Genomic DNA, 115,343 nt, shown 5'->3' on the forward strand with positions numbered 1-115,343 from the left:
CCAACGCCTATACCGAATCTACCAACCGGCTAGCGAAGGACATGAATAGGATGGGACGAGGATACAGCTTTGAAGTAATGCGGGCCCGACTTATCTATGAGAAGCAAGCCCGTAAGCCGACAACGAAAGTGCGCGGCAGAAAGCCAAAGTCCTTCCTGCCAGAAAAAGTCATGTATCGCTTCAGCATGGCAGACGAGAACGTCAAGGCCATCGAGTACGGCCCACATATTCCAACCCTGTGCGACCTACTGGAAAAGGGCTGCTTTTCCTAACCGCTCAACAAAATCCTAGAGTCAGGCGGTGGGGGCTAAAACAAGGTTTCCACACCTGGTTCCGGATACCCAATTTGTATTGTTCTTGCGCCACCTTTTCGCCCTTACGGCGAGTCACTTTTGTCAGTCGACACAAAAGTAACCCAAAGGTCTATGCCCCTCCATTGGGCCTCGCTTTGCTCGGCTTCCCGCATTCCATCGTTGTTCCGTGGGCACGCCGCGATGGGCCGTCCTTGGCCCAACGCAACTCTCGCCGCATCCATGCGGCTCAACCCACTACGCAACGATTGCATTTGGCCGGCTGGAAAGGGGCGTTTGCGGTGTCTGGGCTTGATGTGAACGGTTGAGGATTTTTTGCGGGAATTCGGGTGTTGGTTTATGCATTCCATCGACGCAATGTCATGACGGATTACGCCGCATTGCGGCTAATCCATCCTCCGCGAACCGTGCGGCCTGGAGGTTGGAATCCGCATCGCGGCTTCCGACATGGCGGGTGGCCTGCTATGCGCGGTCTGCTGGTGATCGTTGCCGGGTTTTTGGGGTATCCGGTTATGCATTCCACCGATGCAATGCCGTGACGGATTACGCCGCGTGGCGGCTAATCCATCCTCCGTGATCTGTGCAGCTTTATGGAGGTTGGAATCCGCATCGCGGATTCCAACATGGCGGATGGCCTGCTGTGCGCGGTCTGCTTTGATCGTTGCCGGGTTTTTGGGTATCCGGTTATGCGTTCCACCCGACGTAATGCTGTGACGGATTACGCCGCGTTGCAGCTAATCCGTCCTCCGTGATCTGTGTGGCTTTGTGGAGGTTGGAATCCGCATCGCGGCTTCCGACATGGCGGGTGGCTTGCTGTGCGCGGTTTGCTTTTGATCGTTGGTGGGTTTTGGGGTGCTGGTTTATGCATTCCACCGATGCAATGTCATGACGGATTACGCCGCGTTGCGGCTAATCCATCCTCCGTGATCTGTGTGGCTTTATGGAGGTTGGAATCCGCAACGCGGCTTCCGACATGGCGGATGGCCTGCTGTGCGCGGTCTGCTTTTGATCGTGGGCGGGTTTTTTGGGGTATCCGGTTATGCATTCCATCGACGCAATGCCATGACGGATTACGCCGCATTGCGGCTAATCCATCCTCCGTGATCTGTGCAGCTTTATGGAGGTTGGAATCCGCATCGCGGCTTCCAACATGGCGGATGGCCTGCTGTGCGCGGTCTGCTTTGATCGTTGGCGGGTTTTTGGGGTATCCGGTTATGTGTTCCACCCGACGTAATGCTATGACGGATTACGCCGCGTGGCGGCTAATCCATCCTCCGCGATCGGTGTGGCTTTATGGAGGTTGGAATCCGCATTGCGGCTTCCGACATGGCGATAATGGGGTAAGGCCGGCGTTTGTTGTTGGGGCGACTACTCTGAACTGAGGGCGGTGCTAGCGTTGGTTGAATGAACGCGAGGCCGATAGCCGTAAAAAATTTAACCAAGACCCGGCAACCTGCCCATGCGGCAGATAAACCCAGCGGGGAGGTCGGAATTGGTTAAAATTTGTGCTATTCTCCGCGCCCGTTAAAATCCTTCACCCGGTCATTGTCATGCACGCAGCCAAGCCGTTATTCGATTATCCAAAATACTGGGCCGAGTGCTTCGGTCCAGCGCCTTTCTTGCCGATGAGCCGGGAAGAGATGGATCAGCTTGGCTGGGATTCGTGTGACATCATCATCGTGACCGGTGATGCGTATGTTGACCATCCGTCGTTCGGCATGGCCATTATCGGCCGTCTGCTGGAAGCGCAGGGTTTTCGTGTCGGCATCATTGCGCAGCCTGACTGGAAATCGAAAGACGACTTCATGAAGCTCGGCGAGCCCAACCTGTTCTTCGGGGTGGCTGCTGGCAACATGGACTCGATGATCAACCGCTACACCGCCGACAAGAAAATCCGCTCGGATGACGCCTATACGCCAGGCGGTTTGGCCGGGAAGCGTCCGGATCGGGCCAGCCTGGTGTATAGCCAGCGCTGTAAAGAAGCCTACAAGCATGTGCCGATCGTGCTGGGCGGTATCGAAGCCTCGCTGCGCCGTATTGCGCATTACGATTACTGGCAGGACAAGGTGCGTCATTCGATTCTGATCGATGCCTGTGCCGACATCCTGTTGTACGGCAACGCCGAGCGCGCCATCGTTGAAGTGGCCCAGCGTTTGGCCTTCGGTCATAAAATCGAAGACATCACCGATATTCGCGGCACCGCGTTCATTCGTCGTGACACGCCGAAAGAGTGGATGGAGATCGACTCCACACGTATTGATCGTCCCGGTAAGGTCGACAAGATCATCAACCCGTACGTGAACACTCAAGACACTCAGGCCTGCGCGATCGAGCAAGAAAAAGGCCCGGTTGAAGACCCGAACGAAGCCAAGGTCGTGCAACTGCTGCCGCACCCGCGTCTGGAGCGTGACAAGACGGTTATCCGCCTGCCATCGTTCGAGAAAGTCCGTTCCGATGCCGTGCTCTATGCGCACGCCAACCGCGTATTGCACCTTGAGACCAACCCAGGCAACGCCCGTGCGCTCGTGCAAAAGCACGGCGAGGTCGATGTGTGGTTCAACCCGCCACCAATCCCGATGACCACCGAAGAGATGGACTACGTGTTCGGCATGCCTTATGCGCGCATCCCGCACCCGGCGTATGGCAAGGAGAAAATCCCGGCCTACGACATGATCCGTTTCTCGGTGAATATCATGCGCGGCTGCTTCGGTGGCTGTACGTTCTGCTCGATTACCGAGCACGAAGGGCGGATTATCCAGAACCGTTCGCATGAGTCGATTCTCAACGAGATCGAAGAAATTCGCGACAAGGTTCCCGGCTTTACCGGCGTTATTTCCGACTTGGGTGGCCCGACCGCGAACATGTATCGCATCGCCTGCAAGAGCCCGGAAATTGAAGCCGCGTGCCGCAAGCCGTCCTGTGTATTCCCGGGGATTTGCGAGAACCTGAATACCGACCACTCGTCCTTGATTCAGCTTTATCGCTCGGCGCGTGATTTGCCGGGCGTGAAGAAGATTCTGATCGCCTCGGGCTTGCGCTACGACCTCGCGGTCGAGTCGCCGGAGTACGTTAAAGAGTTGGTGACCCATCATGTTGGCGGCTACCTGAAGATTGCCCCGGAACATACCGAGGAGGGCCCGCTCAACAAGATGATGAAGCCGGGCATTGGCAGCTATGACAAGTTCAAGCGCATGTTCGAGAAGTACTCGAAAGAGGCCGGTAAAGAGCAGTACCTGATTCCTTACTTCATCGCCGCTCACCCGGGCACCACCGATGAAGACATGATGAATCTGGCGCTGTGGCTGAAGAGTAACGACTTCCGTGCGGATCAGGTGCAGGCGTTCTATCCGTCGCCAATGGCCACCGCCACCGCGATGTACTACTCAGGCAAGAACCCGCTGCGCAAGGTGACGTACAAGAGTGACGGGGTGAACATCGTCAAGAGCGAAACCCAGCGCCGTCTGCACAAGGCATTCCTGCGTTATCACGACCCGCGTGGCTGGCCGATGTTGCGTGAAGCACTTGAGCGCATGGGCCGCAGCGACCTGATTGGTAACGGTAAGCACCAGCTGATTCCGGCGCACCAGCCTGCCACCGACAGCTACCAGAGCGCACGTCGCAAGAACTCGACGCCAGCCGGTAGCAAGAAGGTCGGCAAGGCCATGCTCACCCAGCACACCGGCTTGCCGCCGCGCGCCAGTGATGGCGGTAATCCGTGGGACAAGCGTGAGCAGGCCAAAGCAGCCGCATTCGCCAAGAATCAGGAAGCGGCGCGTGAGCGTGCCAATGCCAAGAAGGGCAAAGGCAAGAAGCCTTCCAAACCGGCCGCCGTGCCGCGCTAAATGATGCAGCGGGTGACGGCGCTGCCTGTGCAGCCCGCGCCCAGAGCTCCTGCCTTGGGCGCGGATGAGATGCCGCGCCAAGCCTGCATCTCATCCAGCCTGTTTACTCAGCCGTAGCGCTTTTGCGCCTCAATCGCCAGACCATTGCCAATACTGCCGAAGTTGTTGCCTTCGACATGACGGGCATTCGGCAGCATGGCGGCAACGCTTTGGCGCAGCGCCGGGATGCTGCTTGAACCGCCGGTGAAGAACACCGTATTGACCTGATCGACGCTGACATTGGCGCGGGTCATCAATTCGGTAACGCTGGCGCGAATCTTCTCCAGCAGCGAATCAATCGAGCTGTCGAACAACTCGCGAGTCAGTTCAGCGACCAGGCCCGGCTCGATGCGCTTGAGGTCGATTTCGCGCTTATCAGTTTCAGTCAGCTCGATTTTGCTGTCTTCCACCTGCATTGCCAGCCAGTGGCCAGCGCGCTGGTCAATCAGCTTGAACAGGCGGTCGATGCCAGTCGGGTCGACGATGTCGTAGCGCATGTTCTGCAACGCCAGCTGCGATTTCTGCGCGTACACCGCGTTAATGGTGTGCCAAGTTGCGAGATTGAGGTGCGAGCTGGTGGGCATCAGCGCCGAGCTTTTCATCCGGCTGCCATATCCGAACAGTGGCATCACCCCTTGCAGGCTGAGTTGCTTGTCGAAGTCAGTACCGCCGATGTGCACGCCGCCAGTGGCCAGAATATCGTCCTGGCGCTCTGCAACTGCGCGTCGCTCGGGTGATAGACGCACCAGTGAGAAGTCCGAAGTACCGCCGCCAATATCGACGATCAGTACCAGCTCTTCGCCGGTGATGGTGCTTTCGTAGTCGAAGGCCGCGGCAATCGGCTCGAACTGGAACGACACATCCTTGAAGCCGAGCTTGTGGGCAACGCTGACCAGAGTGTTTTGTGCTTCCATATCGGCGACCGGATCGTCATCGACAAAAAACACCGGGCGGCCCAGTACAACCTCTTCAAAGCTGCGCTCTGCCACGGCTTCGGCGCGGCTTTTCAGCTCGCCGATAAAGAAGCCCAGCAAGTCCTTGAAGGGCAGCGCACTGCCGAGAACGGTGGTTTCGCTTTTCAGTAGTTTCGAGCCCAGCAGGCTTTTCAGGGAGCGCATCAGGCGTCCCTCGTAACCTTCGAGGTATTCGTGCAAGGCCAGACGGCCGTATACCGGGCGGCGTTCTTCGAAGTTGAAGAAAATTACCGAGGGCAGGGTGATCTTGCCGTCTTCGAGCTCGATCAAGGCCTGCGTGTCGGGGCGTTGCCAGCCGACGGTGGAGTTTGAGGTACCAAAATCTATGCCGACGGCGCGGGCGGGAGTAGTAAATGACATGCGGCGCGCTGTTCCAAAAAAACGGCCGCGCATTCTAAGCGAGCTGGCCGCGCATTGCTGCCCCCACTGGTAAGTTTGTCGGGGATTTTATTCAGGGCTGGGTCACGCCAAGGGTTATGGCGGCGAGAATCGCATAACGGGACGTTTTGGCCAGCGTGACGATAAGTATGAAGCGCCACAACGGCTCGCGCATAACGCCGGCGATAAGGGTCAGCGGGTCACCGATTACCGGCATCCAACTGAGCAGCAGGCTCCAGTGGCCGTAGCGCTGATATTGCGTTTGCGCGCGCTGTAATTGCTGTGCGGAGACCGGAAACCAGCGGCGATCACTGAAACGCTCGACGGCGCGTCCCAGCAGCCAGTTCACCAGCGAGCCCAACACATTGCCGCAACTGGCGATGAAAACCAGCCACCAAGGGCTGTACTCGCCACTGAGCAGCAGCGCGACCAGCACTGCCTCTGATTGCAGAGGCAGTAGCGTGGCGGCGCCGAAGGCCGAGAGGAACAGGCCGAGGTAGACCGAGATTGTCAGCAAGGCGATAACGTCTGCTGACGCCCAGGCATAAGGGCGTCAGCCAGCCGGCAGGTCAGTCGTCTTGACCGGTGTTGTGCATGATCTCTTCGAGCTTGAGCCCGGTGAGGCCATGAATGGTTTTCCACAGGTAGTAGAAAATGGCCATCATCATGATCATCGACGGGATGGCGATCATCGGGTAGCTGAGCAAGGTCAGGCGGCCCAGCTCTTCGTTAAAGGCCTCGGAGCCACCAGGACTGGTAACAATCCACTTGGCCAACACGTAGTTCATTACCGAGGAGAAAAAGAACGTGCCGCTCAGCCAGTAAGTGGCTTTAAGCAGGCGTTGCTCGAATTGCTCGGTGTTGCCGCCTTGTTCGAGCCGTTCCTGGATCTTGTCGACATTGAGCACCGCCTTGTTGAACAGCATGGTGCGGATCAATGGGTAGCGGGTGCGGGTCGAGATAATCACGGCGATGCCGATAAGCCCCGGAACGGCAGCTTCCTTGATGGCCAGCCACTGGTTGTCGAGTTTCAGCAGGCCGATGCCGCCGGTAAGCAATACGCTTACCAGACCCAGCAGCGCGATAAAGTTGAACTTGCGGTATTTGATCAGCTCGAAAGCGCCCCAGCCCAGCGGGAATGCCAGTGCGAGGATCAGTGCGCCATCAGCGCCAAGACGCGTTTCGCCGCTGAGTTTCATCAGAATGAGCGAGGGAATAACAATGCTCACCAGCATATCGATCAGCGGGCGAGGCTTGTGCGTTTCTGTCGGCGTATGCGTTATGTCAGTCATGTCTATCAAATAGCAGAGTTGAGGTGCGATCATCGCCTGCTTGAGGCTTGACGGCTAGTCCGATTGTCGGTTGTAGCTTGAAGATTTTGTCAAAAATTACTGCCAGCTTAATTATCGGTAACCAAAAGGCGTAGATGGCGGGTGCGTTTCAGTGAGTTATGATCGTATATCCGCGCATCATGGTGGCACATTGTTAGTACCAAGAATTGGCGACAGGGGTAAGGCTGAGTGGGGCGTTTTGCAAAGAAACTGAGTTGTGCCGTGTTGTTGAGTTTGCTCGGGGTTCAAGCCTCGGCGGCTATGCGTTTCTACACTGAAGAGGCCGCGCCGTTGGCTTTTATGCAAGGCGGCGAAATGCGCGGCATGTCGGCGGAGCTGGTCAACGCGCTTATCGCCCGTACCGGCGAACCTTCAACTGTCGAAATAGTGCCCTGGACACGTGGCTATTATCTGGCTCAGCGTGAGCCGGACACGGCGCTGTTTTCCACCGTGCGCACACCCGAGCGCGAAGCCAGCTTCCAGTGGGTTGGGCCGATTCTGGTGGGCAGCAGCCGTTTCTACTCGCTTAAAAGTAACCCCATTGAGGTCAACAGCCTGCAAGATGCAGCGGCCAGCGGCCCCTTGGCTCTACCGAAAAAATGGTACAGCTACGAAAGTTTGCAACATATGGGGTTATCCAACCTCTATGGTGTCGACAGCGCGAAGATCATGGTCAGAATGCTCAAGCGCGGAAGGGTCAACCTGATTGCCACTCAGGACCTGACGCTGGAGCAGGAGCTTGCCACTGGCGGGCTGGTACCGGCTGACGTTCGTGCTCATATGAGCTTCATGAAGTCGGCTTACTATATCGCCTTTTCACCGGCGACCAGCCCGGCCAAGGTTGCCCTTTGGCAAAGCGCGCTTGACGACATGCGCGCAGATGGCAGCTACGAAAAGATTGTTCACAAGTGGCTGCCCCACGTAGACGTTAACACCAGCGCCGAGTGACAGACGGCCCCCGGCGGGCTGTCACCCGATCTTTGCAGCGTGCGTCTTACACCCAATATTCGCTTGGCCAGCCCGACTTTTGCGGCTGGCCTGATTAACTTTTTGGAGCCGTCATATGCCCATCATTCAACGCGCCTCGCATCACCAGTTGCGCAGTGCTTTCCAGCAGCTGCTTGCGTCCAGCGAGTGTTACCACACGGCGTCGGTGTTTGATCCGATGTCGGCGCGCATTGCTGCCGATCTGGGTTTTGAGGTGGGTATTCTGGGTGGCTCGGTCGCCTCGTTGCAGGTTTTGGCCGCTCCGGATTTTGCCCTGATTACCCTCAGCGAGTTTGTCGAGCAAGCCACACGCATTGGCCGGGTCAGCCGCCTGCCGGTGATTGCTGACGCCGACCACGGCTACGGCAACGCCCTGAACGTAATGCGCACAGTGGTTGAGCTTGAGCGCGCAGGCGTCGCGGCGCTGACCATTGAAGACACCCTGCTGCCAGCTCAGTTCGGGCGCAAATCAACCGACCTGATCAGCGTCGAAGAAGGCGTCGGCAAGATCCGCGCTGCGCTTGAAGCGCGGGTTGATCCGGACCTCGCCATCATCGCCCGAACGCATGCAGGCGTACTGGATATAGATGAAGTCATCCGCCGTACTCAGGCTTATCAGGCCGCTGGCGCCGACGGCATTTGCATCGTCGGCATTGAAGACTTCGAGCATCTGGAGCAGGTCTCGGCGGCGCTTTCCGTGCCGCTGATGCTGGTCACTTACGGCAACCCCAAGCTGCGCGATAACGCGCGTCTGGCCAGCCTGGGTGTGCGTATTGTGGTTAACGGCCACGCAGCCTACTTTGCGGCGATCAAGGCGACTTACGATTGCCTGCGTGAGCAGCGTGAAGCGCTGGGCAGTGACCTCAGTGCCTCGCAACTGGCGCACAAGTACACCATGCCCGAAGAGTATGTGGCATGGGCCGAAGAGTTCATGGACGTTAAAGAGTAGAGCGCCCCACGCCCGGCAGATCTTGAATTTTTTGCGCTGAGCGCGCATATCTATCCTGTGTTGGTAAACAACTCAGGAGTCGATCATGGCCGGTGGTTGGGCAAGTGATGGTGCGGTACAAGAGCAAATCGACAGCAGCATCGACGATGCGATTCAGCGTGCCCGCAGCCAGTTGCATACAGGGCAGAGCCTGACGCATTGCGAGCAGTGTGATGCGCCCATCCCGCAAGCGCGGCGCGAAGCTGTTCGCGGGGTGCGCTTGTGCATAACCTGTCAGGCCGAAGACGATAAAGCCAATGCCGCAGGTGCCGGTTATAACCGGCGCGCGAGTAAGGACAGCCAGTTACGCTGACGCATGACTGGCGCCGATTCGCTGCATGGATGAATCCAAACGCAGAATATCAGCCGGCTGACCAGCCTGCTCAACGCAAACAGGGCCCATGTCGGGCCCTGTTTGCGTTTACAACTGATACCGAGCTGAGCGGTCAGAACAGGAAGTAGCGCTGCGCCATTGGCAGCACTTCTGCCGGTTCACACCAGAGCAGTTGACCGTCCGCCTTGACCTGATAATTCTGCGCATCGACTTCGATGTTGGGCAGGTAATCGTTGTGGATAAGGTCGGTCTTCTTCACATCGCGGCAACCTTTGACCACGCCAATCTGCTTCTTCAAACCCAATTGCTCGGGCACACCGGCATCCTTGGCCGCCTGACTGATAAAGGTCAGGCTGGTGGCGTGGCGCGAGCCGCCGTAGCTGGCGAACATCGGACGATAGTGCACCGGCTGCGGTGTCGGGATCGACGCGTTGGCATCTCCCATCAGGCTGGCCGCAATGGCTCCGCCCTTGAGAATCAGGGTCGGTTTGACGCCGAAGAACGCCGGACGCCAGAGCACCAGATCGGCCCACTTACCGACTTCGATTGAGCCCACTTCATGGCTGATGCCATGGGTAATCGCCGGGTTGATGGTGTACTTGGCGATATAGCGTTTGATGCGAAAGTTATCGTTGCCTTCACCATCGCCCGGCAATGCACCGCGCTGTTGCTTCATCTTGTCGGCGGTTTGCCATGTACGGGTAATCACCTCGCCGACCCGGCCCATGGCCTGACTGTCGGAACTGATCATCGAGAAGGCGCCGAGGTCATGCAAAATGTCCTCGGCGGCGATGGTCTCGCGGCGAATACGGCTCTCGGCGAAAGCCACGTCTTCGGCAATGCTCGGATCGAGGTGGTGACAAACCATGAGCATGTCGAGGTGCTCATCAATGGTGTTCTTGGTGAACGGCCGGGTCGGGTTGGTCGAGCTTGGCAGCACGTTCGTAAAGCCGCATGCCTTGATGATGTCCGGCGCATGGCCGCCACCGGCACCTTCGGTGTGATAGGTGTGAATGGTGCGGCCCTTGAATGCGCCCAGCGTGGTTTCAACAAAACCCGACTCGTTGAGTGTGTCGGTGTGAATCGCCACCTGTACGTCGTACTCGTCGGCCACGCTCAGGCAGTTGTCGATGGCGGCTGGTGTCGTGCCCCAGTCTTCGTGCAACTTGAGGCCGATAGCGCCGGCTTTGACCTGTTCTATCAGCGGCTCCGGCAAACTGGCGTTGCCCTTGCCGGTAAAGCCAATATTCATCGCGAAAGAGTCGGCCGCTTGCAGCATGCGCGCCATGTGCCACGGGCCGGAAGTGCAAGTCGTGGCGTTGGTGCCGGTTGCAGGGCCAGTACCGCCACCGATCATGGTGGTCACGCCGCTCATCAGCGCTTCTTCGATCTGCTGCGGGCAAATGAAGTGGATATGCGAGTCGATCCCGCCAGCTGTGAGGATCATGCCTTCACCGGCGATAACTTCGGTGCCTGCGCCAACTGCGATGGTGACATCGGGCTGGATGTCGGCGTTGCCGCCTTTACCGATTGCCGCAATGCGCCCGTCCTTGAGGCCCACGTCGGCTTTGACGATGCCCCAGTGATCGATGATCAGCGCGTTGGTGATCAGCGTATCGACCACATCTTTGGCGCACAACTGGCCCTGGCCCATGCCGTCACGGATGACTTTGCCGCCGCCGAACTTGACCTCTTCGCCGTAGGTGGTGAAGTCCTTCTCGACCTCGACCCAAAGCTCGGTATCGGCCAGGCGAACCTTGTCGCCAACGGTTGGGCCGAACATGTCAGCGTAGGCTTGTCTGCTGATTTTCATGGTGTGCTAATCCTGTTTCAGGCTGCCTCGGCGTTACGTGCCCGAGGTCGAAATATCGATTTCACAAAGCGTTTGCAGCCACCCGTTACAGGTCGCCCATGATCCGTCCGGCAAAGCCGAACACGCGGCGATGGCCGGCCAGATCAACCAGCTCGACTTCACGCGACTGGCCCGGCTCGAAACGCACGGCGGTGCCGGCCGGAATATTCAGGCGCATGCCACGGCTTGCCGGGCGGTCGAAGGTCAGCGCATCGTTGGTTTCGAAAAAGTGAAAATGGGAGCCGACTTGAATCGGCCGGTCACCACTGTTTGCAACCGTCATGCTGAGGGTGCGGCGGCCGGCGTTGAGTTCGATCTCGCCGTCCTTGATTTGGTATTCACCGGGGATCATTGCGCTCACTCCAGAATCAATTGCAAAAAGGTCAGGTCCAGCCAGCGGTCGAACTTGCGCCCGACTTGCGGCATGACCCCGGTCACTTCAAAGCCGAGGCGCTTGTGCAGGCGGATCGAGGCGCGGTTTTCACTCTCGACCGCCGCCACCATCACATGCAGTTTGTCTGCGCGCGCGCGCTCAATAAGCGCTTCCATCAACTGGGCGCCGATACCAAGACCGCGCTGGTCGCCACAGACATACACCGAGTGCTCGACGGTATGGCGGAAGCCTTCAATGCTGCGCCATGTTCCGTAGGTGGCATAGCCGACCAGACGGCCATTGGCGTCATGGGCAACCAGAACCGGAAAACCTGCGCGCTGGCGATCATTGAGCCAGGCCAGACGATTGTCGAGGTCGACTTCTGTCTCGTTCCAGATCGCCGTGGTGTTGCGCACTGCATCGTTGTAAATCGCCAGAATATGCGGGGCGTCTGCCTCGCTGGCATCGTTGATCAATATCATCAAGGCACCTTTCAAACGATGGGTTGATGCACGGTGACAAGCTTAGTGCCATCCGGGAACGTGGCTTCGACCTGAATTTCCGGGATCATTTCGGGGATGCCTGGCATCACTTGATCACGGCTCAGCAGAGTGGTGCCGTAATGCATCAGATCAGCCACGGTCTGACCGTCGCGGGCACCTTCCAGCAGCGCGGCAGAAATATACGCCATCGCTTCCGGGTAATTGAGCTTCACCCCGCGAGCCAAACGGCGTTCGGCTACCAGCCCGGCAGTGAATATCAGTAATTTGTCTTTTTCGCGTGGACTTAAATCCATCTCGGCTTCTCCAGCTCGGATACTTCAAAATGCTGTGGGATAAACAATTCAGGTGTTCCAGATACGCGGCGGCACGGCTTCGCGGCCCAGCGCGGCAGGGCGCAGCAAGCGCCACAATTCAATCAGCCAGGCGCGTGCGTGCAAGGCTTCACTCGCCAGACAACGGGCCACCAGCAGGCCCGGCAACTGGCTGAGATCGCCACGCACCTGCCCGCTGGTAACGCCCAACTGCTCGCGGCACTGTTCGAGTAATTGCGGGTCAATATCGGCGCTGACTAGCAGCGTCGCAAACACCGGCTTACCGTCTAAACCAATAGGTGAGTCGAGCAGGCCATCATTACCGCAAATGCGTTGGCGCTCGTGCCAGATTAGTTCGCCATCACGGCGAATATCCAGCGCCGACTGGAAATGGCCCTGATCAAAACGCTCGCCACTGGCAGGGCGGCCGAGGGCGATGATGTCCCAGTAAAACAGCCGCGCATCACCTTCAAGCTCAATCGAGGTGCTCAGTTCGGCCTGCGCTGCCGAGTAGACGATGGTTTCCTGCGGCAGCCATTCCAGCGTCGCGCCCGCTTCAACGTGTAAATTCAGCTGCTGAAAGGCCGGGCCGGCAGCGCGATACCACTTGGCCGCACCGGGGCTGGTCAGTTGCGCCCAGGCGCCGGTGGCAACATTGGCGCTGATGTCCAGCCGGTCGCCACCGGCAATACCGCCTGGCGGGTGGACAATGATGTGCTGACACACCTCGGGGCCTTCCGCGTACAGATGCTTTTGCACGCGCAGCGGTCCTTTATGACGGCGCATGACCGGGCGTGTGGTGTCGCCATTTCGGGCGTAACCCAACTCCAGCTCGGCGTGCCAGCTGGGTGTGAACAGGGCAGGGGTAATCGGTGCGTTCATGCGTTGGTTCGTTTTGTCTGTGGCAGAGCGTAGGTGGCAAGTTGCGGCATTAACGCCGCGCTACACAGGTAACGCGGCGCAGCGCCGAATGCGGTTGTGCAACGCTTGATGGCATTGTGCACATTACCGGCTGGATCAGATTGCAACCAGCCCCCTGACGCCATCGGCTTCCATTTGCTCACCGCGGCCTTGCTGGATGATCTCGCCACGCGACATCACCAGATACTGATCGGCGAGTTCGGCGGCGAAGTCATAGAACTGCTCGACCAACAAGATCGCCATGTCGCCTCGTGCCGCGAGTTTCTTGATCACCACGCCGATTTCCTTGATCACCGAGGGCTGAATGCCTTCGGTAGGCTCATCCAGAATCAACAGCCGTGGTTGGCTGGCCAGTGCACGACCAATCGCCAACTGTTGCTGCTGGCCGCCGGACAAATCACCGCCACGGCGGTGTTTCATCTCTTGCAGCACCGGGAATAACTCGTAGATAAACGCGGGCACTTCTTTGGCCTGGCTGGCCGGAAAGCGCGACAGCCCCATCAACAGGTTTTCTTCAACCGTGAGCCTGCCAAATATTTCCCGCCCCTGCGGTACGTAGGCGATGCCGGCGTGCACGCGCTGGTGCGGCTTGAAGCCGGTAATGGTCTGGTCTTCCCATTTCACTGCGCCTTCTTTGGCGGGGATCAGGCCCATCAGGCACTTCAATAGCGTGGTTTTCCCCACGCCATTGCGCCCCAGCAGGCAGGTGACTTCGCCGACCCTGGCCTCGAAAGACAGGCCGCGCAGGATATGGCTTCCGCCGTAATATTGATGCAGTTGTTCAACGTGCAGCATATTGGTATTCCTTGTTGGTGCGCTGAGAGCGGGGCTGTCAGCGACCGAGATAAACTTCGATCACGCGTTCGTCGGCCTGCACTTCATTGAGTGAGCCTTCGGCCAGTACGCTGCCCTGATGGAGCACGGTAACGTGGTCGGCAATCGAGCCGACAAAGCCCATGTCGTGCTCGACCACCATCAGCGAATGCTTGCGTGCGAGAGACTTGAACAACTGCGCGGTGAACTCGGTTTCGGCGTCGGTCATGCCCGCTACCGGCTCGTCGAGCAGCAACAGTTGCGGGTCTTGCATGAGCAACATGCCGATCTCGAGAAACTGCTTCTGGCCGTGCGAGAGCAAACCGGCGGGGCGTTGCCGTGCGGTTTCCAGGCGAATGGTGGTCAGTACTTCGTCGATGCGATCGCGCTGCTCGCCGGTCATCTTGGCGCGCAAGCTGGCCCACACCGACTTGTTGGTCTTTTGCGCCAGCTCGAGGTTCTCGAACACGCTCAGGGCCTCGAATACGGTGGGCTTCTGAAACTTGCGGCCGATGCCTGACTGGGCGATTTGCACTTCGCTCATGTGCGTCAGGTCGAGGGTTTCACCGAAGTAGGCCATGCCGCTGTCGGGTCGGGTCTTGCCGGTAATCACGTCCATCATGGTGGTTTTGCCGGCACCGTTGGGGCCGATGATGCAACGCAATTCGCCGACACCGATGTACAGGTTGAGATCGGTCAGGGCTTTGAAACCATCGAAGCTGACGTTGATGCCTTCGAGCGTGAGAATGGTGCCGTGGCGAACATTCAGGCCTTTTTCGGCACGCAGGCCAGCACCGATTGCATCGCGAGCAGCGCCTGCCGGGTCAAAGGCCGGTTCCAGCATGGCTTCCGGGATTGGAACGGCTCTCATGATTTTTCACCTCGCTTGAGCAGGCCCACCACGCCTTTGGGCAGATACAGGGTGACCAGAATAAACAGTGCGCCCAGCGCAAACAGCCAGTACTCGGGGAACGCGACGGTGAACCAGCTCTTCATGCCGTTGACCATTCCAGCGCCGAGAATCGGCCCGATAAGCGTGCCGCGACCGCCGAGTGCGACCCAAACAGCAGCCTCGATCGAGTTGGTGGGCGACATTTCGCTGGGGTTGATGATGCCGACCTGCGGCACATACAGCGCACCGGCCAAACCGCAGAGCACAGCGGACAAGACCCAGATGAACAGCTTGTAGCCGCGCGGATCGTAGCCGCAGAACATCAGGCGGTTTTCCGCGTCACGCAGCGCTGTGAGTACCCGGCCGAACTTGCTGCGCGCCAGTTTCCAGCCCAGCAGCAAGCTGCCGACCAGTAGCGCTACAGTCGCCAGAAACAGTGCCGCACGCGTGGCGGGAGCGGTGATATCGAAACCGAGAATGCGCTTGAAATCGGTGAAGCCATTGTTGCCGCCAAAGCCGGTTTCGTTGCGAAAGAACAGCAACATGCCGGCAAACGTCAGCGCCTGAGTCATGATCGAGAAATACACGCCCTTGATCCGCGAGCGGAAGGCAAAGAAGCCAAACACCAGCGCGAGCAAACCGGGCGCCAATACCACCAGGCACATGGCCCAAAGGAAGTTGCTGGTGCCGTACCAATACCAGGGCAGCTCATTCCAGGCCAGAAAGCTCATGAACGCGGGCAGGCCATCGCCAGCTGTTTCGCGCATCAGGTACATGCCCATGGCATAGCCGCCGAGTGCAAAGAACAGGCCATGGCCGAGCGATAGCAGGCCGGCGTAACCCCAGACCAGATCCAGCGCCAACGCGACCACGGCGTAGCAGAGAATCTTGCCGACCAGCGTCAGGGTGTAAGCGCTCAGGTGCAGGCTGTTGTCTGCCGGCAGCATGTGCAGCAATGGCATGGCGATCAGTATCAGCAGAATCAGGCCGCCAAGCGCTATTGAAACGCGCGGGCCGAGTCTGGCGCTGGTGCGCGCCAGCACGGTTTGATTGAGAGGCATAGTCATTAGTCGATCACCCGTCCTTTGAGTGCAAACAAGCCTTGCGGGCGTTTCTGAATGAACAGAATGATCAGCGCCAGAATCAGGATCTTGCCGAGCACCGCTCCAATCTGCGGTTCGAGAATTTTGTTGGCGATGCCCAGCCCGAAGGCCGCCATTACGCTACCGGCCAACTGGCCGACGCCACCGAGTACGACCACCAGGAACGAGTCGATGATGTAGCTCTGGCCAAGGTCCGGGCCGACGTTGCCGATCTGGCTCAGGGCCACGCCGCCCAAGCCTGCGATGCCTGAACCGAGGCCAAAGGCGAGCATGTCGATACGCCCGGTCGGGACGCCGCAGCAGGCAGCCATGTTGCGGTTCTGGGTGACGGCGCGAACGTTGAGGCCCAGACGCGTTTTGTTCAGCAGCAGCCAGGTCAGCACGACCACGAACAGGGCGAAGGCGATGATGACGATGCGGTTGTATGGCAGCACCAGATTAGGCAGCAACTGGATGCCGCCGGAGAGCCAGTACGGGTTGGCGACTTCGACGTTTTGCGCGCCGAAGATCACCCGCACCAGTTGAATCAGCATCAGGCTGATGCCCCAGGTGGCCAGCAGTGTTTCCAGCGGGCGGCCATAGAGGTGGCGAATCACTGTGCGTTCCAGCGCCATGCCAATAGCGGCAGTTACGCAGAACGCGACGGGCAGGGCGATCAGTGGATACAGGGCTATCGCCTCGGGCGCATAGCGCTGGAACATGACCTGAACCATGTACGTCGAATAGGCGCCGAGCATCAGCATTTCGCCGTGCGCCATGTTGATCACGCCAAGCAGGCCAAAGGTAATTGCCAGGCCCAGCGCAGCAAGCAGCAGAATCGAGCCGAGGCTCATGCCGCTGAATGCCTGGCCGAGTAACTCGCCTATCAGCAGCCGGCGCTTAACCTGCGCCAGGCTGGTTTCAGCAGCGGTGCGCACGGCAGCGTCAGTTTCTACGCCTTCTTCGAGCAGTCGTTCGAGACGCACACGGGCCAGCGGCTGGCCGGTTTCACCGAGCAGGCGCACTGCGGCCAGCCGCACCGCCGGATCAGTGTCGACCAGTTGCAGGCTGGCCAGCGCGAGGGCCAGCGCTTCGTGAACATCATCGTCGCTTTCATTGCTCAGGCGTTCATTGAGCAGCGGTAACTGCGCAGGCTTGGCGCTTTTCTGCAGCAGCGTGGCACCTTGCAGACGCACCGCCGGATCGCTCGAAAGCAACTGGTGGCTGGCAACGGTGGTGGCAATCAGGCCGCGCAGGCGATTGTTCAGGCGCAACTTGCGCAGTTTGCCTACGGGAAGCGTTTCACCTTCAGCGCTCTGGTAACCGCTGTCGGTCTTGTAAAACGGGGTTTTGTTGCTGTCGGCTGCGACGCGACCTTCTTGCAGGGCATCGAGCAATGGCAAGCGAGCTGGATCGGGCTCGGCAGCCCAAGCCTGGAGCAATTTCGCTTGCTTTGAAGAATTGGCGGCGCTGAAATCTGCCGCGTCACCTGCATGGCTGGTGCTCCAGACGAGACACAGCAGCAGGGCGAATGAAAGCCGGTAGAGGGCAGTGATCATGATGGTGAGATTCCCTTTGAAAACTCCGGCAACTCTCTTGTCGGAGCTTTCCGGTGAGCTTGCAGCCGGATGTGGTCCGACGCTCAGCAACCAATAGCGATGCCAGCGAGACAGCCGTGTGGCTGCCCGGCTGGCAGTCCATGCGTTTAGTTGGACTTCACTGCGTAATCCGGCTTCTTGTCGTTACCCTCGATGTAAGGGCTCCAAGGCTGGGCGCGGATCGGGCTGTCGGTTTCCCAGACCACATCAAACTGACCGTCTTCCTGAATTTCACCGATCATGACCGGCTTGTGCAGGTGATGGTTGGTCTTGTCCATGGTCAGGGTGAAACCGGACGGCGCGCTGAAGGTCTGGCCGGCCATGGCTTCACGTACTTTGTCGACATCGGTGGTGCCGGCTTTGGTCACAGCTTGCGCCCACATGTTGATACCGACGTAGGTGGCTTCCATCGGGTCGTTGGTCACTGCTTTGTCAGCGCCAGGCAGATTCTTGGCCTTGGCGTAGGCTTTCCACTTGTTGACGAACTCGGTGTTGACCGGGTTTTCAACCGACTCGAAGTAGTTCCAGGCGGCCAACTGGCCAACCAGTGGCTTGGTATCGATGCCGCGCAATTCCTCTTCGCCCACCGAGAAGGCTACAACCGGAACGTCGGTGGCTTCGATGCCCTGATTCGCCAGCTCTTTGTAAAACGGTACGTTGGAATCGCCGTTCACGGTCGAGATCACTGCGGTTTTGCCGCCTGCCGAGAACTTCTTGATGTTGGCTACGATGGTTTGGTAATCGCTGTGACCAAACGGGGTGTAAACCTCTTCGATGTCTTTGTCGGCGACGCCTTTGCTGTGCAGGAATGCCCGCAGAATCTTGTTGGTGGTGCGCGGATAGACGTAGTCGGTGCCGAGCAGGAAGAAGCGCTTGGCTGCGCCGCCGTCTTCGCTCATCAGGTATTCAACCGCCGGGATGGCTTGCTGGTTAGGCGCCGCGCCGGTGTAGAACACGTTGGGCGACAGCTCTTCGCCTTCATACTGAACCGGGTAGAACAACAGGCCATTGAGTTCTTCGTAAACCGGCAGTACCGATTTACGCGATACCGACGTCCAGCAGCCGAAGGTTACGGCCACTTTGTCCTGGCTGAGCAACTGACGGCCTTTTTCGGCGAACAGTGGCCAGTTCGAAGCCGGGTCAACTACAACCGGTTCCAATTGCTTGCCGAGAACACCGCCTTTGGCGTTGATCTCGTCGATGGTCATCAGCGCCATGTCTTTCAATGAGGTTTCAGAGATAGCCATGGTGCCGGACAGCGAGTGGAGAATACCGACCTTGATGGTGTCGGCGGCATGCGCGCTGAATGGGAACAAACCGGTCAGCAGCAGGGCGCTGGCGGCTAGGGTCGATTTCAGGAGAGGACGGCGTTTCATTATTATGGCTCCATGCGCAACGGTTGGATTAGACCGGGTTGAAATACCGGGGCTTTAAAAGCCGGGGTCCAATAACCATTGGCAGCATCCGTGCCAATTAGCGCAAGTGCCTGTTTTTCTTGAGAATGTGGTCAGATTTTGGGCGTTAGCAAAACGCCCTGTGCGCTGTGCTGGTGCAGTGAGTTTGCTCTATCTGCACTTTGCGGGTGCGATGCCCTGTATCAGGGCACCAGGTAGTTTTTGATGCCCGTAAAGATGATTTGCGCTGCCAGAGCGCAGACGAACAGGCCCATCAGACGGCTGACAATTTGCAGCCCTTGCTCACCCAGCAAACGCTCGAACTGATTGGATAAATACAGCACCAAGCCAACGGTGAGGCAGGCGAGGGCGATGGCAAATACGGTGACCAGTTTGTCACTCCACAGCGGCTGGCCTGCACCCATCAGCAGCATTGCACCAATGGTGCCCGGGCCGACGGTGAGCGGAATCGTCAGTGGCACAATGGCCACATCCTGCTGCACGTTGTCTGGCTGCATGGCTGTTTTGCCCTGAGCCATGCCCAGCGCAGAGATGAACAAGACGCTGCCGGCACCGATGCGGAAGGCGTCGATGGTGATGCCGAACACGCTGAAAATGTATTTGCCGAACAGGTACAGCAATACGCTGGCGATGAATGCGCCGGTGGCAACTTTCCAGGCCAGCCGCTTGCGCTCTTTAAGCGTGTACCCCCGGCTCATGCCGATAAAACAGGACAGCACAAAGAATGGGCCGTAGAGCACCAACAGTTTCAAATACACACTGAACAACTCAGATGCCATGTCGCGACTCGTTTACGTCAATAGGTTTGATAGCAAGGCTAGCATCGCCAGCGCCAATGCTCACTGGCAGTCACAGATGATTGCGGGTTGAGCGTTAGCCGGCTTGCGGGTTAGTGATTCTCAGTGGGCTGGCGATGGTTGACCCAGTAGCCGACCAGCTCGCGCAGCTGCGATAACTCGACCGGTTTGGCCATGTGACCATCCATACCCGAGTGAAGTGCCCGCTCTTTGTGCTCGGTGAGAATATGTGCGGTCAGGGCCACCACCGGTGTGTGTGGATGATTACCGGCACGCTCCCATTCGCGCAGTTGTCGGGTTGCACTGAAACCGTCGAGCACCGGCATTTCGCAATCCATCAGCACCAGATCGTAGTGCTGTGCTTGCATGGCCTCAAGTGCTTCCAAACCATTGCTGGCGGTGTCGGGCTGGACGTTGAGCTTGCCCAACATGCCGCGGATGACTTTGGTGGAGATGCTGTTGTCTTCGGCGACCAGCACGCGAAAATCACTTGGCACCTCTTGCGGGCCCGGCGCTGTCGCTGCCGGTACCGCGCGGGCGACACCGCTCTGGCGTTGGGCGAGTTCATCCGCCAGCGTGGCTTTGAGGGTGTAACCGGCAACCGGCTTGGCGAGAATTCGCTTGATACCGGCATTGCGCGCAATCACCTTGCTCGGCGCGTTGCTGATACCCGTGAGCATGATCAACAGAATATCGTTGCTCAGGCTCGGGTCTTCCTTGATCCGCGTGGCCAGTTGCAGGCCGGTCATGCCTGGCATTTCCTGATCGAGCAGGACCACGTCGAAATATTCGCGCAGGTGCGATTTGGTGCGCAACAGCGCCAGCGCTTCTTTGGCCGACGGCACCGCACTGACATACATGCCCCAGGCACTGCATTGCTGCAGGAGCACTTTGCGGCAGGTGTTATTGTCATCCACCACCAGCAGGCGCACGCCCTGCAGCGTGTTGTCGAGGTCCGTGGCGGGCTGCTCGATGCGGTCCGGGTCGAGGGGCAGGGTCAGCCACAGGGTCGAGCCTTGCCCGCTGCTGCTCTGAATACCAAATTCGCCGTCCATCAGGCGTACCAACTGGCGCGCAATAATCAGCCCGAGGCGACCGCCGAGGCGGCTGGCTGTGAGGAAGTCGCGGCTGTGCAATTCGGCGTGCAGCAGTGCTTCACGCTCTTCTTCCTCAAGCGGGCGGCCACTGTCCTGTACAGCAATGCGCAAGCGCGGTTTGAGCAAGTTGTTATCCAGCGCTACCACGAGCAGGATTTCACCTTCCTCGGTCTGCTTGAAAGCGTTGTCGAGCAGGCTCGATACGGTCTGGCGTAAACGTGTCGGGTCACCGCTGACAATGCGTGGCACTTGCGGCTGGATGAAGCTGATCAGCTCAATCTGCTGCTGCTCGGCGCGTGCGCGGAAAATCGTCAGGCAGTCTTCGACCAGTGCGTTGATATCGAACTGCACGTCATCAAGTTCAATCTGGCCGGATTCGAGCTTGGAGATGTCGAGAATTTCGTTAATCAGGGTCAGCAGCTCGTTGCCTGAGCTGTGAATGGTCTGCACGTAATCGCGTTGTTTGGTCGAAAGTGGTGTGCCCAGCAGCAGCTCGGTCATGCCCAATACGCCGTTCATGGGCGTGCGGATTTCGTGGCTGATCTTGGCTAAAAAGTCGCCTTTGGCCTTGAGTTCGGCGGAGCTTGCTGCCAGTGCCCGGCTGATGCTGAATTGTTCCTGGGTTATCCGTCGCTCACGGGCGCTCAGGGCAATGCTGAGAATGAACGCGCAGATCACGCAGGCAATCAGCAAGATGTACGCCATCCAGTCCGGGCGAACCGCCCACACGCCATACAGCACCGGCAGGGCGAAAATCAGGCATAGGCAAAACAGCATCAACGCGATGCTGAACGGACGCGCCGGGGTATAGCCCTGATGCCAGAAGAACAGGCCAACTGCCAGAATGCTCAGCGAAGCGGCGCCGGTGAGCAGGTAGGTCAGTTGGTTGTAAGGCATTTGGGCGACAAAAAACAGCGCGCCGCAGAGCAGCAGCAAAACCAGCATCTCCCAGCGCAACAGTTTGCTTACCTTGGTCGCGGAGTGGGCAGGGCGAAAGAAGCTGATGGTGAAGCCGAGCATGCAGGCAATCGCCGCAATGATCGCGGCACTGGCGATATCCGCTTGCATCCCCTGAAACGGTCCGAGAATGGGCGTGGTAATCCCCAGCAAGCTGGTGCTCATGATGATCAGACAGAGCTGACAACCGGCCAGCCAGAGGCAACTGACGCTGCGCGAATAGGCATAGCGGATGATGTTGTATAGCCCCAGCATCAGCATGCAGCCTATTAGCAGGCCTATCAGCAATGGTTGCGAGAACTCGGTGGCGGCTTGCTCCGAACTCTTGAGACGGATGACCGGGCGCAGGGCATCTTCGGACTCGAGGCGCAGGTAGATATCCACTGCACTGTCCGAATGCGGTACGGGCAGCAGAAAGTCGATGCTCTGCAGCGGTCGTGTAGACAACGGCAGTTTGTTGCCCGTGCGCACATGCGACAGTAGCTCAGGGCCACTGAAGACATAAAAGTCGAGGTACGATAAGTAAGGCGAGAAAATCTTCAGCAGGCGCGTGTCGGACTTGGCCGGCAGTTGGTAATGCAGCCAGGAAACGTCAGCACCGCCCTTGATATAGAGCTTGTTGAGGTCGACCGGGTGAAACTGCGCGCTATATTGCGGGGTGCGGATTTCGTCGAGTGTCAGTGCTGCGCTGGGATCTTCGAGCATCGACCAGCCCACCGCCGAGGCAGCCTGCGGCAAAGCCGACAGAAAAAGGCTGATGAGTAGTCCGATGGCAATCCAGGGCCGACACACTATGGAATCCCTTCATACGGTCAATTGTACAATTATAGCTAAGCAAATTCGGCTCGGGACTGACTAAAACGGACAATGTCTATTCAGCTCAGCCCCGGCGCAAATCCAGCTTAGTTGTCGCCTTGCTCGCGGGCAATTGCACGGTAACCGATATCGTTGCGGTAGAAGCAGCCGTTCCAGTCAACCTTGCGGGCCAGCGCATAAGCGTTTTGCTGAGCATCCAGAACGGTGTCGCCCATCGCGGTTGCGCACAGTACGCGACCACCGGATGTCACAACCTTGCCGTCTTTGAGCGTGGTGCCGGCGTGAAAAACCTTGCCTGGCGCCTGGCTCGCGGCATCAAGGCCGTTGATTTCATCACCCTTGGCGTAATCCGCCGGATAACCGCCGGCTGCCATGACAACGCCCAGGCTCGGGCGCGGGTCCCATTGTGCTTCGACAATGTTCAGCGCTTGCGCTTGAGCCGCTTCGAGCAGCAACAGCAGGCTTGATTGCAGGCGGACCATGATCGGTTGAGTTTCCGGGTCACCGAAGCGGCAGTTGAACTCAATCACCTTGGGCTTGCCGGACTTGTCGATCATCAGGCCGGCATACAGGAAGCCGGTGTAGACATTGCCTTCTTCAGCCATACCGTTAACGGTCGGCCAGATCACCTCGTCCATCACGCGCTGGTGCACGGCGTCGGTCACAACCGGAGCCGGCGAGTAAGCGCCCATGCCGCCGGTATTCGGGCCAGTGTCCTTGTCGCCAACACGCTTGTGGTCCTGGCTGGTGGCCATCGGCAATACGTTCTTGCCGTCGACCATGACGATGAAGCTGGCTTCTTCGCCATCGAGAAATTCCTCGATAACCACGCGTGAACCGGCGTCACCGAAAGCGTTGCCCGCGAGCATGTCGCGCACGGCATCTTCAGCTTCAGTCAGAGTCATGGCGACGATAACGCCTTTGCCTGCCGCCAGGCCGTCGGCCTTGATGACGATAGGCGCGCCTTTTTCGCGCAGGTAGGCCAGTGCCGGCTCAACCTCGGTGAAGTTCTGGTAGTCCGCCGTCGGGATCTTGTGACGGGCCAGGAAATCCTTGGTGAAGGCTTTCGAACCTTCAAGCTGAGCAGCGCCCGCGGTCGGACCGAAGCAGTGCAGGCCGCGCTTGTTGAACAGGTCAACCACGCCCGCCACCAGCGGCGCTTCCGGGCCAACGATGGTCATCTGCACGTTCTTCTCGGCGAAGTCGGCCAGTTGCTCCAGCGCCAATACATCAATCGCCACGTTCTCGCACTTGGCTTCGGTCGCGGTACCGGCGTTGCCCGGCGCGACGAAAACTTTTTCTACGCGCGCGTCTTGCGCCACTTTCCAGGCCAGCGCGTGTTCACGACCGCCGCTGCCGATAATCAATACGTTCATGTCAGTCTCCTCAAGGAGGCGGGCCTTTGGCCCGAATGGCGGATAAACAAAGCGTTATCCACACTAAGAAACTTCAAGTTGGCTGCAGCTTTCGGTGGATGACAGAAGCGTCACCCACCCTGCGGAGCTTCAACCCTCACATTCAACATCATCAAGGTTGCGATCAAGCGAGTGGCTGCAAGGCGCGGGCTGTTTCGAGAAGCGCAGTTGCCGAGTGGCAATGAGCATTATCGAAACTGTCCGCAACGCCGCAGACGCTCACTTCAGCGCGACCGGCCTCAGTGACGGAAATGGCGCATGCCGGTAAAGACCATGGCAATGCCGGCTTCGTCAGCTGCAGCAATCACTTCGTTGTCGCGCATCGAGCCGCCTGGCTGGATGACCGCAGTAATCCCGGCCTTGGCTGCGTTGTCGATACCATCGCGGAACGGGAAGAACGCGTCGCTGGCCATCACGGCGCCCGGTACTGGCAAGCCAGCGTGCTCGGCTTTGATACCGGCAATGCGGGCGGAGTTGACGCGGCTCATCTGGCCGGCGCCAACACCTACGGTCTGACGGTTCTTGGCGTAGACAATGGCGTTGGACTTAACGAACTTGGCGACTTTCCAGGCGAAGATCAGGTCGTGAATTTCTTGCTCGCTCGGCGCACGCTGGGTGACGATTTTCAGGTCGTCGGCGGTGATCATGCCGATGTCGCGGCTCTGTACCAGCAAGCCGCCGTTAACGCGCTTGAAGTCCCAACCGGCAGCACGCTCGGCTGGCCATTCGCCGCACTCGAGCAGACGCACGTTGGCTTTGGCAGCCACTACTTCACGGGCTGCAGCGCTGATGCGCGGGGCGATGATGACTTCCACAAACTGGCGATCAACTATGGCTTGGGCTGTTTCGCCGTCCAGCTCACGGTTGAAGGCGATGATGCCGCCAAAGGCCGATTCGGTGTCGGTGGCGTAGGCCAGATCGTAGGCTTTGCGGATGCCGCCTTCGTCTTCCGGTACCACGGCAACGCCGCATGGGTTGGCGTGCTTGACGATAACGCAGGCCGGCTTGACGAAGCTTTTCACGCACTCAAGTGCCGCGTCGGTGTCGGCCACGTTGTTGTAAGACAGTTCTTTGCCCTGCAACTGCACGGCGCTGGCGATGCTGGCTTCGCCCTTCTTGGCTTCAACGTAGAACGCCGCTTTCTGGTGCGGGTTCTCGCCGTAACGCATTTCCTGGGTCTTGATGAACTGGCTGTTGAAGGTGCGCGGGAAGTCGCCGCGGGCTTCGGTGCTGAGGGTTTCAGCGGCCTGATCAATGGTGCCCAGGTAGTTGGCGATCATGCCGTCGTAGGCAGCGGTGTGCTCGAATGCCTTAAGGGCCAGGTCGAAGCGCTGGGCGTAGCTCAGGCCGCCGGCTTTGAGGTTTTCGACGACGCTGGCGTAGTCGCTGGTGTTGACCACAATCGCCACGTCTTTGTGGTTCTTGGCGGCGCTGCGAACCATGGTCGGGCCGCCGATATCGATGTTCTCGATGGCGTCTGCAAGGTCGCAGTTCGGCTTGGCGACGGTGGCTTCAAACGGATACAGGTTGACCGCAACCAGATCGATCGGCTTGATGCCGTGCTCGTCCATGACCGCGCCGTCGATTGCGCGACGGCCCAGAATGCCACCGTGAATCTTCGGATGCAGGGTCTTGACGCGGCCGTCCATCATTTCCGGGAAGCCGGTGTAATCAGCAACTTCAACTGCTGCGATGCCGTTGTCCTTGAGCAGCTTGTAGGTGCCGCCCGTGGAGAGGATTTCCACGTTGAGGGCAACAAGCTCGCGGGCAAATTCAAGAATGCCGGTCTTGTCGGAAACGCTGATCAAGGCGCGGCGTACTGGAAGGCGGGTGGTCTGGTCGGTCATTTCAGAGTCCATCAGAGCAGGGAAAAAACAAAAAGGCGACTGTTTAGGTCGCCCTTTTTGAGAAGAGGGGGTTACAACAAATCGTACTGCTTGAGCTTCTTGCGCAGCGTGCCACGGTTCAGGCCAAGCAGCTCGGAGGCTTTGGTCTGGTTACCTTTGACGTAGTTCATCACGGTCTCCAGCAACGGGGCTTCCACCTCGGTGAGTACCAGGTTGTAAACATCGGTGACATCGGCGCCCTCAAGGTGGGCGAAATAATTGTGCAGGGCTTTTTCGACACTGCCGCGCAGGGTTTGCCCTTCTTCGCTCGGCGTGTTGAGGTGCTGCTTCAAACTGGTGCTGTCACTCACGGGTGTAATTCCACTTCCTAAAGTCTCGGTCAACATCGTCATGCAGCCACCCCATCTCCATCGTTATAACGTTCGCGGAAAAATTCGCGAATGCTGGCGCACTGTGCGTCCGTACAATCCAGACGATTAAACTGGGCACGAAACTCCTTGGCCCGTGGCAAGGTTGCCATGTACCACCCGACATGCTTACGGGCAATACGCGCACCCATCACTTCACCGTAAAAGGCATGAAGTGCTGCCAGGTGCTCCAGCAAAATACTTTCAACTTCCATCAAGCTTGGCGCGGCGAGCTTTTCACCGGTGCGCAAGTAGTGCTCGATTTCACGGAAGATCCAAGGGCGACCTTGTGCCGCCCGGCCTATCAGTAATCCATCAACGCCTGTGGCTGCGAATACCTCGGCGGCCTTCTCTGGCGAAGTAATATCGCCATTGGCCAGCACCGGAATCGACACTGCTTGTTTGATCGCAGCGATCGTTTCGTATTCGGCATCGCCGGTGTACAAGTCCGCACGTGTGCGGCCATGTACGGCGAGTGCAACAATTCCGGATTGCTCCGCAATCTTTGCCACTGTTACGCCATTCTTGTTCTGTCTGTCCCAGCCAGTGCGAATCTTCAGGGTGACCGGTACATCGACCGCGTCCACTACCGCCTGCAATATCTCACTGACCAGTGCTTCATCTTTCAGTAACGCCGAGCCTGCGGCCTTGTTACAGACCTTCTTGGCCGGGCAGCCCATATTAATATCGATGATCTGGGCGCCCAATTCGACGTTGCGCTTAGCCGCTTCAGCCATCATCTGCGCATCGCCTCCGGCTATCTGCACGGAGCGCGGTTCGGGATCACCTTGGTGAATCAAGCGTAGGCTTGATTTGCGGGTATTCCACAACCGCACATCGCTCGTGACCATTTCGGATACCACCATACCGGCACCCATGCGCTGGCAGAGTTGGCGAAATGGCCTGTCGGTGACTCCGGCCATAGGCGCGAGGATCAGCCGGTTAGGCAATGTGTATGGGCCGATGCGTAGCGTCGACATAGGGCTTCCCTGCTCAAGAGACAAGCTGTTGAGACCAATAGGAGACTGCGAAAAAGGGTGGGAATCATACCCGCTCTGGATGACCGGATAAAGGCTGTTTTGAACAAAATCTGAACAGTGGTGTTCTTATTCCCGTGGGTTTGGTTGTGCCCGACGATTCTCTGTCGGGCACCAGGCAACTACTCCGGCGAGTGAAAACTCAGGCTGTAGTTGACGGCCTTGGTCCCCGGATCAAGGATGTCCAGAGCAATATGGATGGGGATTTGCGAAGGCATTTCAGTTTGCCCGGCAAGCTCTCCGGCCAGGTATTCACTGGGCTTGAAACGACGGCTGGCGAGTAATTTGCCGTTGATGTCGGCAAAGCGCATCTCCAGCAGGGGGAAGGGCTGGCTGAACGGCGCACGGTTGTAAATGATCGCATCGACCACCAACGCGCCGCTGAAATCCGGGTGGCTGCGCACCACCAGATTGCTGCTTTTGATCTGACTGATATCAACCTTGCTCGGCAGAGTGCAGCCGACGATCGGGCATGCCTGTTCAAACCAGGGACGATAACGGTCCTGTCTGGCCAGCTCCTCAAAGTGATAAGCCACATACTGGCCCGCCAGCGCGAGTGCGGCTATCAGTGCCAGCAACGTCCAGAGCACGCGCATGCCGCCGCCCTTTTTAACGGGCTCATAGTCGAGGCTGAGTGGCTCGTCATCCAACTCGACCAGGCGCTTGTCATCCAGTTGCGGGTTTAGCTTGCCGCCTTTATGGGTGGCGCTGAAACCTTGCAGCAGCTGGCCGTCATCGTTGTCGTCGTGGCGGCTGGCATTGATCCCGAAGTCTTCTTCTGGCTCCTCTTCGGGTTCCGCCTTGGTGTCGTATAACGCCTCGTCGGCGGTGAGTCTGGGCTCTTTACGCTCGATCAGGGTCAGTGGCTGAATCGGGCCTTGTGGGCGGCGCAGCTCTTTGTCGTCATCGCTCGCACGCGCCTGTTGCGCGGCACGCTCGCTTGCAGCCTGTTCGGCCTTGAGTAATTCCTCTGCCCAGCTTTCATCGGCTTTTTCGTATTCGCTGGGTTCTATCTCGGGGAGTAGCACCTGTGCGGCCGGTTGCTTGCTGGCGGCACTTTCCTCGCTTTGTTGTTGCTCCAGACGCGCCAGTTCCTGGTCCAGGTCCAGGTGATCGAGATCCAGGTCGAGGTCGTCATGAATCCACAGGGTGTCATCGCTTGGCCGCGTTACTGGCGCGCTCGGCTCAGCCGCAGGTTTGGGTTCAGGCTTCAGTGCAGGCGTCGGTTGCACCGGCTCGGGAGTGTAGAGGCCTTGTTCCTGAAGCTGCTGGGCGGCATTGAATACCTGCAGGCAAGAGCCGCAACGCACGGCGCCGCGCGCAGCACGAAGCTGAGGCGCGGTAACCTTGAAGCGGGTACTGCAGTGCGGGCACTGGGTGACGAAACTTTCGGTCATGCGACTGTCCGGTGAATCGAAGCAATTAGTCTAACGCAAGAAACCTGCGTCCTGCAGGTCTCCATAATTAGCGGTGAACGCCGCTGATGCGCACCCAGCCGTCGAGCGTCGCGGTTGGGTCCAGGTCAAAATTATCAGCGTATGCGGCGCGTACATCTTCAGCCTGTTCGGCAAGAATACCGGACAGCGCCAGACGGCCGCCGGGCTTGACCAGGCTGGTGATTTGCGGCGCCAGTGCAACCAGCGGACCGGCCAGAATGTTGGCGACTACAACGTCTGCCTGTACTTGTGGCAGATCTGCCGGCAAGTAAACCGGGAAGCGTTGCGGGTCGATGCCGTTGCGACCGGCGTTGTCGCGTGACGCTTCAAGCGCTTGCGGGTCGATGTCGGTGCCCACGGCGTTAGGGGCGCCAAGCAAGAGGGCGGCAATCGCCAGAATGCCCGAGCCGCAACCGAAGTCGAGTACCGAGCAGTTTTCCAGTGGCTGGCCGTCGAGCCATTGCAGGCACAGATCGGTCGTCGGGTGGGTGCCGGTGCCAAATGCCAGGCCCGGATCGAGTAACAGGTTGACGGCGTCCGGCTCGGGAGCGGCGTGCCAGCTCGGCACAATCCACAGGCGCTTGCCGAAGCGCATCGGCTGGAAGTTCTCCATCCAGCTACGTTCCCAGTCCTGATCTTCAATGCGCTCGATATGGTGCTCGGGTAATTCGGCGCCGGTGAGCAATTGCAGGTGAGGCATCAGCGCAGTTGCGTCGGTATCGGCTTCGAACAAGGCGAGCAGATGAGTGTGCGACCACAGCGGCGTGGTGTTCAGCTCCGGCTCGAAGATCGGCTGGTCTTCGGCGTCCATGAACGTCACCGAAACCGCGCCGATCTCAAGCAAGGCATCCTCATAGGTCTCGGCCTGTTCCGGAGTAATGGCGAGACGGACTTGTAACCAGGGCATGGGATACCTCGAAAGCGAAGGGCGGTTAGGCGTGAATAGCCGGCAAGCTTACTTGAGCGGCGTTGCGGCTGCCAGCGTTGGCCAGTTTGGCTGATGCCAGAAACAACAAGGGCCACCAAAATGGTAGCCCTTGTTGACGTGCAGGCACTGTATTAGTGCTTATCCATACCCAGTTTCTTTTCCAGATAATGGATATTGATACCACCTTTGCAGAAGCCCTTGTCACGGACCAGCATGCGGTGCAGCGGAACGTTGGTCTTGATGCCGTCAACCACGATCTCGTCCAGCGCGTTGCGCATGCGCGCCAGTGCTTCGTCGCGGGTTTCGCCGTAGGTGATCAGCTTGCCGATCAACGAATCGTAGTGCGGTGGCACGGTGTAGCCGCTGTACAGGTGCGAGTCGACGCGAACGCCGAAACCGCCTGGCGCGTGGAAAGTTTTCACTTTGCCCGGGCATGGCATGAAGTTGTCTGGATCTTCAGCGTTGATCCGGCATTCGAGGGCGTGCCCGCGGATAACCACATCTTCCTGTTTGATCGACAGCTTGTTGCCAGCGGCGATGCTGAGCATTTCCTTGACGATATCGACGCCGGTCACCATTTCAGTTACCGGGTGCTCTACCTGTACGCGGGTGTTCATCTCGATGAAATAGAAGCTGTCATTTTCATAGAGGAACTCGAACGTACCGGCACCGCGGTAGCCGATCTCGATGCAGGCATCGACGCAGCGCTTGAGAACTTCAGCGCGGGCCTTTTCGTTGAGGTACGGCGCTGGCGCTTCTTCCAGAACTTTCTGGTGGCGGCGTTGCAGCGAGCAGTCACGGTCACCGAGGTGAATCGCGTTGCCCTGGCCGTCCGACAGCACCTGAACTTCAACGTGGCGCGGGTTGCCGAGGAATTTTTCGAGGTAAACCATCGGGTTGCCGAACACTGAACCCGCTTCGCTGCGAGTCAGGCGGGCCGACTTGATCAGGTCTTCTTCGTCATAAACCACGCGCATGCCGCGACCACCGCCGCCGCCAGCGGCTTTGATGATCACCGGATAACCCACTTCGCGGGCAATCGCCAATGCGGTTTCTTCGTCTTCCGGCAATGGGCCGTCGGAGCCTGGCACCACTGGCACGCCAGCTTTGATCATGGCTTCCTTGGCAGAAACCTTGTCGCCCATCAGGCGGATGGTTTCGGCGCGCGGGCCGATGAAGGCGAAGCCTGAGTTTTCCACTTGTTCAGCAAAGTCGGCGTTTTCCGCAAGGAAACCGTAACCCGGGTGAATGGCGGTGGCGCCGGTTACTTCAGCTGCGCTGATGATCGCCGGAATGTTCAGGTAAGACTGGGTACCGGCGGCAGGGCCGATACATACGGATTCGTCCGCCAGGCCCAGGTGCATCAATTCGCGGTCTGCCGTGGAGTGCACGGCGACGGTCTTGATGCCCAGTTCCTTGCAGGCACGCAACACGCGAAGAGCGATTTCGCCGCGGTTGGCGATCAGAACTTTTTCCAACATCGCTGGCTCCCCGTTGATCAAACGATGGTGAACAGGGGCTGGTCGTATTCAACCGGCTGGCCGTTCTCTCCAAGAATGGATTCAATCACACCGCTGGTTTCAGCTTCGATGTGGTTCATCATTTTCATCGCTTCAACGATGCACAGAATGTCGCCTTTCTTCACGGTCTGGCCAACTTCAACGAAGTTGCCGGAAGTCGGCGAAGAGGCGCGGTAGAAGGTACCGACCATCGGCGAGCGAACAACGGTGCCGTTCAGCTTCGGTGCAGCGGGTGCTGCGTCGGCTGCAGGTGCGGCAGCAGCAGGAGCAGCAGCGGCAGGTGCTGGAGCCGGTGCAGGCGCTTGAGCGTACATCGGCTGAGCGTAAGCAGGTTGTTTGCTGCTGCGGCTGATGCGAACCGATTCTTCGCCTTCACGAATTTCCAGCTCGTCGATGCCAGACTCTTCCAGCAGCTCGATCAGTTTTTTGACTTTACGGATATCCATAGCTTTCAACTCCCAGTTGGGTCAGGGTCGTTCAAGTTCAAGTTGTTCAAGTGCCGCCTCCAGGGCCAGTCGGTAACCACTGGCGCCAAGGCCGCAGATCACACCTACCGCAACATCGGAAAAGTAGGAGTGATGGCGAAAAGGTTCACGTTTGTGCACGTTAGATAAATGCACTTCGATGAATGGGATGCTCACCGCCAGCAATGCGTCACGTATAGCGACGCTTGTATGTGTAAAAGCGGCGGGATTTATCAGGATAAAGTCGACACCTTCGCCCTTTGCGGCGTGAATACGCTCGATCAACTCGTATTCTGCATTGCTTTGCAGATACATCAGATGATGGCCGGCATCACGCGCGCGGCGCTCCAGATCGAGGTTGATCTGCTCAAGCGTGGTAGCGCCATAGACGCCAGGCTCGCGTGTGCCCAGCAAATTCAGGTTAGGTCCGTTGAGGACCAGAAGGGTGGCCATGAAAAATGTGGTCCTTGTTTTTATTGCGACGGTGCGACTATGCCGGAGTCAACGCGTGACTGTCCAGTTCTCTGCAATAGCCGACACGATGACGGCTATTTGCGGCAATTATATGACTATAAGCACTAAAATCGTTCCCGCGCCTGAGTCAGACGGGCGGCAAAGGTTTCAGCATCGATCTCGCCCACTACGCGCAAATCTCTGATTTCAGCGCCCTGTTTGTCGAAGAGCAGGATGGCCGGAGGGCCGAACAGTTTGTAGCTGTCGAGCAGTGCGCGCTGCGCCGGATTGCTGTCGGTCATATCGAAGCGCACCAGTTGGTAATCTTTCAGCTGAGCACCCACCGTTGGATCGGTCAGCACTTCGCGCTCGATTACTTTGCAACTGATGCACCAGTCGGCATACCAGTCGAGCATCAACGGCTGGCCGCTCTGCTTGGCGTTGGCCAGCGCGGCGGTCAATTCGGCGCCAGTGGTAATGGTCTGCCAGCCGCTGTGTTGGCTCGCTCCTGTTGCCGCGACGCCTTGTGCCTGCATTCTGCCTAATGGACGCATGGGGTCGGTCTGGCCTTGCAGGGCGCCGGTCCAGGCAGTGAATGCGTAAACCAGTAATGCCAAGCCGAGCAGTTGGGCAAACTTCTGGCGGCTGCTCTTGGGACCAAACTCAAGCGCGCCGAGAAACAGGGCGCAACCAGCGGCGAGTAAGCCCCACAGCGCCAGGGTCAGTGATTCCGGAAGAATCCGGTCAAGCAGCCACAGCGAAACGGCCAGCAGCATGACGCCGAACAGATTGCGCACAGCATTCATCCAGGCGCCGGTCTTGGGCAGCAAAGCGCCGCCACCTGCACCGATAAGCACCAGTGGTGCGCCCATGCCCAAACCGAGGGCGAACAACTGCAGGCCGCCGCCCAGCGCATCGCCGGTGCTGCTTATATACAGCAGCAGGCCGGTAAGCGGGGCGGTGACGCAGGGTGAGACGATCAGGCTGGAAAGCACGCCCAGCGTCGCCGCGCCGGCAATCGAGCCGCCCTGGGTCTGTGCTGCTTTGCGGTCGAGTCGCTCACTGATAAAACGCGGCAGGCGCAGTTCAAACAAGCCGAACATGGCCAGCGCAAACAGGCTGAAGAACAGTGCGAACGGGATCAATACCCAGGGCGATTGCAGCATGGCTTGCAGGTTGAGGCTGGCGCCGAACAGGCCCATCAGCGCGCCGAGTGCGGCGTAGCAAGCAGCCATCGGTAATACGTAGGCGAGCGACAAAACCAAACCGCGACGATTGCTCGGGCGACCGCGAAGCACTACGCCGGACAAAATCGGCAGCATTGGCAGCACGCACGGGGTAAAGGTCAGCCCCAGGCCTGCGAGGAAGAACAGCGCCAGATCGCTCCAGCTCCAGTTGGCTTCGCTGCTGCCGTTGCTTGCAGAAGCTGCACCGGCTGGCTTGCCCTGGCCGATATTCAGTTGCTCGGTTTCCGGCGGGTAGCAAAGGCCTTTGTCAGCGCAGCCTTGGTAGGTGACGTTGAGCGTAAATGGGCGGTTTTGCGGGTTATTTACCGGGATTTCGACATCGAGAGTGCCGTGGTAAACCTCGACCTCGCCAAAATACTCATCGGTTTTCTGCTCGCCTGCCGGCAGTTTGGCCTCGCCCAGGCCGATATCCGCGGGTTCACTGCTGAACTTGAAGCGGTGTTTGTAGAGGTAGTAGCCATCGGTGGCGACGAATTGCAGCTTGATCGAGTCGGCGCTGCTGCTGATCAGATTGAGCTGAAAGGCTTGGTGAACCGGCAGAAATTCGGCACTGTTATTCAGCGCGCCGCCAAGAAGGTTACCGCTGGGGCGATTATCCAGCAGGCCGGCATTGACCGGCAGAATGACGAGTAGCAAAAGCAAGCTGAGTATACGGCGCATTGGGGTCTCGAGATGCAGGAGTCCCCGCATGATAGCGGAGCATCTATGGCTGGAGCACAGTTAAGGCTGTAAGCGGTTTTTTCACAGCGATGAATGGACCGCCAGCAAACGCCAAAATACAGCCTTGGACGCGCTTGGCAAAGTGTCCACGCCCGCCCTGTATAAGCCCGGTCGAGCGCTTATGACCGCACGGCCTGGCCTTAGTTGCATCGCAAGGCCCGTGCTAGAGCCGGAACGCCTTCACTGCGGTGCTCAATTCGCCGCCGAGTTGCAGCAATTGCTCGCCTTGTTGGCGACCTTCGCCAATGCGTGACAGATTGTTGCCGCCCAGCTGATGGATGCGCTCGCTGTGGTCGCGAATCTCGCTAACCGCGTCACTCTGATGCGCGGTTGCCTCGGCAATGCGTCCGGCAATCGCGGCAATGGTGCTGATCGCGCTGACCATCTGCTGCAACGCGCCATCGGCGGCGGCCGCCTGATCAGCCGTGGTTTGCGCGTGCTCGACCTGCCGGCGCATGGCTGTTACCGAATCCTGCGCGGCTTGCTGCAAACGGCTGATCAGCGCCTGAATTTCTGTCGTGGCGCCACTGGTGCGCTGCGACAATGAGCGCACTTCTTCGGCGACAACCGCAAAACCGCGCCCGGACTCGCCGGCGCGTGCAGCTTCGATCGCGGCGTTCAAGGCCAGCAGGTTGGTTTGTTCGGCGATGCTGTGGATAACCGTCAGCACGTTGCCGATGGCTGCGGTTTCCGTTCCCAGTTGTTCAATTGCCTGAGCGTTCTCTTGTACTTCACTGACCAACGCATGCAGACCGTTCAGGCTCTGGCCGATAACCTGTTGCCCCTGTTCCAGTGCCTGATCGGCGCCACGGCTGGCGTCTGCCGCCTGGCTGGCCTCGCTGGCCACCTGCTGGATGCTCGACTCAAGTTCGCCCAGCGAGTCGCGGATCTGCGCAGTGTCGCCGGCCTGGCGCTCCACCCCTGAATGCAGGTTGCCGCTGAGATTGGCCAGCGTCTGGCTGGCGCCCGACACTTGGTCCGCGTGCTGGCGGATGGTGTCGACCAGATTTACTAAGTAACTGCGCAAATGATTGAGCGAGCTTTCGATGTCTTTGAGTTCGCGGGTGCGGGTCGCCAGCTTCATCGGTTCGGCAAAGTTGCCGCTGGCCCAGACTGAAAGGGCTGGCACCAACTGATTGAGTACGCGGGTCAGGCGGCGCTGCAAGGTGTCGCTAATCAGGGCGATCAACACGATCAGGGCGATTACCGCGCCCTGAACCAAGCGGATTTCGGCCTGCAGCTTGCCGTGCTCGGCGCGCACGATCGGCTCCATCTCGGCCAGTGCCTGCTGCACGCTGGCAATCTGTTCAGCTGTGGCCTGGCTTAGCTGATTGCGCTGCTCGATCAAGCCCAGTGTGCGCTGTAACTCAGCGGGGTAGCGGCCAATCAAGCTGGCCAGCGTGCGCTTGAGGGCGACTCCCTGATCTTCTGCGGTTGTGCTGCTTTGCTCGGTATCCAGACCCAGCAACGCCGAAAAGTCATCTTCGGCGCTTTGGGCTGATGATTCGACACCGAGCAGTTGCAGGCTTTGGAGTTGTTCGACCTGCTGATTGATTGCACTTACTTCGCGGCTGACATCCTCGGCCAGCGCCGCTTTGCCGCTGCTCACCAACTTGTTACGGGCGTGGGTCAGGCGCGCCAGATGTTCGGCAATTGCAAACAGGGGCGGGCGATAGGCATTGGCCTGGCTGCTCTGCGATTGATCGGCGTACTGCCAGAGTTGCTGCACCGTACTGTTCAACTCGCGCTCAGATTGCGCCAACAACCCTTGCGGATCGCCGGCCAGTTTGCCAGCTGCGAGCAATTTGCCAGCGGTAAAGCCGCGCAGTTGCTCAAGCCTTGGGCGCAAGTCTGCGGTGAGGCCAGCAGGCAGTTCCGCGAGCTCTGCATCAAGCTGATCAATTGCCTGCAATGCGCTGTTGTTGCGCAAGGCGTCGCCGCTGTCGAGGTAGGTGTTGATGTTGCGTACCACGTCTTGTTGCAGTTGCTGCGACAAGCTCATGTAGCTTTCTATCAATTGGTAGGGGCGTTCGAGCGCCCGCTGTGACCACCATAGCGTGGCGACCAGGATCAGGCAGGCACTGATTAACAGCAGGGTGTTGAGATTGGTAAGCGATTTCTGGCGCATGAGATTCAACCGACTGCAGAACGGTTATGGCAGTTTGATACTGCCGCTAAGCACCTGAAGTTATTACTTTTTTATGACAATAGAGTGACTGCGGGCGCGCTCTGCAAGGTCGGGGCTACGCTGGGTAATCTGGCTGCCTGGCTTCGCTGTCCTGCGCAATCCAGGTTGCGTCGCTAGAATGAAAGCGACGCCGGCCTATTCACGCGGCATAAGGGCTAATTGCGCCGCAGTTTTTTGCCTGCACGCCCGTTCTTAAGGGCTTTAGTTTGCCCCGCAGGCTGCGCTTTGCTGCGCCTATCCCTTATAGTGGATAAATATTACGCAACCCTTGCACGGGGTTGTGGTCGAACAACCCAGATGCTGTGGAAGAAGGACATTGCCATGCTTGATTGGAAAAATCGCGCTTCTGGCGTGCGTGACAACGCCGACGAGTCCGTCGGCAGTACACGTAATCGTAAAATCGCCGGAGGCTGGTTCACCCGTGTTATCGGTGGGCTGCTCGCACTCTATTTATTGGTAACCGTTATTGTCGGTTGGTACTGGAGCCAAGAGCCGGAAACGTTCCCGGTGCAACAACGCGCCCAGGCCGCTGCTGAAAGCGCCCAGCGTAAAGTCGTCAACGGTTACACCACGGTGGAAACCCTTAAACAGGTTGCGGGCACGCTGCTCAGCAAACCGGGCGGCTACCTTTCCAACGACTTGGCACCGCCGGGCCTGTGGCTCGATAACATGCCGAGCTGGGAATACGGTGTATTGATTCAGGTGCGCGATCTGTCGCGTGCGCTGCGCAAGGATTTCGCCCGTTCCCAGTCGCAGTCGACCGAAGATGTCGACTTGACCAAGGCCGAACCGCGTTTCAACTTCGACAACAAGAGCTGGGCTTTACCCGCTTCCGAGTCGGAGTATCAGGAAGGCATCAAGGCGCTGGATCGCTACCTTGCTCGTCTGTCCGGTCAGAAGCAGCCTGCTGCGCAGTTCTATGCGCGCGCCGACAACCTGAACAACTGGCTGGGTGATGCGGCAACGCGTCTGGGTTCGTTGTCACAGCGTTTGTCTGCAAGCATCGGGCGGGTTCAGATCAATACCAATATGGTCAAGGATCCGGCGCTGGTTGCATCCGGCATCAAGCCGACTGTTGAGGGCACTTACGAGACGCCGTGGATGCAGATCGACAACGTGTTCTATGAAGCACGCGGTCAGGCGTGGGCGCTTTCGCACATTCTGCGGGCGATTGAAGTCGACTTCGCCGATGTGCTGGAGAAGAAGAACGCCACGGTTAGCGTGCGCCAGATCATTCGTGAGCTGGAAGCGGCGCAAGAGCCAATGTGGAGCCCGATGATTCTCAACGGCAGCGGTTATGGTCTGCTGGCTAACCACTCGCTGGTCATGGCCAACTACATTTCGCGCGCCAGTGCCGGGATCATCGATCTGCGCCAACTGCTGTCGTCGGGCTGATAGATGCCAGTATCGAACCTTGAGGCTGCGCACCGTGCAGCCTCTGATGCCGAGCTGATTGCATGGGTGGATGAGCAGGATCAGCTACTCGGCAGTTTGCCCCGCGCGCAATTGCGTGAGCGTCAGCTGATCGGTCGTGGCACCTTTATTCTGCTGTTCAACTCGGCCGGCCAGCTTTGCGTGCACCGGCGCACCTTGAGCAAGGCGCTGTATCCCGGCTTCTGGGATGTGGCGGCTGGCGGAATGGTGCAGGCGCACGAAAGCTACGCCGAGTCGGCTGCGCGTGAGCTTGAAGAAGAGCTGGGTATTTCAGGTGTCGAGTTGCGCGAACATCAGCGCTTCTACTTTGATCAACGCGACAACCGTCTGTGGTGTGCAGTGTTCTCCGCTGTGTCCGATGCGCCGTTGGTTCTGCAGCCGGAAGAGGTTCTGGAAGCCTGTTTCATGAGCCCCGAACAGGCTCTGCGGGAAGCGACCGTGCGCGACTATTGCCCGGACTCATTGCAAGCGCTGCGCAATTATCTGGCATCCCAATCACTGTGACCTTTGCTCTGCTGCGCGCGACTCATAAGCGCAGCACCTGTGCAAATTACGCTTTTGTGCAGGATCTGCGCACACGCTGTCCATGATGTTGCACGATGGGCGCAAACAGTCGCGAATTTGCTGATTAATGGCGCATATTTGTGCTTAGCAGTCGGTTTATTTGTCGTTACACTGCGCGCCCTTGTACAGATCGTCGAAAAGCTTCTGGCTTTTCAACGGCCTGTCAGCCCAGATCATTTGGTTTGGGTGCGCTGCCCCTGCCTGAGTGGGGCTTCGCGGCTGATACTTATCAGCCAGTCGCTTTCAAACGTGGCGTTGCGTTCAGTTGATCGAACCAGCAATACGTTTCTGACCTGCCCCAAGAGGAAAACCGGTGGTCAAGAAAGCTTCGTCATTCGCCGCCCTGAGCGGCCTGGTGTATTCCACCGATACAGGCCGGCATTGCCCGGACTGTAGCCAGCCGGTGGACGCCTGCATCTGCAAGAAAACGCAAATTCCAGAAGGCGACGGCATTGCCCGTGTGCGCCGTGAAACCAAGGGTCGTGGCGGTAAAACCGTTACCACGATCAGCGGTGTGCCTTTGGCTGAAGATCCATTGAAAGACCTCGCCAGCGCGTTGAAGAAACGCTGTGGCTGCGGTGGCTCGTTAAAGGATGGCGTGATCGAGATTCAGGGCGACCACGTCCAGTTGCTGCTTGATGAATTGCTCAAGCGCGGCTTCAAAGCCAAGAAATCCGGCGGCTGAGTCCGGTACTCGCCGTTAATGCCTCTAAACTTTCCCGGTAGTTCGGGTATCAACTACCGGGTAATCGTCATTTCCTGACTTTAATCTGTATCGGCGCTGGCACAGCCAACGCTATTTATCGCAAGCAAGGGAGACATCAATGTCTGCACGACGCACACGTAAAGATGACGGCAGCCAATGGACAGTTGCGGACAGCCGCAGCGTTTACGGTATTCGCCATTGGGGCGCGGGTTATTTCGCGATCAATGACAGCGGCCGCGTTGAAGTGCGTCCGAATGGCCCGGATAGCACGCCGATTGATCTGTTCGAGGAGGTCGAGGAGCTGCGCAAGACCGGCCTGAGCCTGCCGTTGCTGGTGCGTTTCCCGGATATTCTGCAAGACCGCGTGCGCCAACTGACCGGCGCATTCGATGCGAACATTGAGCGCCTCGAATATCAGAGCAAGTACATGGCGTTGTACCCGATCAAGGTCAACCAGCAGGAGGCGGTCGTCGAGAACATTATCGCCACCAAGGATGTGTCGATTGGTCTGGAAGCCGGTTCCAAGCCTGAGCTGATGGCGGTGTTGGCGCTGGCGCCGAAAGGCGGCACGATTGTTTGCAACGGCTACAAAGACCGCGAATTCATCAAGCTGGCCCTGATGGGGCAAAAGCTTGGGCATAACGTATTCATCGTTATCGAGAAGGAATCCGAAGTACAGCTAGTGATTGATGAGGCGGCCGAACTCAAGGTGGCGCCACAGATCGGCCTGCGTGTGCGTTTGTCGTCTTTGGCGTCGTCGAAGTGGGCAGATACGGGTGGCGAGAAATCCAAGTTTGGTTTGTCGGCAGCGCAACTGCTTTCGGTGGTTGAGCGTTTCCGCGAAGCCAAGCTGGATCAGGGCATCCGCTTGCTGCACTTTCACATGGGTTCGCAGATCGCCAACCTGGCGGACTATCAGCATGGCTTCAAGGAAGCGATTCGCTACTACGGCGAGCTGCGCGGCCTTGGCCTGCCGGTCGACCACATCGACGTTGGCGGTGGTCTGGGCGTCGATTACGACGGTACACACTCGCGTAACGCCAGCTCGATCAACTACGACATGGACGACTACGCCGGTGTTGTCGTCGGCATGCTCAAAGAGTTCTGCGATGCGCAGGAACTGCCGCACCCGAACATTTTCTCGGAAAGTGGCCGCTCGCTGACTGCACACCACGCCATGCTGGTGGTTCAGGTGACCGACGTTGAGAAGCACAACGACGAAATCCCGGAAATCGAAGACCGCGAGAGCCTGCCGGAAACTGTCGGTTATCTCGCCGACCTGTTGGCGCCTACCGATTACGAGATGGCCACCGAAACCTACTGGCGCGCGACGCACTACATGAGTGATGTGGCCAGCCAATATGCCGAAGGCAAGATCGGTCTGGTTGAAAAAGCCCTGGCTGAGCAGTGCTACTTTGCTGTGTGCCGTCGCCTGTACAACTCGATGAAGGCGCGCCAGCGTTCGCATCGTCAGGTGCTCGACGAGCTCAACGACAAGCTGGCCGACAAGTACATCTGCAACTTCTCGGTTTTCCAGAGCCTGCCGGACACCTGGGCAATTGGCCAGGTTTTGCCGATTCTGCCGCTCAATCGTCTTGATGAAGAGCCGCTGCGCCGCGCCGTGCTGCAAGACCTGACCTGCGATTCCGATGGCAAGATTCGCCAGTACGTTGATGAGCAGAGCATTGAAAGCAGCTTGCCGGTTCACGAAGTGCGCGATGGCGAGGATTACCTGCTGGGGATATTCCTGGTTGGCGCGTATCAGGAGATTCTCGGCGACATGCACAACCTGTTCGGTGATACCGATTCGGTGAATATCTACCAGAATCAGGACGGCAGCGTGTATCACGCCGGTATCGAGACCCATGACACCATCGAAGACATGCTGCGTTACGTGCACTTGTCGCCGGAGGAGTTGATGACTCACTACCGCGATAAAGTCGCCAGCGCCAAGATCAGCGCACGTGAGCGCACCCAGTTCCTCGACGCGCTGCGTCTGGGCCTGACACGCTCATCCTACCTCTCGTCTTGAGTCGCCGGTGCCGTCTGTTTCGGGCAATCCGGCAGGCGGCGCACCGGCCCTGAAATATTGGGTAAAACTCCCCCTCGAAAGCCCTGCCCCTCAGCGGCGGGGCCTGGTTCATAATTGAGCGTATTACCCCAAGGGATACGCTCAAGATGTCTGGACTTTCGCGCACCCTCTGGTCGTTCGTGATAGCGGTGGTGCTGGTCGCGTTGATCGGCGCTGTGCTGCAAACTCAATACAACCTGGCCATGCTCGAGGCGCTTGGCGCGCCCGTACCGCTGGATATTCGCCTGCAAACCACCGGGCTTGACCTGCTTGGTTTTGCGCCGGTCTTTGCCATTCTGGTGACCTTTGGATTTGCTCTGGCATTGCCGTTGGCCACGCTAGTGAGTAAGTTTCTGCCAGCCTTGCACTGGCTTGTTTTTGCCCTGGCAGGCGCTTTGGCAATCTTCACGGCCCTTTGTGCCGTCAATGCGGCGTTGCCCATGCCTACGTTTATTGGTGCCAATCGCAGCCTGGATGGCACCTTGGGTTTAATGTTGTGCGGTGCGCTCGGAGGTTTGTTGTATGACAAACTTCGCTGTGCCCCAGTCCATGCGAGCCAAGGAATTACTCATGAAAAATCTGCGTAGCGGCCTTTTGCTGGCGACGGTTTTGCTCAGCAGCTCGCTGCAGGCAATGGACTACAAAGTCAGTACCTACACCGAAGGGCTGGATCATCCGTGGTCGATGGCGTTCTTGCCTGATGGCAGGATGCTGGTTACCGAGCGCGTTGGCCGGTTGCGCATCATTGAGGCCGACGGCACGTTGCGCGAGGCGCCGGTAAGCGGGGTGCCCGAGGCATTCGTCAGCTCCCAGGCCGGTTTGATGGAAGTCGCGCTGGACCCGGACTTTGCCAGTAATCAGCAGATTTACCTGAGTTACGCCTATGGCGATCGAGGTGCCAATAACACCCGCCTGGCACGTGCGCGTCTGGTTGATGGCGCGCTGCAAGATCTGACAGTGATTTTCTCGGCGCTGCCAGCCAAGGCCGGGACTTCGCATTACGGCGGGCGTATCGCGTTTCTGCCGGACAAGACCCTGTTGCTGACGCTGGGCGATGGTTTTGACTACCGTGAAGAGGCGCAAAACGCCGCCAATCACCTCGGCAAAATTGTGCGGATCAATCGCGACGGCAGTGTTCCGGTGAATAACCCGGTGATCAATCAGCCAGATGCCGCGCCCGAGATCTACAGCCTTGGCCACCGCAACGTGCAGGGCATCGTTTATGACTCGCAGTTGAACCGGCTGTACAGCACCGAGCATGGCCCCAAGGGTGGCGATGAGCTGAACATGCTCGAGCCGGGCAAGAATTACGGTTGGCCATTGGCCACGTTTGGCGTCGATTACAACGGCGCGCAAATCTCGCCCTACACCGAGCTGCCTGGCTATGAACCTCCTTTGTTGCACTGGACGCCATCAGTCGCCCCCTCAAGCCTGACGGTTTACAACGGTTCGAAGTTTGAGCAATGGCGTGGTGATCTGTTTGTCTCGACGCTGGCCGAGCGCAGTGTGCGACGAATCCGCATGAAGGGTTCGATGCTGGCGGGTGAAGAGGTGCTGTTCGAGGAGTTGGACGAGCGTATTCGCGACGTGCGCGGCGGGCCGGATGGTGCCCTGTATTTGCTGACGGACAGCAGTGACGGGCGCGTGCTCAAAGTCCTGCCGGCCGAATAAGCGCCTGCGCGTGGCATAATGGCCGCTTCACGTTCTGGCCAATTGCATGAAACCGCTCAAGTATCTTCAAGGTTATCCCGCACACTTGCACGATCAGGTTAACCGCCTGATCGCCGAAGACCGTCTGGGCGCGTATCTGAGCCAGCGCTATCCGGGCAAGCACGGGATTCAGAGCGACAAGGCGCTTTACGCCTTTACCGTGGATCTCAAGCAGGCGCATCTGCGCAATGCCCCGGCAATCGACAAAGTCCTCTACGACAATCGTCTCGATCTCACTCATCGGGCGCTGGGTTTGCACACCACTGTTTCAAGGGTGCAGGGCGGCAAGCTCAAGGCGAAAAAAGAGATTCGTGTGGCCTCTTTGTTCAAGGATGCTGCGCCGGAGTTTTTGCAGATGATCGTGGTGCACGAGCTGGCCCACTTCAAGGAAGCCGACCACAACAAGGCGTTCTACAAACTCTGCGAGCACATGCTGCCAGGCTATCAGCAGGTCGAGTTTGATCTGCGCCTGTACCTCACTTGGCAGGAGCTTGAGCGCCAGTCACAAGGCTGAGCCTGCTCTGAAATACAGCCTGCGGCCAAACCTCAGAGACAGGCAGCGCTTGCACGCTAGGGGTTATTCACCACCACATAGACCACGTTGTCGCCTTGCCATTACGGCTGGTAGTACTGGTTGTTGCAGTAGTAATACTCGGTGCCGTTGCGATAAACCTGCGAGCAGTCCGGTGGAATGCTGTTCACGATCGAGCCGATGGCCAGCACCGTGCCGGTGACAATCGCCGCCGTTGCGATCGGGTGATAGTCGATATCCCAGTCATTATGATGATGGTGGTGATCATCATGGTGATCGTAATGGTCGTCGTGGTGGTCGTTATTCCAGTTGTTGTGGCCACCGTTGATATTGACGTTGTTATTGCTGATGTTGATGTTCTTGTCCGGCTTGCTGTTGATCAAGGGGCTTGAGTGTTTGGGGTTGCTTGGGCGTTGAACATTCGGCCGCTGCCTTTGCACATTTGGCCGGCTCGCAGAACGTGCCTGATGCACCGAGCTATGCGCTCGCGCTCCACCTCCGCCGCCACCACCATGCCCGGCCAGTCGACCGGCATCGGCAACAATCGGCGCTGCCGCGACAGCCACTGCCAGCGCCAAACTGGCGCAGTAGGCGTTAAACGGGATTTTCGCAATCATGGCTGTTCCTCCTGGCTGGCAGGCAGGTTGTTTGCGGTGAACGGAATCCGCGTGGCGTCTTTGCCGGGAACAAACGTGAAGTGATCGGCTTTAAAGCCCGGGCTGGTGTTCCACTTCAGGACGGCTTGATATTGCGGGTCGCCAAGGGTGTAGCGCGTGGTGATGACTATCTTGCAGGGCAATGCTTCCTTGCCCTGACTGACCCAGAGTTGCCAGTCGACATCGGGTTCGCGAAATGCCAGGTGATCACAGGTTTTGCCGTCGAGCTGCGAGGTGCCTATCAGGCGGCCACGCTTGACGCCATCGAGCAGGCTGTCTTGCAAGCTCTGGCTGAGAAAGTCCATGAGCGGCACTTCGACATCATGGTTGATCAACGCATCGACCAGACCGCCGAGTGAGTCTGGCGCTTGGGTTTGCGCATAGTAATCTTGCGCAACGTTCATCAGGGTCAGGGTCTTGCCGTCGTACACATAGCGCTTGGGCACGCTGCCGCCGACCTCTGCGAACAGATGGTTGGGTGGCTCGACATCCAGTCGTGAATTGGCGTTGTGCTGCAACTTGTAGCCATAGTTGAGCACTTCATCCTGACTCGACTGCACGGTGACCGAGTACTGCTTGAGCCCTTTCAGCGTTGCGCTCATGCGATCGTATACAGCTTTGGCCTCCGGGGTTACCGCAGGCCCTTCAGTGTCGGCGTCTTCGGCTGCATGAACCAGCGAGACAAAGGCAGGTAGCGCCAGAAACAGGCAGATGCCTGTCCGTAGAGGGTGTTTCATAGCAGCTCCAACTGTGGCGATGGGTAATCGCTAACAGCTTAGACCAGGAGTGCAGGCAGCGTGATGGCACTGTGTTGCAACCAGCAGAAACACCGACTGGCGCGTATTCAGCCGCGCAGCATCAAGTTCAGTTGGTCAACCACTTCGGCCCAGTCGGCGTCTTCGCGGATTTCCTCGCGTAAAAAAGCAGCTTGGGCGGCGCTCCAGAAACTGGCGTCGGCCAGTTCGGTGTCGTCTGCCAGCGGGGCGTGCGCCTTAACAAACGCATCAATGCTGGCGGGGTCATCATCGAGGCCCAGTTGTTTGAACAGGGAGGAGAGATCGTGGGTGGGCGCGTCCATGAGAGATTCCTTTGCGGTGTGGGTAATACCTATATTGGTGTTATCACCCTAGCGCAAGTTCCCTGATACAGTGGCAAGCCCCCGATTTATTGCACCCACAGCAGCTCGAACTGCTGCAGCTTGCCGCCAAGATTGATGGTGATCTCAGTGCCCGGCACTTTGCCCAGCGTGGCCTTGGCCAGCGGCGCATTGGCGCTGATGACCTGCACGCTGTGGCCTTCATGGTGCAACTTCATGCTGGCGCCATCGGGGCCGATGAACAGCAGCGTCTGCACGTCATCCATATTGGCCAGACACACTATTGAGCCAAGCTCGACGCCGCGTGCATCGCTGAAATCGCGGGGTTTCAGTTGGCGCCAGGTGAGAATGTTCTGACGTATTTCGGCCACCCGTCGTGCTTGCCCGCTCGCCAGATACGCCGCCTCCAGGCCGAGGGTGTCGTACTTGTTTTCGGCTTTGTTTTCTTCGTGCGTGGCGGTTTCGTGCGCAGTCACGGCGGCCTGTTCGGCGCGTTGCAGTTCAGCGCCAAGGTGGCTGATTACCAGGTCTTGCAGAGTGTTCTTGTTGAAGGTCATGATTTCGTATCGACTGGGCAGGCGCGCAGGTTAACTGAAAGTGTGGCGACTCGCTGCGCTGTGGGTCTGCGCTTTGTACCAAGGTCTAGTTTGCCTGATAGGCCAGGCATCGCATGCTGGCAGAAAACAACAATGAGGGTTCCCATGTCATTTCTTCGCGCCATTGGATTCATGTTTCTGTGTGTGGTGGTGCCGGTCGGTGCTTTGCTGGCAAGCAATCCGGATGCGTTTGCGCAGTGGATCGGCAGCACATTGGGTATCGAATTTACACGCGGCAACCTGGCTGTGGCTTTTTTGCTGCTCACCGGCATCTGCCTGAAAATCGACCTGACCATTCGCCGCCGGCACCAACTGCCTGCTGCAGAAAAGGCCTGAGCCCAGCGGCTCAGGTTTCGGCAGTTTGATTTTTGGGGGGCTTGAGCAAATGCGCGGCCAGGGTGCGCAGCGGCCCGAGCTGACGGCAGATCAAGGCCAGCTGGGTTTGCACCAGACGCTGTTGGTCATCGAGGTCTTCGCTGACTTGCTCAAGGCTCTGCGCCAATTGCTCCTCGCTATCGCTGTGGATCGGCACGCGGGTCTTGGCGCGCAAGTGACCGGCAATCTCCTCAAGCGAATCGGCAATGCTCGAGGCGTCATCAAGCAAATGAGTTTGTTCGGGTGCCAGTAACGATTCACCACGATGCGCGCCGAGCCCGGAGAGATAGCTGAGCAGGGTGTGCGACAGCACCAGAAAGCGGAAGCCGATGTCGGCATCCTTACGAAAATGCCCCGGCTCCATCAGCATATTGGCCAGCGTTGTGGACAGCGCCGCATCCGCGTTGTGTGCATTGCGCCGGGCCAGCCGGTAATTCAGGTCGTCGCGTTTGCCCTGTGCGTACTGGGTAATAATCTGGCGCAAGTACACACTGTTGCAGGTCAGCGTGTTGGCCACCACGCTGCTCAAACGTCTGCCTTGCCAGTCGGGCAGAATCAGCATCACCGCCAGGCCAGCGATCAAACCGCCGATCAGTGTATCCACCAACCGTGGAACGAACAGCCCATAGCTGTCGCCGGTCTGGTTGAAGCAGAACAGCACCAGCAATGTAATCGCCGCTGTGGCCATCGTGTAGCGCGTGCTTCGTGTGGCGAAGAAGGCCACGCCGGCGACTACTGCAAACAGGGCCTGTACTTCCTGCGAAGGGAACAGGTCGAACAGCGCCCAGCCAATTACCAGGCCCAACACGGTGCCCCACACACGCTGCACCAGTTTGCGTCGGGTTGCTCCGTAGTTGGGTTGGCAGACGAACAGCGTGGTCAGAAGAATCCAGTAGCCCTTGGTCGGGTGAATCCATTGCAGAATGCCGTAACCCACCGCCAGCGCGATGGACAAGCGCAGCGCATGGCGAAACAGCAGGGCGGTCGGGGTGAGTTGCTGGCGCAGTCGCTCCCAGACATCCTTGAACGATTGCGGCTCGCGGTCGAACAGGCTGCTGTCCTGCTCCTCGGCCAGTGCATCGGGATTGCTGGCATTGCTCAGCAGTTGGTCCAGCGTGCCGAGGTTGCCGGTGAGCGCCTTCAGCGAGCGCAGCAGGTGCCGCCACTGCGGGTTGTTTTGCTGGCGCAGGTAGTCGAGCGACTGGTGCAGGTCTTCCAGCGCCTCGGAACACAGCGCGCGAAACTCGTAAGGCTGGCGCAGTTCAATGGCCTGAGCCAAGCGCTGGCAGGCTTCGCCATGCAAACGCAGCAGGCGCTGACAGCGGAACAGTACGTCGCTGTGAAAAAACGCCTCGGCCAGTTGGGTGTACGGGTAGTGCGATGAGCTGGCGCGCTCGTGAATATCCTGCGCCAGGAAATACAGCTTCAGGTAGCGGCTGACTTTAACGCCGGGCCGACCGCTGCCAACGCGGTGCAGGATTATTTCCTTGGTCGCATTCAGTGCGGCGACAACCTTGCCGTTCTGCTTGGCCAGTGCCAGCCTGCGTTCTTCGACATCGAGCTGGCGTAATGGCTCGAACAGCGCGGCCTTGAGCTTGAGGTACTGGCCCAGCTCGCGGAACAACCGGGCAAGGCTCTGCTGCACGGGCTGATTGGCAAACAGGGCATGCCAGAGAACCGAGAGCAAGCCGTACCACGCGGCGGCGGCCACCAGAATCAGTGGCTGCAAGCTGAAGTGATCAGACACGCCGCGCTGCTCGACGCTGATCATGCTGTAGACCGAGAGAATTAACGTGGCCTGGCCCAGCGTTGCATAGCGCTCGCCCAGAGCGCCGAGCATGGTCAGGCAGAAGGCGGAAACCGCCAGCGCGCTGACAAATAACCAGGGGTAGGGAAATAGCAGTTCTATCGCGTAGGCAGCGGCCGTGAAGCAGGCGAGGGTGACCAGTAATGCCCGCAGGCGGCCACTCCAGCTGTCATCGGTTTCTGCCAGCGCACTGGCGATCACCCCGAGAAAAACCGGGATCAGCGCCTCCATCCAGCCCTGACTCCAGCAAAGGATCAAGCCGCCGGCGAGGGCAATGAACACCCGCAAGCTGTAGCCAAATTTTTCCAGTGCCCAGAGGCGGCGAAGCGAATGACGAAGTGAGGTGCTGGGCATCGACTGGCCTTGCAGACATGAGTCGCTAAAGATTAGCGGATCAGCTAGGCGCGGTGCTACGACCTGTTGCCGGTGATTGAAAACAATTGTTTGAGGGCGCGCTGTTTGTTCGGGGGTTGCAATTTGGAACCGCTCGGTTCATAAATGGATCCATGAACCGTGGACGCCCCAAATCATTTTGCCCCGAGCAAGCCCTTGAGAGTGCCATGCAGGTCTTTTGGCAGCGTGGCTATGAAGCCACTTCCCTGCAAGACCTGCTTAGCGCGACCGGCTTGTCGAAAAGCAGTCTCTATCAAACCTACCCCAGCAAACTGGCCTGGTTTGAGGCTGCGTTCAGCCATTACTGCGGCCAACGCCAGCAAATGTTGCTGACGTTGCTGGAGGAGGCGGATTCGCCACTTGAGTACATCCGTAATCGTCTGCTCGGTGTGCTTGATGACGAAGGCCTTGATGGCGTCCCGCGTGGCTGCATGCTGGTTAATGTGGCCAATGAATTCTCGCTCAGCGAGCCACAGGTCTTGAGCCAGGTGCAAGCGGCCACCGAAGGCTTTTGTCAGGTATTCAGTGCTGCACTGGAGCGCGCTCAAGCCGCTGGCGAGTTGGCTCCGGGCGCCGACACCCGCGCCCTTGGGCGCTATTTGCAATGCGTGATGAGCGGTTTACGTACCCAAGTCAAGTCAGGGTTACCGGCCGCGAGCATCGAGTCCACCGTCGCAACGGTCATGAGCACCTTGCGCTAACACCACCTTGAACCATTACAGGGAACGATGATGATTGAGTTATTTGAACTACGCGGTGCCAACCCCGAGCATTTGTTTTCACCGTACTGCTGGCGAGTGAGATTGGCGCTGGCGCACAAGGACCTGCCTTTCACCAGCCAGCCGCTGCGCTTTACCGATAAACAGCCGATTGAGTTTTCCGGTCAGAAAGCGGTGCCGGTTATCCGTGACGGCGAAACCGCTGTGAACGACAGCATGGCAATTTTCAGCTACCTCGATGCGCAGTATCCGCAAAAGCCGCTGCTCGGTGATGCTGTTTCAGCCAACCGCGCACGTCTTCTGGAACGCCTGATTTTCGGTGCACTGCGCATGCCGTTGCTGAAGATTCTGGTGCCGCGCGTGTTCGCCTGCATCGACGAAGCCGACAAAGAATATTTCCGCACCAGCCGTGAAAAGGCCCTGGGTACAACACTCGAAGATTTTGCCGACCGCGAAGCTGGAATTGACGCATTCGGCAAAGCCGCTGCACCGCTTGAAGGGTGGCTTAAAGACCAGCCGTATCTGGATGGGGAAGCGCCTGCGGGCACTGATTACCTGATTGCCGGCCTGTTCCTCTGGGCCTGGTGTTTGGGCGAGCAGCCGTGGGAGTCGGGCTCGGCTGTGGATGCCTGGTTCCAGCGCATCCTCAAGGATTACGAAGCTCAACATGGCCCGGTTGTCCGCGCCGCCTGATACAACGGAGCCCTGCGATGATCGACCTTTATTACTGGACGACGCCAAACGGCCACAAGGTGAGTATTTTCCTTGAGGAGGCAGGGCTCGACTATCGGGTATGCCCGATTCATATCGGTAAGGGCGAGCAGTTTGCGCCAGAGTTCTTGAAGATTGCCCCGAACAACCGCATCCCGGCGATTGTCGACCACCAGCCCGCTGATGGCGGCGAGCCGCTTGCGCTGTTCGAGTCGGGCGCGATCCTTGAGTACCTTGCCGATAAGTCGGGGCAGTTTCTGCCAACGGCTGTTCGTGCGCGGATGCAGGTGTTGCAATGGCTGCATTGGCAGATGGGCGGTTTAGGCCCCATGGCCGGGCAGAATCACCATTTCAATCGCTATGCGCCCGAGCCTGTGCCGTATGCCATTGAGCGCTACGTGAAGGAAACGGCGCGTTTATACGGCGTGCTGGATCGCCAGTTGGATGGCCGCGAGTATGTTGCCGGTGATTATTCAATCGCCGACATGGCTATCTACCCGTGGGCGCGAGTCTGGGAAGGGCAGAAGCAGCGCATTGAAGACTTTCCGAACATGGCGCTTTGGCTTGAGCGCATGGCCGCACGCCCTGCGGTTCAACGCGCTTACGCGATGGCGCTGGAAGTTAATCCGGATGCGCAGGCGCTGCTCACTCCCGAGGCGCGCAAGTTACTGTTCGGGCAAGGCAGCTAAGCCCTACGCGATACGATCAAGGCGTCGAGACACAGTGCTCGGCGCCTTTTTAGTTTCTGGATTGGCGAAAATTCTTTCGATTCAGGTGATATCCCTGAAAAAGTCCGACTATTCAGGTTGGTACAGGCAGCGGGTTTTCTAGACTGAATGGATGGCAACCCGTTCTCCCTGACTGCCTGGAGGTGGCTATGCGCATCGGCGTACCCAAAGAAATAAAAAACCATGAATACCGTGTCGGCCTCACGCCGCATTCGGTAGCCGAACTCAGTGCATTGGGCCATGAGGTTTTTATCGAAACCCGTGCCGGTGCCGAAATAGGTTTCAGCGACGAGGATTACATTGCGGCAGGCGCGCAAATATCCAGCAGCGCTCAGGTTGTGTTCGAGTCGGCCTCTTTGGTGGTTAAGGTCAAGGAACCGTTGGCCGCTGAGCGCGCCATGCTCCGGCCCGATCACACCCTGTTTACCTATCTGCATCTGGCACCGGACCGGGCGCAAACCGATGACCTGATCGCCAGCGGCGCCACCTGCATTGCCTACGAAACGGTCACCGACAATCACGGACGGTTGCCCTTGCTGGCGCCGATGTCTGAGGTTGCCGGGCGCATGTCGATTCAGGCCGGTGCCAGTTGTCTGGAGAAAGCCAAAGGCGGGCGCGGCGTGTTGCTCGGTGGCGTGCCAGGCGTCGCGCCGGGCAAGGTGGTGATATTGGGCGGTGGAGTGGTTGGCAGTCATGCACTGGCTATGGCTGTCGGCCTCGGCGCTGATGTCACGGTGCTGGATAAGAGCGTCGATGCACTGCGCCGGCTGGATTCACTGTATGGCAATCGCATCACCACGCTCTACTCAACGCGCAGCGTGGTGCGCCAGCAAGTATTGGCAGCCGATCTGGTAATTGGCGGTGTGCTGATTCCTGGCGCCGCGGCGCCAAAACTGGTGACGGCGGAGATGGTCAGCAGCATGTTGCCAGGTTCGGTGTTGGTGGATGTGGCGATTGATCAGGGCGGCTGTGCCGAAACCTCCAAGGCCACCACCCACGACAAACCGACTTACGTGGTCGACGAGGTGGTGCACTATTGCGTCGCCAACATGCCAGGCGCTGTGGCGCGGACTTCAACGCTGGCGTTGAATAATGCAACGCTGCCATTTGTCATTGCCCTGGCCGAGAAGGGCACCCGCTCAGCGCTGGAGAGCGACGCCCATCTGTGCAACGGCCTGAACGTGGCCCGGGGCGTCATCACTTGCGACAGCGTTGCGCAGGCGCATGGCCTTGCCTATAAGTCGGCAACCAGTGTGCTGGAGCATCTTTGATCTGTGGCTAAACTGAAGGTACGTCTTGCTCAGGGAGCTTTGTATGCCGTGCCTCGGTCGCCAGCGCTTATGGGTTACTGCCATCGCCAGCAGCTGCTTGCTGCTGGCGCCTGCCGCTTGGGCGGTCAGCGCGCCAACGCCCGCGCAGGCAGCCGTGGCGTTCTATCCGGTGCAGTTACCCGAAGACCGCGACAATGATCTCACCCAGGTGCGCATGCACACCCAAGCGGCCAGCGGTGTTGTGGTCGAGCTATTCGGGCAGATTGTCGATGCGCAAGGCGAGCCAGTTGCGGGCGCTCAGGTCGAAATCTGGCAGGCCGATGCCGGCGGCCATTACTTCAATGAGCATCATGGCCGTGATGAAAATTTTCAGGGCTACGGGCAGGCCACTACCGACAGCAACGGCCAATACAGTTTTGTCACCGTGCGCCCCGGTGCTGTCGGCACGCGTGCGCCGCACATTAATATCGCCGTGAGTGTGGCCGGCAAGCCACGTTTCGTGACGCAATGCTATATCCGCGGTGAACGGCACAATGCCCGCGACCCGCAACTCAATGCACTGAGCAATCCTGCCCGGCGTGAACAATTGATCGTGCCTTTCGTGCCGGTCGCGGGCGCCAAAGTTGAGAAACAAGTCGCCAGGTTCGATATCGTGCTTGGCCTCAATGCGCCGCCAACCGCGCTGGCTGCGCATCGATCCTAGCTCAAGCGGTGCTTTGAGCTATAGCGGCCAAACCCACAGCAGCATGGGTATGCTGATCAGCCCCACGAGTATTTCCATTGGCAAACCCAGCCGCCAGTAGTCGCCAAAGCGAAAGCCGCCGGGGCTGAGAATCAGCGTGTTGTTCTGGTGGCCAATCGGCGTCAGGAATGAGCATGAAGCACCAATCGCTACCGCCATCAGCATCGAGTCCGGATTTACCCCCAACTGATTGGCCGCACTCAGGGCAATCTGGCACATCACCGCCGCAGTAGCCGCGTTGTTCATGAAGTCCGAGAGCGTCATGCTGATCACCAGAATCAGTGCCAGCACTGCAATCGGTTGGCCCCGGGCGACCGTTTCCATCAACTCTCTGGCGATCAGGTCGGCCGCACCCGTTTCGGACATGGCGCCTGCGACCGGAATCATCGCGCCCAGCAACACAATCACTGGCCAGTCGATCGCGGTATACAGCGAGCGCAGCGGAATGACCCGCATCACCATGTAAACCAGCACGCCAAGCGCGAATGCCACGGCTGCAGAAAGCAGGCCGAATGCCGCCGCAATAATCGACAACAGCATGACGCAAAGCGCCAGTGTGGCCTTGCCGGGGTCGGGAATGCTGATCGCGCGATCGGCCAGCGGTACGCAGGAGTATTCACTGGCGAACTCGGCGGCGTCCTCTGCCAGGCCTTGAATCAACAGCACGTCACCACTTTGAATCAGGGTTGAACGCAACCGTTTGACCGAACGATGGCTCTCTCTGGAGATCGCCAGCAGGTTAAGTGAGTGACGGCTGCGCAGGTGAATGCTTTGTGCCGAGCGGCCGATCAGGGTTGAGTCGGGGCGAACCAGCATTTCGAGCATGCTGCTCTCATCTCCGTTGCTGTCTTTCTTCTCGCTTTCGTCTTTCTCGGTTTTTTTCGGCTCGGTCTTATTGGCTTTCTCGTCTTCTTCAGCCTTGGCCTTTGCCTCGGCTTCGATCTTGGCTTCCAGCCCCAAGCCGAGATTGTTCAGCACCGAGCCAAGGGCCTCGGGATCTGCCTCGATTACCAGAACGTCATCGGCTTGCAGGATGCGCCGGGGGTTGGGCGCGGACAGGCGCAAGGCGTTGCGCACCATGGCGACCACCTGTGCATCGGCTTCCTCAAGCAACTGTTCTATTTCGCGCAGGGTTTTGCCATCGGCTTTGCCGCCTTCCTTGACCCGCGCTTCAGTGAGGTAGGTGCCGGTGTCGAAACTGGCGGCGTTGCCGACCTGACGTTTCGGCACCAGTCGCCAGCCGATCAGGGCGATGAACAGCACGCCGCTGAGCGCCACGGTGACCCCAACCGGGCTGAAGTCGAACATGGCAAAGTGGCCGGCATCGGTCTTGGCGCGGAAGCTTGAAACAATCAGGTTGGGCGGCGTACCGATCAACGTGGTCATGCCGCCGAGAATGGTGCCGAAGGCCAGCGGCATGAGGATGCGTCCGGGCGGCAGGTCTTGCTTCTTGGCGATTTGCAGCGCAATGGGCATGAGTAACGCCAGCGCACCGACGTTGTTCATGAACGCCGAGAGCAGCGCACCAAGCGCCGTGAGTGAGGCGATGGCCATCACCGGGCCGAGATTTTTCGGCAGCACGCGCTGCGCCAGAGCATCAATGGCGCCGGTTGTTTGCAGGCCGTAGCTGAGCACCAACACGCAGGCTACGGTAATCACGGCCGGATGGCCAAAGCCTGCGAACGCATCCTGTTCAGGGACCAGGCCGGTGATTACGCAGGCGAGCAAGGAGGCGAGTGCGACAATGTCATGTCGCCAGCGGCCCCATATAAACAATCCGATTGTGGCCGCCAATATGGCGAAAATCAGGCCTTGGTCTTGGGTCATTCAGGTTGCTTTCCTTGTCTGAGGAAACATCATTGATGCAAACACAGTAGTCCTACTGCTTAAGTAACCTAAATGTGTGAGTTGGTTCCGAGACGCCTCACGCGTATTGCGCAGCGGCGTATCCGGAAGCCCAGGCCCATTGGAAATTGAAACCGCCAAGATGGCCGGTAACATCCAGCACTTCACCGATGAAATACAACCCCGGAGACTTCAGTGACTCCATGGTTTTTGACGAGACTTCGTGGCTATCAACCCCGCCCAGCGTCACTTCGGCGGTGCGATAGCCTTCCGTGCCTGCAGGCACCAGTTGCCAGTCCGAGAACTTGTTGGCGATCTGTTTCAGCTCGGCAGGCGTGTACTGCTTCATGGGTTTGTTGCTGAACCAGTTGTCTGCCAGCAGGGTGACCATTTTCTTGGTCAGCAATTCGCTGAGCAGGGTTTTCAATTCGCTGTTGGGGCGTTCCTGCTGCTGGGTGGCCAGCCATTCGGGCAGGTCAATGTGCGGCAGCAGGTCGATGTGTACGGTATCGCCCGGCTGCCAGAACGATGAAATCTGCAAAATCGCCGGGCCACTCAGGCCGCGGTGAGTAAACAGGATGTTCTCGCGGAACGTGGTGCCGTTGCAGCTCACCAGACAATCTTCAACCGAGGTGCCGGATAACTCCGTGCACAGGGTTTTCAGCTGCGGGTCGGTAATCGTGAACGGCACCAGACCGGCGCGGGTCGGCAGTATGCTGTGGCCGAACTGGCGGGCCACCTGATAACCGAAGCCGGTGGCGCCCAGTGTTGGAATCGACAGGCCGCCCGTGGCAATCACCAGTGACTCGCAACTGACCTTGCCAGCGCTGGTTTGCAATGTGTAGCCCGCGTCGGTTTTGTCGATTTGTTCGACCGAGGTTTCCAGACGCAGGTCCACGCCAGCTTCATCGCACTCGGCGAGGAGCATGGCGAGAATGTCACTCGACTTGTTGTCGCAAAACAGCTGGCCGAGTTTTTTCTCGTGATACGGCACGCCGTGCTTGCCGACCAAACCGATGAAATCCCACTGGGTATAACGCGCCAGAGCAGATTTGCAGAAGTGCGGGTTAGTGGAGAGAAAGTTTTCCGGCTCGCAATACATGTTGGTGAAGTTGCAGCGCCCGCCGCCGGACATGAGGATCTTCTTGCCGGCCTTGTTGGCGTGATCCAGCAGCAGCACGCTGCGGCCACGGCCAGCGGCTGTCAGGGCGCACATTAAACCGGCAGCACCGGCACCGATGATCACGACATTTGCAGCGAGCACAGCATTTCCCTCAACACGACGCAGCGCCGAATCGCCGGCGCACAAGCGCGCAGTTTACCCGAAGGTTAGGTAATCCTCTGCAAAACTGCTGCGCGCTGTGTGTGCGCAGTCGCGATTGCGATTATCAGGATGCAGTGGCTTCAGCGGCGATGCCCTGCAGGGCTTTCTCCAGTTTGGGAATCACGGCGCAATCGCCCGCATCATGGCGCTTGCCGATATAGGCCGGGTCGTTGTAACCCACCCAAACCTGGTTTGCCTCATCCTCCCAGACCAGCATTTTCAGCGGCAGATCGATCCCGCTGGTTTGCGCGCACTGCATCAGCGGCGTACCGCCCTTGGGGTTGCCGAATATCAACAGGCGGGTTGGCCGCAAGGTTTGCCCGATGCTTTTTGCGCCGGCGCTGTGGTCGATATTGGCGAACACTTTCAGCTCGCGCTTGGCGAGTGATTGCTCGATGCGTTGCAGGGTCTCGTCGACACTGTGCGGGCTTTTCAGGGCCGTCAGGCCGTCTGCGGCGTAGCTCACGGAAGCGAGCGCCAACAGTGCAACAGTTGAGAGGTTTTTAATCAGATTCACGTTTGGCTCCTAAGGTTGATATGGCAAGGCCATTAGCTTAGTAGAGCCGTAAAGCGGCCGATTGTTTCAGCGCATAGGCTGGATGAAACAATCGGCCGGCGCGGTCAGCACTTACAGGGCGCGAACGCGCAACGTGCGGCCTTTGATCTTGCCGCTGTTGAGGCGGCTGAGCGCTTGCTTGGCAGCGCTGCGCTCGACCGCGACATAGGCCTGGAAGTCGAAGATCGCAATCTTGCCGACGGCCGAGCCGGGAATTCCGGCATCGCCAGTCAGGGCGCCGAGAATGTCACCGGGGCGCAGTTTGTCTTTGCGCCCGGCGCCAATGCACAGGGTGATCATCGGCGGCTGCAGCGGTTCGCCTGCCATCGGCTTGAGGCTGCTCAGCGGATGCCAGGTCAACGCACCTTGCTGGAGTTTTTCCACTGCCTGAGCGCGATGCGCTTCTGGCGGCGCTACCAGGCTGACGGCAACCCCTTTGGCGCCCGCACGACCGGTACGGCCCACGCGGTGAATGTGGGTTTCCGAGTCACGCGCCAGCTCGACGTTGATCACCATGTCGAGTGCGTCGATATCCAGACCTCGCGCCGCCACATCGGTGGCCACCAGAACCGACAGGCTGCGGTTGGCAAACATCGCCAGAATCTGGTCGCGGTCTTTCTGCTCAAGGTCGCCGTTCAACGCACCGGCAGAAATGCCGTTGGCGGTCAGGTGCTCGACCACTTCCTGACACTGCTGCTTGGTGAAACAGAACGCCACCGCAGACTCCGGGCGAGCGCTGGCAAGCACTTTGACCACGGCGTCCATGCGCTCTTCCGGGGAGATCTCGTAGAAACGCTGCTCGATTTGCGTGTCGTCGTGCATGGCCTCGGCTTTAACCCGCTGCGGGTCGCGCATGAACGATGCCGAGAGCTGCTTGATACTGCTCGGGTAGGTGGCTGAGAACAGCAACGTCTGACGGCGGTCCGGGGTGTGGCTGATGATTTCGGCGATGCTGTCGTAAAAGCCCATGTCGAGCATGCGGTCGGCTTCGTCGAGAACCAGAGTATTCAGACCGTCGAGTTTCAGCGTGCCTTTGGCCAAGTGCTGCTGGATGCGCCCCGGCGTGCCGACGATAATCTGCGCGCCGTGCTCCAGCGAGCCGATCTGCGGGCCAAAGGGCACGCCGCCGCAAAGGGTCAGCACCTTGATGTTGTCGGCACTGCGCGCCAGCCGGCGGATTTCCTTGGCAACCTGATCGGCCAATTCGCGGGTCGGGCACATGACCAGTGCCTGACAGCCGAAAAAGCGCGGGTTGAGCGGGTTGAGCAGGCCAATACCAAAGGCGGCCGTTTTACCACTGCCGGTCTTGGCCTGAGCGATCAGGTCCATACCCTTGAGGATCACCGGCAGGCTTTGCGCCTGAATCGGGGTCATTTCGGCGTAGCCGAGGGATTCAAGGTTGGCCAGCATGGCATCAGACAGCGGCAGTGAAGAAAAAGCGGTGTTAGTCACGGTAAAGACCTGCAGAACGGAATGGCGCGCAGTGTAGCAGGTGGCGCGGCGTAACTTGCGCCAACCTGTGGGGTAATGGGCGCCTTTGATCGCTAAAAGTGGCCGCAATCCGACAGCGCCTCGCCGTCGCTCAGTCGCCTACGTCCGGTATGTCCTTCTTGCGGTGACGGCTGCCGCGCCGTGGCAGTTGCAGAAACAGCGCCGCGGCGAGCATCGACAAACCGCCGATACACAGATAGGTGGCGTGGAAAGCTCTGAGTACGCCGTCTGCGCTGTCCTCATTGTCCAGCGTGAAACCGCCCAGCAATGCGGCCGCCGCCGCCACCCCGAAACTCATCGACAACTGCGCCACCACCGAGAGCAGGCCATTGCCGCTGCTGGCGTCTGCGTCGGGCAGATCAATCAGGGTCACGGCATTCATCGCGGTGAATTGCAGCGAGTTCACCGCGCCAATCAGAAACAGTTGCACCAGTAGCTGAATCCGCGAGCTGTCGTTATCAATCAACGCCATGCTGGCGATCAGCAAACCCAACAGCAAGGTGTTGGTGGTGAGTACGCGGCGATAACCGAGGCGGTTGATCAGTGGATTGGCCAGCGGTTTGACCAGCATCGCCGCCAATGCCAGCGGGATCATGCTCATGCCGGCCTGCGCCGGTGAGTAACCCATCGCCACCTGCAGCAGCAAAGGCGTGAGGAACGGCAACGCGCCACTGCCCAAGCGAGCAAACAGATTGCCGAGAATGCCCACGGCAAACGAGCGGGTGTTGAACAGGCGCGGGTGGAACAAGGCGTTCTCGGTATGCCCGGCGCGTAACCAATACACGGCCAGGCACGCGATGCCGCCGAGCAGCAACATCAACACGCGAACGTGTGGCAGGTGCATCTCGCCGAGGCCTTCGAGGGCAATGCTGATCAGTAGCATGGCCGCGCCAAACAGGCAAAAGCCCGGCAGGTCGAAGCGGGTGCGCTCGGCGCCACGCAGATCCGGCATGACCTTCCACGCCGCCCAGCAACCCAATATTCCGACCGGAATGTTGATGAGAAATATCCAGTGCCAGCTGGTGTATTCAACCAGCCAGCCGCCCAGTGTCGGGCCAATCAGTGGGCCGAGCAGCGCCGGCACGGTGATAAAACTCATGATCCGCACCAGCTCTGTGCGCGGGTAGGCACGCAACACCACCAAGCGTCCGACGGGCATCATCAAGGCGCCGCCAAGGCCCTGAATCACCCGCGCGCCGACCAGCATATTCAGCGATGGCGAGAGCGCGCAGAGCAGGGAGCCGAGGGTGAATAGCAGGATTGCGCCGAAGAAGATGCGCCGTGTGCCGAAGCGGTCGGCGATCCAGCCCGAGGCCGGAATCAGTACCGCCACGGTGAGCATGTAGGCAATCACCACCGATTGCATGCGCAGCGGATTCTCTTGCAGATCCGCCGCCATGCTTGGCAGTGCAGTATTGAGAATCGTGCCGTCGAGGGTTTGCATGAAGAATGCAATCGCGACGATCCAGGGCAGCATCTTGGCGGTGCGGGCATCAAGCATGATGGGGTCGATTACTGGCGAGGGCGTGCCAGCAACTTTAATCCATCATGGTGTTTTTTGCCTGCGGCTGGCCCTATAAAACTGCGTGCCAGAGCCCGTTACGCGCCGTGACTGGCAACCGGGTATGGCATTCAAGGCGCCTTGGTTTGACCGGTTTCATGGGCAGGCTGCGCTGCGGATTCCACCTGTTAATGGGCGTGGAATCCGCAGCTTTGGCGGGCGAACAATGCGTTTGGCCAGGCCGACTAGCGCATTGACGGGCCGCGTACGGCGGCGCCGTTGGCCACGTAATACGGCGCGGTGCTGCGCGGCAGGGGCGCACGACCACGGATCTTGTCGGCGATTTTCTCGGCGATCATGATCGTTGGGGCGTTGAGGTTGCCGGTGGTGATCAGCGGCATGATCGAGGCATCGACCACGCGCAAACCGTCCAGACCATGCACGCGGCCTTCGCCGTCGACCACGGCCATATCGTCTGTGCCCATCTTGCAGGTGCACGAAGGGTGGAATGCGGTTTCGGCATGCTGACGGACAAACTCGTCCAGTTCAGCATCGCTGTTCACGTTCACGCCAGGGCTCAGCTCGCGGCCGCGATACGGGTCGAGCGCCACTTGCGACATGATCTCGCGGGTGATGCGGATACCGTCGCGAAACTCCTGCCAATCCTGCTCGTGCGACATGTAATTGAAGAGGATGCTCGGGTGCTGGCGCGGGTCTTTCGACTTGGCCCGCACGCGACCCCGGCTCGGCGAACGCATGGAACCGACGTGCGCCTGAAAACCGTGCTCCTTGACCGCATTGCTGCCGTTGTAATTAATCGCCACCGGCAAGAAGTGGTACTGAATATTCGGCCACTCAAACTCGGGACGCGAGCGGATGAAACCGCCGGCCTCGAACTGATTGCTGGCGCCGACGCCTTTGCCGAGGAACATCCACTCAGCGCCGATCTTCGGCTGGTTCCACCATTGCAGCGCCGGATACAGCGACACCGGCTGCTTGCAGGCGTATTGCAGGTACATCTCAAGGTGGTCCTGCAGGTTTTCACCCACACCCGGCAGCTCGTGCACCAACTCGACATCAAGCTCGCGAATCAACTCGGCCGCGCCCACACCGGAACGCTGAAGAATCTGCGGTGAAGCGATCGCGCCACTGCACAACAGCACTTCGCGCCGCGCATGCACGATGGTGGGCTCATTGCTGTCGCCTTGCAGATACGCCACACCGACCGCGCGTTTAGCGTTGAATAAAATCCGGTCGGTAAGGGCATGGGTGACGATGGTCAGATTGCTGCGCCCCCGTGCCTGATCGAGATAACCGCGTGCGGTGCTGGCGCGCCGGCCTTTCGGCGTTACGGTGCGGTCCATCGGGCCAAAGCCTTCCTGCTGATAACCGTTGAGGTCATCGGTGCGCGGATACCCGGCTTGCATGCCGGCCTCGATCATGGCGTGAAACAGCGGATTGTTGCCGGCCTTGGGCGTGGTTACGCTGACCGGGCCATCGCCGCCGTGGTAGTTGTTGGCGCCGATGTCGCGGGTTTCAGCCTTGCGGAAATACGGCAGGCAGTCCAGATAACTCCAGTCCTCAAGGCCCGGCGCTTTGGCCCAGCCGTCGTAGTCCATGGCGTTGCCACGGATGTAGCACATGCCATTGATCAGCGACGAGCCGCCGAGGCCTTTGCCGCGCCCGCATTCCATGCGGCGGTTATTCATGTACGGTTCCGGGTCGGTCTCGTAAGCCCAGTTGTAGCGACGGCCTTGCAATGGATACGCCAGCGCGGCGGGCATTTGGGTGCGGAAATCGAAGCGATAATCCGGGCCACCAGCTTCGAGCAGCAGCACGTTAACGTCGCTGTCTTCGGTCAGGCGGGTGGCGAGCACGTTACCGGCAGAGCCGGCACCGATGATGATGTAGTCGTATTTCTCAATCATGTTTTGACCTGCTTTGGCCCAACTCACGGCCGGGCTCTGGCGATATCAATTCGGCTGCGTCTTGCGTCGCACACAGCTACTGGCGATAAATCCAAAGGCTGCCTGCGCGGCCATCAGCGTCAGTGCGCGAGTGGCCCGGCAGGTTCGGATGCAGCCCTTGGCGCAGCGTTCTAGAACACCGAGGCGTAGTCGCCCAACTCGACCTGTACCGATTTGATTCGAGTGTAATGAGCCAGCGTGCTCAAGCCGTTCTCACGGCCGACGCCGGACTGCTTGTAGCCGCCAACCGGCATCTCGGCGGCGGACTCGCCCCAGGTATTGATCCAGCAGATACCGGCTTCGAGTTGATGAATAACCCGGTGCGCGCGGTTCAGATCGCTCGTTACCACGCCTGCTGCCAAACCGTAATGGGTGGCATTGGCGCGGCGGATTACTTCCTCTTCCGTGTCATAAACCAGAATGCTCATGACCGGGCCGAAAATCTCATCCTGAGTGATGGTCATTTCGTCGCTGCAATCGGTGAACACGGTCGGCGCGACGTAGGCACCGTTGGCAAATTCAGCTTCGGTTATACGCCCACCGCCGCATAGCAAGCGCGCGCCTTGCTCGCGGCCCAACTCGATGTAGCCGAGTACGCGTTGCATGTGGGCGAAGCTGACCAGCGGGCCGAAGTTGGTGTTCTCATCTTCCGGGCTGCCGATGCGAATGCGCTGCACGCGCTCGCTGATCAGCGCCTCGAAACGGCTCTGCAGTTCACGCGGGATGAACACGCGGGTACCGTTGGTGCAGACCTGACCGGAGCTGTAAAAGTTGGCCATCATGGCGATGTCGGCCGCGCGTTCGAGGTCGGCGTCGGCAAAGATAATCAGCGGCGACTTGCCGCCTAATTCCATGGTCACCTCTTTCATGGAGGAGCTGGACGCGCTGGCCATCACTTTCTTGCCGGTGGCGGTGCCGCCGGTGAAGGAAACCTTTTCAATGCCCGGATGCTCGGTGAGCAACTGGCCAACCTCGGCGCCAGTGCCGGTCACCACGTTGAACACGCCAGCGGGTACACCGGCTTCAGTGTAGATTTCAGCCAGTTTCAGCGCGGTTAGCGAGGTTACTTCGCTGGGCTTGAAAATCATCGCGTTACCGGCAGCCAGCGCCGGTGCGGATTTCCACAGGGCAATCTGGATCGGGTAGTTCCACGCGCCAATACCGGCAACAACCCCGAGCGGCTCGCGGCGGGTGTAAACGAATGAAGTGTCGCGCAGCGGAATCTGCTCGCCTTCAATCGCCGGGATCAGGCCGGCGTAGTATTCGAGTACATCGGCACCGGTGACGATATCGACGTAAAGGGTTTCTGAAAGCGGCTTGCCGGTGTCGAGGGTCTCCAGCGCTGCCAGCTCATCGTTGCGTTCACGCAGAATATCCACAGCGCGGCGCAAAATGCGCGAACGCTGCATGGCGGTCATCGCCGCCCAGACTTTTTGCCCGGCCTTGGCCGACTCAACGGCGCGTTCGACATCGGCGCTGTTGGCGCATTGCACGTTCGCCAGAACTTCTCCGTTTGCCGGGTTGATGCTCTCGAAAGTAGCGCCGCTGCTGGCTGCGACATATTCGCCGCCTATGTAGAGTTGCTGTTCTTCGAATCGGGCCATGGAGTTGTCCTCTTGTCGCGGTGGCGGGGGCTTAATGGAGGTTTAGCTAAGCCGCTGGTGCCGGAAAGGTCCACCCAGACTACGGGATTTATATTGAACGATCAATCAATAAAAAGACCCGGACATGCCTAATCCCGCCACGAAGCCAGTGGGAATGGGGGCTGGAGGAATTTGCTTACGTTGGTCAGAAAAGCCGTTTGCGGCGGGTTAAACCTTGGCCGGCTCGATAAAACCGATTTGTGTGTCGAGGTAGTCGTAGGCGATTTTCAGGGCTAATTTGATGTCGAATCGGGCACCAGACAATGCACCGCGCAGCCACAGGCCATCAATCAAAGCAGCCATGCCACGCGCCGCAACGCGGGCACGGTCTTGCGGCAGCACGCGACGGAACTGGCCGCAGAGATTGGAGTAGAGGCGCCGGTCATTGACCCGCTGCAAGCGCTGCAATGAGGGTTGGTGCATGCTGAATGCCCAGAACGCCAGCCAGGTTTTCATTGCCGGGCCGTTCACCTGCGTCTCATCAAAGTTACCGTCGATGATGGCGCGCAAATGAGCGCGCGGGCTGCTGTCCTTGAGCGCAGCGCGGCGCTCGCGAACGCCATCGCTCAGGGCCAGCATCAGGTGACGCATGGTGGCTTCGAGCAGGCCATTCTTGTCCTGAAAGTAGTGGCTGATAATGCCGTTGGAAACACCGGCTAACCTGGCGATATAGGCAATACTGGCATCGCTCATGCCAACTTGATCAACCGCCTTGAGCGTGGCGTTGATCAATTGTGAGCGGCGTATTGGCTGCATTCCAACCTTGGGCATTATCACTCCGGATGTATTGAGCAGGGCGGCGGGTAAGGCTCAAAGTCTAGGCCGATTATTGTTGAACGTTCAATCAATATTATCCGCCGGGTGAGCAAAATACCCGACTCCCTGCGCTACGCAAGCGCCCTGAACATCAACTGTGCGGGCTTTTGACGACCGCATCGAACTGGCGGATCTCAAAGTCGCGCAGCAGGTATTCCATGCGTTTTTCATGAAACGCCTGCATGTGCGCCAACGCCTTGTGCACCTCAAGATCAGCCTCCGATCGCCAGATTTCGAAGAAGGTGAAAATGCTCGGGTCGGCTTGATCGCGGAGCATGTGATATTCGATGCAGCCAGGCTCTTCGCGGCTGGGTTGAACGAAGGCGCCAAACAGTTCGGCGAAGTCGTCGGCGCGTTCAGGGCGGGTATAGGCAGTGGCGGTAAAGATCATGTCGAGCCTCGGGTTGGTTAGCGGGGAGGCAACAATAAGGCAATAGTTTGGTGTGTATTCGTGATTTTTAAGCAAATATCATTTGCCGGTCATGGGCTGTTTCGAGCCTGTTGCGGGCGATAGGCTGCGCACCATTGAAAATTCAAGGATGCACAGTCATGAAAAAAATACTCCTGCTCGACGGCGGCAAGCAGTTCGCCCACTCCGATGGTCGTTTTAACGCCACGCTGCATGAGACCGCCTTGCAAGTGCTCGACCATGCCGGTTTCGACGTGAAAACCACGCGTATAGACGATGGCTACGATGTTCAGGCGGAAGTTGAGAAATTTCTCTGGGCCGACGTCATCGTCTACCAAATGCCGGGCTGGTGGATGGGCGCACCCTGGACCGTGAAAAAGTACGTCGATGAAGTGTTCACCGCAGGCCACGGCAGCCTCTACGCCAATGACGGCCGCACGCGTTCCGACAGCTCGCAGAAGTACGGCAGCGGTGGTCTGTTGCAAGGCAAGCAATACATGTTGTCGCTGACCTGGAATGCCCCGACGCAGGCATTCGATGACCCGTCGGACTTCTTTGCCGGTGCCGGGGTGGACGCGGTGTACTTGCCGTTTCACAAGGCCAACGAGTTTCTCGGCATGAGCGCACTGCCGACATTCATCTGCAACGATGTGATGAAAGTGCCCGCCATCGAAGCCGATTGCGCGCGCTACACCCAGCACCTGCTGGACGTTTTTGCGCTAAACGCATAAACAGTGGTTAAACCAAAAAACGCAGCCGAGGCTGCGTTTTTTGGTTGCGCGGGAATCAGTCGCCCGGCCTTGAACCGTCCGCCTGTTCGCTGCCCGGCTGCCAGCCACCGCCGAGCGCCTTGTAAAGATTGACCTCGCTCGAAAGCTGCGCGAGCCGGTCGTTGATCAGGTCTTGTCGCACCTGAAACAACTGTCGCTGAGCGTCGAGCAGGACCAGATAGCTGTCTACGCCGCCGCGATAACGCCGCTCGGCCAGGGTGTAATACTGCTCGGTGGTGCTCAGCAATTGCTGCTGGGCATCAAGTTGTTCGCGGTAGGTCTGGCGCGCGGTGAGGCCATCCGAGACTTCCTGAAAGGCCTGCTGAATGGCCTTTTCGTACTGCGCAATTTGGCTGTTCTTCTCTATCTCCGCGACATCCAGCGACGCTTGCAAGCGCCCGGCGGTGAAGATCGGCAGGTTGATTTCAGGTTGGAACAACCAGGTGCCAGTGCCGCTCTGGAGCAAATCGGACAGCGACGAACTCATGCTGCCGGCATTGGCAGTCAGGCTGATGCTCGGGAAGAATGCGGCCCGCGCCGCGCCGATATTGGCATTGGCGGCCTTTAGCTGGTGCTCGGTCTGGAGAATATCCGGACGTCGTTGCAGCAATTGCGAGGGCAGCCCGGCAGGTACTTCGGTGAGCAGGGTGTCGGTGAGCGGCAAGCTGGTTGGCAAGTCTTGCGGGATCGGGCCGCCGAGTAACACTGCGAGGGCGTTTTGATCCTGCGCCACTAAACGCCGATATTGCGCGCGCGCAACCTTGGCGCCGTCCAGCGCGGTCTTCGCCTGGCTCAAGTCGATTGCCGAGGCCGCACCGGCATCAACACTGCGTTTGGTCAGGTCATAGCTGCGCTGATACGCAGTCAGCGTCTGCTCGGTCAGATCAAGCTGGAGGCGGTCAGCCTCAAGCGTGAACCAGGCGTTGGCGACACTGGCGATCAGGCTGATACGTACGCCTTGTTGCGCCTCGATAGTCGCAAAGTACTGCTCCAGCGCGGCCTGATTGAGGCTGCGCAGGCGCCCGAAGAAGTCCAGTTCCCATGCACTCACTCCCAGCGTGGCGCTGTACTGGCTGCTGATCGAACTCTCACCCGACTGGTTGATTCCGTCCGGCAAACGCTGGCGCGTACCGGAGCCGTTGGCGTCGAGCTGCGGATACAGCTGCGAGCGCTGAATCCGGTACTGCGCCTGATAAGACTCGACATTAAGCGCTGCCACGCGCAGGTCGCGGTTATTGTTCAGCGCGTTATCAATCAGTTTGACCAGCGCCGGGTCTTTGAAAAATCCGCGCCAGTCGCCCAATTCCGCCGCCTGAGTCGATGTGCCCGACGGATAGCTGTCTGCCGCAGGCCAGGCGTTATCTACCGGCGCAGCTGGCTGGCTGTATTCAGGGTTCATCGAGCAACCGCTGATCAAAGTCAGTGTCAGCACGCTCAAGGCAAACTTGTTCATGGCTGCACCTCGGTTTGCACAGGCGCGGGTTTTTCTTTCGGTTTGAACCACGAGCTGATCAACACAAAGAATAACGGCACCCAGAAAATCGCCAGCACGGTTGCGCTGAGCATCCCGCCAATAACCCCGGTACCGATAGCATGCTGACTGCCAGCGCCCGCGCCGGAAGAGATGGCCAAAGGCACCACGCCGAGAATGAAGGCCAGCGAGGTCATGATGATCGGGCGTAAACGCATCCGGCAGGCTTCAAGTGCAGAGTCGACCAGGCTTTTGCCGCTGTCGTGCAGTTCCTTGGCGAACTCGATAATCAGAATCGCGTTCTTGGCTGCCAGACCAATCGTGGTGAGTAGGCCCACTTGGAAGAACACATCGTTGGACAGCCCGCGCATGCTGGTGGCCAGCAGTGCGCCGACAATCCCCAGTGGCACCACCAGCAACACCGCCAGCGGAATCGTCCAGCTCTCGTAGAGCGCCGCGAGGCAGAGGAACACGAAGATCATCGACAAGGCGTACAGCGCGGGCGCTTGCGAGCCCGACAAGCGTTCTTCGAAGGAGATGCCGGTCCATGAGTAGCCGACGCCTTTGGGCAGTTCAGCGGCCATTTCTTCCATTGCCTGCATTGCATCGCCGGTGCTGTAGCCCTCGGCGGGTGAGCCGAGAATTTCCATCGCCGAAACCCCGTTGTAGCGTTGCAGCTTCGGTGAGCCGGAAATCCATGTGCCGCCGGCGAATGCGCTGAACGGCACCATCTTGCCCTCGCTGTTGCGCACGTACCATTTGTTCAGGTCTTCGGGGGCCATCCGCGCAGCGGCTTCGCCTTGCAGGTAGACCTTTTTCACCCGGCCTTTGTCGATAAAGTCGTTCACGTAGCTGGAGCCCCAGGCAATCGACAACGTGTCGTTGATGTCACTCAGGCTCAGGCCCAATGCACGGGCGCGCTCGTCGTCGATGAGCAATTGATATTGCGGCTCATCGCGCAGGCCGTTGGCCCGCACACCGCTCAGCTTGGGGTTTTCCCGGGCCATTTTGAGTAATTGGTCGCGGGCCTCGTTCATCACTTCATGGCCGACACCTGCGCGGTCTTGCAGGTACATATCAAAACCACTGGCGTTGCCCAGCTCGCGGATCGCGGGCGGTGCAAAGGCGAAAACCATCGCATCGGTGATCGTGTGGAAGCGCTGTTGCGCACGGTCAACCAGGCTGAATACGCTGTTCACCTCGCCCGGTCTTTCATCCCAAGGCTTCAAGGTGACAAACGCCATGCCCGAGCTTTGCCCGCGACCGGCGAAGTTGAAGCCGGTAACGCTGAACACGGACTCGACAATATCGCCTTCCTCATCAAGCAGGTAATCACGCACCTGATCGACAATTTCCTTGGTGCGCGCGGTACTTGAACCGGACGGTGTTTGCACTTGCGCGTAGAACGAACCCTGATCTTCTTCTGGCAGGAACGCGGTCGGGATGCGGCTGAACATCCAGGCCATGATGCACAGGATCAGGCCGTACAGAATCAGGTACGGCAGCTTGTGCTTGAGGATTCCGCCCACGCTGCGCTCATAGCCGCTTACGCCGCGCTCGAAGGTGCGGTTGAACCAGCCAAAGAAACCGCGCTTGGTATGAACCTCGCCGTTTATCGGCTTGAGCATTGTGGCGCACAGCGCTGGCGTGAAGATCAGCGCCACCAGCACCGAAAGGGTCATGGCGGCGACAATGGTGATCGAGAACTGGCGGTAAATAACCCCGGTGGAGCCGCCGAAGAATGCCATTGGCAAGAACACCGCCGACAACACCAGCGCAATGCCGACCAGAGCGCCCTGAATCTGACCCATCGATTTGCGCGTGGCTTCGAGTGGCGAGAGCTTGTCTTCGGCCATTACCCGCTCGACGTTTTCCACCACCACGATGGCATCGTCCACCAGCAAGCCAATCGCCAACACCATGCCGAACATGGTCAGGGTATTGATGCTGAAACCGAATGCATCAAGCACCGCAAACGTGCCCAGCAGCACCACCGGCACCGCCAGTGTCGGGATTAATGTGGCGCGGAAGTTCTGCAGGAACAGGTACATCACGCAGAACACCAGCACGATGGCTTCCATGAGGGTGTAAATCACTTCCTCGATGGAGCCGGCAATCACCGGTGTGGTGTCGTTGGGGTAAACGATTTCCAGGCCTTCGGGGAAGAACGGTTCAAGGTCTTTGAGGGTGCTGCGAATGGCGGCCGAGGTTTCCAGCGCGTTGGCACCCGTCGCCAGTTTGATCGCCATACCGGCGGCCTGCTTACCGTTGTATTCGGCCGAGGTGCTGTAGTTTTCGCCGCCAAGCTCAACCTTGGCGACATCGCCAAGGCGAACCTGCGAGCCGTCCGTGTTGACCTTGATCAGAATGTTTTCGAATTGCTCAGGCGTTTGCAGGCGCGTCTTGCCGATGATGGTGGCGTTCAGTTGCTGGCCGGCCTGCGCCGGTAACTGGCCCAGCTGGCCCGATGAAACCTGAACGTTCTGCGCCTGAATCGCGGTTTTGACGTCGACTGGCGTCAGTTGGTAGTTGTTCAGGCTTTCCGGGTTGAGCCAGATCCGCATGGCGTACTGCGCACCGAAGATCTGGAAGTCGCCCACGCCCTTGGCGCGCAGCAGCGGGTCTTGAATATTGGTGACGATATAGTCGGCCAGATCGTTGCGATCCATGCTGCCGTCTTTCGAGACCACACCCACAATCATCAGGAAGTTACGCACCGCCTTGGTCACCCGAATGCCTTGCTGCTGCACTTCTTGCGGCAGCAGCGGGGTGGCCAGTTGCAGCTTGTTTTGCACTTGCACCTGCGCGGTGTCGGCATCGGTGCCCTGATCGAATGTCGCGGTAATGCTCATGCTGCCATCGGAGTTACTCTCCGATGAGATATAGCGCAGATTGTCGAGCCCGTTGAGTTGCTGCTCGATCACCTGCACCACCGTGTCCTGCACGGTTTGCGCAGATGCGCCGGGGTAGTTGACGCTGATGCCAATGGCGGGCGCGGCAATGTTCGGGTACTGGTTGATCGGCAGATTGAGGATGGCCAGGCTGCCGACCAGCATGATCATCAGCGCGATTACCCAGGCAAAGATCGGCCTGTCGATGAAAAAACGAGACATACGTGCCGCTCCTTATTGAGGGTCAGCGGCAGCTGCCGGCAGGGATGCAGGTGCGGCTTCAGATTCAGCCTCGGGAGTCGTTTCCTGATTTTCTTTGACGTTCTGCGCAGGAACCGGATTGACCGTGTCGCCAGGGCGGATGTACTGCAAACCCTCGGTGATTAGGCGGTCGCCATCCTTGAGGCCGGCACTTACCAGCCACTTGTTGCCGGAGGTGCTGTGCGTGGTGATGGAACGGCGAACGACCTTGTTGTCGGCATCGACCAGCATTGCCACCGGCTCGCCCTTGTTGTCCCGTGTGATGCCCTGTTGCGGCGCCAGAATGGCTTGCTTGCGCACACCACTGATCAGGCGCGTGTGCACGAACATACCGGGCAAAAGCAGGCGGTCCGGGTTGGGGAAGATGGCCCGCAAGGTCACGGAGCCGGTGGTTTCATCCACCGAGACCTCGGCGAATTGCAACGTGCCCGGATGCTCGTAAACACTGCCGTCTGGCAGCAGCAGCTCAGCTTGCGCCTGATTCTTGCCAGCTTTTTCCAGCTCGCCGTTGGCCAGCGCCGTGCGCAGCGCCAGTTGGTCTTTAATCGACTGAGTGACGTCGACGTAGATCGGGTCGAGTTGCTGAATAGTCGCCAGGCTGTTGCTCTGGCCGTTGGTGACCAGTGCGCCTTCGGTGATTGCCGAGCGCCCGATGCGCCCGCTGATAGGCGCCGATATTTTGCTGTAACGCAGGTTGATCCGGGCCTGTTCGGCTGCCGCTTCTGCCTCAAGGCTGGCGGCGCGGGCCTCTTCGTAATCCTGACGGCTCACCGCCTGGCTTTCGACCAGCAACTGGTAGCGCTTGGCCTTGGCCTGGCTCGACACCAGCGTGGCTTGTGCGCTTTTCAGGGCGGCCTGATAAGTGGCCGGGTCGATCTGGTACAGCACCTGGCCGGCCTTTACGTCACGGCCTTCTTCAAACAGGCGCTTTTGGATAATGCCATCGACTTGCGGACGAACTTCAGCGCTGCGCATGGCGGCGGTACGCCCCGGCAGTTCTACCTTTTGTTCGAAAGGTTGCGCCTTGAGGGTGACGATGCCGACTTGCTGGGCGCCTTTTTGCGCCGGTTCGCTGGCATCTTCGCAGCCGCCAAGCGTCACGCCGAGCGCAATCAGAGTGAACAGGAAAAGGGGTCTGAAGGTGCGCTGCATGAACTGCTCTCCGTTGCATGGGTTCGGCAAGCCCGGTGCAAGGTCTGACGCAGTCACGAACTCCAACGTAGCGAAAGGCAAGTGTTAACGGCTCTCAACGGGCGAGGGGGCGCGTCATGATCTCGCGATCAATGCTTTCGTGGTTGGCGCAATGGGTTCAGATGCTCCGGGGCGGCAAATTCGCCAGCCAAAATAGTGTCTTCAACTAGTGATCGGCGATTATTCTGGCCATATTGTTGACTACGTCAACCATGTTTACAGAATCCTGACTTTTTCGGGGCTTGCTCATGCCGAGCCAAGGGCCCTGCATGCCTTATGTGTGTTGTGTTCAGGCATAAAAAATGCCGCCCAATCGGCGGCATTTTTATTGTTTCAAAGGTGTATCAGTTGCTGCTACCACGAATGTTTTGCATTTTTTGCATGGCACCATCAATGGCTTTCTTCATGCTGAGCGTGTCAGCACCCTGGCTCGGCGGGTAGTCCGAAAGGCTCTTCAGGTGCGCCGCCATGAACGGCACCGCAGCTGTAGGCGCCCAGAGTTTCTGGGCAACGAATTTACGCCCGGCGTAGCCAAACTCCTCGGAATCCGGCGTGACCTTTTCCATCGGGTCCATCAGCAGGTTCACAATATACGGCACGCTCGGGTATGACTTCTCGTCGAACCAGTTGCCGTTATGCTTGACCCCGATGTGCATCTTCCAGGCATCTACGCGAACGGCCATCAAATCGGTCTCGTCGTAGTAGAAGATCTCACGGCGTGCCGACTTGTCAGATTTACCTGTCCAGTAGTCGAGGTTGTTGTAGCCATCGAGATGCACCTTGTAGTTGGTGCCGTTCATTTTGTAGCCGCTGAGCAGGTCATCTTTCAGCTTCGGCAAGCCTGCTGCTGCAGCCAGTGAAACGAACAGGTCTTCATGGCTCTGGATACCGTTGCCTTCACGCCCTGCTGGGATATGCCCGGGCCATTTGATCAGCGCTGGAACCCGTACACCGCCTTCCCATGTTGTGCCTTTCTCGCCACGGAACGGGGCGTAGCCACCATCTGGGTAATACATGAACTCATTACCGTTATCGGTGCTGTAGACCACGATGGTGTTGTCTTCAATGCCCAGGTCTTTGATCTTTTGCAGGATCATGCCGACCTGATCGTCGTGTTCAAGCATTCTGGCGCGAACCAGATCTTCTTCGGCGCGGCCTTCATCCACCGCTCTCTGGATAAATTCCTTTCGCGGGTGCGACCAGATGTGGATTGCAGTGGAGTTGAACCAGAGGAAGAACGGCTTATCGCCTTTGCCAACCTTGTCCATGTACTTGAGCGTTGCGTCGGTCACTTCCTGGTCGATGGTCTCCATCCGCTTGCGAGTCAGAGGACCGGTGTCTTCGATTTTCTGTTTGCCGACGCGGCCGAATTTAGGGTCTTCGGTTGGGTCATCGGTGTCAGTTGCCCAAGTGTGTAGAACACCGCGAGGGCCGTATTTTTTCAGGTAGTCAGGGTTTTTCTGGCCCGGGTAATCGAGCTGCTCCGGTTCTTCCTCAGCATTGAGGTGATAAAGGTTGCCAAACCACTCATCGAAGCCGTGCACCGTCGGCAGGAACTCGTTGCGGTCGCCCAAATGGTTCTTGCCGAACTGAGCGGTGGCATAACCCTGGGATTTCATGACCTCGGCCAGGGTCGGGTCGCTGGCCTGAATGCCGCGCTTGGAGCCCGGAATGCCAATGGTTGTCATACCAGTGCGCACGGGCATTTGCCCGGTGATAAACGCGGCGCGGCCAGCGGTGCAACTCGGTTGCCCGTAATGGTCGGTGAAAATCATGCCGTTCTTGGCAATCGAGTCGATGTTCGGGGTGTGGCCCATCATACCGTGGGTGTAGGCACCCACGTTCCACATGCCAATGTCGTCACCCCAGATGACCACAATGTTGGGCTTTTTCTGGGAACTGTCGGAAGCGGGTTGATCGGCCGCCATCGAAGGCGCAACCATGCCCAGCCATGCCGAACCCAGCAACATCAGCGACAAGGCGAACTTGCCGAGTTGCGGTTTTTGAATACTCATTACCCAAACTCCCTCATGACATCAGTCGAATATTTGATGCAATTTCAGCAGGTTGAATCTAGTAAACATTGGAGCCATTGCAAGGCGGTGCCAGAGATTTACACGGGCTCTGGCACCGAGGCTGCGGATTACTTGTCGAACGGGTAAATTCGCTTCCATTCGGTGGCCATGTCGACCACTGTCCAGTCGTGCGCCTTGGCTTCATCCAGCGCCTTGTTCAGCTTGCCAATCTTGCTGTCGCGGTCGTAAGCCCACTCGCGCTCAGCGTCGGTGTGGTGCACCAAACCTGCAAAGCGCTTGCCGGTGCCAGCGGCTGTCCACTGCAGCATTTGCAGGTCGCCATCGGAGTTGCCGAACGCCATAATCGGACGGCGACCAATAATCGACTGGATGCTCACCGGCTTGCCCGGGCCATCGTCATTGTGTAGCAGCTTGGGCTGACGCAGGATCGACAGTTGGCCATCCTGGTCCTGAAACTCGGTGGCGAATGTGGTGCCGATAATCTGCTCTGGCGGAATGCCATAAACCTCTTCGGCGAAGGCGCGCATGAACTCCACCTCGCCACCGGAAACGATGTAGGTTTTGAAGCCGTTGTCACGCAGGTACGCAAGCAGCTCCAGCATTGGTTGGTAGACCATCTCGCTGTAGGGTTTGCCGGACTTTGGATGCTTGGCGCTTGCCAGCCAGCGTTTTGCATTCTTATCAAAGTCCTCTGTGCTGATGCCGGTGTGGGTCGTTACCAGAATTTCCTTGAGGCTGTCCATGCCGCCAGCGGCCAGCGTTTTCTGGTCATCCTCCAGCACTGCCTTAAACGGCTGTTGTTGCTTCCACTCAGGGTGCTCTGGCGCCATGCGTTTCACTTCGGCAAGCGCAAACAGCAGTTGGAAGTACATCGGCTGTTCGCTCCACAGCGTGCCGTCGTTATCGAACACGGCAATGCGTTCGGCTGGCGGTACAAAGTCCTTGCTGCCATCTTCCGTCACCGCCTGAACAAAGGTTTCTATAGCTTTGCGTGAGGGGCCCTCATTCCAGGAAGGCAGCGGCTCGGCCGCCTGAGCCAGTAACGGCAGTACCAACAACAAAGACACGACAAAGCGAAGCTGAAACACAGAGGCGAAACGATTCATATAGGCGATCCTGATGTAACCGATTTTGGGGATTGTTTACGTGTAAACCGCAGCCTCAGCCGAGATTCGATCAGTAGTTTTCAAGCGCGAAAGAGCAATCGATAGATGCCTGTTTTTACAGGTCATTTTGCTACAACATTAGTAGCTGCCCCGCGAATAGCAAGCCGATTTGCTGGGTTATCAGCCTCAATTAGCTATCCCGTGAAGGGCTGATGCGGCAGAGAAATGTTGTCGCCAACCGAACTCATGGCGTTAGGTGCCTGCCTGTATCGAAACACGCAGTGAGGCAGGCCTTGCGCGGGGCACTATACGTCAGCAGGGTTGTGCGTAATTTCCGAACAGGTGCGCCACTTAACTTTCTCCAGACAGCACAACGCCCCTCATCAAGGGGCGTTGTGCAAGGCATTGCCTGAGTTGCTGGCGGCAAAGTTTTCTGGCGGATTACAACTGCAAATCAGCCATTGAGTAGCGCCGCACGCGCACTCACTTCAACCATTCGGCAACACGCTCCGGATTGGCTTCAACCCAGGCTTTAGCCGCCTCGGCAGGCTTGGCGCCGTCACGGATGGCGAGCATCACGCTGCCAACTTCTTCGCCGCTCCAGGAGATGTTCTTGAGGAACGCAGCGGCGTCAGGTGCTTTGCTGGCCAGCTTGGGGTTGGCAACAGTGTCGACATGCTCGGCATCGCCGAAGACGTTCTTCGGGTCTTCGAGGAAGCGCAGTTTCCACTTGGCGAACATCCAGTGCGGAATCCAGCCGGTGACCACGATAGGCTTCTGCGCCTTTTCAGCGCGGGCCAGGGCGATTGCCATGCCTGGGCCTGAGCTTGGCAGCAGGTTGAGGTCGAGGTTGTACTCCTTGATTGCATCTTCGGTGCGACGCATTACGCCAGCGCCTGCGTCGATGCCGGTGATGTTGCCGTTGATTTCATCGCTGTGAGCGTTGAGGTCTTCAATGCTTTTGGCCGCGAAGTATTCCGGCACGATCAGGCCAATCTTGGCGCCTTCGTAGTTGGTGCCGAGCACTTCAACCTTGTCCTTGAAGCGCTTGTAGTACTCGCCGTGAGTGACTGGCAGCCAGGCTGACAGGGTCACGTCGAGGTCGCCACGGGCCACGCCCTGCCACATGATCGCAGGCTCAACCGCCTTGAGTGTAACGTCGTAGCCGAGCTTGCTGCGCAGTACCTCTGCGGCCACGTTGCTCACGGCGATGCTGTCATCCCAGCCGTTTACGTAGCCGATGTTCAGCTCCGGCTTTTCGTCTGCGGCGAAGGCTGTTGCACTGAGGCCGATGGCCAGTGCTGCTACGCCCAGACCCTGCATGCAAAGTTGTTTAAGTTTACCCATGGAATATGCTCCGTCAGTGTGAGTGGCAGTGTGTTGTGGGTGTTCGATGTGAATTGTTTGCAGGCCGGTTGAAAGCTCAACGGCGGCAAAAAGAATGGCCATACAGGCAGGCAAACCCGGCGGGTTTGCGAACACGTCGGGCGCTGACGATGGTTACATCGAAAGCGCCCGGGTGATGAAGCAGGCTTACAGGCCTACGTATTTCTTCACGGCAGCAGCGCCGTCTTTGCCGTCAAATGTGGTGACGCCCGCCAGCCACTTGTCGAGGGCTTCCGGGTTGGCCTTGATCCACTCTTTGGCGACTTTCTTAGGGTCCTGCTTGTCGAGCACTTTTTCCATCAGCTGGCTTTCGATCTCGACCGAGAACTGCAGATTGTTGAGCAGCTTGCCAACGTTCGGGCAGCGGGCTTCATAGTCAGGCGCTACCACGGTGTAGACCTTGGCTGCGCCGAAGTCCGGACCGAATACGTCATCACCGCCTTCCAGATAGGTGAGGTCATATTGGGTGTTCATCGGGTGCGGTGCCCAGCCCAGGAAAACCACTGGCTGCTTTTTCTTCACGGCGCGTTGCACCTGAACCAGCATACCCGCTTCGCTGGACTCGACCATGCGGAAGTCGCCCAGACCGTATTGGTCGTTCTTGATCATTTTCTCGATCAGCAGGTTGCCGTCGTTGCCCGGCTCAATGCCGTAGATCTTGCCGTTGAGCTGATCTTTGAACTTGGCGATGTCCTGAAAGCTTTTCAGGCCCGCTTCGGCTGCATAAGTCGGCACGGCGAGGGTGTACTTGGCGCCTTCAAGGTTGGCCTTGGGCAGTACTTTAACGCCGTCATCCTTGAGGAACGGTTCGATTACCGCGTCCATCGAGGGCGCCCAGTAGCCAAGGAACACATCAATCTGTCCCTTCTTCACGCCGGTGAACGCGATTGGCACCGAAGCCATTACTTTACGGGTCTTGTAGCCAAGGCCTTCGCTCAGGGTCATGGCGACGCCGGTGGTGGCCGAGATGTCAGCCCAGCCGATTTCCGCGAAGCTGACTTTCTCGCAGCTCTGCGGCTCGGCGGCCATTGCATTCTGGGCGAGGGCGCCGCTCATAAGAGCGACGGCAGCGAGTGTTTTAAATTTCTTCATGGGGTGCTCCATCGTATTGGTCGGGCAATTTATTGGCGTTGTAGTTTTGCGCTTACCCAATTGAACAGGCGGCCGCGATTGGCGGTTTGTGGCGTACCAAAGCTTTCGGTGATGCGGTCGAGAATGATCGCCAGCAGCACAACGGCCATGCCGCTTTCAAAGCCAAGGCCGATATCCAGACGCTGAATACTGGCGAGAACGTCGTTACCCAAGCCACCGGCGCCGACCATCGAGGCGATAATCACCATCGACAGAGCCATCATGATAGTTTGGTTTACACCGGCCATGATCGACGGCATGGCATTCGGCAACTGCACCTTGAACAGTAACTGGCGGCCGTTACAGCCGAACGACTGCCCGGCTTCGACGATTTCTTTATTGACCTGACGAATACCCAGGCTGGTGAGACGCACGGCAGGCGGCATGGCGAAGATCACCGTGGCAATAATGCCCGGTACACGGCCAAGGCCGAACAGCATGGCAGCAGGGATCAGATAGACGAACGCCGGCATGGTCTGCATGAAGTCGAGGATCGGTCGGATAACCATCGCCACGCGCTCGCTACGCGCCGCCCAGATACCCAGTGGAATACCCAGAATCAGGCTGATCAGCGTGGCTGAGAAGGTCAGCCCGAGGGTGACCACGGTCTGCTCCCAGAAGCCGGTCAGCACGATAAGTACAAACGCCACCGCGGTGAAAATTGCGAAACGCAGACCAATGCGCCACAGGCCCAACGCGACAAAAATGCTGATCAGCAGCCACGCAGGCGGGAACATCAGAATGGCTTCAATGCCTTCGGAAAAGCTGCTCACTACATGGCCGATGCTGTCGAACGCACCGCTGTAGTTGTCCAGCAAATGCTGAACCGAATCGTTTACCCAGCTACCCAGGTCGAGTTTTTTATCGCTCATGTCATTCTCCTTGCAGGCGGCTCAGCAGGCTGCCCTTGCTGATTGCACCGGAGTAATGGCCGTCTTCATCGACAACCGGCACGGGTCCGTCGCTATCGACCAGACGCTCGATAACCTGCTCCAGTGGCAAGTCGGCCTGCAGCGGCTCGATTTGCATGAGCAGATCGTTTTCGAGGCGTTGTTGCTGGTTTTGGTCATCCAGCAAAGCGATGGTTTCCAGGCTGATCGAACCTTGGAAGTTGTTCTCTTGGTCAACGATAAACGCGTAATGCTGGTCTTGCGCTTGCAGCTCCTCGCTGACCATCTGTGCGTTCGGCGCTTCGCCGTTATGCACGAACAGTGGCACGTTATCAGCCATCAGTTGACCGGCAGTGAGATAGCGGCTTGTGTCGACCGTATCGAAGAAGTTACGCACATATTCGTTGGCCGGGTTGTCGACCAACTCTTGTGGCGTACCGACCTGAACCAGCTTGCCGCCTTCCATGATGCCGATGCGGTTACCGATACGCATGGCCTCTTCGATGTCGTGCGAAACGAAGATGATGGTGCGGCGGTGAGTCTTTTGCAGCTCAAGCAGTACGTCTTGCATCTCGCGGCGCTTGAGCGGGTCGAGAGCCGAGAATGCTTCGTCCATGATGATCATCGACGGGTTGACTGTTAATGCACGCGCCAGACCGACACGTTGTTGCATACCACCGGAAAGCTCGTGCGGATGCTTGTTGGCAAAGGTTGCCAGACCCACTTGCTCAAGCACTTCCATGGCGCGCTCTTCGCGCTCCTTGCGGCTCACTCCGGCGACTTCGAGGCCAAAGGCGGCGTTGTCGAGGACGGTGCGCGAAGGCATCAGGGCAAAGGACTGAAAGACCATGCTCATGTCGCGACGGCGAAGCTCGATAAGATCGGCCTTGGGCAGTTTTGCGACGTTCTGACCGTCGATGAAAACATCGCCGGCAGAGGGTTCAACAAGGCGGTTGATCAGGCGGATCAAGGTTGATTTGCCCGACCCTGACAGGCCCATGAGGACAAATATCTCGCCTTCCTCAACGCTGAACGACACATCGCTCACACCAATGACTGATTCTTTTTCTGCAAGAATCTTGTCTTTGCTCCAGCCTTGCTTGAGCAGTTCGATTGCTTCTTGTTCATTCTGGCCAAAAACCTTGTAGAGATTTTTGACTACGATTTTTCCAGACTGCATGGGAGGTTCCCCTTCAGTAGACATCCAAATCAGTTATCGCTGCCCGCACTACGCCGAGGCGTCTGCGAGCGATGCCGACTGTTAGTGTCTGTTGGGTTAACTGTATTCATGGGATTGCGACGCGTTATGCAGTGCCGGGATACCAGTCGCTGCAGCCACGCCATCAGAACTGCGCCATGCTCCCAGCCGGGGTATGGGCGTTGTGAAAACATGTAGTTGCAGCATTCGTATCTCGTGTCTTTGCAAACCGCTATGCAAACCCTATGGCAGTATTATCAAGCTCAATCCATCGGTGAATGTGCACCCCATCCTGGGGTTCATACCTTCAAAATTTCGTCCCATTTACATTCCGAACGGGAGTTCGGTGGGACGGTCAGCGCTCGCTGATTTTCGATTTGGGCGTTTTTACACCCAATGTCTGGCTGTATAAAAAATGACCAGATCGAAAACGGCTGACTCGACTAAATTGTCTGCAAATTGCTGCGTTTTCCCGCATGCAAATCCGACGTGTTGGGCCCTGACAAAATGTCTGCCGGGTAGAACCTTAACAGACTTTTTGCGCTCGGGTCTAAGGCTGTAAGCCGCGCCGGCTGTGGATTTCAGCCTTTGCGAACGGCTAAGGCTAGGTCTCACGGGGGCTGCGGCGGAATCGAAAAAAACTGAATTTTTTTCGATTCGAAGGGTATTCGACAGCACTTTTCAGGGTTTTTTATTGAATGACCGAACAAAAAACATAGCTGCTGCTTAGGCCAACTGAAGGTAAAAAATCCGATGACTTTTTCGGATAGATCGCTGTAGCCATTTCTATCTGTTTGGTTGTTTTTTGAACAGCAAAAAGGCGTCGCTTGAGCTCGATTTCAGCATGCATGGTTTACTCAATGCTCAAGTTCGTTGCGAATCATCGCCTACAGTGAGTAAGTGCTAGTTTATTCATGCGCGCTGTTACTGCACCTCAGAAGATCAACCCGTACAAGGCCAGTTACTCATGCTCTGTGATTTTTTCCGTAGTCGCGCAATCCCAGCGGCCGCTCTTTTGCTGAGTAGCTCTGTGTGCTGGGCTAACTCGCAAAACAGCAAGGAGGTGCAGAGCCAGAAGCTGGCGGAAGACCCGACCAAGGTTGTCACTCAAATAGGCTTTGGTTACACCGACGAGCTGAAAATTTCCGGTTCGCTGAGTCTCGATCCGGTGAAGAAGATCAATGCCAGCGTCAATCACGATGCCAGTGAGTGGCGTTTGGGTGGCTCATGGTTATTCGATCTCGGCATCCTCAATTTCAGCTTCAGCAAAAAAGAGTTCGACACCGGCAACGATCAGACCAGTTACAGCGTAGGCACCTTTATCCCGTTGAGCGCGTTCGGCATTGAACCGTATGGCTGGCAGATTTTCCCGATGGCCGGCGTCTCCTACAACGAAGGCAATACGGTTTGCGAAGTGAGCAGCGGCCAGTGCGGCACTGTCGATCCGTTTGGTCAGGATTTCGTGACGCTGGCGACCACCAGTACCGGCGCTTATCTTGGGGCGTTTTCGATCAAGCCGCTTAGCGATAAATGGACCCTGCTGGCGTTTGCCGTTGGCTCGGTTGGTACCGACAGCTACTCGGGTCACTTCCTGGGTGCTGGTGTGGGTTACCGTTTCACTCAACAACAGTCGGTGAGTACCTACGCTTACACGCAGGACAACACCTACGGCACGGATTCACAGCTTGGCCTCGCTTATCGCTATCAATTCGAATAGCGCCGCGCCAACTGCGAGCGAAACCTGAAAACAACAACGCCCCTCGATGCAGGGGCGTTGTTGTTTAAACGGCATAACCAGCGCTGAGTCGCGTTACAGCCGGAGGCTCGAATCGTCTGCTAAAGCGCTGGCTCCAGTCGTGCTTACTTGAGCCACTCGGCCACGCGCTCCGGGTTGGCCTTGATCCAGTCTTTGGCAGCTTCGGCAGGCTCAGCGCCTTCGCGAATTGCCAGCATCACCGAGCCGACTTCTTCACCGCTCCAGGAAATCTTCTTGAGGAAGGCGGCCGCATCCGGGGCTTTGGTTGCCAGCGCCGGGTTGGCGACGGTGTCTACGTGCTCGTCATCACCAAAGACCTTTTTCGGGTCTTCGAGAAAGCGCAGTTTCCACTTGGCAAACATCCAGTGTGGAATCCAGCCGGTGACCACAATCGCGCTCTGGTCTTTCTCTGCCCGCGCCAGTGCGGTTGCCATGCCCGGCCCTGAACTTGGCATCAGTTTTACGTCGAGGTTGTACTGCTTGATGGCATCTTCAGTGCGGCGCATCACCCCGGCTCCGGCATCAATACCGGTAATTTTGCCGTCGATGTCCTTGCTGTACTTGTTCAGGTCTTCAATGCTTTTCGCCGCAAAGTAGTCCGGCACGATCAGGCCGATCTTGGCGCCTGCGTAGTTGGTGCCGAGCACCTCAACTTTGTTTTCAAACTTCTTGAAGTACTCGCCGTGAGTGGTCGGAAGCCAGGCGGAGAGGGTTACGTCGAGGTCGCCACGGGCAACGCCCTGCCACATGATCGCGGGCTCTACCGCTTGCAGTTTGACGCTGTAACCGAGCTTGCTCTCCAGCACCTGAGCCGCCACGTTACTGACCGCGACGCTGTCATCCCAGCCGTTAACGAAGCCGATTTTAAGCTCGGGCTTGTCTGCCGCCATTGCCGTGGTCATGCCAAGGGCCAGTACCGCAGCGCTCAGGCCTTGAAGATAAAACGATTTGAGTTTACCCATAGGATCTTGCTCCATCTGTGAGAGTGGCAGTTGTTATAGGTGGTTCGGCTCGTTCTGATTGCGTGCCCCGTTGGTGCTAAATGGGCTGCTTAGTGCAATTAGCACCGACGATGCCCGGGTTGTGGGTGATGCGCAGGCGTCACCCACGGTAGTCATTGATCGCGCGTGCTTACATGCCGATGAATTTCTTCACCGCTGCAGCGCCATCCTGACCGTCGAATGTGCTGACCCCGGCCAGCCACTTGTCGAGGGCTTCCGGATTGGTCTTGATCCACTCCTTGGCCACTTCGGTCGGGTTCTGTTTATCGAGAACTTTCTCCATCAGCTGGCTTTCGATCTCGACTGAGAACTGCAGGTTGTTGAGTAGCTTGCCCACGTTGGGGCAGCGCGCTTCGTAGTCGGGTGAGACCACGGTGTAGACCTTGGCCGCGCCGTAATCCGGGCCAAACACATCGTCACCGCCGGCCAGGTAAGTCAGGTCAAACTGGGTGTTCATCGGGTGCGGAGCCCAGCCCAGAAAAACCACCGGCTTGTTCTGCTTAACTGCGCGTTGTACCTGAACCAGCATGCCCGCTTCGCTGGACTCGACCATGCGGAAATCACCCAGGCCGAACTGGTCGCCCTTGATCATCTTCTCGATCAGCAGGTTGCCGTCATTGCCCGGTTCGATGCCATAGATCTTGCCGTCGAGTTGATCCTTGAACTTGGCGATGTCCTGAAAGCTTTTCAGGCCAGCATCGGCGGCATAGGTCGGCACGGCGAGGGTGTACTTGGCGCCCTCAAGATTGGCCTTGGGCAGTACTTTCACCCCGTCGTCCTTGAGGAACGGTTCGATCACCGCGTCCATCGACGGCGCCCAGTAGCCAAGGAATACGTCGATCTGCTTTTTCTTCACGCCGGTGAAGGCGATAGGCACCGAGGCGAGGATCTTGCGCGGCTGATAGCCAAGGCCTTCGGTGAGGGCCATGGCGACGCCGGTTGTGGCTGAAATATCTGCCCAGCCGATTTCGGCGAATTTGACCTGTTTGCAACTGGCCGGCTCGGCCGCCCAGACACTTGGCGTCAGCGCGCATGCAAGCAGGCTGATAGCTGCGAGTTTGTTGATTGTATTCATCTGCAGTTCCCTGGTCTCAGTTCAAAATAGGCTTATTGGCTTTGTAGTTTTGCGCTCAGCCAACTGACCAGACTGCTGCGATTGGTCGCTTGGCGCGGGGTGCCGAAACTCTCGGTAATGCGGTCGAGAATGATCGCCAGCAACACCACCGCCATGCCGCTCTCGAAACCAAGGCCGATGTCGAGGCGCTGAATACTGGCGAGAACGTCATTACCCAGACCGCCGGCGCCGACCATCGAGGCAATAATCACCATCGACAGGGCCATCATGATGGTCTGGTTAACCCCGGCCATGATCGACGGCATGGCATTCGGCAACTGCACTTTGAACAACAGTTGGCGGTTGTTGCAGCCGAACGATTGCCCGGCTTCGACAATTTCTTTATTAACCTGACGAATGCCCAGACTGGTGAGGCGCACGGCTGGCGGCATGGCAAAAATTACCGTGGCGATGATGCCGGGCACGCGGCCAAGGCCGAACAGCATGGCGGCGGGGATCAGGTAGACGAACGCCGGCATGGTTTGCATGAAGTCGAGAATGGGTCGGATGATCATCGCCACACGCTCGCTTTTAGCCGCCCAGATGCCCAGCGGCACGCCAAGGATCAAACTGATTAAAGTGGCCGAGAAGGTCAGCCCGAGGGTGACCACGGTTTGTTCCCAGAAGCCGGTCATCACGATCAGGGCAAATGAGATGGCGGTGAACACGGCAAAGCGCACGCCGATACGCCAGATGCCCAGCGCCACGAAAATCGCAATCAAGAGCCATGCGGGCGGGAACATCAGCACCGCCTCAATGCCTTCCGAGAAGCCGCTGACCACCTGGCCGATGCTGTCGAAGGCGCCGCTGTAGTTGTCGAGCAGGTGCTGAACTACGTCATTTACCCAACTGCCGAGATCAAGTTTTTTATCGCTCATGTCAGTCTCCCTGCATGCGGGTCAGAAGGCGGCCTTTGCTGATTGCTCCGCAATAGAAGCCCCCTTCGTCCATAACCGGAATCGGCCCTTCGTTATCCACCAGGCGCTCGATTACCTCGCTGAGCGGCAGGTCTTCGGGGATGCAGTCGATGTGTTTGAGCACCTTGGCATCCAGGCTGTGGGGTTGGCCGTCTTCGACCAGCAGGGCGATTTTTTCCAGGCTGATCGAGCCTTTGAACTTGTTGAACTCGTCAACGACGAAGGCGTAATGCTTGTCCATGTCCTGCAACTGCTGGCAGACCATGAGCGCATCCGGTGCCTGACCGTTGTGCACGAACAGCGGCACGCTGTCGGCCTTGAGCTGGCCGGCGGTGAGGTAGCGATTGGTGTCTACGGTGTCGAAGAAGTTACGCACGTAATCGTTGGCGGGGTTGTCGACCAGTTCTTGCGGCGTACCGACCTGAATCAGTTTGCCGCCTTCCATGATGCCGATGCGATTACCGATGCGCATGGCCTCTTCAATATCGTGGGAAACAAAGATGATGGTGCGCCGGTGGGTCTTTTGCAGCTCGATCAGAACGTCCTGCATTTCCCGGCGCTTGAGAGGGTCGAGGGCCGAAAACGCCTCGTCCATGATGATCATTGACGGGTTGACCGCCAGAGCACGGGCCAGGCCAACGCGTTGTTGCATACCGCCAGAAAGCTCATGAGGGTGTTTCTGCGCGAAGGTGTCGAGGCCAACTTGTTTGAGCACGGTCATCGCGCGCTCTTCGCGCTCTTTGCGGCCAACCCCGGCGACCTCCAGGCCGAAGGCGGCGTTGTCGAGAACGGTGCGTGAAGGCATTAACGCGAAAGATTGGAAGACCATGCTCATGTCGCGGCGGCGTAACTCGATCAACTGCGCCTTGGGTAGTTTTGCGACGTTCTGACCATCAATGAATACATCGCCGCTGCTGGGCTCGACCAGACGATTAATCAGGCGGATGAGCGTTGACTTCCCCGAGCCGGAAAGCCCCATCAAAACAAAAATCTCGCCCTCTTCAACACTGAATGAAACATCGCTTACACCAATTACAGAGCCCTTTTCAGCCAGTATCTTGTCTTTACTCCAGCCTTCTTTTAGCAGGTCGATCGCTTCTTGTTCGTTTTGGCCAAAAACCTTGTAGAGGTTCTTGACCACAATTTTTCCAGACTGCATGGGAGTGTTCCCCTTCATAAGACAATCAGATCAGTTACGCGGAACACTGCTTCAGCCCGGAAGGGTTACAGAGTGATGCCGACTGTTCGTGCCTGTTTGGGTTTACGTGGTTGCGGAATCTGGTCTGCATGGGGCCGCTTGGCGCTGGATGCCTCGAATCCCACCCACGCATCGCCCGTGCTGCAACAGCGCTGGCGAGTACGAGGTCGTGAGCGAATCAACCGTTTATGCCGTGCAGCAATATGCGTGGCAAATCCTCTGGCAGTGTTGTGAAACCCAGTCCCTTGGGCGAACACATCTCAAACCGAGATGCGCGTACATCCGAATTTTCTTGTTGGGCAGGCTCATTCAAGTGACACCTGCGCGTATTTTTTTCGGTCCGGGATTGATGAGTCCCAGTCTGTTGCTTAACCGCTGGCAACAGCGACGAAATCGGCTGACTCAACGATATAGCCTTCCGGTTGGCGCAATTGTCGGTTTACGACTCTGACGTGTTATGGGGCGACATGCTGCCGCGCATTTTTTGCGCAATAACCGCACTGATTGGCCTCGGCAAATGCTGCAGGCCCCTGAAATCGGGCCTTGAGCAATGCCAGTGGAAATTGCAGGCGAGAGAAGGGTGCTTGTCGAGTGCTTCGGCCGCGCTGTAGCTCGCTGTTTTTGAGTGGGTTTTTAGTGATTTCTGGCGATTCTGGACTGTGTTTGTGCAAAGCCTTGCGCCTCGAAAATTCGCTTAACCGCGCGGTTTGTTCGGTGTTGCACCGTGCAACACAGGGCGTTTTCGCTGGGTTTATCGCCCCTTGGGGCAGGGCTGCGTGCTGCAAGTTTTATCGGCGTGACGGCTTTAAGCACGAGCAAGTCGGTGTCAGACGTCAGGCCCTGAATGAAATATTGATGATGGCCAGCACACACGCGCCCATTGAGGAATCCGTCATGGCTATCAGCGTATTTGACCTGTTTAAGATCGGCATCGGCCCCTCCAGCTCCCACACCGTCGGCCCCATGCGTGCTGCCGCGCTGTTTGTGGGGGCTCTTCGCGAGCGCCGCATGCTTGAGCGAGTGGTGCGGGTGGAAGTGCGTTTGTACGGTTCCTTGTCGGCAACCGGCATTGGTCATGGCAGCGATAATGCAGTGGTCATGGGCTTGATGGGCGAGTGGCCCGATACGATTGATCCTTTGCAGGTGTTGCCGCGCATCGAGACGCTCAAGCAAAGCCGGAAGTTGGCCTTGGGCGCGGGGCCGGAGATTGCTTTTGACTGGCAGCGCGACTTGCTGCTGCTCGATGAAAATCTGCCTTATCACCCCAACGCGCTTACGCTCACAGCTTTTGCCAGCGATGAATATGAACTCCTGAGCAACACCTATTACTCGGTCGGCGGCGGCTTTGTGGTCGATGCCGAGCAAGCGGCCAGCGGCGTGCTGGATCAGGATGTAACTGAGCTTCCCTATGATTTTTCCAGCGCGGCGGAGTTACTCGATCTTTGCCAGCGCCACAACCTGCGGGTGAGTGAGCTGATGCTGGCCAATGAAAAGGCCTGGCGCAGTGAAGCTGAAATCCGCAGTTCGCTGCTGACGTTGTGGCAGGCCATGCGCGATTGCGTCGAACAAGGCCTGCGCCATGAAGGGATTTTGCCTGGCGGCCTGAATGTTCAGCGCCGCGCCGCCAAGCTTCACCGTAGCCTGCTTGAGTTGGGCAAACCCAACGTAATCGGCTCGACGCTCTCGGCCATGGAGTGGGTCAACTTGTTCGCCCTGGCCGTTAATGAGGAAAACGCCGCGGGCGGTCGCATGGTGACGGCGCCCACCAACGGCGCCGCCGGGATTATCCCGGCGGTGCTGCATTACTACATGCGCTTCAATCCGGATGCCTGCGAAGACGATGTGATCAATTACCTGCTCAGCGCCGCGGCGATTGGCATCCTCTGCAAAAAGAACGCGTCGATTTCAGGGGCAGAGGTTGGTTGTCAGGGCGAGGTGGGTTCGGCCTGCGCAATGGCGGCGGCCGGGCTTGCGGAAATCCTCGGGGCAACTCCCGAGCAGTTGGAGAACGCAGCTGAAATTGGCCTGGAACATAATCTCGGGCTTACCTGTGATCCTGTCGGCGGGCTGGTGCAGGTGCCGTGCATTGAGCGCAACGCGATTGCTGCGGTTAAGGCGATCAATGCCGCGCAAATGGCCTTGCGCGGCGATGGCAAACACTTCATTTCCCTCGACCGGGTGATTCGCACCATGCGCGACACCGGCGCCGATATGCATGACAAATACAAGGAAACCTCACGCGGCGGGCTGGCGGTCAGCGCAATCGAATGCTGAGTCAGCGTGCTTGTGCCTGATTTGGGTGCAGCGCTTTGCAGTTGCCACCTGCTGGCGCGCGATCGCTTTAATAAACGGCTGTTTGTTACTGGGGCGGAACGGATTTGAGAACCGGTGACAAACAGCTGTTTTAATCCTGCTACCAATCATCACAAACCCCGTGGCTCAAGGGTTTTCCGGTCGTTTTCCGATCGGTCATGTCGTGAACAGAATCGCCGCTTGTCGGGCCTTGCGGGGCGGACTATTTTTTTTTGAACGGCCAATCAATTTAGGCATGACCTTTGCTCTTTTGATCGGTGTTCGGTCCGGTCATTCAAATGCCCGACCATCACAATAAAACGGGTCACGATGTGCTGCATGCGGTGCAACTGTCAGGCTGAGAATAGAGACTGAAACTATTTCCGCCGACCTTTGATCTTCGCACCCAGTTGCGTCGGACGAATCCAAGAAAAGCCGCTGAACGGCTTAATGACGTGCTTGCGTGAGGGTTCCATCAAATGTCGCAGTCTACTCAAGAGGCTCAGCCTCTAAATCGCGTACCTCAGACTATCGGCTTTCTGCTGCTCGACAACTTCACCCTGATTTCCCTCGCGTCAGCGATTGAGCCATTGCGCATGGCCAATCAGCTTTCCGGTAAAGAGTTGTATCGCTGGTTCACACTGACCCAGGCCGGCGGCGCGGTATCGGCCAGTGACGGGCTGACGATCACCCCCGATGCTTCCCTTGCCAACGCGCCCAAGCTGGACGCGGTGATTGTGTGTGGCGGCGTGGATATTCAGCACAGCGTGACTCGCGAGCACTTGCAATGGCTGCAAATGATGGCGCGTCAGGGGCGTCGCATGGGCGCCGTGTGCACCGGCAGTTGGGCGTTGGCCAAAGCGGGTTTGCTCGATGGTTTCGATTGCAGCGTGCACTGGGAATGCCTGGCCTCGATGCAGGAAGCCTTCCCGCGTGTGGCGATGAGCACGCGGCTGTTTTCCATCGACCGCAATCGCAACACTTCATCGGGTGGCACCGCGCCGATGGATATGATGCTGCACCAGATTGGTCGCGAGCATGGCCGTGAACTGCCCGCGGCAATCAGCGAGATGTTTATTTACGAGCGCATCCGCAACGAGCAGGATCACCAGCGCGTGCCGCTCAAGCACATGCTTGGCACCAATCAGCCGAAGCTGCAGGAAATTGTGGCGCTGATGGAAGCCAACCTTGAAGAGCCTATCGATCTCGATCAAATGGCCTGCTACGTCGATGTGTCACGCCGGCAGCTTGAGCGCTTGTTCCAGAAATACCTGAACTGCTCGCCTTCACGTTATTACCTGAAGCTGCGGCTGATTCGCGCGCGGCAATTGCTCAAGCAAACGTCGATGTCGGTGATCGAAGTCGCTTCGGTTTGCGGCTTTGTGTCTACACCGCATTTCTCCAAGTGCTACCGCGAGTATTTCGGCATTCCGCCGCGTGATGAGCGCGCCACAAACAGCCTGACGAACATCGTTTCGCTGGTGCCGGTCACCGAAGAGTTGCAGCACGAATCTGTTTCAACCGCGTTGGCCGCGCTAAACCGCGCTCAGAGCGAGTCCACCTTCGCCAGTGTGCGGCTGTAACCGGCTGGACGTAGTTAATCGCGCCAGCGCTGGGACGATTCGGCTGGCGCGTTAACCTGCGAGGGTTGCGGATTACTTCGGCGCGGGAACCAGCGCCGGTAACAATGTGCGCGAAATCGCTTCACGAACCGCCGGCAGCAAAGTGGCATTGCCGCCCAGCATCTCTTCCACCATGCGCCGTAGCGCCAGCGCGCGATCAGCACTCAAGCCCCGCACTGCCTGTTCGCACGCCTGCTCGGCGCTCGCCCCAACCGGGATGGACAGGCCAATGGCGACCAGGCGTTCGCGCAGGTCTTCCTGATCGATCAAATCGGCGTGCATCATGGTAAATCTCCTTATTTTTGGTGCTTAGCGCAGCACACCTTCATCGACTAACAATTTGAAGATAGCCTCGGCTCCCGCCTCTGGCGAGTCGCCTTTAATAATTTGGCCACCACCGCCCGAGGCTTTTGCGGTCGCCGCTTTCATGCGTTCAGCGCCCGTCTTGGCGGTGATTATTTTCAGGCGTTTAGGCCGGGGTCTGGCGGGTTGCAGTGGCGACTCGCTGAGCAACGCGTCAGGATTTGCCTCTGCCGCATGGCTGAGCAATTCGCCGCGCCGCGCCGGACCAAAGGCACTTTGCCGGGCGGCGGGTGCGGCGTTGTCGAGGCTGGCGATAAACGGCAGGCGCACCTTTAAACGTCGGCGTTGGCCGCGCGGCAAAGCTTGAAGCACTTGGGCGATACCATTTCCTATGTGTTCGACCTCAGTCAGCCCGACCACCATTGGCCAGCCCAACTGCTCAGCCAGCAGGAACGGCAGCATGCCCGAACCTTCGCCAGTTTCAGCCTGGCTGCCGGTTAAAATGAGTTGCGCGTCGCTGTCTTGCAAATAGTCATGCAGGGCGCTGATGACATCGGCCTGCGCCGGTTGCTCGATCACGTGCAACTGCTGCAAACCCATGCCCAGATAACTGCGTAAGGCAGGCTGTTGCGGGTCGCCTGCGTGCAGCACTTCAAGCTGCTCACCGGCCAACCGCAAGCCCAGCTCGACAGCGCGTGCGTCTTGTTCGGCGCGGCGTGCGCGGCCCGAACTTGGGTGCGCGCCCACGGATACCAGCGCCACAACATTCAGCGCTGGTGAGGCTTGAGCGGTGTTATGCAGCATCACGAATACCTCCGTGGCGGTGCGCGTTGATGCGCGCAATCAGGGCGCCGAGTATGGCCGCCGAGTCGCCGATCACGCTCAGATCGGCGCGCTTGACCATGTCGCAATTGGCGTCCTTATTCACAGCCACCACTTTGTCGCAGGCACCGATGCCCTGTAGGTGTTGCACCGCGCCCGAGATACCCACCGCCAGATAAACCCGTGCGGTGACCCACGTGCCGGTGGCGCCAACCTGACGATTGCGCGGCATGAAACCATCGTCCACCGCCACGCGTGATGCGCCCTCGGTTGCGCCCAAAATTTCGGCGGCCTGATGGAATTGCGTCCAGTCGCTGACGCCGTTACCACCGGACAAAATGAACTCGGCCTCGGCCATCGGAATCAACGCCGGGTCTACGGCTACCGCGCCGCAATCCTCGATTCGCGGCAAGCCGTGGGCAAGGTTTTCCGGCGTTGCCATTGCCAGGCACTCATGGCGTGTTTCACTGACCGGGCTGGCGCATTCGGCAGCGGCCAGAATCAGCCGTGGCAACGCCCGCTGCGAGTCTTCCCGACCAGCGCCCGCGCGGCCAATGCACTGGCCATCGGCAACTTGCCAGACGCGGGTAGCCGGGCGCTCGGATAGTTTTGCGGCCAGCCGGCGGCCCAGTTCACCGCCGCCGTTGCGGCTGTCCGGCAGTAACCAGTGGCGTGGCTTGAGTTGTGCCTCGACGGCGCTCAGGGCCAGCACGCGCAGTTCGGGCGAATAGCCGGCCAGCGAGTCATCGGTGAAGTGCATCAGGCGATCAACACCGGCTGTGTCGAAGGCCTGCTCTTTATGTTCGGCAAAAATAATCGCCAGCACAGCGCCGTTGTTGCCTGCCAGTGAACGGGCGAGCCCGAGCAAGTCTTTATCGTGGCTACTCAAGCGCCCGCCGACCATGTCCGGCACCACGCAGATATGAAATGCCGGTTGCTCGACCCGATGCAGCGGCAGTTGCACGGCGGCTGGTGCTGCGCTGCGTTTGCCTGCGCTGGCACTCTGTGCGCCCGAACGGTCGATCCGCTTGATGCCTTCAGGGCCGATAAAACCCACGGCGTGCGGATTCTTGCGAACAACCCCAGCGGCGCTCATCCAGCGTTCCGGGCTTTTTTGCAAGGTGGCGTGCAATGGGTGCAGGCGGTTACGCGCGATCCATTCTGCGTGTGGGTCGCGGCGAATAATCTCACTCATGCCGAAGTCTCCGCAGGCTGGCGTTTCACGGACGGTTTGGGCGCTGCCTCGATCAGCACTTCAGCGACCAGTTCAGCAATGTCTTTAACCTGAGGGCGCGGCTCGACCACGCCTTCGAGCATCAGCGTGCACTGCGGGCAACCCACGGCAACAATCTCGGCAGAGGTCTCCTTGATGTCGACCATGCGCATGTCCGGAATCCGCTGCTTGCCCGGAATATCAGTGATCGGCGCACCACCGCCCCCTCCGCAGCAACGTGAACGAAACCCCGAGCGCTGCATTTCCCTGACCTCGATACCGATGGCATTGAGAACATTGCGCGGCGCTTCGTACTCGCCGTTGTAGCGGCCCAGATAACAAGGGTCGTGATAGGTCACGGCGGCGTTCTGATGCTGGCCAAGGTTGAGATCGCCGGCATTGATCAGCTGCTCGATATAGGTGCTGTGATGCAAAACCCGGTAGTGGCCGCCCAGCGCGCCGTACTCGTTTTTAAGCACGTGGAAGCTGTGCGGGTCCGCCGTGACAATGGTCTTGAAGGTGTATTGAGCGAGGGTGGCGATATTGCGTTTGGCCAGTTGCTGGAAGGTTGCTTCATCCCCCAGTCGCCGCGCCACATCACCGCTGTCACGCTCCTCCAGACCAAGTACGGCGAAGTCGACCGCAGCGGCTTTGAGCACTTTGACCAGTGCACGCAAGGTGCGTTGGTTGCGCATGTCGAACGCGCCGTCACCGACCCAGAACAACACATCGCACTGACGTTTATCGGCAAGCACGGGCAAGTCGAGATCGGCTGCCCAGTTGAGTCGGCCACCCGGTGCAAAACCGCCGGGATTGTCGGTGGCGATCAGATTGTCCAGAACCTCGGCGCCCTTGTTCGGTGTTGCACCTTTTTCCAGCGTCAGGTGGCGGCGCATATCGACGATGGCATCAACGTGCTCGATCATCATCGGGCACTCTTCAACGCAAGCGCGGCAAGTGGTGCAAGACCAGAGTGTTTCGGCATCGACCAGGGCTTTGCCGTCCAGTGCCACAATGGGCAGGTGCGGGCCGCCGCTGTGCTCGCCGATGTTCTTGCCGGGGTAGGGTGAGCCGGCAAACTTGGCATCGCTGCCACCCACCAGGCCCACGACCATGTCCTGAATCAGCTTCTTCGGATTCAGTGGCTGACCCGCCGCAAAGGCCGGACATGCTGCTTCGCACTTGCCGCATTGCACACAGGCGTCGAAGCCGAGTAATTGGTTCCAGGTAAAATCAGTCGGTTTTTCCACCCCGAGTGGCGCCTGTGGGTCGTCCAGATTCAGCGCTTTCAAACCTGTCGACCGGCCCCCGCCAAAACGCTCGGCGCGGCGGTGCCAGGCCAGATGCAGGGCACCCGCAAAAGCGTGCTTCATCGGCCCGCCCCAGGTCATGCCGAAGAACAACTCACTCACGCCCCAGGTAATGGCGACCAGCAGAATTGCCGCCAAAAGCCAGCCGCCAAAACCCGCTGGCAGAATACCGGCGACCGGCAACGTGGCAATAAACAGACTGGCCGAGAACATCAGCAGGCTTTTCGGCAGGCGCATCCACGGCCCTTTCGACAAGCGAGCAGGCGGATCAAACCGCCGTTTGGCCACGAACAACGCACCGACAAACATCAGTGCAGTTGCCGCTAGCAACACATAACCAAGAACCGCGCTGTGCAGCCCAAAGCCATGCACCAGAATCGCCAGCACCGCAGCCAGCACGAAACCACCGGCAGTTGCGACGTGGGTGTTGGCGATGTATTTGTCGCGCGCGACCACATGGTGAAGATCAACCATGTAACGACGCGGAATAGCCAACAAACCACCAAACCAGTCCACCTCAGCAGGCTTGCCGCGCCGCCACATGGCGAACCGCTTGAACGCACCAACCACCGCCAGCGCCAGTGCGGCAAATAGCAGAATTGGCAGAAGAGTATTCAACATCATCGGGTCTCCCTAGCGGGACCGCATCACCGAAAGACGAGCCACACAGTGACTAGCCAGCTTATAAAAATATCGCGCAGCTTCTTGCCCACACTCTCACCACACCCGCCCTTGATTCCCCCAAAGCTCCCCGCTCTCGCCCTTGATCTCGCCCTCGCTCTCAAAAATCCAAGGCCCACCCGATCGAGTCACTGAGTGCGCTGAGCAAGGCACTTACCGCAGCCAATAGTCGACTATGGGCAAGGGAAGTAACGCCGCACAGCACACTCAGGGGCCGATCAGAAGTCCTTACACAATCTTAGGGCGTCGTAGATGGCGGCATGGGTATTGCGCTGGGCTACGCAGTCGCCGATGCGAAACAGCAAATAGCCCTCGCCCGCCTCGCTCAAACAAGGCTGTGGCTGAATCGCGAACAGCGCCTCGACATCGATCTGGCCCTTGTTGCGCGAAGCTTCCTTTAGCGCGTAATACAGGCTCTCGTCCGGGCGCACGCCGTTCTCGACTACAACCTGATCGACCACGCGCTCTTCCTTGGCACCGGTGTATTCGTTCTCCAGCAGGGCGATGAGTTTGTCGCCTTCGCGGTAGACCTTTTCCAGCATCAGGTCGCCGGTCATGACCACTTCCTTGGGGTACATGCTGCGGTAGTAAGTCGGGAACGAGGTGCCGCCGATGGCCACACCGGGCTTGATGTCGTCGGTGACGATTTCGACCTGCGAACCTTTGTCTGCGAGAAAATCGGCAACCGACATGCCGGTGAATTCGCAAATGGTGTCGTACACCAGCACGTTTTTACCGGGCGCGACCTTGCCATCGAGCACATCCCAGCTGCTCACCACCAAGCCTTCTTCAGCGCCCCAATGCGGGTTCTGCTCAAGGTTCGGGTGGCCGCCGTTGGCCAGCACGATGATGTCGGGGCGCAGGTCGAGCAGGGTCGCCGAATCGGCGCCAGTGCCCAGACGCACATCGACGTTCAGGCGCGCGAGTTCCAGTTGATACCAGCGGGTAATGCCGGCGATCTGGTCGCGTTGCGGGGCTTTCGAGGCCGTGGTGATCTGCCCGCCAAGCTGGTCTTTCTTCTCGAACAGCGTTACCTCGTGGCCGCGTTCTGCTGCCACGCGGGCCGCTTCCATACCGGCTGGGCCGCCGCCGACGATGACTACTTTGCGCTTAACGCCGGTGGTTTTCTCGATGATGTGCGGCACGCCCATGTATTCACGCGAAGTGGCGGCGTTCTGAATGCACAGCACGTCGAGGCCCTGATATTGGCGGTCGATGCAGTAGTTGGCGCCCACGCACTGTTTAATCTGGTCGACCTGACCCATTTTGATCTTGGCAATCAGGTGCGGGTCGGCGATGTGCGCGCGGGTCATACCGACCATGTCGACATAACCGCCTTCAAGAATTCGCGTCGCCTGATTCGGGTCCTTGATGTTCTGTGCATGCAGAACCGGAACCTTGACGACTTCCTTGATGCCCGCCGCCAGATGCAGAAACGGCTCGGGCGGATAGCTCATGTTCGGGATGACGTTAGCCAGGGTGTTGTGCGTGTCGCAACCCGAGCCCACCACGCCGATAAAATCGAGCATGTCGGTGTCGTCGTAGTATTTGGCGATCTGCTTCATGTCTTCATGGCTGAGGCCATCGGGGTGGAACTCATCGCCGCAGATACGCATGCCCACACAGAAGTCCGGGCCTACCTCGGCGCGCACCGCCTTGAGTACTTCGAGGCCAAAGCGCATACGCTTTTCAAAGCTGCCGCCCCATTCGTCTTCACGCTTGTTGACGCGTGGCGACCAGAACTGGTCGATCATGTGCTGGTGCACGGCCGACAGTTCGATGCCGTCCAGCCCGCCTGCCTTGGCACGCCGTGCTGCCTGCGCGTAGTTGTCGATGACCCGCCAGATTTCTTCCGGCTCGATGGTTTTGCAGGTGGCGCGGTGCACCGGTTCGCGAATGCCGGACGGCGACATCAGTGTCGGCCAGTGATAGCCATCCCAGCGTGAGCGGCGGCCCATGTGGGTTATCTGGATCATGATCTTGGCGCCGTGCTTGTGCATCGCGTCGGCGAGATTCTGAAAGTGCGGAATAATCCGGTCAGTGGCCAGATTGACTGAACTCCACCACTGCTGGGGGCTGTCGATGGCAACCACCGACGAGCCGCCGCAAATCGCCAGACCAATGCCGCCCTTGGCTTTCTCTTCGTAGTATTTGACGTAGCGCTCGGTGGTCATGCCGCCGTCGGTGGCATAAACCTCAGCGTGTGCAGTGCTGAGCACGCGGTTGCGTATGGTCAGCTTGCCAATCTGAATGGGCTGAAACATTGCTTCGAACGCCATCTGGTACTCCTTAATACGCAAACAAAGCAGCTGCACTCGATCAGGCGCGGGCTCAAGAGCTTGAGAATGCCGGGCCGGGTCTTCGCTTACGGCGCTGTAAACGCTTCAATCAAATAGGGTTAACAATGAACAGGCCATGCTGATGGCCTTCTTCGGAGGCGCTGAATTCCTGCTCGGCCACGGTGCGAATCGAGCTGCCGGAGGCTTCCAGAATCTGGTCCATGGCGCCGGCAAACCAGCCGGTAAACATGTAATCGACCTTGCGCCCGCACTTGCCATACACGTAGACGAATGCCGAGTGCTCAAGGCGTACCTCGGCGGTGCCTTTGGCCAGGTCGATATGTTCAATCTTGAACAGTCCCCAGCCGCGCTGAGATAAACGCTTCATGTAGTGCTCGAAAACCGCCACGCCTTGCAAACCATGCAGCGCTGCTTCTTTTTCACACCAGTGCCAGGCGGATTTGTAGCCGGCTTTGTAGAGGATTTCGGCATAGGCTTCGGCGCCCAAAACCTCTTCGATACCCATGTGGTTGTTGACGAAAAAGTGCCGTGGCACATACAGCATCGGCAGAGCGTCGGTGGTCCAGACGCCGGTTTCGTCGTCGACCTGAATGGGCATTTCGGGTGCGTGTGTGGCCATGTTCAAACTCCAGAAAAAGGTGACTCAAGCGTGTAGTCGGTGCTGGCGCAGCGGGTTCGCTCCGACGCGCCGTAAAGCTGTTTCCAGATTGGGCTGGCTATTTCTCGTTCCAGACATCGGCCAGTACCCGCACCCAGTTCTCGCCCATGACTTTGCGCACCACACGCTCGGGCATGCCGCGCTTGAGCAGGGTTTCAGTCAGGTTGGGGAATTCACCGACGGTGCGGATGCCCAGCGGGTTAACGATCTTGCCGAAGCTGGTCAGGCGGCGGGCGTAACCTTTGTCGTGGGTCAGCCATTCAAAGAAGTCCTGACCGTGGCCCTGAGTGAAGTCGGTGCCGATGCCGATGGCGTCTTCGCCCACCAGATTCATCACGTATTCGATGGCTTCGGCGTAATCGTCGATGGTCGAGTCGATGCCTTTGGCGAGGAAGGGCGCAAACATGGTGACGCCGACAAAGCCGCCCTTATCGGCAATGAACTTGAGTTCTTCGTCAGACTTGTTGCGCGGGTGTTCTTTAAGGCCAGACGGCAGGCAGTGTGAGTAGCAGACCGGCTTTTTCGATTCGAGGATGACTTCTTCGCTGGTCTTCGAGCCCACGTGTGAAAGGTCACACATGATCCCGACGCGGTTCATCTCGGCAACAATTTCGCGACCAAATCCGGAGAGCCCGCCGTCACGCTCGTAGCAGCCGGTGCCGACCAGATTCTGGGTGTTGTAGCACATCTGCACGATGCCGACGCCGAGCTGCTTGAACACATCGACATAGCCAATCTGGTCTTCAAAGGCGTGGGCATTCTGAAAACCAAACAGGATGCCGGTTTTGCCCTGAGCCTTGGCTGCATGGATGTCGGCCGTGCTGCGAACCTGAATAACAAGGTCGCTGTTGTCGCGAATCAGTTGCTGGCTGGAAACAATATTGTTCACCGTGGCCTGAAACCCTTCCCACACCGACACAGTGCAGTTGGCAGCGGTGAGGCCGCCTTTGCGCATGTCTGCAAACAGTTCACGGTTCCATTTACCGATGATAAGCCCGTCAATAACGATGCTGTCGGCGTGTAGTTCGGCTGGGCTCATCAGGCTGTCCCCTCAGGTTCTTGCGCCAGGTCTGGTGACGACGCTTTGAGGTGAGCATATCCCCGAGGGGTAAAGTGACCCGATGCAAAAACGACTGAGGGATTGCCGAAAGCGTCAATCGGCGGATGCAATTCGCTTGTCCGGCGCGATTAACGCTCTGGCGCGGGTGAGCGTTCAGCTTTGTGAGAAGGCAAAAGGCGCGGCGAGTGTTGTGGCTTAAACGGCAGAGCTGCGGCCATTCTCGTGACGGTCATGGCTGGGGCTTCTGCCGAAGCGCTTGCGATAACGCCGTGAGAAGTAGCTGGACGACTCAAAGCCGCAGGCCAGCGATATTTCCAGCACATTCATGTCGCTCTGGCGCAACAATTGGCGGGCTTTGTCCAGACGCAGGTTAAGGTAGAAATTTGCCGGTGTGTCATTCAGGTGCTGGCGAAACAAACGCTCCAGTTGGCGCGGGGTGACATCAACAGCTTCGGCCAGTTGGGTCGGCGTCAGCAGGTTTTCGCAGCGACGCTCCATCTCGGCAATCACATGGCTGAGCTTCTTATTGTGCACGCCATAGCGATTGGTGATCTGCATTCTCTGGTGGTCCTGGCGCGAGCGAATCCGCCCCAGCACAAATTGCTCGGACACCTGCACGGCCATGGCTTCGCCCTGATCACGGGCGATCAGCGTGAGCATCATGTCGATGGTCGAGGTGCCGCCCGCTGTGGTGATGCGCTGCCCGTCGATCTCGAACAATTCCTGGGTGACCTGCAAAGCAGGAAAACGCTCCTGAAATGCATTGATCGCTTCCCAGTGCAGGGTGATGCGCTGCTTGTCGATGAGCCTGGCCTCGGCCAGCACAAAACTGCCGGTGTCGATGCCGCCGATAATCGCGCCCTGTTGCGCAAACCGTTGCAGCCAGTTGGCCAGCCGCGAACTGAATGCCGCCAGCGGTTCAAAGCCGCTGACCACAAAGATTGTGTGTGGCTGGTCCTGATCTTCAAGGCCGCCTTCGACGTTAAGCGACATGCCGTTGCTGGCTTCTACCGGCCCGCCATCAACGCTGAGCAGACGCCAGCGATAAAGATCGGCGTGAAAACGGTTGGCAACGCGCAGCGGCTCGGTGGCGGACATCAGCCCCATCATCGAGAAACCGGGCAGCAGGAGGAACCAGAAGGTTGTCGGCATGCAGTTGAGAGACCTTGGCCGGTGAGTGTGAAGCGATTATTGCGCTGATTATGGCGAGTTTATGCAGGCGAGTCGCTATCGTTCGATAAGTAGTCGGTAAAAGCCGCTTTATCAACGGATGCTCTCGGTATTGTGGCTGCATCGGGCGATATCAAGCCCGGACACGGAAGAGCCGTCTGGCTTTTACAAAACAAAATCGTGGCTAACATCAACCCTGTCTGAGGGGCTGATGCCGCGATATAAACCGTACCGCGAGGGAGCAAAACAATGAATCGTCTCAAACTAATCGCCGCAGGCTGTGTGCTCGCCCTGAGTAGTTCGTCGTTGTTGGCCGCAGAGCAGGCAAGCTGCAAGAACGTTCGGGTTGGCCTGGTCGGCTGGACGGATGTTGTTGCCAGCACCGCAGTCGCGTCCACCCTGCTTGAGGGCCTTGGCTATGAAACCAAGCAGACTCAAGCCTCGCAGCAAATCATTTTCGCCGGTATCCAGAAGGACCAGATTGATGTGTTCCTCGGTTACTGGAAGCCGATCATGGATGACAACATCAAGCCGTTCCTCGACAAGAAGGCGGTCAAGGTCATGCCTGAGCCTTCGCTCAACGATGCCGTTGCAGTGCTGGCCGTGCCAACGTACACCGCCGACAAAGGCCTGAAAACACTGGCCGATATTGCCAAGTTCAAAGATCAGCTGGACGGCAAGATCTATGGCATCGACGCCGGTTCGGGCGCCAATATCGCGATCAAGAAAATGATCGACAGCAATCAGTTCGGTCTGGGTGACTTCAAACTGGTCGAGTCCAGTGAAGCCGGCATGCTCGCCGCCGTTAACCGGGCGACGCGCAGCGACAAGCCCGTGGTGTTCTTTGGCTGGAAACCGCACCCGATGAACCTGCAGTTTCCGATCACCTACCTGACCGGCACCGAGGATGTATTCGGCCCGAATGACGGTGCAGCCACTGTCAGCACCGTAACCGCACCGGACTACGCCGAGCGCTGCCCGAATGCCAACTTGCTGCTGAGCAACCTGCGCTTCACCAGTGAGCAGGAAAGCCAGTTGATGCAGCCGATCATGGATCGCAAAAAGCCGGAAGACGTTGCCCGCGAGTGGATCAAGGCCAACCCGGAAATTGTCTCTGGCTGGCTGCAAGGCGTGACCACCTTCGACGGCAAACCTGCCGACAGCGCGCTCGCCGCGCTCAAGTAACCCCCGCATAAATACCCATGCGCAGCCATTGCTGCGCACGGGTTTCTGTTGCCTTGAACAAAGGAGAAGACCAATGAATTATGAAGTTGTCGTGACCTGCGCTGTTACCGGTGCTGGCGATACAGTGGGCAAGCATCCGGCAATTCCGGTGACCCCGAAGCAAATTGCCGATGCCGCCATCGAAGCCGCAAAGGCTGGCGCCACCGTTGCTCACTGCCACGTGCGCGACCCGCAAACCGGCAAGCCGAGCCGTGATGTGGCGCTGTATCGCGAAGTGGTCGAGCGTATTCGTGAAAGCGACACCGACGTGATCATCAACCTCACCGCTGGCATGGGCGGCGATCTCGAAATCGGCCCCGGCGAAACGCCGCTGGAATTCGGTGCCGGTACTGATCTGGTCGGGCCGATGGAGCGTCTCAAGCACATTGAAGAGCTGCGTCCGGAAATCTGCACCCTCGATTGCGGCACCCTGAATTTTGGTGATGGCGACTACATCTATGTCTCCACCCCGGCGCAACTGCGCGCTGGCGCCAAGCGCATCACCGAGTTGGGCGTTAAAGCCGAGCTGGAAATCTTCGACACCGGCCACCTGTGGTTTGCCAAGCAAATGCTCAAGGAAGGCCTGCTGGAAGATCCGCTGTTCCAACTTTGCCTGGGTATTCCGTGGGGCGCTCCGGCAGACACCGTGAGCATGAAAGCCATGGTCGATAACCTGCCAGCCGGTGCCACATGGGCAGGCTTTGGTATCGGGCGCACGCAAATGCCAATGGCGGCTCAGGCCATGCTGTTGGGCGGCCACGTGCGCGTGGGGCTGGAAGACAATATCTGGCTGGATCGCGGCGTACATGCCACTAACGGGCAACTTGTCGAGCGCGTTATCGAGATCATCCAGCGTCTGGGTGGCCGTGCGCTGACACCGGCTGAAGGCCGCGAAAAAATGAAGCTCAAGCGTCTGGGCTAAGCACCGCTTGATTGAGCGAACCCACTATCGAGCAGGAGTCAGCATGAGCAATCAAACTACCTTTGTGACAGAGATTAAAACCTTCGGCGCTATCTGTACCGGCGTAATCGGCAGTGGCTGGGTCGCCCGCGCCCTGGCCCATGGCCTGGATGTTGTCGCCTGGGACCCGGCGCCGAACGCCGAACAGCAACTGCGCGAGCGTATCGCCAATGCCTGGCCGGCACTGCAAGCGCAGGGTTTGGCGGAAGGTGCCAGCCAGGATCGCCTGCGCTTCGCCGACAGCGTTGAAGCGTGCGCGCGTGAAGCAGACTTCATTCAGGAAAGTGCGCCGGAAGTATTGGCCCTGAAGCTGGATCTGCATGCACGTATCAGCGCCGCAGCCCGCGCCGATGTGCTGATTGGTTCGAGCACATCCGGCTTGCTGCCCAGCGAGTTTTACGCAAGCTCAAGCAACCCGCAACGCTGCGTGGTGGGGCATCCGTTCAATCCGGTTTACTTGTTGCCGCTGGTTGAGGTTGTGGGCGGTAAAGACACTGCGCCAGAAGCCATTGAAGCAGCGATGAGCGTTTACACCGCGCTGGGCATGCGGCCCTTGCATGTGCGCAAGGAAGTGCCGGGGTTTGTTGCCGACCGTCTGCTTGAGGCGCTGTGGCGTGAAGCTCTGCATCTGGTTAATGACGGCGTGGCGACTACCGGCGAGATTGATGATGCAATCCGTTTCGGCGCGGGCCTGCGCTGGTCGTTCATGGGCACCTTCCTGACCTACACACTGGCGGGCGGCAATGCCGGTATGCGTCACTTCATGCAGCAGTTTGGCCCGGCACTGCAATTGCCGTGGACCTACCTGAAAGCGCCTGAGTTGACCGAAAGCCTGATCGACAGCGTGGTCGAAGGCACCGCAGAACAGCAGGGCCAGCGCAGCATTGCCGAGCTGGAACGCTACCGCGATGATTGCCTGATTGCCGTGCAGGAAGCGATTAAACAGACCAAGGCCAAACACGGTTTCGACGCTGCCGAGTGATCGACGCTTACCCAGCCCGCCGGCTTTATGCCGGTCGGGTTGTGCTTGATTCAGGAGAATTGCATGACGCGACTCACCACCTACCAGACGGCCGTGCTGCCCGAATGGGTTGATTACAATCAGCATCTGCGCGATGCGTTTTATCTGCTGATTTTCAGCTATGCCACCGATTCGCTGATGGATCATCTGGGGCTGGATGAGGCAGGGCGCGCGCGCACCGGGCATACCTTGTATACCCTCGAATGCCACCTCAACTACCTCAACGAGGTGCGTTTGGGTGCGGAAGTCGAGGTGCACACGCAACTGCTTGCGTACGACCAGAAGCGTCTGCACGTGCATCACTCTTTGCACTTGGTTGGCGTGGAAGCCGCCTTGGCTGAGAGCGAGCAGATGCTGATGAATATCGACGTCGAAAGCGGGCGTTCGGCAATTCTCGATGAGCAAGTTAACGCACGGGTAGAGGCGTTGTCTGCCGCTCACGCTGGCTTGTCGATGCCGGTTTATGTCGGGCGGGTAATCGGTTTGCCGAAGCGTTAGGTAACCGCGAGCGGTTCGAGCCGCACAAATGGCAAAAGGGCGAGCAATCTGTCGATTGTTCGCCCTTTTGCGTTATGCAGTTGAGTCCGGTCAGTTTGGGTTTCGCTGCTGTTCTGGCGGCGCCGGTTTTATCGCCAACAGGCTGTATCCCAGCAGCGCCAACAGCAAAACAAAACCCAGACTCACGACGCGCTTACTCCGACACGACTTGGCGCAACTGGGGCAGCGGCTGCGCATTCAGGTTGTTGAGCATGCGTTCGCTGTACCAGTCGACAAAGTTGACCACGCCGAACTCGTAAGTCTGCGAGTAAGGGCCTGGCTGGTAGGCGGTGGAGTTGATGCCGCGCTGATTTTCCTCGGCCAGACGACGATCCTGATCGTTGGTTGCATCCCACACCTGACGCAGGCGGGCGACGTCGTAATCAACCCCTTCAACGGCGTCCTTGTGCACCAGCCATTTGGTGGTGACCATGGTTTCTTGCGCGCTGATCGGCCACACGGTGAACACAATAAGGTGGTCGCCCATGCAGTGGTTCCACGAGTGCGGCAGGTGCAGAATGCGCATCGAGCCCAGCTCCGGATTCTTGATGCGGCCCATCAGCTTTTGGCAGCCGCGCTTGCCGTCCATGGTCATCGACTCGGTGCCCTTGAGCAGCGGCATACGCACGATGCGATTGCGCAGACCAAAGCTGGCGTGGGCATAAGGAATGTTCTCGGCTTGCCATTTGGCAGCGGAGTCGGCGACATGATCCTTGAAGTTCTGGTCGGCGCGCGGGTCGGTTACGTCGTCCCACTCAAGCAGTGACTTCAACAACTCCGGGTGCGAGCCGCTGCAGTGGTAGCACTCGCGATTGTTCTCGAGTACCAGCTTCCAGTTGGCCTTTTCCATCAAGGTGGTTTGCACCGCCACCTTGGTGTTTTCCATGTCGTAAGGCTCCATGTAGTGCGCCAGCGTGCTGAGGAAGTCATCCACCGCAGGCGGGTTTTCTGCCAGCGAAATGAAGATATAGCCGCCAGCTGTTTTGCAGTGCACCGGTTTCAGGCCGTACTGGTTGAGGTCAAAATCTGCACCCATTTCCGTGCCGGCAAACAGCAGGCGACCGTCGAGTTCATATGTCCACTGGTGATAATGGCAAACCAGTTTGGCGACCTTGCCTTTTTCGCTGGTGCACAGCCGCGAGCCACGGTGGCGGCAGACGTTGTGAAAGGCATGCACCACGCCTTCGGCGCCGCGAATCACGATGATCGGGTTATTGCCGATTTGCAGCGTCAGGTAATTACCCTTGGCCGGTATTTCGCAAGTCATTCCGGCGATCAGCCACTCCTTGTGGAAGATCTCCTGCATGTCGATCTGGAACAGGCGCTCGTCGTTATAAAACGGCTGCGGCAATGAAAAGGTCCGCTCACGGCTGTGAAGCATATCTACCGTTGCCTTGCGCGCTGGCTCGAGTGGATCGCCGAGGCTCAGAGTCGAAGTGACGTCCATCAGTAACTCCTCAATGGCGATAGTGGGTTTATCGCCGTAAAAGTGGCATTTAGGTGCAGCTGCAAGGTGATTGCGCCGTGCTTTTTCACCGACCGACTGGCGCTGGTTCCATTCATGCGGGCGTGTTCGAGTCTCGACTCAGGGCACACCAATTGATGATTCGGCTAGGGTCGAGTTTGGCTGCGCGCGCGGCTTGATCCTTATCCATGGGCGACACGCCTGAATCAGTTTCCGACCAGCAATGGCCCGTGTTAGCGGGCGGGTCGCGATAAGCATGTAAATGTCGCTAACAGATATATGAGTCGTGCTGGCGTTAAGCACAATCGCAGCATATTCAGGCCGATGTCCGGCCGCGCGCGGAGGCACGTGCATGACCACTAACGACTTTCTAAACCCGGTAACCACCCAGACCTGGAGCAATGGCCGCCATCTGGTGCGTTGCGTCAAGGTCATCCAGGAAACCTGGGATGTCCGCACCTTCTGTTTCATGGCCGACCAGCCCGTGCTGTTCTTCTTCAAACCGGGGCAGTTCGTCACGCTGGAGCTTGAAATCGAGGGCGTGCCGATCATGCGCTCTTACACCATCTCCAGCGCGCCCTCGGTGCCGTACAGCTTTTCGATCACCATTAAACGGGTGCCTGGCGGTAAGGTTTCAAACTGGCTGCACGATAATCTGCATGAAGGCCAGGATCTGGCCGTGCACGGCCCTGTGGGTAACTTCAATGCGATTGATTTCCCCGCAGAAAAAGTGCTGTTTCTCAGCGGCGGTGTGGGGATTACTCCGGTCATGTCGATGGCGCGCTGGTATTACGACACCAACGCTAATGTGGACATGGTGTTTGTGCACAGCGCGCGCTCGCCGAAAGACATCATCTTTCATCGCGAACTTGAGCACATGGCGGCGCGCATCAACAACTTCAGCCTGCACGTCATCTGCGAAAAGCATGGCTTGGGCGAGGCGTGGGCGGGGTATCGGGGCTATCTCAATCAGCCGATGCTGGAGTTGATCGCCCCGGATTATCTCGACCGTGAAATCTTCTGCTGCGGGCCAACGCCCTACATGGCGGCGGTCAAACGCCTGCTGCAAGCCAACAATTACGACATGCAGCGCTATCACGAAGAAGCATTCGGGCCGACTCCGCCCGAGGTTCGCGCTGAAGTTAAGGAGCTGGCAGCAGAAGCGGCCGAGGCGGCGGAAGTACCGGCGACCGATCTGCGTCAGGTCGAATTCGTGCTCACTGGCAAAAGCATCCGGGTTGGCCCGAGCGAAACCGTGCACTCGGCCGCCGCGCAATTGGGCCTGCACATTCCCAAGGCCTGCGGCATGGGCATTTGCGGAACCTGCAAGGTGCTGAAAACTTCGGGCGAGGTCAGCATGGAGCACAACGGCGGCATCACCGATGAAGACGTAGCTGAGGGCTACATCCTGTCATGCTGCAGCGTGCCGCAAGGCGATGTGGCGATAGAGTTTTAAGCAATAGAAAAGGGCGCATGGAGATGCGCCCTTTTTAGTTGCTGCTGCGTAAAACAATCAGAAATAGATCTTTGCAATAGCGACTCAAACGGTCGCTGAGGTAGTAGATAACTTTGATTCCCGATTTAACATAGCTGCCGCGAGCAATACTTGATCTCTGAGCCAGCAGTTACCTGCGTCACGGCTCGCTGACTCAGTCCAGACCATGTCTAGGGTGAACCTTGGAAATCCAATTGGAGGTGCTGACGCTACATGGGAGCTAGTTGCCAGCGTATCAAATACTCGGCGTGGGAGAGTTAGGACGTAGTTGGTGTTTTTGATCAATCCAATCGCGGAGTAGTAGGTGTTAGCTTTAGCAATTATGTCACGGCTCTGTCCATTTCTCAAAAGCCAGCCGTCAACCATATTGGTATTGGTTGTCCAAGGCGTGGGATATATGTGTTTACGATTAACAAATTCTTCAAGTGTAAATGATCCATTTTCAGCTGGATGATCTTTATCAGTTACACAAACAAGTTCGTCTTGAGCTAGTGTTTGACAGCGATGGCTAAGAGTCTTTCGGTGGAATTTAGGTCCGAAACATATCGCCAAGTCGACTTCTCCGCTTTCCAGTTCCCTCGTAAGAATTTCATTTTCAAATTTTATGATATTCACTGATGCGGGCGAATTGTTATTAACTATTTTTAGTAGTCGCGGCAGAATCACTATCTCGAAATACTCTGGGGCTTGTATGTGGAATAGTCGAAACTCAGTGATCTCGCGATGAGACGGGTCACCCGAGTAGCACAGATTAATCTTTTCAATTATTTGAATTATGCTGGGGTAGATTGCGTCTGCTTTGGCTGTAGGCGCCATTGTCCCTCTTTCCGGCACAAATAGGTCGTCATTCATAGCTATCCTGAGCTTCTTGAGACAGTAGCTTACCGTAGACTGGCTTACGCATAGGGCTTCCGATACTACAGTCACGCTACCCCGCTCATAAACGTGAATAAAAACCATCAGATCCTGAATATCTAGTTTGCGTAGCAAGTTGCTTTCAAGCATGGAAATTCCCCTTGTCAGCTATCTGCTTATATTTCATTGGTATAACTTTTAGTCTACGGCTATCTAGAAAATAGCAAAATCTTTTTATTTATTAAATTATCCTAGCGATCAATTTGTCTGTCGCTACATGTGGCTGGTGCGCTAGACAGGCACAGAATGGAGACCCAGGATATGATGATTCGAGTGACCGATATAAACTCTGATCTTTGGAATAAAGCATCATAAGTTAGCAAAAGTAAGCACGATAAGACCTACAACGCCAGTATCGAACAAGCCCCTCAGTATTACGTGGTTGCCCAGTTTGCAGAGAATAATATTCTTACTTGCGCAGGAATCACGTTCGGAGATGAAAGAGATCTACTTCCTGACCAATATATTGATAGTCCGATCGAGGCCGTTTTACTTATGAGGTTCGGGAGGGAAGTTGAACGATCCAAAATTGCCGAAATAAGTAGCTACCTCCGCCACCGGCAGACCTCGTTCGGTCACTTGCTTGACTGCTTCGATTTTGAATTCTTCGGGGTAACGCGGGTTGCTCATGGCACCTCCTAGTGACCGTATTATGGTGTTTGGAGGTGTATACGAATCTAGGGGCGATTTAGAGCGGCGTTTGTGGGGATGGCAGAGAGCTAAGCTGAAATAGCTGTTATCTAACGATAGCCGGGGCAGCGCGCTGGCTCATTGATATCAAGACCGCCATGGCTGCAATAACCATAGCCATACCGAATAGATCAGCAATGCTCGGGTACTGGCGCATCCAGTACCAGTGAGCAGCTGTCGACATTACGGTACTAAGGTAAATGTATGACGTAACCATAGTTGGAGTCAGGATTCCAATTGAGCGATGAAGCAGATAGAAGGTTCCAAGCGTTGCGAAGACTGCAAGATAGGCAATCCAGCCGATGTCACTCCACTGCAAGCTAGCCGCTGATCTCCACCCTCCCGTGAAAAAAGAGTAGCAACCCAGAAATCCAGCTCCAAACGCCATGTTCCAAAAGGTCATTGCCGAGGGGCTGCAACCCTTCAAGCTGAAACCTTTGAAACGTTGGCTCAAAGGAGAATAGGCAGCCATTGCAATACATCCGATACCAAAGACAATGAGAGGGTATACAGGCGACTTTGTATCGGTACCGTTATCTATGATTATGATCGCGCCTAGAGCCGCGATGACCATGGGAGCCGCTTGGAAAATTGATGACCGACGAACGAAGATCAACTCGAAACAGAGTGTTCCCAACGGTACTAACGCATACATAAGTGCCGTGGTTACCGCTGATGTATATCTCAACGCTTCGAAAAGCGAAGCGAAGTAGATTGCCAGTAACATACCCAGGAGTGCATGCCTGGATAGGCCCGCAAGACCGTTTGGTAACTCACGCCGAGCCAGCACTATTGGAAGGAATAGAGAAGCGGAGAGGGCAAGCCTAAGTATCGTCAAAAAGACAGGATCGACGGCGGGACTCACTTCAGCCGCTGCGAAAAATGAAGTTGCTATAAGAACAGCCCACACGATCATGCAGCAATGGGCTCTTAGAAACTTTGTGCCGTTCATTGCCCAGTTTTTCCTAGTCAATATACTAAGCAATGATGTGTTACTAGCGGCTAGTAAGTGGGTGAATATTTAAATAAGTGATGTTAGAAACTAGGGGCGTCTCAGTTGCTGAGCAGCCTCCGTACGGCAAATCCGCATAGTGTTTCTACCGTTGAAAGGTGAATCAAAACCGGTTCTTTAGACAAGAGCTGAGTTCGATACTGTCTCGGATTTGTTCAGATTTCCCAGTAGCTTCCTTGTGATACCTAGTGTTGATAAGTACCCTTCGGCCACCACGTTGCAGGCGTTGTCGCCAGAGCGTTCAGACTCACACTCCAGCGACTCGCAAGGCTGACTTCACATTGGCGCCAGTCCCTTAAACCTCAGGCTGCGCGACCTTGACACTTCTGACGCCAACCTCTGCCTGATCGCGCAATTGTTGCAGTGATGTCACCGCGTAATCCTGAGCCACCCAGTCGGCACGCTCAGCGTCGCTGGCTGGCACAATGAAGCGCCCAAGCAAGGTGTACAGCAGTCCCAGTAACGGCGACAACCAGCAAGCAAAGGCCAGTGGAATGTACAGCAGGCTTTCCCAACTGCCATCGCCAACTACCAAGCCAAGCGAGCTGATGACCACAGCGCCACCCGCATTCCAGGGAATCAGTGGCGAAATCAATGTGCCGCCTTCCTCAAGAGAACGCGACAGGTTAAGCGTGGAATAGCCTTCGCCCCGAAAGATTGGCGCATACATACGCCCCGGCAGCGCGATGGAAAGATACGGGTCGCCCGCAATCACATTGGTCATCGCCGCCGTAGAACTGGCCGCCAGTTGCAAGCCAAAAATCCCGCGCACTTTGAGCAGCACCGCCGCGCACAGCGACTCAAGACAACCGATCACTTCAAGCAGGCCGCCAAACGCCAGCGCGATCATGACCAGCAGAATTACCCACGACATCGACATGATGCCACCACGGTTGAGCAGCGTGTCTATTTCGCTCACGCCCGTGCTCAGCGAATAGCCGCTTTGCATGTAGCCGAACAGCGCCTTCAAGGCTTCGCCCTGCACCCCAAACGCCACCACCGCACCGGCGACCACGCCAACAAACAACGCTGGCAATGCCGGCATGCGGGCCATTGCCAAACCCATCACCAACAGCGGCGGCAACAGCACCCAAATACTGAACTCAAAATTGCTCGCCAGCCCTTCGGTGATGGTTTGGATGCGCTCAAGATCGAGTGCCTGACCTGCCGCCAGCGAGTTGCCAGCCACCAGATAAATCACCAGCGCAATCAGCATCGCCGGAATCGTGGTCGGCATCATGTTGCGGATATGCGCAAACAGATTCACCCCAGTCACTGCGGGCGCCAGATTGGTGGTGTCTGAGAGTGGCGAGACTTTGTCGCCGAAGAAAGCACCGGAAACCACCGCGCCGGCTGTCCACCAGGGCGGGATGCCGAAGCCTGCACCGATCCCCATCAGAGCGAGACCGACAGTGCCGACGGTGCCCCAGCTGGTGCCGAGGGTTACAGAAACCACCGCACACATCAGCATGGCTGCGGCGAGAAAGTATTCCGGCGAGATCAGCTTGAGCCCGTAGTAAATGATCATCGGCACACTGCCGGAGGCGATCCACGTGCCCACCGTCATGCCGACAAGAATAAGGATGGCAATCGACGGTAGCCCAACGCGCACGATGCGCATCATGCCATCTTCCATCGCAGCCCAGCGGTAGCCCAACTTCCAGCCGATAACAGCCGTGATCGCAACACCACAAACCAGCGGTACATGCGGGGTGAACTCACCGAATATAAACAACTGCAACGCCAAAACCGCCAGCGTAGCCACAATCGGTATGAGCGCCATTAACAGTGACGGTCGCTGAGGGGGGATCGATGCCCTTGTCATTATATTTCTCCACCGGTTACTAGTACTTGTTATGCCCTCACGCTATGTCGATATCCGGATTGGGGAATGGTTGTCCACGCCATTTCACCGCCTAAACACGACGCCAATGTGTTGTTTTTCAATGAATTGCGGTTTGGGTATGTCGGTGTTTGGGGCGTTGGCTTGGTGAGGGCGTGTCGATGGAGTTGGTGTGTTTGGGTGTGGCGAATAAGGAAGGAATAGCAGTGACTGGGTGGATCGCCAAAATCACAATCAGTATTTAAATGCTGATAGATTGGTCAGGCGGTCACGTAAGTGGATTTATATTGCCGATTAGAACCGATTCATCCATAGTAATCAGATATAAAATGCTGAAATTAGGTTTTAGCCATGTTCGAGCAACTCACGATTCAAACCTTCGTTGACGGCGAATGGTTCGATGCCGCTGACCTTTCCTTCGCAGACACTGCGCAAGTGGAGGGGAAGAGGTGTGCGCTCACCTACAAGGCTGCCTATTTAGCTCATTTCCTTGATGACTTTGACTCGCTATTCGAGCCTGTGTTGAGTGTTAACGCACCTATGAACTGGTCGCCTGAAGATTATGTAGGGTTCCCCGCCTTCATTCTCGACATAATCCCAGCTGGCGCAGCTAAACGCTCACTACTTCGGCGGTTCAATGATTCCAGACCAGCAGAAATGGATACCGACCTTTTTCTGCTGGGCCAATGTACTCCGGCACCAATCGGAAACCTTCGTATAAAAGAGTCTGTTGAGCGCCTTGAAACATCGCATAACGAAGGCTTCGAGCGGGACGAAATTATCAACAGAGACACAGACTTTCTGGAGTACGCCTACGAGTCAGGTGCTGCGCTTGGCGGGGCGACAGGTGCACAGGGTGAAGCCCCAAAGCTTGTGCTTACAGAGGCGCATGACGGTTTGTTTTACGCCGATGCGATGTTGGCTGATGAAGGCGCCAAAGCCCACTGGCTGGTCAAGTTCCCGCGAAACACAGGGACTTTGACTGACAAGAATATCCTTCGGGCGGAATACCTCTATTACAAAGCTGTCGCGAGGCTTGGCCTTAACACGGTTCCAGTCGATGGCCTGGCGCTTGAGGAGGCTAATAAACCCAGCTTGTGGATGCCACGGTTTGATCGGCGTGTTTCGCCGGAGGGCGTTGAGCGTATCCCCGTAGAGTCGATTTATTCCATACGGCAAATCACCATGGGAGGTGCAAACCAGAACCATGAAGATGTTATGAGATGCCTGATCGAGCTTTGGGTAATGAACGGGCAAGGGGCTGAGGTTGAAGATTTAATCTTCGAATATATCCGTCGCGATCTACTCAACCGGATTCTCGGCAATTCCGACAACCATGGCCGCAACATGGCCATTCACCGCTACAAGGGCTCCTTCTCGCTGGCCCCAATTTATGATTTGGCGCCGATGGTGCTTGATTCGGAAGTGGTGGTTCGTGTGACGAAATGGCTGACAGAAGTCCGGGGGTATCCAGATTGGCGTCAGGCCTGCAATAGCTTTACTGAATTTGCGCCTGCAGACGTGATCTTTGATCGGCTACGCGCAGCAGCTCAGGAGTTCAGGGCGCTACCGGACTTGCTCACCGAGCTGCCAGATGAAGTCAGGCGTTCGAACGCAATACCGTTGAATAACCTGGATATGAATTTGCAAAGATGGGGGCTCCTATGAATGAAATGACAGGAGCAGAGCGTAAGGCTCTCATTGACGACATCATGGCCAAGCATGGGGCGGGTGTTGAGACCCTTGGCACTTGTGTTCGACGCTTACGCCTTGAGGTGACTGGCTTCGATCAAGAGACTTTTGCCGCCATGTGCGGTCTGTCTACACGTGCTCTGTATCAATTGGAGTCTGACAAAGGCAACCCAACCCTCAAGACTATCGATGGAGTCCTGCGCAAGTTTGGACTGCAGATGGGAATTGTTGCTGCGCAACCAAAGCGAAAAAGTACTGCCCGTTTTGTTTATGCGAAAGAGCAGGCTTCGGCGCATGCCCATCAAGTCATGGATAGCGTTGTAACTAAAGCCGCAACTGACCTCGCGCCAAAACGGGGTAGCAAACCACTATCTGCCAGACTGAGCGATAGAAAAAAATGAGCTTTACATCGCTCAGTGCATGAGCGAAACCCTCAAGTAAATAGGGCCGCACTGCGGCTCTTTTCTTTGCATCCGGGGGGGGGTAAATCTGCAGATAGCGCATGTGGGTCATCTGCGCGGGGTGACCTGCTGGGTCCGCCAGCGATCTCTATTGGCCGATAACAGCCAACTCCCCCTTACTCCATCCCCCAACCATGACTCACCATCAATGATTGCCCGGTGAGCGCATTGCTCGGGAAGGCAGCGAACATTAGTGCGACGCGGGCTACGTCTTCGGTGCTGGTGAATTCGCCGTCTACGGTGTCTTTGAGCATGACCTTCTGGATGACGTCTTCTTCGCTGATGCCCAGCTCTTTGGCTTGCTCGGGAATCTGTTTGTCGACCAGTGGCGTGCGGACGAAGCCGGGGCAGATTACGTTGGCGTGAATGCCAGCTGAGCCGCCTTCTTTGGCGACTGTTTTGGCAAGGCCCAGTAAGCCATGTTTGGCGGTGACGTAAGGCGCTTTGAGCTTCGAGGCTTCTTTGGAGTGCACCGAGCCCATGTAGATAATGCTGCCGCCACGGCCCTGTGCGTACATGTGTTTGAGGCACGCTTTGGTGGTTAAGAAGGCACCGTCCAGGTGGATGGCGAGCATCTTTTTCCAGTCGGCGTAACTCAGGTCTTGTACCGGCTGAATGATCTGTATCCCCGCATTGCTAACCAGAATATCAATGCCGCCGAAGGCTTTAACCGCCGCCTCAACGCCAGCGTTCACCTGATCTTCGTCGGTCACGTCGACTTCAATCGCCAACGCCTGCGCGCCGCTGGCTGTGATTTGCGCGGCGGCTTGTTGGGCGGCTTGCAGATTAAGGTCGGCGATGACCACGCTGGCGCCTTCGACGGCAAACAGTTCAGCGATTTGTTTGCCGATGCCGCTGGCGGCGCCGGTGATAAAAGCAACTTTGCCGGATAATTGCACGGTGTGCCTCCTGCTTTCTTGGCGCGAGAGGCCGCTAGCGTGGGCAGCAGCGGCCGGAGTGGGGTGGCAAACAGACGAGGGTTTAAGCGCTCGCAACGACCGCGCGAATATCGCTGGCCAGCTCGCGTACGCGCTCCTCTTCAATGTCCCATGAGCACATGAAGCGTGCGCCGCCCGCACCAATAAAGGTGTAGAAGCGCCAGCCTTTGTCGCGCAAGGTTTGCAGTGCCGGCTCGGGCATCTGCAAGAACACGCCGTTGGCTTGCACGGGAAACATCAGGCTGACGCCCGGCACATCGCTGACCAGTTCGGCCAGCAGGCGTGCGCAACGGTTGGCGTGTTGTGCGTAGTGCAGCCACGCGCCGTCTTGCAGGATGCCGACCCAGGGCGCCGATAAGTAGCGCATCTTCGACGCCAATTGGCCGGCTTGCTTGCAGCGGTAGTCGAAATCTTCGGCCAGGTCTTTGTTGAAGAACAGGATGGCTTCACCCACGGCCATGCCGTTTTTGGTGCCGCCAAAGCACAGCACATCGACGCCGGCTTTCCACGTCAGCTCAGCCGGTGTGCAGCCAAGAAACGCGCAGGCATTGGAGAAACGCGCGCCGTCCATGTGCAAGTTCAGCCCCAGATCGCGGCAGGTTTCGCTGATGGCGCGCACTTCATCCGGGGTGTACACGGTGCCGACTTCGGTGGCTTGAGTCAGCGTAACAACGCGCGGCTTGGGGTAGTGAATATCCTGACGCTTGAGCGCCACTTCGCGGATCGACTCGGGCGTCATCTTGCCGTTTTCACTGCTGGCCACCAGCAGTTTCGAGCCGTTGGAGAAGAACTCCGGCGCGCCACACTCGTCGGTCTCAACGTGGGCCGTCTCCGAGCAGATCACGCTGTGGTAACTCTGGCAAAGCGCGGCCAGTGCTAATGAGTTGGCGGCGGTGCCGTTAAAGGCAAAAAACACTTCGCAGTCGGTTTCGAACAATTTGCGGAAGTGGTCGGAGGCGAGTGCCGTCCAGTGGTCGTCGCCGTAAGCGCGCTCGTGGCCGTGGTTGGCCTCGGCCATTGCTGCCCATGCTTCAGGGCAGATGCCGGAATAGTTGTCGCTGGCGAACTGTTGCGTTTTATCGGTCATGCGGGGGTCCTTCAAGCCGTTGCCTATGCGCCCCTCGTGAGGGCCGGCGGGTGCGCTGATTTTACGCGAGGTTGGCGCCTGCAGAACATGTTTGATTGCCCTGTTGGCGATGAATGACTGTTAAGTCAGATTTTAACGGATTCCCTGAGTACCTGCGTTACCGCCAGATATCGCAATGGTTGATGGCTTTTGCAGTGCTGACAGCCGAGCAGGATTTTGCTGAGTGGCTTTGCAAAACAACGCCGTCTGTACAGCGCGTTGGTGTTTTCAGACATGCGGCGCAGCCGCCACCTCAGCAGACGCGCCACTTAGGCTGATTTACGACATGAGCATGTCGTAAACGAAGTTACCCATGACGTACATAGGCATCTAGCGGGCAGAGCCGAGTCATACCATCGCTGCAAACGGCAACTCGCCGCATCTAACAATAGGCTGCACCGCAGGAGATCAGTGATGTTCAGCAAAAATGACCAGATACAGGGTTACGACGACGAGTTGCTCAGTGCAATGAATCAAGAAGAGCAGCGTCAGGAGCATCATATCGAGCTGATCGCCTCGGAGAACTACACCAGCAAGCGGGTGATGGAAGCTCAAGGCAGCGGGCTTACTAACAAGTACGCGGAAGGCTATCCGGGCAAGCGCTATTACGGCGGTTGTGAGTATGTCGACAAGGTTGAGCAATTGGCGATTGATCGCGCCAAGCAGTTGTTCGGCGCCGACTACGCCAACGTGCAGCCGCACTCGGGCTCGTCTGCCAACTCGGCGGTGTATCTGGCGCTGCTGCAAGCGGGCGACACCATTTTGGGCATGAGCTTGGCACACGGTGGCCACCTGACTCACGGCGCTAAAGTCAGCTCGTCTGGCAAGCTGTACAACGCGGTGCAATACGGCATTGATACCAGCACCGGCCTGATTGATTACGACGAAGTCGAACGGTTGGCGCTGGAGCACAAGCCAAAGATGATTGTGGCGGGCTTCTCGGCTTACTCGAAAACCCTCGATTTCCCGCGTTTCCGTGCAATTGCCGACAAGGTTGGCGCTTACCTGTTTGTCGACATGGCGCACGTTGCGGGTCTGGTGGCGGCGGGGCTGTACCCGAATCCGTTGCCATACGCCGATGTGGTCACCACCACGACGCATAAAACCCTGCGCGGTCCTCGCGGCGGTTTGATTCTGGCCAAGGCCAACGAAGAGATTGAAAAAAAACTCAACTCGGCAGTCTTCCCCGGCGCTCAGGGCGGGCCGTTGATGCACGTGATTGCCGGTAAGGCGGTGTGCTTCAAAGAGGCGCTGGAACCGGGCTTTGTTGAGTATCAGCGGCAGGTGATCAAAAACGCTCAGGCGATGGCCAAGGTGTTTATTGATAACGGTTTTGATGTGGTGTCCGGCGGCACCGACAACCACCTGTTTTTGCTCAGCCTGATCAAGCAAGGCATTACCGGCAAAGATGCTGATGCGGCGCTGGGCCGTGCGGGTATCACGGTTAACAAGAATGCGGTGCCGAACGATCCGCAATCACCGTTTGTGACCTCTGGCCTGCGCATTGGTACGCCAGCGGTGACCACGCGCGGTTTCAAAGAACCTCAGTGCATTGAGTTGGCTGGCTGGATTTGTGAGCTGTTACAGAACCTCGGCGATGCCGATGTTGAAGCGCAAATCGCGGGACTGGCTGCTGGGCTGTGCGCGGATTACCCCGTTTACCGCTGATGGTTGGAGGCGGCCGCTGAGTCGGCCGCCGGAATCGTCTCGGCTGCAAATTTAGGAGCATCACATGCAACGATATTCTGGCTTTGGCCTGTTCAAACATGCCTTCAGTCATCATGAGAACTGGCAGCGCATGTGGCGCAACCCGACCCCTAAGCCGGTCTACGACGTGATCATCGTCGGCGGCGGTGGTCATGGTTTGGCAACCGCTTACTACCTCGCCAAAGTGTTTGGCGTGAAGAACGTCGCAGTGGTTGAGAAGGGCTGGTTAGGCGGCGGTAATACGGCGCGTAACACCACGATTGTGCGTTCCAACTACCTGTGGGATGAGTCAGCGCAACTCTATGAGCATGCGATGAAACTGTGGGAAGGTCTCTCGCAAGACCTCAACTACAACGTGATGTTTTCGCAGCGCGGCGTTTATAACCTGTGCCATACGCTGCAAGACATGCGTGACTCTGAGCGTCGCGTCAGTGCCAACCGCCTCAATGGCGTGGATGGCGAGTTGCTCGATGCGCGTCAGGTCGCTGAAGAGATTCCGTATCTGGATTGCAGCAAAAACACCCGCTATCCGATTATGGGCTCGACTGTGCAGCGCCGTGGCGGTGTGGCGC

97 protein-coding genes and 3 pseudogenes (1 of these 100 running past the window's edge) are annotated in these 115,343 nt (G+C 58.0%); 32 read left to right on the plus strand and 68 right to left on the minus strand.

The window, feature by feature from the left end; genetic code table 11:
• Both BM395_RS23100 and BM395_RS04570 read left to right on the plus strand, forming a co-directional pair.
• A pseudogene (locus BM395_RS23100) lies at positions 1–131 on the plus strand (ISL3 family transposase); the annotation flags it as partial.
• Positions 132–1,861: 1,730 nt separating this feature from the next.
• Positions 1,862–4,153 carry a YgiQ family radical SAM protein gene (locus tag BM395_RS04570; RefSeq protein WP_069898558.1) on the plus strand — a complete coding sequence of 764 codons (2,292 nt, stop codon included), beginning with the start codon at positions 1,862–1,864 and terminating at the stop codon, positions 4,151–4,153.
• Positions 4,154–4,260: 107 nt separating this feature from the next.
• Here BM395_RS04570 and BM395_RS04575 read toward each other — a convergent pair whose 3' ends face one another.
• The 3 genes from BM395_RS04575 to BM395_RS04585 form a co-directional block, all read right to left on the minus strand.
• Entirely contained in the window at positions 4,261–5,526 is a 1,266-nt protein-coding gene (locus BM395_RS04575; protein WP_069898268.1) for an Hsp70 family protein, read from the minus strand.
• 91 nt (positions 5,527–5,617) lie between these two features.
• Positions 5,618–6,061 (minus strand): YqaA family protein, encoded by a 444-nt coding sequence (locus BM395_RS04580; RefSeq protein ID WP_069898267.1) that lies wholly within the window; start codon positions 6,059–6,061, stop codon positions 5,618–5,620.
• Positions 6,062–6,113: 52 nt separating this feature from the next.
• Positions 6,114–6,836, minus strand: coding sequence for a VC0807 family protein (locus BM395_RS04585; RefSeq protein ID WP_069898266.1), 723 nt, complete (start codon positions 6,834–6,836; stop codon positions 6,114–6,116).
• Between the two features lie 261 nt (positions 6,837–7,097).
• Here BM395_RS04585 and BM395_RS04590 point away from each other — a divergent pair, with 261 nt between their 5' ends.
• The 3 genes from BM395_RS04590 (at position 7,098) to BM395_RS04600 (ending at position 9,163) form a co-directional block, all read left to right on the plus strand.
• A complete protein-coding gene (locus tag BM395_RS04590) occupies positions 7,098–7,823 on the plus strand; it encodes a substrate-binding periplasmic protein (RefSeq protein WP_244528928.1) in 726 nt (241 codons plus the stop codon).
• A gap of 124 nt (positions 7,824–7,947) precedes the next feature.
• The gene (locus BM395_RS04595; protein ID WP_069898557.1) at positions 7,948–8,811 is read left to right on the plus strand and encodes an isocitrate lyase/PEP mutase family protein; all 864 of its coding nucleotides are present in this window, start codon (positions 7,948–7,950) and stop codon (positions 8,809–8,811) included.
• A gap of 85 nt (positions 8,812–8,896) precedes the next feature.
• Positions 8,897–9,163, plus strand: coding sequence for a DksA/TraR family C4-type zinc finger protein (locus tag BM395_RS04600; protein WP_069898264.1), 267 nt, complete (start codon positions 8,897–8,899; stop codon positions 9,161–9,163).
• 133 nt (positions 9,164–9,296) lie between these two features.
• On the opposite strand, the gene ureC is transcribed toward BM395_RS04600, so the two are convergent.
• From ureC to BM395_RS04715, 23 genes are all read right to left on the minus strand, one after another.
• Positions 9,297–10,997, minus strand: a complete 1,701-nt coding sequence (gene ureC / locus BM395_RS04605; RefSeq protein ID WP_069898263.1) for an urease subunit alpha — start codon at positions 10,995–10,997, stop codon at positions 9,297–9,299.
• Between the two features lie 85 nt (positions 10,998–11,082).
• Positions 11,083–11,388 carry an urease subunit beta gene (locus tag BM395_RS04610; protein ID WP_069898262.1) on the minus strand — a complete coding sequence of 102 codons (306 nt, stop codon included), beginning with the start codon at positions 11,386–11,388 and terminating at the stop codon, positions 11,083–11,085.
• A gap of 5 nt (positions 11,389–11,393) precedes the next feature.
• A complete protein-coding gene (locus BM395_RS04615; RefSeq protein ID WP_075723230.1) occupies positions 11,394–11,891 on the minus strand; it encodes a GNAT family N-acetyltransferase in 498 nt (165 codons plus the stop codon).
• Positions 11,892–11,902: 11 nt separating this feature from the next.
• Complete coding sequence (gene ureA / locus BM395_RS04620) at positions 11,903–12,205, minus strand: urease subunit gamma (RefSeq protein WP_069898261.1); 303 nt, start codon at positions 12,203–12,205, stop codon at positions 11,903–11,905.
• Positions 12,206–12,253: 48 nt separating this feature from the next.
• The gene (locus BM395_RS04625) at positions 12,254–13,105 is read right to left on the minus strand and encodes an urease accessory protein UreD (RefSeq protein ID WP_069898260.1); all 852 of its coding nucleotides are present in this window, start codon (positions 13,103–13,105) and stop codon (positions 12,254–12,256) included.
• A gap of 135 nt (positions 13,106–13,240) precedes the next feature.
• On the minus strand, positions 13,241–13,939 hold the full coding sequence (urtE, locus tag BM395_RS04630; RefSeq protein ID WP_069898259.1) for an urea ABC transporter ATP-binding subunit UrtE: 699 nt from the start codon (positions 13,937–13,939) through the stop codon (positions 13,241–13,243).
• A 37-nt stretch (positions 13,940–13,976) separates the two neighbouring features.
• Positions 13,977–14,828: an urea ABC transporter ATP-binding protein UrtD gene (gene urtD / locus BM395_RS04635; RefSeq protein WP_069898258.1), complete on the minus strand. Its 852-nt coding sequence runs from the start codon at positions 14,826–14,828 to the stop codon at positions 13,977–13,979.
• A complete protein-coding gene (urtC, locus tag BM395_RS04640; protein WP_069898257.1) occupies positions 14,825–15,916 on the minus strand; it encodes an urea ABC transporter permease subunit UrtC in 1,092 nt (363 codons plus the stop codon). The genes urtD and urtC overlap by 4 nt, the downstream gene beginning before the upstream one ends.
• Positions 15,916–17,490, minus strand: a complete 1,575-nt coding sequence (gene urtB / locus BM395_RS04645; RefSeq protein WP_069898256.1) for an urea ABC transporter permease subunit UrtB — start codon at positions 17,488–17,490, stop codon at positions 15,916–15,918. Before urtB ends, urtC begins: the two co-directional genes overlap by 1 nt.
• A gap of 146 nt (positions 17,491–17,636) precedes the next feature.
• Positions 17,637–18,905: an urea ABC transporter substrate-binding protein gene (urtA, locus tag BM395_RS04650; protein WP_069898255.1), complete on the minus strand. Its 1,269-nt coding sequence runs from the start codon at positions 18,903–18,905 to the stop codon at positions 17,637–17,639.
• A 221-nt stretch (positions 18,906–19,126) separates the two neighbouring features.
• Positions 19,127–19,723 carry a MarC family protein gene (locus BM395_RS04655; protein ID WP_069898254.1) on the minus strand — a complete coding sequence of 199 codons (597 nt, stop codon included), beginning with the start codon at positions 19,721–19,723 and terminating at the stop codon, positions 19,127–19,129.
• A gap of 110 nt (positions 19,724–19,833) precedes the next feature.
• Entirely contained in the window at positions 19,834–22,587 is a 2,754-nt protein-coding gene (locus BM395_RS04660; RefSeq protein ID WP_425287579.1) for a hybrid sensor histidine kinase/response regulator, read from the minus strand.
• A 110-nt stretch (positions 22,588–22,697) separates the two neighbouring features.
• Positions 22,698–23,987 carry a phosphoribosylamine--glycine ligase gene (gene purD / locus BM395_RS04665; protein ID WP_090509236.1) on the minus strand — a complete coding sequence of 430 codons (1,290 nt, stop codon included), beginning with the start codon at positions 23,985–23,987 and terminating at the stop codon, positions 22,698–22,700.
• Between the two features lie 278 nt (positions 23,988–24,265).
• Positions 24,266–25,873 (minus strand): bifunctional phosphoribosylaminoimidazolecarboxamide formyltransferase/IMP cyclohydrolase, encoded by a 1,608-nt coding sequence (purH, locus tag BM395_RS04670; protein ID WP_069898251.1) that lies wholly within the window; start codon positions 25,871–25,873, stop codon positions 24,266–24,268.
• A gap of 71 nt (positions 25,874–25,944) precedes the next feature.
• Positions 25,945–26,265: a DNA-binding transcriptional regulator Fis gene (fis, locus tag BM395_RS04675; protein WP_069898250.1), complete on the minus strand. Its 321-nt coding sequence runs from the start codon at positions 26,263–26,265 to the stop codon at positions 25,945–25,947.
• On the minus strand, positions 26,262–27,260 hold the full coding sequence (gene dusB, locus BM395_RS04680; RefSeq protein WP_069898249.1) for a tRNA dihydrouridine synthase DusB: 999 nt from the start codon (positions 27,258–27,260) through the stop codon (positions 26,262–26,264). The genes fis and dusB overlap by 4 nt, the downstream gene beginning before the upstream one ends.
• Positions 27,261–27,439: 179 nt before the next feature.
• Positions 27,440–28,714: a DUF3426 domain-containing protein gene (locus BM395_RS04685; protein ID WP_090509237.1), complete on the minus strand. Its 1,275-nt coding sequence runs from the start codon at positions 28,712–28,714 to the stop codon at positions 27,440–27,442.
• A 67-nt stretch (positions 28,715–28,781) separates the two neighbouring features.
• Positions 28,782–29,660: a 50S ribosomal protein L11 methyltransferase gene (gene prmA, locus BM395_RS04690; RefSeq protein ID WP_090509239.1), complete on the minus strand. Its 879-nt coding sequence runs from the start codon at positions 29,658–29,660 to the stop codon at positions 28,782–28,784.
• A gap of 152 nt (positions 29,661–29,812) precedes the next feature.
• Positions 29,813–31,162 carry an acetyl-CoA carboxylase biotin carboxylase subunit gene (gene accC / locus BM395_RS04695; protein ID WP_090509242.1) on the minus strand — a complete coding sequence of 450 codons (1,350 nt, stop codon included), beginning with the start codon at positions 31,160–31,162 and terminating at the stop codon, positions 29,813–29,815.
• 17 nt (positions 31,163–31,179) lie between these two features.
• Positions 31,180–31,647 carry an acetyl-CoA carboxylase biotin carboxyl carrier protein gene (gene accB, locus BM395_RS04700; protein WP_090509244.1) on the minus strand — a complete coding sequence of 156 codons (468 nt, stop codon included), beginning with the start codon at positions 31,645–31,647 and terminating at the stop codon, positions 31,180–31,182.
• Between the two features lie 21 nt (positions 31,648–31,668).
• Positions 31,669–32,118 carry a type II 3-dehydroquinate dehydratase gene (gene aroQ / locus BM395_RS04705; protein WP_069898244.1) on the minus strand — a complete coding sequence of 150 codons (450 nt, stop codon included), beginning with the start codon at positions 32,116–32,118 and terminating at the stop codon, positions 31,669–31,671.
• 125 nt (positions 32,119–32,243) lie between these two features.
• A complete protein-coding gene (locus BM395_RS04710) occupies positions 32,244–34,025 on the minus strand; it encodes a protein-disulfide reductase DsbD (RefSeq protein ID WP_090509245.1) in 1,782 nt (593 codons plus the stop codon).
• Between the two features lie 223 nt (positions 34,026–34,248).
• Positions 34,249–36,213 (minus strand): methyl-accepting chemotaxis protein, encoded by a 1,965-nt coding sequence (locus tag BM395_RS04715; protein WP_090509247.1) that lies wholly within the window; start codon positions 36,211–36,213, stop codon positions 34,249–34,251.
• 381 nt (positions 36,214–36,594) lie between these two features.
• Here BM395_RS04715 and BM395_RS04720 point away from each other — a divergent pair, with 381 nt between their 5' ends.
• The 7 genes from BM395_RS04720 (at position 36,595) to BM395_RS04750 (ending at position 43,272) form a co-directional block, all read left to right on the plus strand.
• A complete protein-coding gene (locus tag BM395_RS04720) occupies positions 36,595–37,668 on the plus strand; it encodes a DUF2333 family protein (protein WP_069898555.1) in 1,074 nt (357 codons plus the stop codon).
• A 3-nt stretch (positions 37,669–37,671) separates the two neighbouring features.
• A complete protein-coding gene (locus BM395_RS04725; RefSeq protein WP_069898241.1) occupies positions 37,672–38,211 on the plus strand; it encodes an NUDIX hydrolase in 540 nt (179 codons plus the stop codon).
• A gap of 373 nt (positions 38,212–38,584) precedes the next feature.
• Complete coding sequence (locus BM395_RS04730) at positions 38,585–38,956, plus strand: translation initiation factor Sui1 (protein ID WP_090509249.1); 372 nt, start codon at positions 38,585–38,587, stop codon at positions 38,954–38,956.
• 139 nt (positions 38,957–39,095) lie between these two features.
• Positions 39,096–41,009 (plus strand): arginine decarboxylase, encoded by a 1,914-nt coding sequence (gene speA / locus BM395_RS04735; RefSeq protein WP_090509252.1) that lies wholly within the window; start codon positions 39,096–39,098, stop codon positions 41,007–41,009.
• Positions 41,010–41,155: 146 nt separating this feature from the next.
• Positions 41,156–41,635 carry a hypothetical protein gene (locus BM395_RS04740; protein WP_090509254.1) on the plus strand — a complete coding sequence of 160 codons (480 nt, stop codon included), beginning with the start codon at positions 41,156–41,158 and terminating at the stop codon, positions 41,633–41,635.
• A complete protein-coding gene (locus BM395_RS04745) occupies positions 41,619–42,719 on the plus strand; it encodes a PQQ-dependent sugar dehydrogenase (protein WP_170860552.1) in 1,101 nt (366 codons plus the stop codon). Before BM395_RS04740 ends, BM395_RS04745 begins: the two co-directional genes overlap by 17 nt.
• A 46-nt stretch (positions 42,720–42,765) precedes the next feature.
• Positions 42,766–43,272, plus strand: a complete 507-nt coding sequence (locus BM395_RS04750) for a M48 family metallopeptidase (protein WP_069898236.1) — start codon at positions 42,766–42,768, stop codon at positions 43,270–43,272.
• A gap of 101 nt (positions 43,273–43,373) precedes the next feature.
• On the opposite strand, the gene BM395_RS04755 is transcribed toward BM395_RS04750, so the two are convergent.
• From BM395_RS04755 to BM395_RS04770, 4 genes are all read right to left on the minus strand, one after another.
• A complete protein-coding gene (locus tag BM395_RS04755) occupies positions 43,374–43,907 on the minus strand; it encodes a hypothetical protein (RefSeq protein WP_090509260.1) in 534 nt (177 codons plus the stop codon).
• A complete protein-coding gene (locus BM395_RS04760) occupies positions 43,904–44,683 on the minus strand; it encodes a DUF2092 domain-containing protein (protein WP_090509262.1) in 780 nt (259 codons plus the stop codon). Before BM395_RS04760 ends, BM395_RS04755 begins: the two co-directional genes overlap by 4 nt.
• Positions 44,684–44,790: 107 nt before the next feature.
• Positions 44,791–45,024 carry a DUF2789 domain-containing protein gene (locus BM395_RS04765; RefSeq protein ID WP_090509264.1) on the minus strand — a complete coding sequence of 78 codons (234 nt, stop codon included), beginning with the start codon at positions 45,022–45,024 and terminating at the stop codon, positions 44,791–44,793.
• 86 nt (positions 45,025–45,110) lie between these two features.
• Entirely contained in the window at positions 45,111–45,599 is a 489-nt protein-coding gene (locus tag BM395_RS04770) for a GreA/GreB family elongation factor (protein WP_090509266.1), read from the minus strand.
• 144 nt (positions 45,600–45,743) lie between these two features.
• Between BM395_RS04770 and BM395_RS04775 the strand changes: the two genes are divergently transcribed.
• Positions 45,744–45,974 (plus strand): hypothetical protein, encoded by a 231-nt coding sequence (locus tag BM395_RS04775; RefSeq protein WP_069898231.1) that lies wholly within the window; start codon positions 45,744–45,746, stop codon positions 45,972–45,974.
• 10 nt (positions 45,975–45,984) lie between these two features.
• Here BM395_RS04775 and yccS read toward each other — a convergent pair whose 3' ends face one another.
• Positions 45,985–48,174 carry a YccS family putative transporter gene (yccS, locus tag BM395_RS04780; RefSeq protein WP_069898230.1) on the minus strand — a complete coding sequence of 730 codons (2,190 nt, stop codon included), beginning with the start codon at positions 48,172–48,174 and terminating at the stop codon, positions 45,985–45,987.
• 206 nt (positions 48,175–48,380) lie between these two features.
• Here yccS and BM395_RS04785 point away from each other — a divergent pair, with 206 nt between their 5' ends.
• The 5 genes from BM395_RS04785 (at position 48,381) to BM395_RS04805 (ending at position 52,345) form a co-directional block, all read left to right on the plus strand.
• Positions 48,381–48,914 carry a TetR/AcrR family transcriptional regulator gene (locus BM395_RS04785; protein WP_170827714.1) on the plus strand — a complete coding sequence of 178 codons (534 nt, stop codon included), beginning with the start codon at positions 48,381–48,383 and terminating at the stop codon, positions 48,912–48,914.
• Between the two features lie 30 nt (positions 48,915–48,944).
• Positions 48,945–49,625 (plus strand): glutathione S-transferase family protein, encoded by a 681-nt coding sequence (locus BM395_RS04790; protein ID WP_069898228.1) that lies wholly within the window; start codon positions 48,945–48,947, stop codon positions 49,623–49,625.
• Positions 49,626–49,642: 17 nt separating this feature from the next.
• A complete protein-coding gene (locus BM395_RS04795; RefSeq protein ID WP_069898227.1) occupies positions 49,643–50,332 on the plus strand; it encodes a glutathione S-transferase N-terminal domain-containing protein in 690 nt (229 codons plus the stop codon).
• Between the two features lie 188 nt (positions 50,333–50,520).
• Complete coding sequence (ald, locus tag BM395_RS04800; protein WP_090509268.1) at positions 50,521–51,642, plus strand: alanine dehydrogenase; 1,122 nt, start codon at positions 50,521–50,523, stop codon at positions 51,640–51,642.
• A gap of 43 nt (positions 51,643–51,685) precedes the next feature.
• Positions 51,686–52,345 carry a dioxygenase family protein gene (locus tag BM395_RS04805; protein WP_090509271.1) on the plus strand — a complete coding sequence of 220 codons (660 nt, stop codon included), beginning with the start codon at positions 51,686–51,688 and terminating at the stop codon, positions 52,343–52,345.
• Between the two features lie 18 nt (positions 52,346–52,363).
• On the opposite strand, the gene BM395_RS04810 is transcribed toward BM395_RS04805, so the two are convergent.
• From BM395_RS04810 to BM395_RS04850, 9 genes are all read right to left on the minus strand, one after another.
• Positions 52,364–54,211 (minus strand): SLC13 family permease, encoded by a 1,848-nt coding sequence (locus tag BM395_RS04810; RefSeq protein ID WP_090509275.1) that lies wholly within the window; start codon positions 54,209–54,211, stop codon positions 52,364–52,366.
• A gap of 97 nt (positions 54,212–54,308) precedes the next feature.
• A complete protein-coding gene (locus BM395_RS04815; RefSeq protein ID WP_090509775.1) occupies positions 54,309–55,493 on the minus strand; it encodes a BaiN/RdsA family NAD(P)/FAD-dependent oxidoreductase in 1,185 nt (394 codons plus the stop codon).
• Positions 55,494–55,617: 124 nt separating this feature from the next.
• Positions 55,618–56,070 (minus strand): DUF302 domain-containing protein, encoded by a 453-nt coding sequence (locus BM395_RS04820; RefSeq protein ID WP_212633015.1) that lies wholly within the window; start codon positions 56,068–56,070, stop codon positions 55,618–55,620.
• A gap of 111 nt (positions 56,071–56,181) precedes the next feature.
• Positions 56,182–57,561 (minus strand): ATP-dependent RNA helicase DbpA, encoded by a 1,380-nt coding sequence (dbpA, locus tag BM395_RS04825; RefSeq protein WP_069898222.1) that lies wholly within the window; start codon positions 57,559–57,561, stop codon positions 56,182–56,184.
• A gap of 130 nt (positions 57,562–57,691) precedes the next feature.
• Positions 57,692–59,101 (minus strand): multidrug transporter subunit MdtD, encoded by a 1,410-nt coding sequence (gene mdtD / locus BM395_RS04830; protein WP_090509279.1) that lies wholly within the window; start codon positions 59,099–59,101, stop codon positions 57,692–57,694.
• A gap of 245 nt (positions 59,102–59,346) precedes the next feature.
• Complete coding sequence (betA, locus tag BM395_RS04835) at positions 59,347–61,029, minus strand: choline dehydrogenase (RefSeq protein WP_090509285.1); 1,683 nt, start codon at positions 61,027–61,029, stop codon at positions 59,347–59,349.
• A 170-nt stretch (positions 61,030–61,199) separates the two neighbouring features.
• Positions 61,200–62,672: a betaine-aldehyde dehydrogenase gene (gene betB, locus BM395_RS04840; protein WP_090509289.1), complete on the minus strand. Its 1,473-nt coding sequence runs from the start codon at positions 62,670–62,672 to the stop codon at positions 61,200–61,202.
• A gap of 207 nt (positions 62,673–62,879) precedes the next feature.
• Positions 62,880–63,482 (minus strand): transcriptional regulator BetI, encoded by a 603-nt coding sequence (betI, locus tag BM395_RS04845; protein WP_069898218.1) that lies wholly within the window; start codon positions 63,480–63,482, stop codon positions 62,880–62,882.
• Positions 63,483–63,618: 136 nt separating this feature from the next.
• Positions 63,619–63,918, minus strand: coding sequence for a putative quinol monooxygenase (locus BM395_RS04850; RefSeq protein WP_090509292.1), 300 nt, complete (start codon positions 63,916–63,918; stop codon positions 63,619–63,621).
• Positions 63,919–64,076: 158 nt separating this feature from the next.
• Between BM395_RS04850 and mdaB the strand changes: the two genes are divergently transcribed.
• Complete coding sequence (mdaB, locus tag BM395_RS04855) at positions 64,077–64,667, plus strand: NADPH:quinone oxidoreductase MdaB (RefSeq protein WP_090509294.1); 591 nt, start codon at positions 64,077–64,079, stop codon at positions 64,665–64,667.
• Positions 64,668–64,722: 55 nt separating this feature from the next.
• Here the strand turns inward: mdaB and adeC are convergent, their stop codons facing one another.
• The 9 genes from adeC to BM395_RS04900 form a co-directional block, all read right to left on the minus strand.
• Complete coding sequence (gene adeC / locus BM395_RS04860) at positions 64,723–66,159, minus strand: AdeC/AdeK/OprM family multidrug efflux complex outer membrane factor (RefSeq protein WP_090509297.1); 1,437 nt, start codon at positions 66,157–66,159, stop codon at positions 64,723–64,725.
• Positions 66,156–69,290, minus strand: coding sequence for an efflux RND transporter permease subunit (locus BM395_RS04865; RefSeq protein WP_090509298.1), 3,135 nt, complete (start codon positions 69,288–69,290; stop codon positions 66,156–66,158). Before BM395_RS04865 ends, adeC begins: the two co-directional genes overlap by 4 nt.
• 12 nt (positions 69,291–69,302) lie before the next feature.
• A complete protein-coding gene (locus tag BM395_RS04870; protein ID WP_090509316.1) occupies positions 69,303–70,481 on the minus strand; it encodes an efflux RND transporter periplasmic adaptor subunit in 1,179 nt (392 codons plus the stop codon).
• Positions 70,482–70,864: 383 nt separating this feature from the next.
• Entirely contained in the window at positions 70,865–72,535 is a 1,671-nt protein-coding gene (locus tag BM395_RS04875) for an arylsulfatase (protein WP_244528929.1), read from the minus strand.
• A gap of 128 nt (positions 72,536–72,663) precedes the next feature.
• Positions 72,664–73,662, minus strand: a complete 999-nt coding sequence (locus tag BM395_RS04880) for an HAD family hydrolase (RefSeq protein ID WP_090509319.1) — start codon at positions 73,660–73,662, stop codon at positions 72,664–72,666.
• 483 nt (positions 73,663–74,145) lie between these two features.
• Positions 74,146–75,009, minus strand: a complete 864-nt coding sequence (locus tag BM395_RS04885; RefSeq protein ID WP_090509322.1) for a glycine betaine ABC transporter substrate-binding protein — start codon at positions 75,007–75,009, stop codon at positions 74,146–74,148.
• A gap of 186 nt (positions 75,010–75,195) precedes the next feature.
• A complete protein-coding gene (locus BM395_RS04890; RefSeq protein ID WP_069898210.1) occupies positions 75,196–76,140 on the minus strand; it encodes a choline ABC transporter substrate-binding protein in 945 nt (314 codons plus the stop codon).
• Positions 76,141–76,169: 29 nt separating this feature from the next.
• A complete protein-coding gene (locus BM395_RS04895) occupies positions 76,170–77,051 on the minus strand; it encodes an ABC transporter permease (RefSeq protein ID WP_069898209.1) in 882 nt (293 codons plus the stop codon).
• A 1-nt stretch (position 77,052) separates the two neighbouring features.
• Positions 77,053–78,249 (minus strand): quaternary amine ABC transporter ATP-binding protein, encoded by a 1,197-nt coding sequence (locus BM395_RS04900; protein WP_069898208.1) that lies wholly within the window; start codon positions 78,247–78,249, stop codon positions 77,053–77,055.
• A gap of 1,048 nt (positions 78,250–79,297) precedes the next feature.
• On the opposite strand from BM395_RS04900, the gene BM395_RS04905 reads away from it, so the two are divergent.
• Positions 79,298–79,984 (plus strand): hypothetical protein, encoded by a 687-nt coding sequence (locus BM395_RS04905; RefSeq protein WP_197737960.1) that lies wholly within the window; start codon positions 79,298–79,300, stop codon positions 79,982–79,984.
• Between the two features lie 143 nt (positions 79,985–80,127).
• On the opposite strand, the gene BM395_RS04910 is transcribed toward BM395_RS04905, so the two are convergent.
• The 4 genes from BM395_RS04910 to BM395_RS04925 form a co-directional block, all read right to left on the minus strand.
• Complete coding sequence (locus BM395_RS04910) at positions 80,128–80,985, minus strand: glycine betaine ABC transporter substrate-binding protein (protein WP_069898206.1); 858 nt, start codon at positions 80,983–80,985, stop codon at positions 80,128–80,130.
• 169 nt (positions 80,986–81,154) lie between these two features.
• A complete protein-coding gene (locus tag BM395_RS04915) occupies positions 81,155–82,099 on the minus strand; it encodes a choline ABC transporter substrate-binding protein (RefSeq protein WP_090509325.1) in 945 nt (314 codons plus the stop codon).
• A gap of 32 nt (positions 82,100–82,131) precedes the next feature.
• Complete coding sequence (choW, locus tag BM395_RS04920; protein WP_069898204.1) at positions 82,132–83,016, minus strand: choline ABC transporter permease subunit; 885 nt, start codon at positions 83,014–83,016, stop codon at positions 82,132–82,134.
• Position 83,017: 1 nt separating this feature from the next.
• Positions 83,018–84,214, minus strand: coding sequence for a quaternary amine ABC transporter ATP-binding protein (locus tag BM395_RS04925; protein ID WP_090509326.1), 1,197 nt, complete (start codon positions 84,212–84,214; stop codon positions 83,018–83,020).
• Between the two features lie 933 nt (positions 84,215–85,147).
• Here BM395_RS04925 and BM395_RS04930 point away from each other — a divergent pair.
• A complete protein-coding gene (locus BM395_RS04930) occupies positions 85,148–86,527 on the plus strand; it encodes an L-serine ammonia-lyase (RefSeq protein WP_069898552.1) in 1,380 nt (459 codons plus the stop codon).
• A gap of 497 nt (positions 86,528–87,024) precedes the next feature.
• Positions 87,025–88,128, plus strand: a complete 1,104-nt coding sequence (gene gbdR, locus BM395_RS04935; RefSeq protein ID WP_069898202.1) for a choline metabolism transcriptional regulator GbdR — start codon at positions 87,025–87,027, stop codon at positions 88,126–88,128.
• A gap of 72 nt (positions 88,129–88,200) precedes the next feature.
• Here gbdR and BM395_RS04940 read toward each other — a convergent pair whose 3' ends face one another.
• The 8 genes from BM395_RS04940 to BM395_RS04975 all read right to left on the minus strand — a co-directional run bounded on the left by BM395_RS04940 (position 88,201) and on the right by BM395_RS04975 (position 97,666).
• Positions 88,201–88,452, minus strand: coding sequence for a hypothetical protein (locus BM395_RS04940; RefSeq protein ID WP_069898201.1), 252 nt, complete (start codon positions 88,450–88,452; stop codon positions 88,201–88,203).
• Between the two features lie 24 nt (positions 88,453–88,476).
• Positions 88,477–89,274, minus strand: coding sequence for an electron transfer flavoprotein subunit beta (etfB, locus tag BM395_RS04945; protein WP_090509328.1), 798 nt, complete (start codon positions 89,272–89,274; stop codon positions 88,477–88,479).
• Positions 89,264–90,487: an electron transfer flavoprotein subunit alpha gene (gene etfA, locus BM395_RS04950; protein WP_090509330.1), complete on the minus strand. Its 1,224-nt coding sequence runs from the start codon at positions 90,485–90,487 to the stop codon at positions 89,264–89,266. Before etfA ends, etfB begins: the two co-directional genes overlap by 11 nt.
• Complete coding sequence (gene dgcB / locus BM395_RS04955; protein WP_090509782.1) at positions 90,484–92,436, minus strand: dimethylglycine demethylation protein DgcB; 1,953 nt, start codon at positions 92,434–92,436, stop codon at positions 90,484–90,486. Before dgcB ends, etfA begins: the two co-directional genes overlap by 4 nt.
• A gap of 278 nt (positions 92,437–92,714) precedes the next feature.
• Positions 92,715–94,775, minus strand: a complete 2,061-nt coding sequence (gene dgcA, locus BM395_RS04960) for a dimethylglycine demethylation protein DgcA (RefSeq protein ID WP_090509331.1) — start codon at positions 94,773–94,775, stop codon at positions 92,715–92,717.
• Between the two features lie 109 nt (positions 94,776–94,884).
• The gene (locus tag BM395_RS04965; RefSeq protein ID WP_069898197.1) at positions 94,885–95,415 is read right to left on the minus strand and encodes a 4-vinyl reductase; all 531 of its coding nucleotides are present in this window, start codon (positions 95,413–95,415) and stop codon (positions 94,885–94,887) included.
• Between the two features lie 97 nt (positions 95,416–95,512).
• Complete coding sequence (locus BM395_RS04970; RefSeq protein ID WP_090509334.1) at positions 95,513–96,493, minus strand: dipeptidase; 981 nt, start codon at positions 96,491–96,493, stop codon at positions 95,513–95,515.
• Positions 96,494–96,709: 216 nt separating this feature from the next.
• Positions 96,710–97,666 (minus strand): GlxA family transcriptional regulator, encoded by a 957-nt coding sequence (locus tag BM395_RS04975; RefSeq protein ID WP_090509337.1) that lies wholly within the window; start codon positions 97,664–97,666, stop codon positions 96,710–96,712.
• A gap of 267 nt (positions 97,667–97,933) precedes the next feature.
• Between BM395_RS04975 and choX the strand changes: the two genes are divergently transcribed.
• The 4 genes from choX (at position 97,934) to BM395_RS04995 (ending at position 101,388) form a co-directional block, all read left to right on the plus strand.
• Complete coding sequence (gene choX / locus BM395_RS04980; RefSeq protein WP_090509339.1) at positions 97,934–98,869, plus strand: choline ABC transporter substrate-binding protein; 936 nt, start codon at positions 97,934–97,936, stop codon at positions 98,867–98,869.
• Between the two features lie 73 nt (positions 98,870–98,942).
• Positions 98,943–99,830 carry a 3-dehydrocarnitine:acetyl-CoA trimethylamine transferase CdhC gene (cdhC, locus tag BM395_RS04985; protein WP_090509342.1) on the plus strand — a complete coding sequence of 296 codons (888 nt, stop codon included), beginning with the start codon at positions 98,943–98,945 and terminating at the stop codon, positions 99,828–99,830.
• A 43-nt stretch (positions 99,831–99,873) separates the two neighbouring features.
• Entirely contained in the window at positions 99,874–100,851 is a 978-nt protein-coding gene (locus tag BM395_RS04990; protein ID WP_090509346.1) for an L-carnitine dehydrogenase, read from the plus strand.
• Between the two features lie 63 nt (positions 100,852–100,914).
• Entirely contained in the window at positions 100,915–101,388 is a 474-nt protein-coding gene (locus BM395_RS04995) for a thioesterase family protein (RefSeq protein ID WP_090509350.1), read from the plus strand.
• A 193-nt stretch (positions 101,389–101,581) separates the two neighbouring features.
• Here the strand turns inward: BM395_RS04995 and gbcA are convergent, their stop codons facing one another.
• Positions 101,582–102,874, minus strand: coding sequence for a glycine-betaine demethylase subunit GbcA (gbcA, locus tag BM395_RS05000; protein WP_069898190.1), 1,293 nt, complete (start codon positions 102,872–102,874; stop codon positions 101,582–101,584).
• Positions 102,875–103,244: 370 nt separating this feature from the next.
• On the opposite strand from gbcA, the gene gbcB reads away from it, so the two are divergent.
• Complete coding sequence (gbcB, locus tag BM395_RS05005; protein ID WP_069898189.1) at positions 103,245–104,348, plus strand: glycine-betaine demethylase subunit GbcB; 1,104 nt, start codon at positions 103,245–103,247, stop codon at positions 104,346–104,348.
• 84 nt (positions 104,349–104,432) lie between these two features.
• Here gbcB and BM395_RS05010 read toward each other — a convergent pair whose 3' ends face one another.
• Positions 104,433–105,392 carry a LysR family transcriptional regulator gene (locus BM395_RS05010; protein WP_090509354.1) on the minus strand — a complete coding sequence of 320 codons (960 nt, stop codon included), beginning with the start codon at positions 105,390–105,392 and terminating at the stop codon, positions 104,433–104,435.
• Between the two features lie 288 nt (positions 105,393–105,680).
• Here BM395_RS05010 and BM395_RS23810 point away from each other — a divergent pair.
• Positions 105,681–105,818 (plus strand): annotated as a pseudogene (locus BM395_RS23810) (hypothetical protein); the annotation flags it as partial.
• Positions 105,819–105,833: 15 nt separating this feature from the next.
• On the opposite strand, the pseudogene BM395_RS23105 reads toward BM395_RS23810, so the two are convergent.
• The 3 genes and pseudogenes from BM395_RS23105 to nhaC all read right to left on the minus strand — a co-directional run.
• Positions 105,834–105,932, minus strand: a pseudogene (locus tag BM395_RS23105) (transposase); the annotation flags it as partial.
• 106 nt (positions 105,933–106,038) lie between these two features.
• Positions 106,039–106,944: a DMT family transporter gene (locus tag BM395_RS05020; protein ID WP_090509359.1), complete on the minus strand. Its 906-nt coding sequence runs from the start codon at positions 106,942–106,944 to the stop codon at positions 106,039–106,041.
• Positions 106,945–107,299: 355 nt separating this feature from the next.
• Complete coding sequence (nhaC, locus tag BM395_RS05025; protein ID WP_090509362.1) at positions 107,300–108,829, minus strand: Na+/H+ antiporter NhaC; 1,530 nt, start codon at positions 108,827–108,829, stop codon at positions 107,300–107,302.
• 369 nt (positions 108,830–109,198) lie between these two features.
• Between nhaC and BM395_RS05030 the strand changes: the two genes are divergently transcribed.
• Together BM395_RS05030 and BM395_RS05035 are read left to right on the plus strand one after the other, a co-directional pair.
• The gene (locus BM395_RS05030; protein WP_090509365.1) at positions 109,199–110,515 is read left to right on the plus strand and encodes a type II toxin-antitoxin system HipA family toxin; all 1,317 of its coding nucleotides are present in this window, start codon (positions 109,199–109,201) and stop codon (positions 110,513–110,515) included.
• Positions 110,512–110,940 (plus strand): helix-turn-helix domain-containing protein, encoded by a 429-nt coding sequence (locus BM395_RS05035; RefSeq protein ID WP_244528930.1) that lies wholly within the window; start codon positions 110,512–110,514, stop codon positions 110,938–110,940. Before BM395_RS05030 ends, BM395_RS05035 begins: the two co-directional genes overlap by 4 nt.
• A gap of 176 nt (positions 110,941–111,116) precedes the next feature.
• Here BM395_RS05035 and BM395_RS05040 read toward each other — a convergent pair whose 3' ends face one another.
• Positions 111,117–111,899: a 3-hydroxybutyrate dehydrogenase gene (locus tag BM395_RS05040; protein ID WP_090509370.1), complete on the minus strand. Its 783-nt coding sequence runs from the start codon at positions 111,897–111,899 to the stop codon at positions 111,117–111,119.
• A gap of 82 nt (positions 111,900–111,981) precedes the next feature.
• Positions 111,982–113,025, minus strand: coding sequence for a threonine aldolase family protein (locus BM395_RS05045; protein ID WP_090509373.1), 1,044 nt, complete (start codon positions 113,023–113,025; stop codon positions 111,982–111,984).
• 453 nt (positions 113,026–113,478) lie between these two features.
• On the opposite strand from BM395_RS05045, the gene glyA reads away from it, so the two are divergent.
• Positions 113,479–114,732 (plus strand): serine hydroxymethyltransferase, encoded by a 1,254-nt coding sequence (glyA, locus tag BM395_RS05050; RefSeq protein WP_090509376.1) that lies wholly within the window; start codon positions 113,479–113,481, stop codon positions 114,730–114,732.
• Between the two features lie 64 nt (positions 114,733–114,796).
• Positions 114,797–115,343, plus strand: partial view of a sarcosine oxidase subunit beta gene (locus BM395_RS05055; protein WP_069898183.1) — the 5' portion only. It continues 704 nt past the right edge of the window; 547 of the gene's 1,251 nt are visible here — the first part of the coding sequence; the start codon lies at positions 114,797–114,799; the stop codon falls past the right edge of the window.

Source organism: Pseudomonas marincola (assembly GCF_900116605.1).
In the GTDB taxonomy this organism is placed as follows: Bacteria; Pseudomonadota; Gammaproteobacteria; order Pseudomonadales; family Pseudomonadaceae; genus Aquipseudomonas; species Aquipseudomonas marincola.

Bases quoted from the DNA above. Each gene is read 5' to 3' on its own strand.
- betA (WP_090509285.1), bottom strand. From the start codon at position 61,029: ATGATTGAGAAATACGACTACATCATCATCGGTGCCGGCTCTGCCGGT.
- BM395_RS04910 (WP_069898206.1), bottom strand. From the start codon at position 80,985: ATGGGTAAACTCAAATCGTTTTATCTTCAAGGCCTGAGCGCTGCGGTA.
- BM395_RS04915 (WP_090509325.1), bottom strand. From the start codon at position 82,099: ATGAATACAATCAACAAACTCGCAGCTATCAGCCTGCTTGCATGCGCG.
- BM395_RS04965 (WP_069898197.1), bottom strand. From the start codon at position 95,415: ATGGCCACACACGCACCCGAAATGCCCATTCAGGTCGACGACGAAACC.
- BM395_RS04890 (WP_069898210.1), bottom strand. From the start codon at position 76,140: ATGAAGAAATTTAAAACACTCGCTGCCGTCGCTCTTATGAGCGGCGCC.
- mdtD (WP_090509279.1), bottom strand. From the start codon at position 59,101: ATGCTTGATGCCCGCACCGCCAAGATGCTGCCCTGGATCGTCGCGATT.
- BM395_RS04895 (WP_069898209.1), bottom strand. From the start codon at position 77,051: ATGAGCGATAAAAAACTCGACCTGGGTAGCTGGGTAAACGATTCGGTT.
- cdhC (WP_090509342.1), top strand. From the start codon at position 98,943: ATGAATTATGAAGTTGTCGTGACCTGCGCTGTTACCGGTGCTGGCGAT.
- urtD (WP_069898258.1), bottom strand. From the start codon at position 14,828: ATGAGAGCCGTTCCAATCCCGGAAGCCATGCTGGAACCGGCCTTTGAC.
- BM395_RS04805 (WP_090509271.1), top strand. From the start codon at position 51,686: ATGCCGTGCCTCGGTCGCCAGCGCTTATGGGTTACTGCCATCGCCAGC.
- BM395_RS04810 (WP_090509275.1), bottom strand. From the start codon at position 54,211: ATGACCCAAGACCAAGGCCTGATTTTCGCCATATTGGCGGCCACAATC.
- ureC (WP_069898263.1), bottom strand. From the start codon at position 10,997: ATGAAAATCAGCAGACAAGCCTACGCTGACATGTTCGGCCCAACCGTT.
- gbcA (WP_069898190.1), bottom strand. From the start codon at position 102,874: ATGGACGTCACTTCGACTCTGAGCCTCGGCGATCCACTCGAGCCAGCG.
- BM395_RS04710 (WP_090509245.1), bottom strand. From the start codon at position 34,025: ATGCGCCGTATACTCAGCTTGCTTTTGCTACTCGTCATTCTGCCGGTC.
- etfB (WP_090509328.1), bottom strand. From the start codon at position 89,274: ATGCTGCATAACACCGCTCAAGCCTCACCAGCGCTGAATGTTGTGGCG.
- BM395_RS04870 (WP_090509316.1), bottom strand. From the start codon at position 70,481: ATGCAGCGCACCTTCAGACCCCTTTTCCTGTTCACTCTGATTGCGCTC.
- BM395_RS04940 (WP_069898201.1), bottom strand. From the start codon at position 88,452: ATGATGCACGCCGATTTGATCGATCAGGAAGACCTGCGCGAACGCCTG.
- BM395_RS04585 (WP_069898266.1), bottom strand. From the start codon at position 6,836: ATGACTGACATAACGCATACGCCGACAGAAACGCACAAGCCTCGCCCG.
- BM395_RS05020 (WP_090509359.1), bottom strand. From the start codon at position 106,944: ATGAACGGCACAAAGTTTCTAAGAGCCCATTGCTGCATGATCGTGTGG.
- dgcB (WP_090509782.1), bottom strand. From the start codon at position 92,436: ATGTTGAATACTCTTCTGCCAATTCTGCTATTTGCCGCACTGGCGCTG.
- BM395_RS04720 (WP_069898555.1), top strand. From the start codon at position 36,595: ATGCTTGATTGGAAAAATCGCGCTTCTGGCGTGCGTGACAACGCCGAC.
- BM395_RS04655 (WP_069898254.1), bottom strand. From the start codon at position 19,723: ATGGCATCTGAGTTGTTCAGTGTGTATTTGAAACTGTTGGTGCTCTAC.
- BM395_RS04775 (WP_069898231.1), top strand. From the start codon at position 45,744: ATGTCATTTCTTCGCGCCATTGGATTCATGTTTCTGTGTGTGGTGGTG.
- choW (WP_069898204.1), bottom strand. From the start codon at position 83,016: ATGAGCGATAAAAAACTTGATCTCGGCAGTTGGGTAAATGACGTAGTT.
- urtC (WP_069898257.1), bottom strand. From the start codon at position 15,916: ATGACTATGCCTCTCAATCAAACCGTGCTGGCGCGCACCAGCGCCAGA.
- aroQ (WP_069898244.1), bottom strand. From the start codon at position 32,118: ATGGCCACCCTTCTGGTCCTCAACGGACCTAACCTGAATTTGCTGGGC.
- BM395_RS04615 (WP_075723230.1), bottom strand. From the start codon at position 11,891: ATGATATTGATCAACGATGCCAGCGAGGCAGACGCCCCGCATATTCTG.
- purD (WP_090509236.1), bottom strand. From the start codon at position 23,987: ATGAACGTATTGATTATCGGCAGCGGCGGTCGTGAACACGCGCTGGCC.
- BM395_RS04600 (WP_069898264.1), top strand. From the start codon at position 8,897: ATGGCCGGTGGTTGGGCAAGTGATGGTGCGGTACAAGAGCAAATCGAC.
- etfA (WP_090509330.1), bottom strand. From the start codon at position 90,487: ATGAGTGAGATTATTCGCCGCGACCCACACGCAGAATGGATCGCGCGT.
- BM395_RS05030 (WP_090509365.1), top strand. From the start codon at position 109,199: ATGTTCGAGCAACTCACGATTCAAACCTTCGTTGACGGCGAATGGTTC.
- BM395_RS04750 (WP_069898236.1), top strand. From the start codon at position 42,766: ATGAAACCGCTCAAGTATCTTCAAGGTTATCCCGCACACTTGCACGAT.
- BM395_RS05010 (WP_090509354.1), bottom strand. From the start codon at position 105,392: ATGCTTGAAAGCAACTTGCTACGCAAACTAGATATTCAGGATCTGATG.
- BM395_RS04995 (WP_090509350.1), top strand. From the start codon at position 100,915: ATGACGCGACTCACCACCTACCAGACGGCCGTGCTGCCCGAATGGGTT.
- BM395_RS04925 (WP_090509326.1), bottom strand. From the start codon at position 84,214: ATGCAGTCTGGAAAAATTGTGGTCAAGAACCTCTACAAGGTTTTTGGC.
- BM395_RS04610 (WP_069898262.1), bottom strand. From the start codon at position 11,388: ATGATCCCCGGTGAATACCAAATCAAGGACGGCGAGATCGAACTCAAC.
- urtA (WP_069898255.1), bottom strand. From the start codon at position 18,905: ATGAAACGCCGTCCTCTCCTGAAATCGACCCTAGCCGCCAGCGCCCTG.
- mdaB (WP_090509294.1), top strand. From the start codon at position 64,077: ATGAAAAAAATACTCCTGCTCGACGGCGGCAAGCAGTTCGCCCACTCC.
- ald (WP_090509268.1), top strand. From the start codon at position 50,521: ATGCGCATCGGCGTACCCAAAGAAATAAAAAACCATGAATACCGTGTC.
- BM395_RS04625 (WP_069898260.1), bottom strand. From the start codon at position 13,105: ATGAACGCACCGATTACCCCTGCCCTGTTCACACCCAGCTGGCACGCC.
- gbcB (WP_069898189.1), top strand. From the start codon at position 103,245: ATGACCACTAACGACTTTCTAAACCCGGTAACCACCCAGACCTGGAGC.
- betB (WP_090509289.1), bottom strand. From the start codon at position 62,672: ATGGCCCGATTCGAAGAACAGCAACTCTACATAGGCGGCGAATATGTC.
- BM395_RS04970 (WP_090509334.1), bottom strand. From the start codon at position 96,493: ATGAGCCCAGCCGAACTACACGCCGACAGCATCGTTATTGACGGGCTT.
- yccS (WP_069898230.1), bottom strand. From the start codon at position 48,174: ATGCCCAGCACCTCACTTCGTCATTCGCTTCGCCGCCTCTGGGCACTG.
- fis (WP_069898250.1), bottom strand. From the start codon at position 26,265: ATGACGATGTTGACCGAGACTTTAGGAAGTGGAATTACACCCGTGAGT.
- BM395_RS04785 (WP_170827714.1), top strand. From the start codon at position 48,381: ATGCAGGTCTTTTGGCAGCGTGGCTATGAAGCCACTTCCCTGCAAGAC.
- ureA (WP_069898261.1), bottom strand. From the start codon at position 12,205: ATGGATTTAAGTCCACGCGAAAAAGACAAATTACTGATATTCACTGCC.
- BM395_RS04740 (WP_090509254.1), top strand. From the start codon at position 41,156: ATGTCTGGACTTTCGCGCACCCTCTGGTCGTTCGTGATAGCGGTGGTG.
- urtB (WP_069898256.1), bottom strand. From the start codon at position 17,490: ATGATCACTGCCCTCTACCGGCTTTCATTCGCCCTGCTGCTGTGTCTC.
- BM395_RS04880 (WP_090509319.1), bottom strand. From the start codon at position 73,662: ATGAATCGTTTCGCCTCTGTGTTTCAGCTTCGCTTTGTCGTGTCTTTG.
- BM395_RS04575 (WP_069898268.1), bottom strand. From the start codon at position 5,526: ATGTCATTTACTACTCCCGCCCGCGCCGTCGGCATAGATTTTGGTACC.
- BM395_RS04850 (WP_090509292.1), bottom strand. From the start codon at position 63,918: ATGATCTTTACCGCCACTGCCTATACCCGCCCTGAACGCGCCGACGAC.
- BM395_RS04790 (WP_069898228.1), top strand. From the start codon at position 48,945: ATGATTGAGTTATTTGAACTACGCGGTGCCAACCCCGAGCATTTGTTT.
- BM395_RS04930 (WP_069898552.1), top strand. From the start codon at position 85,148: ATGGCTATCAGCGTATTTGACCTGTTTAAGATCGGCATCGGCCCCTCC.
- BM395_RS05035 (WP_244528930.1), top strand. From the start codon at position 110,512: ATGAATGAAATGACAGGAGCAGAGCGTAAGGCTCTCATTGACGACATC.
- BM395_RS04745 (WP_170860552.1), top strand. From the start codon at position 41,619: ATGAAAAATCTGCGTAGCGGCCTTTTGCTGGCGACGGTTTTGCTCAGC.
- speA (WP_090509252.1), top strand. From the start codon at position 39,096: ATGTCTGCACGACGCACACGTAAAGATGACGGCAGCCAATGGACAGTT.
- BM395_RS04715 (WP_090509247.1), bottom strand. From the start codon at position 36,213: ATGCGCCAGAAATCGCTTACCAATCTCAACACCCTGCTGTTAATCAGT.
- BM395_RS04990 (WP_090509346.1), top strand. From the start codon at position 99,874: ATGAGCAATCAAACTACCTTTGTGACAGAGATTAAAACCTTCGGCGCT.
- BM395_RS04900 (WP_069898208.1), bottom strand. From the start codon at position 78,249: ATGCAGTCTGGAAAAATCGTAGTCAAAAATCTCTACAAGGTTTTTGGC.
- BM395_RS04865 (WP_090509298.1), bottom strand. From the start codon at position 69,290: ATGTCTCGTTTTTTCATCGACAGGCCGATCTTTGCCTGGGTAATCGCG.
- BM395_RS04765 (WP_090509264.1), bottom strand. From the start codon at position 45,024: ATGGACGCGCCCACCCACGATCTCTCCTCCCTGTTCAAACAACTGGGC.
- nhaC (WP_090509362.1), bottom strand. From the start codon at position 108,829: ATGACAAGGGCATCGATCCCCCCTCAGCGACCGTCACTGTTAATGGCG.
- BM395_RS04760 (WP_090509262.1), bottom strand. From the start codon at position 44,683: ATGAAACACCCTCTACGGACAGGCATCTGCCTGTTTCTGGCGCTACCT.
- urtE (WP_069898259.1), bottom strand. From the start codon at position 13,939: ATGCTGCACGTTGAACAACTGCATCAATATTACGGCGGAAGCCATATC.
- BM395_RS04875 (WP_244528929.1), bottom strand. From the start codon at position 72,535: ATGAGTATTCAAAAACCGCAACTCGGCAAGTTCGCCTTGTCGCTGATG.
- accB (WP_090509244.1), bottom strand. From the start codon at position 31,647: ATGGATATCCGTAAAGTCAAAAAACTGATCGAGCTGCTGGAAGAGTCT.
- choX (WP_090509339.1), top strand. From the start codon at position 97,934: ATGAATCGTCTCAAACTAATCGCCGCAGGCTGTGTGCTCGCCCTGAGT.
- gbdR (WP_069898202.1), top strand. From the start codon at position 87,025: ATGTCGCAGTCTACTCAAGAGGCTCAGCCTCTAAATCGCGTACCTCAG.
- betI (WP_069898218.1), bottom strand. From the start codon at position 63,482: ATGCCCAAGGTTGGAATGCAGCCAATACGCCGCTCACAATTGATCAAC.
- glyA (WP_090509376.1), top strand. From the start codon at position 113,479: ATGTTCAGCAAAAATGACCAGATACAGGGTTACGACGACGAGTTGCTC.
- BM395_RS04885 (WP_090509322.1), bottom strand. From the start codon at position 75,009: ATGGGTAAACTTAAACAACTTTGCATGCAGGGTCTGGGCGTAGCAGCA.
- BM395_RS04795 (WP_069898227.1), top strand. From the start codon at position 49,643: ATGATCGACCTTTATTACTGGACGACGCCAAACGGCCACAAGGTGAGT.
- dgcA (WP_090509331.1), bottom strand. From the start codon at position 94,775: ATGGCGTTCGAAGCAATGTTTCAGCCCATTCAGATTGGCAAGCTGACC.
- adeC (WP_090509297.1), bottom strand. From the start codon at position 66,159: ATGAACAAGTTTGCCTTGAGCGTGCTGACACTGACTTTGATCAGCGGT.
- purH (WP_069898251.1), bottom strand. From the start codon at position 25,873: ATGACCGACCAGACCACCCGCCTTCCAGTACGCCGCGCCTTGATCAGC.
- prmA (WP_090509239.1), bottom strand. From the start codon at position 29,660: ATGCCCTGGTTACAAGTCCGTCTCGCCATTACTCCGGAACAGGCCGAG.
- accC (WP_090509242.1), bottom strand. From the start codon at position 31,162: ATGTTGGAAAAAGTTCTGATCGCCAACCGCGGCGAAATCGCTCTTCGC.
- BM395_RS04725 (WP_069898241.1), top strand. From the start codon at position 37,672: ATGCCAGTATCGAACCTTGAGGCTGCGCACCGTGCAGCCTCTGATGCC.
- BM395_RS04975 (WP_090509337.1), bottom strand. From the start codon at position 97,666: ATGCCGACAACCTTCTGGTTCCTCCTGCTGCCCGGTTTCTCGATGATG.
- BM395_RS04685 (WP_090509237.1), bottom strand. From the start codon at position 28,714: ATGACCGAAAGTTTCGTCACCCAGTGCCCGCACTGCAGTACCCGCTTC.
- BM395_RS04755 (WP_090509260.1), bottom strand. From the start codon at position 43,907: ATGATTGCGAAAATCCCGTTTAACGCCTACTGCGCCAGTTTGGCGCTG.
- BM395_RS05045 (WP_090509373.1), bottom strand. From the start codon at position 113,025: ATGACCGATAAAACGCAACAGTTCGCCAGCGACAACTATTCCGGCATC.
- BM395_RS04770 (WP_090509266.1), bottom strand. From the start codon at position 45,599: ATGACCTTCAACAAGAACACTCTGCAAGACCTGGTAATCAGCCACCTT.
- dusB (WP_069898249.1), bottom strand. From the start codon at position 27,260: ATGTCGACGCTACGCATCGGCCCATACACATTGCCTAACCGGCTGATC.
- BM395_RS04570 (WP_069898558.1), top strand. From the start codon at position 1,862: ATGCACGCAGCCAAGCCGTTATTCGATTATCCAAAATACTGGGCCGAG.